The organism is Streptomyces sp. NBC_01546 (assembly GCF_045208355.1).
Taxonomy (GTDB): Bacteria; Actinomycetota; Actinomycetes; order Streptomycetales; family Streptomycetaceae; genus Streptomyces.
On the sequence record NZ_CP109379.1, the window covers coordinates 3,847,247 to 3,958,470 of the forward strand.

Consider the following 111,224-nt stretch of genomic DNA (forward strand, 5'->3'; position numbering starts at 1 on the left):
CGTCCAGGTCGCCGCTGCGCCGAGCGCGTTCAGGCCGCCCACGTACTGGCCGCCGGCGCTCTTGGCACCCGGCACGGTGTTCTGCAGCATCGCGCCGCCCGTCAGGGACATGCCCGCACCGGCGAAGTCCGCCTTCGGGAGCGGGGCCTCGGAGGGCTGCGGGGCGCTCGGGGCCGGGCTCGACGAGTTCTGCGGGGCGGTCGACTGCTGGTTGCCCTTCGCCGCGCCGTTCTTGTCCTTGCCGTCCTTGTTGCCGAAGGCCACGGCCGCGCCGATGCCGATCGCGACCGCGGCGACCACCGCGACGGCCGCGATGAGCAGACCCTTGCGGCTGGAGCCACCGCCGCCGTGACCACCGTGACCACCGTGACCGCCGGAGTGCGCGATCGACTGCGTCTGGTGCTGCGGGGGCTGCTGCTGCGGCGGAACGCCGTAGCCGCCCGCCTGGAGCGCCTCAGGGGCCTGGTACTGCGCCTGGTAGGCCGGCGCGGGCTGCGCGGGCACCTGTCCGCGCTGTGCGCCGCCGTTCCTGCGCTCACCGACCGTCCGCACCTGGTGGTGGGAGGTACGGGGAACCCCGCGCTGCGCGCCGGAAGGACCGCCTGCCGCGGGCCCCGGGTAGCCGTATGCGCCGCCCTGGCCGGGCGGGGTGGCGCCGGCCGCCTGGCCGTCCTCGTAGAGGTAGCCGAACGGATCGTCGTCCTCGGGCTTGTTCGCCCCACCGTGCGGGCCGTTGTTCGCGGGCGTCGTCATCGCAGGTCACTCCTTTCGACCCCCGGGAGCCTACCCCGAACACGTGCACCTACGAGCGGCCGATCGCCTCAGCCAGCCCGGCGGTGTGCCTTGGAGCGGGACCTTTTCTCGATGTACATCCGCTGGTCGGCGGAGCGCAGCACCTCGTCCGCCGACATGCCGCAGCTGGCCCAGCCGATGCCGAAACTGGCCCCGACACGGACCGCACGGCCGTCGACCCGGATCGGCGGGATGATCGCGTTGCGCAGCCGGACGGCGAGATCGGCGGCGTCGGCGGCGCCCAGTCCGTCGGCGAGGACGACGAACTCGTCACCACCCAGCCGAGCGACGGTGTCACCGTCCCTGACGCCGGTCGTCAACCGCCGGGCCACCTCGATCAGGACCGCGTCACCCGTGTGGTGCCCGAACCGGTCGTTGATCGACTTGAAGCCGTCGAGGTCGCAGAAGAGCACCGCGAGCCCCTTCGTCCCGTCGTCGACGTCCGTCGCGGGCGCCACCGTGTGCACGTGGTGGTCGTACGGGCCGTCCGCCTGGGCGGGCAGGGTCCCGGGGTACTCGAAGGGCTCGGGCCCGGGCCCGGAGAACACGTGGGAGGCGTCGGGCTGAAAGCCGTGCTCGGCGGCACCACCCGCCTCGGGCCGCGTCTCGTACGCCGCGTCCAGGGCCTCGACGGCGGTGGCCCGTACGGACTGGGGTCTGCGGCACAGCCGCGCGCCGAGCCGGGCCCGCAGCTCGGCGCTGTTGGGCAGCCCGGTCAGCGAGTCGTGGCTGGCCCGGTGGGCGAGCTGGAGCTCGTGGCGCTTGCGCTCCTCGATGTCCTCGACGTGCGTGAGCAGGAACCGCGGCCCGTCGGCGGCGTCGGCGACCACGGAATTGCGCAGCGAGACCCATACGTACGTGCCGTCGCGCCGGCCCAGGCGCAGCTCGGCGCGCCCGCCCTCGGCAGAGGTCCGCAGCAGGGTCCCGATGTCCTCGGGGTGGACCAGGTCGGAGAAGGAGTAGCGGCGCAGGACGGAGGCCGGGCGGCCCAGCAGCCGGCACAGCGCGTCGTTGGTCCGCAGCAGCCGGCCGTGCTGGTCGCCGCCCATCTCGGCGATGGCCATGCCGCTGGGCGCGTACTCGAAGGCCTGCCGGAAGGACTCCTCGCTGGCGCGCAGTGCCTGCTGCTCGCGCTCGAGGCGGACCAGGGCCCGCTGCATGTTCGCGCGGAGTCTGGCATTGCTGATCGCAATCGCCGCCTGGAAGGCGTACATCTGGAGCGCCTCGCGGCCCCAGGCGCCGGGCCTGCGGCCATTGCGCGGTCTGTCCACCGAAATGACACCCAGAAGTTCCCCGCCGGACGCATACATGGGGGCGTAGAGCCGGTCCTCGGGGTGCCACTCGTCCTCGAACCGCGGTTCGGGGCCGTCCGTGTGCCACTGGGGGACGTCGTCCTCCATGAGGACCCAGCCCTCGGTGTGCGGGATGAAGCGGAGCCCGTCCCAGTTCTCACCCATCGTCAGACGGCGTTCCCAGGAGGCGCGGGAGCCGACGCGGCCGGTGATGAGGGCCTCCGCGGCGGGGTCGCCGGCGAAGGCGGCGACGACGAGATCACCGTCCGGGCGTACGAGATTGACACAGGCGAGTTCGTAGCCGAGGCCCACGACGATGCCGTCCACGACGGTCTGCAGAGTGTCCGCCAGGCTCCGGGCCGTATTGAGCTCGGCCACCACCCGGTGCAGCTGCCGCAGGGTCGCAAGACGGACGTACGGCTCCGACTCGGTCTCCATTGCTCGCTCTCCCCGAGACCTCGACAGCAACTCCAGGTTTGTCATCGGCGTTTCGTTGCGGTGTCCCGTCCACTGAATCACAGTGAGCTGTGCGGCAGGTACACAGGGTCAACAAATCTTGCTCTCTGTGACTTAAGTCACATGAGATGAATAAGAGTGCCCAACGGGCGGGTGAAGACTGGGAGCGCTCCCCCTCATTCCCGGGAGCAAACGATACGCCCGGGTCCTAGGACAAGGGGCGGGGCGCGAGTCGGACCAGGGCCCGATGTGCGTACGGGGAGGCGGGATTAGCGTTCCCGTCGTGCTGAAGACGACCCCCGTAACCACCGTGCCCCATGCCAGCCCCCATGCTGAGGGAGTGAGCAACGAAGAGTTCCGGGCCGCCATGTCCCGGCTGGCGGCGGGCGTGTGCCTGATCACCGCGCGCGAAACCCCTCTGGCGGCGGACGGCCCGCGCGGCGAGGACGTCGGCATGACGGCGACCGCTTTCCTGTCCGTGTCCCTGGATCCGCCCCTGGTGCTGGTGAGCGTGCGCGAGGGCTCGCGGATGGACGACCTGCTGGCGGAGCAGCCGCTGTGGGCGGTCTCGCTCCTCGCCGACCACCAGCTCCAGATCGCCGGCCGGTTCGCCATGAAGGGCCGGATCAGCGACCGGCTGCTCTTCGCCGACCTCCCCTGCACACGCGGCGAGGCCTCCGGCGCCCCGCTGCTGAGCGGCGCCCTGGCCACCCTCGAATGCCGTACGGAGAACCGCGTCGAGGCGGGCGACCACACACTGGTGATCGGCCGCGTCCTGACCGCCGCCCTGCCCTCCCCCGACGGGCAGCCGCTGACGTACTTCCGGGGCCGCTACCGCCACCTGGGCCAGTAATCCCGGCCGGGGAAGTGCTACCAGTCTCGGCCGGTGCGGCCGCGCTTGGTCTCGGCGCGCGCCTTCTTCTCGCGCAGCCGCCGCTCGTTGATCCCCCGCGGGATCTTCGTCGCCCGGCGCGGCTTCGGCGGCGGGGCCGTCGCCTCGGCCAGCAGCGAAGCCAGCCGGACCAGCGCCATCTCCCGGTTGCGGAACTGCGAGCGGTGCTCGGAGGCCCGTACGGTCACCACCCCGTCGACCAGGCGCGAGGCGAGCCGCTCCAGCGCCCGCGCCTTCCACACCTCGGGCAGCGCGTTCGTCGCCGCCACGTCGAAGAGCAGCTCCACGCGGGAGTCCGAGGTGTTCACGTGCTGGCCGCCCGGTCCGGAGGACCGCGAGAAACGCCAGGCGAGCTCGCCCTCGGGGAGCACGACCGAACCGCGGATGACATAAGGACCAGGCATGCCCCCTATGATCCGTGCCCGCCCCCGCCACGTCACCCGCATTTCACCCGGGGCCGATTTCACATGGGAACCTGACCGCCCCCTCGTGGCGTTAGAGGGGTGAGCGGTAATTTGACCGCCTGTACGTGCATGTCGGATGAGGAAAGGGACATTCCCATGGCTGTAAGCCTGTCCAAGGGCGGCAACGTCTCGCTCACGAAGGAGGCCCCCGGCCTCGCTGCCGTCACGGTCGGCCTCGGCTGGGACGTCCGTACGACCACCGGTGTCGACTTCGACCTCGACGCCTCGGCCATCGCGGTCAACCCGACCGGCAAGGTCGTCTCGGACGGCCACTTCGTCTTCTTCAACAACAAGTCCACCCCGGACCAGACCATCGTCCACACCGGTGACAACCGCACCGGCGAGGGCGCGGGCGACGACGAGGCCATCAACGTCAACCTCGCCGGTCTCCCCGCCGACGTGGACAAGATCGTCTTCCCGGTCTCCATCTACGACGCCGAGGCCCGCAGCCAGAACTTCGGCCAGGTCCGCAACGCGTACATCCGCGTCGTGAACCAGGCCGGCGGCGCCGAGATCGCCCGCTACGACCTCTCCGAGGACGCGGCGACCGAGACCGCCATGGTCTTCGGCGAGCTGTACCGCAACGGTGCCGAGTGGAAGTTCCGCGCGGTCGGCCAGGGCTACGCCTCCGGCCTCACCGGCATCGCCCAGGACTTCGGCGTCAACGTCTAAGACCGGCGGATTTACGGCGAAGCCCCCTCCCGGCCGTCCGGGGAGGGGACTTCGCTACCGTTCAGCAGGTGATCCTTCAACCGCTCGTCCCCGTGGACGGCGACCTGCCCGGTCCGGTCCTCACCGAGATCGCCGCCCTGTACGCGACGAACCACGCGTTCTTCGAACTCAGCGGCGACTTCCCCGACCCGGGCCGCATCACGGTCGAACAGGTCGCGGCCGCCCTCGCCGACGAACTCGCCCATGACGGCGCCGAGGTCCTCCTCGCCCGCTCCGCAGGCCGGCTCGTCGGCATGGCCACCACCCTGGCCCACCACCCCGACCCGGCCTCCGAGGACCCGGACCCGTGGATCGGGCTGCTGCTCATCGACGCCACCGCGCACCGCGAGGGATACGGCCGCGCCGTGGCCACCCTGGTCGAGGACCACTTCCGGGCCGCGGGACGGACGGGCGTACGCCTGGCCGTACTGGCGAACAACCCCAAGGCCCTCGCGTTCTGGCAGTCCCAGGGCTACGGGTTCCTGCGCCGGGCCAGGGACCGCGAGCTGGGCCGCGAGTGCACCGTGCTGCGCAAACCCCTCACTGCCGAACTGCCTTAGCGGGGGCTGTCCTTCCCGTACAGCCACACGTCCCAGACCTTCTTCAGGTCGTGGCCCGTCTGCCGCTCCGCGTACGCGGTGAAGTCGGCCGTACTCGCGTTCCCGTGCCGGTGCTCGGCGGCCCAGCCGCGCACCAGGGCGAAGAACTTCTCGTCGCCGACCTCCTGACGGATCCGGTGCAGCACCATCGCACCGCGGAAGTACACCGGGTTCCCGGAAATGTGCTCGGGACCGGGCGGGGCGGCCGGCGGGAAGGCGTCCCAGTCGGAGTCAGCCCCCTCATCGACCTCGGTGTCACCGGCCAGGAACGCCTCGAAGCGCTTCTGCGCGGTGACCCCGCCGTGGTCCTCGGCCCACAGCCACTCCGCGTACGTCGCGAAGCCCTCGTTGAGCCACATGTCCTTCCAGGACTTCGGCGACACCGAGTTGCCGAACCACTGGTGGGCGAGCTCGTGCAGCACGAGATCCTCGCTGCCCGGCGCGCCGGAGAAGACCGGCCTGGTCTGCGTCTCCAGCGCGTACGCGAGGGTCCCGGCGGGCAGCACGATCGCCCCCGCGGTGCTGAAGGGGTACGGGCCGAAGCGGCCGGCACCCCACTCCACCATCTCCGGCAGCCGCGCGAGGTCCCCCGCGCTCGCCGCCGCCTCCCCGGGCGCCACCGCGTCGTACAGGGCCACCCCAGACGGGGTCCGCCCGGTCGCCACCCGGTACTTGCCGACGACCGCGGTCGCCAGATAGCTCGCCATCGGCTCCGGACTGTGCCACGCGAACGCGGTGCGCCCGTCGGCCTGCGTGGTCCGGGCGCGCAACTCGCCGTTCGACACGGCCTCGTAGCCCTTCGGCACGGTGATCGTGATGTCGTAGGTGGCCTTGTCGCTGGGGTGGTGGTTGCCCGGGAACCAGGTCATCGACCCCACCGGCTCGCCGACGCCCACCGCACCGTCCTCGGTGGTGATCCAGCCCTCCTTGGCGCCGTCCGCGTCCGTGAGGGCCTTCGGCCGGCCGGAGTAGTCGACCTCCGTGACGAAGACCTCGCCCTTCTCCAGATCCTCGGCCGGACGCACGGTCAGCTCGTTGCCGGTCCGGTTGTACCGGGCCCCGGCGCCCTGCACCGTCACACCCTCGACCTTCAGGCCGCTGAGGTCGAGGTTGAAGGAGCTCAGCCCCTGCTCGGCGCGGGCGGTGATCACCGCCGTGCCGTGCAGCAGGCCGTCGCCGGGGTCGTAATCCAGGTCCAGCTCGTAGTGCTCGACCTGATAACCGCCGTTGCCCGCCTTGGGGAAGTACGGATCGCGCAGCCCCGACGCACCCGGCCGCCCGTGCACGGTGCCGCCCGTACACGCCGTGGTGAGGGCGAGCAGGGCGGCAACGGCAGGGGCGGCGAGGCGGGAGAGCGCACGGTGTTCCACGCGCTCGATCCTAGGTCGTGCCGGCCGGCGGACTACTTGGCGAGCGCGTCGACTCCGGCCTTGGCGAACTTCTCGTCCAGGTCACCGCTCGGGGCGCCGGCCACACCGATACCGGCGACCGGGGCGCCGTTCGCCTGGACCGGGGTGCCGCCGCCGAGGAACAGGGTGCCGGGGATGTCCTTCAGGTTCGGGGTCTGGGCGAGGCGGCCCACGAGCACCGAGGTCGGGGCGTTCCAGGACACGGCGGTGAAGGCCTTGCGCTGCGCCGACTCGTAGGACTGCGGGCCCGCGCCGTCGCCGCGCAGGGTGACGATGGTGTTGCCGTTGCGGTCCACGACCGCGACCGTCACCTTCTGGTTCTCCTTCTGCGCGGCCTCGAGCGCGGCCGTGGCGGCGCGGGTGGCGGCGTCGATGGTGAGGTGGGTCGAGGTGGTGAAGTTCTTGTCGTCCGTCTCCTGCTTCTTCGCAGAGACGGCGGCCGTGCCGGTGTTCGTGGTGGCGCTGGCGCTGACGGCGCCGAAGGCCCCGGCGCCGAGCGCGACGGCGAGGGCGGTACCGGTGAGAACGCGGGTGCGGGTCTTCATCTCTGCTCCTGACAACGGTGAGGCGGTGACATCACCAAGCCTGGGCCGAAACCCCCCGCCGCCCCGTCCCCGTACCGGCTCCGACCACCTACCGGACCGGCTGACCCGGGGGTCATCCGATCGGTCGATGCGCCCGCGGCCGTCGTTCGTATTGGCTGGTCAGCCCAGGGCGCGGCCCCGGCAGCGGCGCCGACCGCGGTGCCTCGGCCGACAATGGACGCACGCCCCCCACCCCAGGAGCACCCCGTGAGCCAGCCCCCGCGGAAACCGGACACCCGCACGCTGGCCACCGTCATGCACACGGCGTTCTTCCTCCTCCTCGGCGCCTCGGTGGCCCGCTTCCTGCTGCGCCATCCCGGCGAGCCCCGCACCCCGTGGGTCATCGCCCTCAGCATCGCCCTGGCACTGCTCTACGTACTCGGCCCCGCCCTCGGCGCCGCCCCCACCGCGCGCCGCCGCCTCTGGCTCGGCCTGGTCGTCACGACCTGGGTGGTCCTCGTCGTCCTCGCGCCGAGCTTCGCCTGGTGCGCCGTTCCGCTCTTCTTCACCGCCCTGCGCACCCTCCCCCCGCGCGCCGCGATCGTCCTCGTCGCCCTCCTCACGGGCCTCGTGGTCGTCGCCCAGCTGAAACTGTCCAAGGAGTTCGACCCCAACCTGCTGCTCGCGCCGCCGGCCGTCGCCGCCCTCGCCACCGCCGTCTTCGTCCACATGGAGCGCCAGGCCCAGGCCCAGCGCGCACTGATCGACGACCTGATCCGCACCCGCCGGGAGCTGGCCGCCACCGAACGCCGCGAAGGCACCCTCGCCGAACGCCAGCGGCTGTCCATGGAGATCCACGACACCCTCGCCCAGAACCTCTCCAGCCAGCAGATGCTCCTCCAGGCCGCCGACCGCACCTGGGACACCGACCCCGGCACCGCCCGCGCGCACGTCCGTACCGCCACCGGCATCGCGGCGCGCGGCCTCGCCGAGGCCCGCCGCCTGGTCCACGACCTGGCCCCGGCCGAGCTCGCCGACGGCGCCGGCCTCGCCGACGCCCTGCGCGCCCTGGACGCCGGCCCGGACGTCGACGTGCGCTTCCACCTCGAAGGCGCCCCCGCCCCGCTCCCCGACCGCGTCCAGTCCGCCCTGCTGCGCATAGCCCAGGGCGCACTGGCCAACGTCCGCGAACACTCCGGCGCCCGGACGGCCGCACTCACCCTCAGCTTCCTGGGCGACCAGGTGGTCCTCGACATCGCCGACGACGGCCACGGCTTCACCGAGCCCCGCGACGACGCCGCCGAACGCACCGAACGCGGGCACGGCCTCCCGGCGATGCGGGCCCGCGTCCGCCAGCTCGGCGGCACCCTGACCATCGAATCCACCCCCGGCGAGGGCACCGTCCTCTCCGCGGCCATCCCCCTGGAGCCCACCGGATGACGACGATCCTGCTCTGCGACGACCACGTGGTGGTCCGTGCCGGGCTCCTGGCCCTGCTCGGCAGCGAACCCGACATCGAGGTGCTCGGTGAAGCGGGCAGCGGCGAGGAGGCCGTCGCCCTGGCCGCCAAACTCCGCCCCGACGTCGTCCTCATGGACCTCCAGCTGGGCGAGGGCATCGACGGCGTCGAGGCCACCCGCCGCATCACCGCCCTCCCCGGCCCGCCGCACGTCCTCGTCCTCACCACGTACGACACCGACGCGGACATCACCCGGGCCATCGGCGCGGGCGCGACCGGCTACCTCCTCAAGGCGGAACGCCCCGAGGAGCTCTTCGCCGCCATCCACTCGGCCGCCCAGGGTCGCACCACCCTCTCCCCGCCCGTGGCCAGCCGCGTCATGGCCCACATGCGGGGCACCCGCCCCACCCTGACCGACCGCGAGCTGGACATCCTGGGCCAGCTGGCCCGCGGCCTCGGCAACCGCGACATCGCCCGCGCCCTCTTCATCAGCGAGGCCACCGTCAAGACCCACCTGGGCCGCATCTACGACAAGCTCGGCGTCGACACCCGCGCCGGCGCCGTCTCGGTCGCCAAGGAGCAGCGCCTGCTGCCGTGACGCCTCGATGCGGGGCGGCGCCGAAGCCGTGACACCATCGGGTACGTGCTCGACATCGGCTACTCCCTCTCCCGGCGCTTCCCCGACCCCCCGCAGACCGACTACCGCTCGGCGGACGTCCACACCCTGCGGCACGACCTGTTCTGCGGGGACGTCTACCTCGCGGACACCGACAAGGACCGGGAAGTGTCCACAGCCTGGGGATGGGTGCCGGTACTGGACTTCGCCTGGGCCCTGTGCGACATCGTCGAACAGCTCGACCGGGACCCGCGCGGCAACCGCTCCGCCAACCGCCAGTACGCCGAGCTCGACTTCACCGAATCCACGGACCGGATGCTCTTCGAGCGCCGCTTCGGCTGGGTCGACATCGAGGCCGACTGGATGCCGGGCGACGAGGACCCGCTGACCTTCAGCCACCGCCTGCTGCGCCGCGAGGCCCGCGACTTCCTGCACGACCTCATCGCGGACCTCGTCGACATGCACGAGGGCCTCGGCGACAACCCGGCCATCTGGACCCTCCAGGCCCGCTTCCCCCGGGTCCCCGCCTAGGGGCCTTCTCCTTCCGCGGGTGGCCTCAGGCCACCACCCGTACCCCCAGCTGCGCCGCCAGCGCCGGCGCCAGGTCGAACAGCTGCACCGGGCTGATCACCGCCCCGGCCAGCGCGTCCAGCCCGCGTGCGATCTCCAGTACGCCCGCGGCGCGCAGATCCACATCCGTCATCCGCGCCCCGCCGAAGTCCACTCCCCGCAGCGCGCAGTCCCGGAACTCCACCCGCTCCAGCACGGCGTCCCCGAAGTCCGGCTCCACCAGCACGCACCCCTCGAAGACCACGTCCTTGAGCCGCGCCTGCCGCAGGTTCAGGTAGTCGATCTTGCCGCCGCGTACGAGGACCCGCTCCAGCACCGCCCCGTGCAGCTGCACCCCGCCCAGCCGGGCGTCCACCAGCTCCACGTCCCGCAGCGAAGCCCCCGCCAGGTCCGTCCCCACGCCCCGGACCCCCTCCAGCACCGAGTCCAGGAACCGCGCCTTGCGCAGCCCCGCCTCGTCCAGCACGCACCGCCGCACCGCGCAGTCCATGAACTGCGCCCCGACCCCCTCCTGCCCCGTCAGGTCCAGGTCCGCGAACTCCAGCCCGTCGTAGTCCCCGTCCGGTTCCAGCTCACCCGCTTCCCACACCGACAGCTCCGGCAGCCGTACCTCCGGCCGCCGCGCCGCCTTCACCGTCTCCTGCTGCCCTTTGCGCGCCATCACCCCATCGTGGCCCAGCCCACTGACAACGCCGCGCATCGCCGAAGCCGCCACCGGCCGCCCTAACGCCCCAGCTCCGCCAATGCCCCGTCCGTCAAGCGGTAGACCGACCACTCGTCCTGCGGGCGCGCGCCCAGGGATTCGTAGAACTCGATCGACGGCGTGTTCCAGTCCAGGACCGACCACTCCAGCCGCCCGTAGCCGCGCTCCACACAGATCCGCGCCAGCTCCCGCAGCAGGGCCTTGCCGTAGCCGCCGCCACGGGCACCCGGGCGGACGTACAAGTCCTCCAGATAGATGCCGTGCACCCCACGCCACGTCGAGAAGTTGAGGAACCACACCGAGAAGCCGACGACCTCGCCCTGCGCCGATTCCGCGATGTGCGCGAACGCCGCCGGCCGCTCCCCGAACAGCGCCTCCCGCAGCTGCTCCTCGGTCGCGCGCGCCTCGTGCGGCACCTTCTCGTACTCCGCGAGCTCGCGGATCATCGCCTGGATGACGGGAACATCGGTGACTTCAGCATTCCGGATCATGCCCCGCACCCTAAACGGGCGTCCTGCGCGAGCCCAGCAGTTCCTCCGCCACCGCCACCTGCTCCGCCCCCAGCCGCTCCTCCCCCTCCTCCACGTCCCACAGACAGTTCTGCACCACCCGCCCCAGCGTCCACGCCCGCGCCCGGTCCCGGTCCAGTCCCGTCACCTCCGTCAGCAGGTCGAAGCGCCACCGCACCTCCTGCACACGGAAGTTGTTCACGATCGCCGGCAGCAGCTCGAACCCCGGATCGCCCGACAGCGGCTTCGGGTCGATCGCCAGCCACGGCTCCCGGCGCCCCGCCAGCACGTTGTCGTAGTGCAGGTCCCAGTGCAGCAACCGGTCGCCCGGCTCCCCCGCGACCTCCGCCAACGCCGCCGCGCACTGCCCGAGCAGCCGCCGCTCCCGCCCGTCCGCCAGCCGACCCAGCGCCTGCGGCAGGTCGTCCAGCATCCCGGCGGCCATCTCCCCGAGCCCGCGCAGCCCCGCCGGCGCCGGGACCGCCGTCAGCCGCGCCAGCAGCTCCGCGACCACCTGGACCGCCCGGCGCGAATCCCGCTCCGCGAGCGCCGACAAGTGCCGCCCCTCGTCCAGCCGTTCCAGCAGCAGCGTGCCCGTCTCCGCGTCGTGCTCCAGCAGCCGCACGGCGCCCTCCCCGCCCCACGCGCGCAGCGCGACCGGCTCCCCGGCGCTCTCCTCGTCCACCCGCTGGAGCTTCAGCGCCGCCGCACTCCCGTCGGCCCGCACCACCGGCAGCACCAGCGCCGTCACCCCGTGCATCACCGGCCCCGTACGCCGCAGCTCCCACCGCTCCAGGAACCGGGCCGCCCGCGCCGGCAGCCCGGCGATGAACTCCCGGCCCGCCTCGCCGTTCCACCTGATCTGCGCCCGGACCAGACCGTCCGGAATCTCCGAGATGTCCATCACGGCCCGACCCTACGACGCCGCCGCCGTCCCCACATCGGCCATCCGGCCTGGAATCACCCCCCGAAGCACGACAACCAGTCCATGGACGCGCCGCCGGAACCAGGTGTACCAACTCCCCCATGACGATCAACGGCGGCATCTCCTTCTGGTACGCGACCGACCGCACCGCCCCCACCACCCCACCGCGCCCACCCCTCACCGCCGACGCCACGGCCGATGTCGTCATCGTGGGCGGCGGCTACACGGGCCTGTGGACCGCCTACTACCTGAAGGCGTCCGCCCCCGACCTGCGCGTGACCGTCCTGGAGCAGAAGTTCTGCGGGTACGGAGCCTCCGGCCGCAACGGCGGCTGGCTCTACAACGGCATCGCCGGCCGCGACCGCTACGCCGCGCTCCACGGCCACCAGGCCGCCCAGCGCCTCCAGCAGGCCATGAACGACACGGTCACCGAGGTCATCGACGTGGCGGCCAAGGAAGGGATCGACGCCGACATCCACCGCGGCGGCGTCCTCGAAGTCGCCCGCACCCCCGCCCAGCTCACCCGCCTCAAGGCCTTCCACGCCGCCGAACTCGCCTTCGGCGAAACCGACCGCGAGCTGCACGACGCCACCGCCACCCGCGCCCGCATCGACATCGCCGACGCCGTCGGCTCGAGCTGGACCCCGCACGGCGCCCGCATCCACCCCCTGAAGCTGGCCAGGGGCCTGGCCGCGGCCTGCGAACGGCTGGGCGTGGTGATCCACGAGTCCACCCCCGTCACGGAGATCGCCCCGCGCAAGGCCGTCACCCCCTACGGCACCATCCGCGCCCCGTACGTACTGCGCTGCACGGAGGGCTTCACCGCCGCCCTCAAGGGCCAGAAGCGCTCGTGGCTCCCGATGAACTCCTCGATGATCGTGACGGCCCCGATCCCGGAGTCCACGTGGCAGCAGCTGTCCTGGTCGGACTCGACGCTCCTGGGGGACATGGCCCACGCCTACATGTACGCCCAGCGCACCGCCGACGGCCGCATCGCGATCGGCGGCCGCGGGGTGCCGTACCGCTTCGGCTCGCGCACGGACAACGACGGGCGCACCCAGCCGGCCACCATCGACTCCCTGCGCGAGCTGCTCTTCTCCTTCTTCCCGGTCCTCACCGGTACGGAGATCACCCACGCCTGGTCGGGTGTCCTCGGCGTCCCGCGCGACTGGTGCGCCACCGTCACCCTGGACGCCGGCACCGGCCTCGGCTGGGCGGGCGGCTACGTCGGCTCCGGCGTCGCCACCGCCAACCTCGCCGGCCGCACCCTGCGCGACCTGGTCCTCGGCGAGACCACGGAACTGACCGCCCTGCCCTGGGTCAACCACCGCGTGCGCCGCTGGGAGCCGGAACCCTTCCGCTGGCTCGGCGTCCAGGCCCTCTACGCCGCCTACCGTCGGGCGGACCGCCAGGAAACGGCCAGCCACACCCCGACGACGACCCCGCTGGCCCGGCTGGCCGACCGCATCTCGGGCCGCCACTGATCAGTACGCCGGAAGGCCCCGGGTGATCACCCGGGGCCTTCCGCGCGCCGCGTTCACGCGATGCGATCGAGGACGGACTCCGTCGCGCACAGGGCCAGGTCCTTGCACAACGCCTCGAACCACAGGTCCCGGCCGCCGGATCCGGTCAGGAAGTGCGCGGCCCTCCTCAAGCGCCTCAACGCCCAGAGCCGCTTCCAGGCCGGCATGGAAGCCGTCCGCCTGGGCTGGCTCTGACGAACGCAAAAGGCCAGGTCACACTTGGTGTGACCTGGCCTTCTCGAGCCGCCTATCGGAATCGAACCGATGACCTGAGCATTACAAGGGCCCCGCTCTACCAACTGAGCTAAGGCGGCACAAAACCCACCCGCAATCCCACCGCGCGTGGAGCCGCCATCACTCTACACAGCGGCCGATTCCCCAAGCCATCACATTGGAGCCGCCCGTAACCACCCACGCACACGTTCGCTGTACGGACTGGTGTGCCGTTCTGAAGATCAGATCGCGGGAGGGGCGATGGGGGACCGTGTCACGGGGGAGGAAGCCCGGCGGGTCAAGCGCGAACACCTCGGAGTGGGCGACCGGACCAAACACCAGGGCCGTACGGCCACGCCACTGAAGAGCCTGGTCAGAGCGCCGGGCACGCAGCAGCGCGTCTACCGTTTCCGCTTCTATCCGACCGCCGACCAGGCCGCCCAGCTCACCCAGACCTTCGGCGCCTGCCGCTGGGTCTACAACGAAGGCCTCGCCCTCCGGGTGAAGGCCTGGGAGGAACACCGGGTATCGCTGGGCTTCGCCGAGACCTGCCGGGCCCTGACCGGATGGAAGCGGATACCGGAGACGGCCTGGCTGGGGGAAGCCTCTTCCACGGTCCTCCAGCAGTCGTTACGGCACCTCGACTCCGCGTTCTCCAAATTCTTCAAGGGATCGGCGAAGTACCCGCAGCGGAAGTCGAAGCACCGCTCCCGCGACTCGGCGACGTACGTCCGCACCGGCTTCCGGTGGGTCGAGAACGCCGAACGTCCGGGTACGGCCTCGGTCACCCTCGCCAAGCAGAGCACGCCGCTGGATGTGTGCTGGTCGCGTGCGCTTCCACCGGGGCAGTTGCCGGTGAAGCTGACGGTGACCCGGGACCGCGCCGGCCGGTTCTTCCTCTCCGTACTGGTGGAGGAAGTGATCGCGCCGCTCCCCGAGGCGTTCCTCTCCGGCAGCCGCGAGCCGAAGGCAGTGGGCCTGGACCTCGGACTCGCGACGCTGGTGACGCTCGACGACGGGGAGAAGCTGCCGCATCCGCGGCTGCTGAAGAAATACGAGAAACAGCTCGCCTCCTTGCAGCGCGATCTGCACAGGAAACGGAAGGGCTCGAAGAACCGGGGGAAGGTGCGGGAGCGTATCGCCCGCCTGTACGCCTCGATCGGTGATGTCCGTCGTGATCTGCTGGACCGGTTCACGACCCGCCTCGTGCGCGAGAACCAAGTGCTCGTGGTGGAAGACCTGCCGATCGCCAACCTCCTGCGTGCGGCGACGGGGAAGGGCCGCCGGCGCAAGGCGGCGCTGAACCGGTCCATCCTGGACGCGGCGTGGGGTGAGCTGCTGCGCCAGCTCCGCTACAAGTGCGCGTGGTACGGGCGGACTCTGGTGATCGTGGACCGGTTCTTCCCGTCGACCCGGCGCTGCTCGGCCTGCCATACGAAGGGCCCGCGGCTCGACGTCTCGATCCGCGAGTGGACCTGCGCGGAGTGCGGGACGGTGCACGACCGCGACGAGAACGCGGCGGTGAACCTCCGGGACGAGGGGATGCGGCTGTACTGGACCGTGGCCGCCGGGCTGCCGCCGGGTCGGGTGCCGCCGAGTGTGATCAGGGCTTCGGAGCTGGTGGATCTCGTACCGGCCGCGTAGCCAACCGCAGTACGGACCGACGGGCCGTCGGCCGCAATGCCTGTGGAGCCCGCGTAAGACCGGCCAGGTGCGACCCCCAGGGTCATGCCGGGCCGGCAACGGGCGTCGAAGCAGGAACCACTGCTCGTGAGGGTGGTGAGGCGCAACAGAGCCAAGGTCAAAAGCCTGTCGCTCTGCCGGCCGCAGGTCAAAAGCGCGGTGCTCTGCCGACGGACGTCAGGCGGCAGGGTCCGACGGATCGCACAGAGTTCGAAGTCACGTCGATGCGGGTGCTGACAGGAGGCGGGCCGGCGGGTAGCGTCGGGCGGAGTTCGATTTCTGGACTAGACCTTCCACTCGGATCGTCCGGCACGTTCCTGCCGGTAGAAGGGATTCATCACCATGGCTTCTGTCACTTTCGACAAGGCGACCCGTCTGTACCCCGGCGGGGACAAGCCCGCCGTCGACCAGCTGGAGCTGGAGATCGAGGACGGCGAGTTCCTCGTCCTCGTCGGTCCGTCCGGCTGCGGCAAGTCCACCTCGCTGCGCATGCTCGCCGGTCTGGAGGACGTCAACGGCGGTTCCATCCGCATCGGTGACCGCGACGTCACGCACCTGCCGCCCAAGGACCGGGACATCGCGATGGTGTTCCAGAACTACGCGCTGTACCCGCACATGTCCGTCGCCGACAACATGGGCTTCGCGCTCAAGATCGCCGGTGAGGACAAGGCCACCATCCGCAAGAAGGTGGAGGACGCGGCGAAGATGCTGGACCTGACCCAGTACCTCGACCGCAAGCCGAAGGCGCTCTCCGGTGGTCAGCGCCAGCGGGTGGCGATGGGCCGTGCCATCGTGCGCAAGCCGCAGGTGTTCCTCATGGACGAGCCGCTGTCGAACCTCGACGCCAAGCTCCGCGTGTCCACCCGTACGCAGATCGCGGCGCTCCAGCGCGATCTGGGCATCACCACCGTCTACGTCACGCACGACCAGGTCGAGGCCATGACCATGGGCGACCGGGTGGCGGTCCTGAAGGACGGGCTGCTTCAGCAGGTCGACACCCCGCGCAACATGTACGACCGTCCGGCGAACCTGTTCGTGGCGGGCTTCATCGGTTCGCCGGCCATGAACCTGGTCGAGGTCCCGATCACCGACGGCGGTGTGAAGTTCGGCGACAGTGTGGTCCCGGTGTCGCGTGAGGCGCTGTCGGCCGCCGCCGACGCGGGCGACCGTACCGTCACGGTGGGCGTGCGTCCGGAGCACTTCGACATCGCGGAGAGCGGCGGTCTGACGATCGTCGTGAACGTGGTCGAGGAGCTGGGTGCCGACGGTTACGTGTACGGGTCGGCCACGTCGGCCGAGGGTTCGCAGGACCTCGTGGTCCGTGTGAACGGCCGCCAGGTGCCGGAGAAGGGTTCGAGCCTGCACGTGGTGCCGCGGGGCGGCGAGATCCACGTGTTCTCGACTTCTTCGGGTGAGCGTCTCTCCGACTAGTCGGCTGCGGCAGGGTGTTGGAGGGGCGTCCCCGTCGGGGGCGCCCCTTCTCCGTGTCGGGCTGCCGCGCAGGAACCCTGGCAGACCGGGCCATTCAGGCCCAACCCGTCAACCCATAATTCGAAAAGCCACGTCGAACCATCCCCCGACAGGGTGACTAAATGTCGCCAAATCTTCACCGAGCGCTACTCTCGCCCTCGTGACCCACACTGCCCGCCGTATCGGCCGTTCCCTCGCCCTGGTCCTGCCCGTCGTCCTGGTCCTGTCCGGGACCCTCGCGGTCACCATGGTCCCCTGGGCGGACACTTCTTCGTCCCAGGTCCTGACCGCCTCCGCCGAGGACGTCTCCGTCCCCGCCAAGCCGCGGCCCGCGGCGCACGACGTGCTGCGCGACACGCTCGTCGGCGAGATCCAGCAGGGCAAGGAGCCGGGTGATGTCCTCACGCACCTCCAGCAGGAGGTGGACAAGCGGCCGTCGTTGGCCGCGCACTGCGTGGGGATCGCCCGGGCGCTGGGCCGGGCGGCGGTGGACGCCTACGGTCCGACGAAGGCCCAGTCCTTCGCCCGGCCGGTGTGCGACACCTCGTACGCGTCCGGTGTCGCCTCCATGGGCTGAGGCGCGTCGCGTCCCTACCCTGGCCTGCATGACCGACACTTCCCGATCCGCCCCTTCCTCTCCGCCTCCCGCAGCCGCGTTCTCTTCCGCCCCCACCCAGGCCGTTGTCCTGGCGGGCGGTCAGGGTTCGCGGCTGCGGCCGTATACGGATGACCGTCCGAAGCCGATGGTGGAGATTCCGGGGACGGGGGTGCCGATCATCGGGCATCAGCTGGCGTGGCTGGCGTCGGAGGGGGTCACGGACGTCGTGGTGTCGTGCGGGCATCTGGCCGGGGTGCTTCAGGAGTGGCTGGCGGAGGCGGAGTTGCCGCTGCGGGTGACGACGGTGGTGGAGGAGGAGCCGCTGGGGCGGGGTGGCGGTCTGAAGTACGCGGCGCGTCATCTCCCGGACCCGACGGGGTCCTGGTACGCGACGAACGGCGACATCTGGACGCGGTTCTCGCTGCGGGAGATGGCTGCGTTCCATACGGAGCGCGGTGCGGTGGCGACGCTGGCGCTGGCCCGTCCGCGGATTCCGTGGGGGGTGGTGGAGACGAACGAGTTCGGGCAGGTGCTGGACTTCATCGAGGCTCCGCCGTCGCCGTATCCGGTCAATGCGGGCGTGTATGTCTTCGGGCCCGAATTCGTGGCGCTGCTGCCGGATTTGGGGGATCACGAGCGGACGACGTTCCCGCGGTTGGCGCGGGAGCGGCGGCTGGCGGGCTTTCCGCTGCCGCAGGGGGCCTACTGGCGGGCGATCGACACGGCGAAGGACCTGACCGAGGCGGCACGGGAGTTGGCGGCGCAGACGGGCTCCTGAGCCTTTTCGGACGGATTTACGATGCTTCGTGTGCTCGGGGCGCGCGGAGGGGCCCGGCACGCTCGCGCGCGCCGGGCCCCTGGTGTTCTGGATGCCGGTCGGCCGGGTTCAGCCGAGGAGGCCTCCGACCAGGCCGGGCTGCTTGGCCGGGGTGGTGGTGCCGGAGGTGCTGCTGCCGGAGGAGGTCGGCGGCTTCTGGGGGGCGGACTGCCGCGGGGTGCTGCGGGGGGTCTGCCTGCTGGTGGTGCCCTTGGTGGCGGTGGGCGATTCGGAGCGGGTGCCGGCGGTTTCGCGGGCGGGGCCGCCGGATGCGCCCTTGCCGGACTTGGCGGCGGGCTCGGAGGCGCTGGCGGAGGGCTGTGCGGGCTTGGACGGCTGCTGGGTGGGCTGCTGCTGCCTGGCCGGTTCCTTGGGGAGGGGGCGGCCGGGGAGGTAGTTGCTGGGGGCTTGTCCGGGGCCGGGGACGGTGACGACGGTGGTGGAGCGGACGGCGCCGCCGAGGAGGGAGCCGATGAGCAGGGTGAGTCCGCAGATGACGCTGGCCATGACGGCTCCGCGGCGCAGTACGCGCCGGCGCAGTCGCCAGATCTCGGAGCGGGGTCCGAGGGTGCGCCAGGCTTCGCCGGCGAGGCGTCCGTCGAGGGAGTAGACGGGGGCGCCGGCGATGATCAGCGGGCTCCAGGCGGCGAGGTAGATGATGTCGGGCGCGTCGTAGGCGGGGACGGTCTTCCAGCTGACGGTCATCAGGAGCGCGGCGGAGAGCAGTGCTCCGAAGCAGGCGGCGAACCGCTGCCAGAGGCCGAAGACGGTCAGGACTCCGACGATGACCTGGAGGAAGGCCACGCTGAGGCCGGCGCCGACGGGGTGGGCGAGGGCGAAGTCGCGCAGTGGTTCGGCGAGTGCCCAGGGGTGGAGGGTGTGCAGCCAGGTGACCATGGAGCCGCGTTCGCCGCCGTCGAAGTAGACGGGGTCGCACAGTTTGCCCATGCCGGCGTAGATGGAGATGAAGCCGAGGAAGACGCGCAGCGGGAGGAGTACGACGCCGAGGTTCATCCGGCGGCCGGGGTAGTAGGAGGCCTGTCCGCGGGTGTCGGTGCCGGCGCGCCGGGTGTCGGCGCCGGGGTCGGGTGACCCGCTGCCGTAGGCCGGCTCGTACGGGAGGTCCCGTACGGCGGCCAGGGGGCGGGTCTCGTCGGGGTCCCCGTAGGTGCGCTGGCCGATGACGGTGGGGGTGGTGAGGGTGTTGTCGGCGAGGTCGTGGGCCAGGTCGATGCGCGGGATGACCTGGGTGGCGCCGCCGTCGTACTCGTCGATGCCGCGGCCGGCCTCGCGTACGGCTTGGAGGAGTCCGCCCATGGCCGCTCCGTCGCCGGGGGCGGCCTTGCCGCTCCAGACGACGGGGGCTCTGCGGCGGGTGACTCCGGCCGCGGCGGCCACGGCGCCGCCGAGGACGGGGGCGCGGCCGGGGGCGTTCGCGGGCTTGGAACGCGCGCTCGGGCTCGGTGCGAGCCGCACGCGGAAGCTGGCGTGGTTGACGATGACCTGTGCGGGGTCGCACGGCACCTTGACCATGCTCAGCGCGGGCTGGTCGTCGAACCCTGACGTTCTGGTGTCCACACTCATCTAACCGAGTGATCAGTGTTTAGGACACTGCCTTGACATCAGGGATCTGTCCGAGACCCGTCAAGATCAAGCCACCCCGCCCGAAACGGGCGGGGTGACAGCCTCACGTGTCACTTTCCGTGAGCCAAGTGGATCAAGCGGATCAAGCGGATGAGGCGGATGGATCAGGCGCGGCCGCGGTCCGCGCGGCGGCGGGCGGCCTCGTAGAGCACGACGCCGGCGGCGACACCGGCGTTGAGGGACTCGGCGCCGCCGGGCATCGGGATGCGGACGAGGTAGTCGCAGTTCTCGCCGACGAGCCGGCCGAGGCCCTTGCCCTCGGAGCCGACGACGATGACGACGGGGCCGCCGAGCGCGTCCAGGTCGTTGACGCTGTGCTCGCCCTCGGCTGCGAGGCCGACGATGGTGATGCCGGCCTTCTTGTAGTCCTGGAGGGCGCGGGTGAGGTTGGTGACGCGGGAGACCGGGGTGCGGGCGGCGGTGCCGGCCGAGGTCTTCCAGGCGCCGGCGGTCATGCCGGCGGCGCGGCGCTCGGGGATGACCACGCCGTGGCCGCCGAAGGCGGAGACGGAGCGGACGATCGCGCCGAGGTTGCGCGGGTCGGTGACGCCGTCGAGGGCGACGATGAGGGGGTCGTCCCCGTCGTCGTAGGCGGCGGCGGTGAGGTCCTCGGGGTGCGCGTACTCGTACGGCGGGACCTGGAGGACGAGGCCCTGGTGGTTGAGCCCGTTGGTCATGCGGTCGAGCTCGGGGCGCGGGGCTTCCATCAGGTTGATGTTGCCGCGGTCGGCAGCGAGCTTGAGGGCGTCGCGGACGCGCTCGTCGTTGTCGATGAACTGCTGGACGTAGAGGGTGGTGGCGGGAACTCCGTCGCGCAGCGCCTCGAAGACCGGGTTGCGGCCGACGACCATCTCGCTGGTGCCCTTGGCGCCGCCGCGGCGGGGGGCGGGGCGGCGCTTGGCGGCCTGCCGGGCCATGGCGTTGCTGATGCGGTTCGCCTTGTGCTTCTTGCGGTCCTCGGCCTTGGGCGTGGGGCCCTTGCCTTCCAGGCCCTTGCGCCGCTGGCCACCGCTGCCGACCGTCGCGCCCTTCTTGTTGGACGTACGGCGGTTCCTGCGCTGGCTGTTCCCGGCCATGACTTCTACCTGTTTTCGTTGATGCTGCGGTATGTACGTATGAAGAGTGTGCCGCCCGGAACGCCGGGCAGCACACCAAGCTCAGCTGCCTGGGCTCAGCGGGGGCCGAGCGTCCAGCGCGGACCCGTCGGACTGTCCTCGATGACCAGTCCGGACTGCTGGAGCTGGTCGCGGATGGCGTCGGCCGTGGCCCAGTCCTTGCGGGCCCGGGCGGACTCGCGCTGTTCAAGGACGAGGCGTACGAGCGTGTCGACGGCGCCGTGCAGGTCCTCGCCGCGGTCCGCCTCGCCGGCCCAGTGCGGGTCGAGCGGGTCCAGGCCGAGGACGCCCAGCATGGCCCGCACCTCCGACAGGCGCGCGATGGCCGCGTCCTTGTCGTCGGCGGCGAGTGCGCTGTTGCCCTGGCGGACGGTGGTGTGGACGATGGCGAGCGCCTGCGGGACCCCGAGGTCGTCGTCCATGGCCTCGGCGAAGGCGGGCGGGACCTCGGCGGCGGGCTCGACGGGCTTGCCGGCCTTCTCGATGACGCGCTGGTAGAAGCCCTCGATCCGCGCGAAGGCGGACTCGGCCTCGCGCAGGGCCTCCTCGCTGTACTCGATCATCGACCGGTAGTGCGGGGTGCCGAGGTAGTAGCGCAGGACGATCGGGCGCCACTGCTTGACCATCTCGGAGACGAGGACCGAGTTCCCGAGGGACTTGGACATCTTCTCGCCGGACATGGTGACCCAGGCGTTGTGGACCCAGTAGCTCGCGAACTCGTCCCCGAAGGCCTTGGCCTGGGCGATCTCGTTCTCGTGGTGCGGGAAGATCAGGTCCAGGCCGCCGCCGTGGATGTCGAAGGCCTCGCCGAGGTACTTGTGCGCCATGGCGGAGCATTCCAGGTGCCAGCCGGGGCGGCCGCGGCCCCACGGGGTCTCCCAAGAGGGCTCGCCGGGCTTGACGGACTTCCACATGGCGAAGTCGCGGGCGTCGCGCTTGCCGGTCTCGCCGGTGCTCTCCGGCTGGCGGATGTTGTCGAGTTCCTGGCGGGACAGCGCGAGGTAGCCGGGGTAGGACTTCACGTCGAAGTAGACGTTGCCCTCGGACTCGTAGGCGTGGCCGCGCTCGATGAGGCCGCGCATCATCTCGACCATCTCGGTGACGTGGCCGGTGGCGCGGGGCTCGTAGGTGGGCGGGAGGCAGCCGAGGGCGGCGTAGCCGTCGTTGAAGGCACGCTCGTTCTCGTAGCCGATGGACCACCAGGGGCGGCGCTGTTCGGCGGACTTCGCGATGATCTTGTCGTCGATGTCCGTGACGTTGCGGATGAAGGTGACCTCGTAGCCCCGGTACTCGAACCAGCGGCGCATCATGTCGAAGTTGAGGCCCGACCGGATGTGCCCGATGTGCGGGGCCGCCTGCACCGTGGCGCCACAGAGGTAGATCGAGACACAGCCCGCGGTGAGCGGGGTGAAGTCACGGATCTGCCGGGCGCTGGTGTCGTACAGGCGAATAGTCACGGCATCCAGGGTAGTGCGCCTGTAGCAGTGCCCCGCGACCCTTTGGGGACCCGGGGGCCTCTTTGTTGTGGAAGAAGTGTCTTCGTACGTCGCACTACGCGGGATTCGTCCGGTACACGAGGGCTGTCGCGATGGCGGCGAGCCCTTCGGCGCGGCCGGTGAGGCCCAGTCCGTCGGTGGTGGTGCCGGATACGGAGACGGGGGCGCCCGCGGCGGCGGCGAGCGCCTTCTGCGCCTCTTCGCGCCGCTTGCCGATCTTCGGGCGTACGCCGATCACCTGGATGGCGATGTTGCCGATCTCGAAGCCCTCGGCGCGGACGATGCGGGCGGCCTCCGCCAGGAGGGTGACGCCCGCGGCTCCGGACCACTCGGGGCGGGAGGTGCCGAAGTGCGCGCCGAGGTCGCCGGCGCCGGCGGCGGAGAACAGCGCGTCGCAGGCGGCGTGCGCGGCGACGTCGCCGTCGGAGTGTCCGGCGAGGCCGTCCTCGCCCTCCCACAGCAGTCCGGCGCACCACAGCTCGCGGCCGGTCTCGAAGGCGTGCACGTCGGTGCCGATGCCGACGAGCGGGATCAGCGGGGCGTCGGGGCTAGTAGGCATCGGTGGCCCTCCTGCGGGCGAGTACGGCCTCGGCGAGGACCAGGTCGAGCGGGCGGGTGACCTTGAAGGCCTCTTCGTGGCCGGGGACGACGACGACGGTGACGCCGAGGCGCTCCACCATGCCGGCGTCGTCGGTGGCGCCCTCGCCGGCCACGGCGATCTCCTCGTGCGCGCGTACGAGGGTGGCGCGGTCGAAGCCCTGCGGGGTCTGTACGGCGCGCAGCCGGGCCCGCTCGGGGGTCGAGACGACGGGCTCGGGCTCGCCGGGCTTGCCGGGCTCGACCTCCTTGACGGTGTCGGCCAGGGGCAGGGCGGGCACCACGGCGGGGGCTCCGGCGCGTACGGCTTCGACGACGGAGTCCACGGTGTCGACGGGGACCAGCGGGCGGGCCGCGTCGTGGATGAGTACGGAGGTGACGTCCTGCGGGAGCGCGTCGAGGCCGGCGCGTACGGACTGCTGGCGGGTCTCGCCGCCGGGCACGACCACGATGTCGGTGCGGTCGGGCAGCGCGTGCTCGTTCAGGAGGAGGCGTACCGCGTCGGCGCCGTCGGGCGGGGCGACGACGACCACGAGGGAGACCGCGCGGGAGCGGGCCATGGCGCGGACGGCGTGGATGAGCATCGGCGTTCCGCCGATGGCCCGCAGGGCCTTGGGGGCGCCGGGGCCGAGGCGTACCCCGCGGCCGGCGGCCGGGATCACCGCGGCGGTGCGGTGGGGGCGCGTTTCGTCAGACATCAGTAGCTCCGAGCCAGGTTTGTGACTTCGGCCGACATGGGTATGGCCTGGAGGGTGCCGGGTGCGACGCCCTCGCCCCTTCCGTGGACGACCGGTCGAGCAGGCTGCCCGGACCCGGCACACCAGTGAGGTGGATCAAAAGGTATGGGTACAGACATGCCGCAGCGCCCGGCAACAGGCCCCTCGTGGAGGAGGGGCCTCGTCATCGGGCACCGCGGCACAACTGTGTACACATTGTTCTGATGAACACTGTTTGCTGAACGGGGCCTCGCGTCAGGACGCGAGAACCTCGTCGAGGAGGGCCTCGGCCTTGTCCTCGTTCGTGTTCTCGGCGAGCGCGAGTTCGCTCACCAGAATCTGGCGCGCCTTCGCGAGCATGCGCTTCTCACCCGCGGAAAGCCCGCGCTCACGCTCACGACGCCACAGGTCACGCACGACTTCGGCGACCTTGATGACATCGCCAGAAGCGAGCTTCTCCAGATTTGCCTTGTAGCGCCGGGACCAGTTCGTCGGCTCTTCTGCATACGGTGCGCGCAGCACCTCGAAGACCCGGTCCAGCCCGTCCTGGCCGACTACGTCGCGAACGCCGACGAACTCCGCATTGTCCGCAGGCACACGAACCGTCAGGTCGCCCTGGGCGACCTTGAGCACCAAGTAGGTCTTGTCCACGCCTTTGATCTGACGAGTCTCAATGGCCTCGATCAGCGCGGCCCCGTGATGGGGATAGACCACGGTGTCGCCAACCTTGAACGTCATGTGACAGGTACCCCTTCCGTGGCTATCCAGGGTAACACGAGAACTGACTGTTATGAATGGCGTTTTCGCAGGTCAGGGCACATCTCGGGGCTTGACAACAGCGACAGGAACGTGCTGCGAAGGGCTTCCGGAAGGGGGTATTCGCAGGTCGGGGGCGCTGTGCGGACCGGGCGAAAGGGCCACGCTACACCCGCTCGACACCCCCGTCAGTGTGACGTACGTCCCGATTTGCCGGTTTCGGAGTCGCAAAACCGAACTACTCCGTTCGACTGGCGGCCGCCAGTGCGGGGCGGTTCAGGCCCAATCCCGAATTGATCACGCGGCGGCGTTCACGGGAATCCGGGAATTGATCACCGGGCGTCCGTGGCTCGATATGCGGGTGTCATGTGATCGGCGTGTGAACGCCAGGGTGAACGACACCGTGATCGGCATGTGAACGGCACGGTGAACGGCACGCGGAATGCAAGATCGCGGAAGTGGGCGCAGACCCCCGGCAGGGTGGCCGCCGCGCTGCGGAGGGTCGGGTGCGGGGGCAGGGCGGCGGCTCGGTAACCTAAGCGCGCTGACACACCCTTAGAGCGGCTTTACCTCGGCCGTCCCAAGGGAGCCCACCCTCCCGTTCCGTACGTCAAGGAGATGCCGCCGCCGTGAGCCGCAGCCTTCGACGCGGCGCCCTCGCCGCCACCGCCGTCGTGTTCTCGATCGCCTCGCTGGCCGCATGCGGTGCGGGCAAAGACGCGCAGACCCTCCAGATCAAGCCGGACAACGCCGCCGCCTCCAAGGGCGAGATCGAGGTCCAGAACGCACTGGTGATCACCCAGGGCCAGAAGGGCGAGAAGGGCGCAGCAGTCGTCTCGGCGACGCTCTTCAACAACGGCACCAAGGCAGAGACCCTTGACGGCATCACCCTCCCGGGTGGCCAGGGCAAGGTCGCGCTGAAGCCCGCCGAAGGCTCCGGCAAGGTCACCGTGCCGGCCCTCGGCTACGTGGTGATCGGCGGCAAGGGCAACGCCTCCGCCGTGATCGAGAACGGTGCCGCGACCGTCAGGGACGGCGAGGTACAGAAGGTCCTCTTCCAGCTGAGCAGCACGGGCGGCATCGAGCTGGAGGCCTTCGTGGTCCCGAACACCGGCGCGTGGGCGCCGTTCGGCCCGACCGCGCCCCCGGCCGCCACCCCGGCCGCCGGCTCCACCCCGTCCGGCGCCCCCTCCGGCAGCCCGTCCGGCACCCCGTCGGGCGCGGCCACCGGTGCGGCCTCGGGCAGCCCGTCCGGATCCCCCTCGGGCGCCGCCGGCACGCCGTCGGGTTCCGCCTCGCACAGCGCGGGCCACTGACCCGGATGACGGCGTAGCGCCGTACACGTACGCATACGGGAAGGGCCCCCATCCGCATCGGCGGCTGGGGGCCCTTCCCGTACTGCGTGGAGCTGTCCCGCGTGACGCTCGGTTTACGGCTCGAACTTGTAGCCGAGACCGCGCACCGTGACGAGGTAGCGCGGCGCGCCCGGGTCCGGTTCGATCTTCGCGCGCAGGCGCTTGACGTGGACGTCCAGGGTCTTGGTGTCACCGACGTAGTCGGCGCCCCAGACCCGGTCGATCAGCTGCATGCGGGTCAGTACGCGGCCCGCGTTGCGCAGCAGCATCTCGAGCAGGTCGAACTCCTTCAGCGGGAGGTCCACCTTCCCGCCGGCGACGGTGACCACGTGGCGGTCGACGTCCATCCGTACGGGGCCCGCCTCGAGGGCCGCCGGGGTGACCTCTTCCGGTTCGCCGCGGCGGCGCAGGACCGCGCGGATGCGGGCGACCAGCTCCCGCGAGGAGAAGGGCTTGGTGACGTAGTCATCGGCTCCTATCTCCAGCCCGACGACCTTGTCGATCTCGCTGTCCTTGGCCGTCACCATGATCACGGGGACGTTGGAGCGGCCGCGCAGCTGCCGGCAGACCTCCGTGCCGGGCAGGCCGGGGAGCATCAGGTCGAGGAGGACGAGGTCGGCGCCGTTGCGCTCGAACTCGTCCAGTCCGTCGGGCCCCGTCGCGGCGATGGCGACTTCGAAGCCCTCCTTGCGGAGCATGTAGGACAGGGCGTCGCTGAATGATTCCTCATCCTCGACGACGAGCACTCGGGTCACGGAAGGACCTCCGGGGCAGGGATGGCTGTTGCTGGGTCAGTCAGGGGTGGGGCGGGTGCGGGGGTCGTCGCCGGGGCCGGCGCGGCCGCTTCGGGGAGTCGCAGCGTGAACGTGGAGCCCTGGCCCTCCGAGCTCCACACCGACACCTCCCCGCCGTGCGAGGCAGCCACGTGCTTCACGATCGCAAGGCCGAGGCCCGTTCCTCCCGTCGCACGGGAGCGGGCCGGGTCCACGCGGTAGAAGCGCTCGAAGATGCGCTCGCGGTCCTTTTCCGGGATGCCGATGCCCTGGTCGGTCACGGCGATCTCGATCAAGTCTCCCCCAGGTGCCGCCACCCTGCGCCCGGCTATGCCGACGCGGGTGCGGGCGGGGCTGTAGTTGACGGCGTTCTCGACCAGATTTCCGAGGGCTGCCGCGAGCTGTCCGCGGTTGCCCCAGACGCGCAGGTCGGCGGTGCCGCCGGCGGCCATGGTGATCTGTTTGGAGGAGGCCGTGTGGCGGCAGCGGTCGATCGCCTCTGCTACCAGGGTGTCCACGCGGATGGGCTCGGCGTCCTCCAGCGGGTCGTCGTTCTGTACCCGGGAGAGGTCGATGAGTTCCTGTACGAGGTTGATCAGGCGGGTTGCCTCGATCTGCATGCGGCCGGCGAAGCGGCTGACCGCCTCGGGGTCGTCCGAGGCGTCCATGACGGCCTCGGAGAGCAGGGAGATCGCTCCGACCGGGGTCTTCAGCTCGTGGGACACGTTGGCCACGAAGTCGCGGCGTACGGCTTCGATGCGGCGGGCCTCGGTGAGGTCCTCGACCAGGAGGAGCACCAGGCGGGAGCCGAGCGGGGCGACGCGCGCCGAGACGGCGAGGGCCTCCCCGCGGCCGGTGCCGCGCCGGGGCAGGTCCAGCTCGACCTGCCGTATCTCCCCGTCGCGGCGGGTGTCGCGGGCCATGTGGAGCATGGGTTCGACGGCGAGCTTGCCGCCTCGGACCAGTCCGAGGGCGTACGCCGCCGAGCTGGCCTTGACCACCGCGTCGCCCTCGTCGAGTACGACGGCCGAGGACCGCAGTACGGAGAGCACGGTGTCCACACCGGGTGGGAGCACCGCGTTGATGTCGGGGCGCATGGAGCTCCGGGTGGGGCGGGCCTGGTCGCGCTCGCTCCAGCGGAACGCCAGCATCGCGATCACACCGGTGCAAAGACCGGCGATCGCTGCAGCTGCGGCGACCGCCGCGTTCACGTCCATGCATCCAGGTTAAGCAGGCGTGACGACACTTCCACAGCCGTTCGGGTGCCACCTCGAACACTCGTCGCCCAGAGTTCACCCTGGGTACGGGGTTGATTCATTTGTGATGCCGGAGTCGGACGCGTTTGCGCCTCACCGTGTCAACGTGGGGCCAGCGGCCGCCCTGGCCGGGCCCCCCGGGCAGTAGTGCAGTAGGTCAAGAGAGGGACACCAGACATGCGTGACGCGTACCACGAGGAACTGGACTCGATCGGAGAGGGCCTGGTCGAGATGGCCCGGCTGGTCGGTTCCGCGATCGGGCGGGCCACGACGTCCATGCTCGACGCCGACCTGAAGCTCGCCGAGAGTGTCATCGCCGCTGACCAGAAGGTCGACGACCTCCAGCACGACCTGGAGGCCCGCGCGATCGCGCTGCTGGCCCGGCAGCAGCCGGTCGCCACCGACCTGCGCATCGTGGTGACCTCGCTGCGGATGAGCGCGGACCTGGAGCGCAGCGGCGACCTGGCCCAGCACGTGGCGAAGCTCGCGCGGCTGCGCTTCCCGGACACGGCCGTGCCGCGGGACCTGCACGCCACCATCCTGGAGATGGGGCAGCTGGCGCAGCGCCTGATGGCGAAGGCCGCCGAGGTCATCATCACCAAGGACGTCGACCTGGCGCTCCAGCTGGAACAGGACGACGACGAGATGGACCAGCTGCACCGCACGCTGTTCCAGCACCTGATGGACGACCGCTGGAAGCACGGCATCGAGACGGCCGTGGACGTGACGCTGCTGGGCCGGTACTACGAGCGCTTCGCGGACCACGCGGTGTCGGTGGCCAAGCGCGTGGTCTACCTGGTGACGGGCGAGCACGCGGACGAGCTCCAGCCGCCGACCCAGGTCGAGGGCGTCTGAGCACGGGCGCGAGCCCCAATGCGCCGTTGACGCGCCGGTGTGGCTGGGCATGAATGAGGCGAGGGCGGTCCGTCGTGCGAAGTCCCGTACGCCGCCCGCGAGGAGGAACCATGCCCGATTCCCCCGTCCCCATCACGCCGGAGCAGGAGCAGCCGCCGAGGCCGGAACCGCTGCGCCTCCCGCTGCTCGCAGCCTGCGGCTGCGGCTCGGGCTGCGGCTGCGGCTGCCAGTCCGGCGCCCCCTGCCAGTGCGGCGGCTGACCCCGCCGACCCGGCGCACCGTACGCGAAGGGCCCCGGCCGACGTCCTCGGCCGGGGCCCTTCACGTGAGCTGCCCTTACGATGCCTGCGGGGGGCGGCCCGTAGCGCAGAGGTCGTCGCGCGCGGTCTCCAAAACCGCGAGGACGCCGGTTCGACTCCGGCCGGTCCGCCCCTGCCTTGGCTGGGACTACTTCTTCTTGCCCTGGTTCTTGACGGCCTCGATGGCGGCCGCGGCCGCGTCCGGGTCGAGGTAGGTGCCGCCCGGCTTGAGGGGCTTGAACTCGGCGTCGAGCTCGTAGGCGAGCGGGATGCCGGTCGGGATGTTCAGGCCCGCGATGTCGGCGTCGGAGATGCCGTCCAGGTGCTTGACCAGGGCGCGCAGGGAGTTGCCGTGCGCGGCGACCAGGACGGTGTGGCCGTCGAGCAGGTCCGGCACGATCGCGTCGTACCAGTACGGCAGCATGCGGACGACGACGTCCTTGAGGCACTCCGTGCGCGGGCGCAGCTCCGGCGGGATCGACGCGTAGCGCGGGTCCTCGGACTGGGAGAACTCCGTACCGTCCTCGAGGGCCGGCGGCGGGGTGTCGTACGAGCGGCGCCACAGCATGAACTGCTCCTCGCCGAACTCGGCGAGGGTCTGGGCCTTGTCCTTGCCCTGGAGGGCGCCGTAGTGGCGCTCGTTCAGGCGCCAGGAGCGGTGGACCGGGATCCAGTGACGGTCGGCGGCCTCGAGCGCCATCTGCGCGGTGCGGATCGCGCGCTTCTGGAGCGAGGTGTGCACGACGTCGGGGAGCAGGCCGGCGTCCTTGAGCAGCTCACCGCCGCGGACCGCCTCCTTCTCGCCCTTCTCGTTGAGATTGACGTCCACCCAGCCGGTGAACAGGTTCTTCGCGTTCCACTCGCTCTCGCCGTGGCGGAGGAGGATCAGCTTGTACGGTGCGTCGGCCATGCGTACGAGCCTAATGGACGGGCCGGGGCGCTCGCGCGCGGTGTCCATGCCCGCCGATTGACGCCGGGCGTCAATTGACTGGCGTTGACGGAACCACCACTCGTAATGTGCGGGGAGCTGAAGAGACACTTACATCACCGGGGGGATTCCTTATGTCCGCTGCCAGTTTGAGACGGGCCGCCCGGGAGAGCGTGTCGGGTCTGCCGCGTGCGTTCTGGTGGCTGTGGGCGAGCACCCTGGTGAACCGGCTCGGGGCCTTCGTCGCCACGTTCATGACCTTGTACCTGACCCTGGACCGGGGCTATTCGGCCTCCTTCGCGGGACTTGTGGTCGCCCTGCACGGGCTCGGCGGTGTGATCTCCTCGCTGGTCGCCGGGGTGATGACCGACCGGCTCGGGCGCCGGCCCACGCTGATGGCCGCCAACGTCTCGACCGCCCTGTCGGTCGCGCTGCTCGGCTTCATGGAGCATCCGGCGGCGATCGCGGCCGTCGCGCTGCTGGTCGGCATGACCTCCAACGCCTCGCGCCCCGCCGTGCAGGCGATGATGGCCGACATCGTCCGCCCCGAGGACCAGGTACGGGCCTTCGCGCTGAACTACTGGGCCATCAACCTCGGCTTCGCGATCTCCGCGACGGTCGCCGGTTTCGTCGCCGAGTACAGCTACCTGGCCGGATTCCTGGGCGAGGCGGCGCTGACGCTGCTGTGCGCGGTCCTCGTCTTCATGAAGCTGCCCGAGTCGCGGCCCGAGAAGGGCGACGCGGCCGCGGCGGCGGCCGAGCCCGGGATCGGACTCGGCACCGTGCTGCGCGACGGGCGGTTCATGGCCGTGGTCGGGCTGTCGTTCCTGATCTCGCTGATCTTCATGCAGGGCTCGTTCGGGCTGCCGCTGGCGATGGGCACCGCGGGGTTCTCCACCGGGGACTACGGACTGGTCGCCGCCGTGAACGGCGTACTGATCGTGGTGCTGCAGATCCCGGTCACCCGGTTCATCGAGCACCGCGACCCGCAGAAACTGCTCGTGATCTCGGCGCTGCTGGCCGGGTACGGGTTCGGTCTGACGGCGTTCGGCGGCTCGATCGGCGTGCTCGCGCTGACCGTCTGCGTGTGGACGCTGGGCGAGATCATCAACTCGCCGACCCAGATGGGCCTGGTCGCGCGGCTCTCCCCGCTGCACGGGCGCGGCCGCTACCAGGGGATGTACACGATGTCCTGGGCGGTGGCCTCGCTGATCGCGCCGCTGCTGGCGGGCGGGGTGATCGACCGGTTCGGCGCGGGCTGGCTGTGGGGGGCGACGGCGGTCCTCGGAACCGTCGCCGGGCTCGGGTACTGGCTGCTGATGCGCAACCTGCCGCCCGTGATGGCGCCGGAGCTGCCGGCGGCCGCGTCGGCCGAACCGTCCGCCCCGGCCGCCCCGGCCTCGTCGGCCGAGGTCAGGCCGACGGCTGCGTCAGGTGCTTGAACGCGTCCAGGTTGTAGGTCGGCTCGCCGCGGGAGACGCGCCACTCGTACTCGCGGCGGATCGCCCCGGCGAAACCGAGCTCCAGCAGGGTGTTGAAGGAGCCGTCCGCCGCCTCCAGCACCGTGCCGAGCAGCCGGTCCAGCTCCTCCGGGGTGACCACGGCGAGCGGTAGGCGGCCCGTCAGGTAGATGTCGCCGAGGCGGTCCACCGCGTAGCTCAGCCCGTACAGCTTGAGGTTGCGCTCCAGCAGCCAGCGGTGGACCCCGGCCTCGTTCTCGTCGGGGTGGCGGATCACGAAGGCGTTGACCGACAACGAGTGCCGGCCGACCCGGAGCGAGCAGGTGGTGCTCAGCTTGCGGGTGCCGGGGAGCTGGACGACGTAGGAGCCCGGCTCGGGGCTCTCCCAGCTCAGCTCGGCGCCGGCGAGCGTGGCCTCGATGATCGCGGCGGTGTCAGCCATGGTGGGAGCGTACGCGACGGCGGTGATCATGCATCGCCGCGGTGTACACGTCCGCCGTGCCGCCGGCGGCGGTGTCCCAGCCGAAGAACTGCGCGTGCCGCGCCGCCTCGGCGCCCATCCGGTCCGCGAGCCCGGGGTCGTCCACGAAACGCCGCAGCTCACGCGCGTAGTCCACCGGGTCGTGGCCGGGTACGAGGATACCGGTGACCCCGTCGTTGACGGCGACGGGCAGTCCGCCGACCTCGGCGGCGAGCACCGGCGTGCCGCTGGCCTGCGCCTCTATGGCGACGAGTCCGAAGGACTCGCTGTACGAGGGCATGACCAGCACGGACGCCGCGCGGAACCAGTCGGCGAGGCTGTCCTGCCCCACCGGCGGGTGGAAGTGCACGAGATCGGCGATGCCGAGCTTCGCGGCGAGCTTCTGCAGGCCTTCCGGCTTGGCGAGGCCGCTGCCGCTGGGGCCGCCGACGACGGGGACGAAGAGGCGGCCGCGCAGCGAGGGGTCCCGGTCGACGAGCTCGGCGACGGCGCGCAGCAGGATGTCGGGGGCCTTCAGCGGCTGGATCCGCCCGGCGAAGAGCGGGATCACGGCGTCCTGCGGCAGGCCGAGGCGGGCGCGGGCGGCGGCCCGGCCGTCGCCGACGGTGAAGCGGTCCAGGTTCACGCCGGGGTGGACGACGGCCACCTTGGCGGGGTCGGCCTCGTAGTGCCGGACGAGCTCGTCGGCCTCCTCGGCGGTGTTCGCGATGAGCCGGTCCGCGGCGGCCACGATCTGGGTCTCGCCTATGACGCGGGCGGCGGGCTCGGGCGTGTCGCCCTCGGCCAGCGCGGCGTTCTTGACCTTGGCCATGGTGTGCATGGCGTGCACGAGCGGGACGCCCCAGCGCTCGGCGGCGAGCCAGCCGACGTGGCCGGAGAGCCAGTAGTGGGAGTGGACGAGGTCGTAGTAGCCGGGGCGGTGCCCGGCCCAGGCCTGCATCACGCCGTGGGTGAAGGCGCACAGCTGGGCCGGGAGCTCCTCCTTGGCGAGGCCTTCGTACGGGCCCGCGTCCACGTGCCGTACGAGGACCCCGGGGGCCAGCTCGACCACGGGCGGCAGTCCGCCGGTGGTGGCCCGGGTGAAGATCTCGACCTCGATGTTGATCGCGGCGAGGCGTTTGGCCAATTCGACGATGTAGACGTTCATGCCGCCGGCGTCGCCGGTGCCGGGCTGGTGCAGCGGGGAGGTGTGCACGCTGAGCATCGCCACGCGGCGGGGCTTGCGGTGGTGGCCGACGGCCGGCAGGCGCAGTCGCGGCGGCTCGTGCCGGGTGGCGCGGGCGGCGGCGAGGCGGCCGCTGATGCTGCCGCCGAGGCGGGACACGTACTGGCTCAAGGGAGCAGTTCCTCTCGCTCGACGACACGCGGATCGGACGACACTCGGACCGGCTGCCGGGCTGGCGGCGGGCGGCTGCCGGGCATGCCGACAGGGGCGCGCCGGGCGCCCTGCAAGGAGTGCAACCCGGATGGCCGTCCCGCGCATTCCGGGGTGGCCGGATTTCCGCGTCTTTTTCTCGGCGGGCACCTGATTTTCCTCCGGTGAGGGCGCTCCGCTTACTCTCGGCTCATGGCCTCCCGCACCACTCCGACTCCCAGCCGCGCCCCCGGGCGCCCCGTGGGCTCGGTGACGCGCGGGACGACGAACCCGAACCGGTTGCGCCGGATGGACCGCTGGATCGCCGCCACGCACGGGGCGGCGCTGCGGCGCGCGCAGGCGCCGGTCGCGGTGGACCTCGGCTACGGGGCCGCGCCCTGGACGGCGGTCGAGCTGCTGGCGCGGCTGCGCGAGGCGGCTCCGCGGGTGCGGGTGGTCGGTATCGAGATCGAGCCGGCGCGGGTGGCCGGGGCGAAGCCGTACGAGCGGGAGGGTCTGAGCTTCCGGCACGGCGGCTTCGAGGTCCCGCTGGAGGACGGGGCCCGCCCGGCGCTGATCCGGGCGGCGAACGTACTGCGCCAGTACGACGAGGAGCAGGTCGCGGCGGTGTGGGAGCGGCTGTGCGCGCGACTGTCCCCGGACGGGCTGCTGGTGGAGGGGACCTGCGACGAGATCGGGCGGCGGCACGTGTGGGTGGCACTGGGGCCGGAGGGGGCGCGCACGGTGACGTTCGCGACCCGGCTGGGCTCCCTGGAGCGCCCCTCGGACCTGGCGGAGCGGCTGCCGAAGGCGCTGATCCACCGCAACGTTCCGGGCGAGCCGGTGCACGCGTTCCTGCGCGACTTCGACCGGGCGTGGGCGGCGGCGGCTCCGTACGCCTCGTACGGGGCGCGGCAGCGCTGGATCCGGACGGCGCGGGCCCTGTCCGGCGACTGGCCGCTGGCGGACGGGCCGGGGCGATGGCGGCAGGGGGAACTGACGGTGCGCTGGGAGGCGTTGCGCCCGGCGGGGTGAATGCGGCGGCCGGGGGAACCGGTGATACGGATCGCCCGTTGAGCCGTCAGGGGTGGGGTCCGTTGGGGCGGACAAGATCGGAAGGACATCCACAAGGGTGTCGGAATTCACCGGCTCGTGGCACCATCCCGAAGGCAGCGACAAGTTACTGACGAATAGTCAGATCCAATGCAGGATGATGCAGGGTCTGACTCTGGGTGCCTGGGGGGACCATGGGGGCCGAACGGCGACGGCGGGGCACAAGCGGGCTCGTGCTGCTGTGCGCGATGGCGATACTGACGGCGCCGGGCCTGGCGACGGGCATGGCGTACGCGGCTCCTGCCGCGCCCGTGGCACCCATGGCTCCGGCGGCCCCCGGGGCTCCCGCCGCTCCGGCTCCGGAGCCGGGCGCCAAGTCCCTGGAGCAGGTCCGCAAGGAGATGGAGGAGCTGTTCCGGCAGGCGGGCACCGCCACGGACGCCTACAACCTCGCCGAGGCCGAGGCCAAGGCCCAGTCGGACAAGATCGTCGAGATCGCCAACCTGATCGTGGCCGGCCAGGAGCGGATCACCACCCTGAAGAGCCGCGCGGGCGCCGCCGCCCGCGCCCAGTACCGCTCGGGAGGTCTGCCGCCGAGCGCGAATCTGGCGCTGAGCGACGACCCGGGCCACTTCCTCGACGGGGCGGGCCGGATGCGCCAGGGCGAGAAGGCCGCCTCGGACATGCTGACCGAACTGGACCGCACCCAGAACGACTTGAAGCGGTACGCCGAGGAGGCGAGCGCCCACTGGGCGACGCTGGAGGCCAACCGGATCAAGCAGGAGAACGCGAAGAAGCAGATCGAGGAGAAGATCAAGGCTGCGGAGGAGCTGGAGAACAAGCTCGAGGCCGAGGAGAAGGCCCGGCTGATCCAGCTGGAGCAGGAAGCCCAGTACAAGGCGCAGACGGCGTGGCTGTCGACGGGCGCGATGAAGGACGTCAACGGCCTGGCGACGGACGCCGGGAAGCGGGCCGTGCAGTACGCCACCGCGCAGATGGGCAAGCCCTACGTCTGGGGAGCCGAGGGTCCGGGCTCGTTCGACTGCTCCGGTCTGACCTCCCAGGCCTGGCTGGCGGCGGGCAGGCCGATCCCGCGCACCTCGCAGGAGCAGCTGCGACTGCTGCCGAAGGTCGCGATCAAGGACATGCGCCCGGGCGATCTGATCATCTACTTCGACGACGCGAGCCACGTCGCGATGTATGTCGGCGACGGCGCGATGGTCCACGCCCCGCGCCCGGGCCGGAACGTGACGATGGCGGGTGCGGGCTCGATGCCGATCAAGGCGGTCGTCCGGCCGGACGCGTAGCCCGCGCCCCGGACGCCGGGCGCGGGAGTCCGGGGGCGGGGGTGGGGGAAGCCCCGCAGGGCGGGGTTCAGGGCGGGCGCCGCAGGCAACCAAACCGGCCCGCCGGACGTCTCGCTAGGCGGGACGGAACACGGCCCCGCCGTGACCTTTGTCATCCACGAGGCCGATTTTCCCCCGCGATAACGGCATATGACGGAGGCCCTGGCCCGGCACGGCATTCCGCCCGCCGGGCCGGGCCGCTAGGGTCGGCGCACGAGCGCACCCTCGGGGGGAGGGAAGGAACCGGAGACGATGCCCGTACCCGTACCGCGGCAGAGGGACACCCCGGCCACGGAAAGCGGTCAGGCCGTTCTGACCGCCGAACCGCCCCTGGCGCAGGCAACCGGCCAGGCGGCCGCCGAAGCGACGGCCCAGGCGACCACGCACACGACCCCACTGACCCTCCTGGTCATCGAGGACGACCCGGCCGGCGGCCTCACCGTCCCCGAGATCCTCGACACCGACGGCCACCGCATCCGGCTCCGCACCGCCCGCAACCTCACCGAGGCCGCACGGCTGCTCACGCCCGACGTCCACTGCATCCTGCTCGACCTGGCCCTGCCGGACCACGGCCCCCGTACGGCGTCCACCGCCACGGCCGCGGACCAGCTGGACAACCTCCGCCAGGTGCTCCGCATCGCCCCCCGCCACGCCGTCCTCGTCCTCACCGCCGAGGCGGACGCCGAGCGCGGCGCCGAGGCCGTCCGGGTCGGCGCCCAGGACTTCCTCTTCCGGGACGAGCTGGACGGCCGGCTGCTGAGCCGCGCCATCCGGTACGCGGTGGAGAGAAAACGGGCCGACATCGCCCAGTACAAGCTTGCAGAATCGAAACTGCGCGCCCAGGAGAACGCCCGGCTGGAGCGCGGGCTGCTCCCCAACCCCCTCCTGGAGGGCTCGGACCTCCGCTTCGCCGCCCGCTACCGCCCCGGCCGCAGCCGGGCCCTGCTCGGCGGCGACTTCTACGACACCGTCCGCACCCCCGACGGCACCGTCCACGCCATGATCGGCGACGTCTGCGGCCACGGCCCGGACGAAGCGGCCCTCGGCGTCGAGCTCCGCATCGCCTGGCGCGCCCTGACCCTGGCCGGCCTGTGCGGCGACGACCTGCTGGCCACGCTCCAGGAAGTCCTGGAGGTGGAACGTCCCTGCGAGGAGATCTTCGCGACGCTGTGCACGGTGGACATCGCACCGGACGGCCGCCGCGCCGGCCTGTGCCTGGCCGGCCACCCGGCACCGCTGATCACAAGGCCGGGGCGCCCCGCGCGGCTGCTCCCGTACGAGAACAGCGGCCCGGCGCTCGGACTGCTGCCCAAGGCCCGATGGCCCCGGCGCCAGGTCGAGCTCGGCGGCGCGTGGAGCCTGATGCTCTACACCGACGGGCTGATCGAGGGCCGGATCGGCGCGGGCAAGGAGCGCCTGGGGCAGGACGGCATGGTCGAGATGATCAACCGCCACCTCGATGACGGGCTGAGCGGCGAGAACCTGCTGGAGGCCTCCGTCACCGAGGCCCGCCGCCTCAACGGCGGCGAGCTCACGGACGACGTGGCCGTGGTCCTGCTCTCCCGCGGCGGGTCCTGACGCCGGGCACTGACGTCGGGCACTGACGTCGGGCACTGACGTCCTGTCCTGACCGCCGGGCGGGTCGGCGGGGAGGGTTACCTTCCGCCGTTGTAGGGCCCGTACGGCCCGTCACTGCTGCTGCCGCCGCTGCGCCGCCCGCCGCCCGAGACCTGCTTGAGCGCGGGGCGCACGTCGACGAAGAACACGATGGTGGCGACCAGGCCGGCGATCTCCAGGAACAGCATCCCCAGGAAGAAGTCCACGAGGACGGTGATGCCGAGGATGACCAGCCAGAACGTCTTGGTCTGCTTTTCGGCCGCCCGGTACGCGTCCTCGCGAGCGAGCAGCGCGAACACGAAGGCCACGACGGCGAGCACCAGCATGGCGAGCCCCAGCATCGGGAGCACGCCTCGATCGAACCCGTCCATCAACATCGCTTCGACCGCCTTCTCACGCTCTTGCTTTCGCACTCCTGACGGGATGCCGCCCGATTCCACGCTACCGGCACGGGCGCCCTCACGAATGACAACGGGCCGGACACACTCAAGGTGCCCGGCCCGCCGCCGCTCATGCGTCTCAGCTCTCGTCGCCCGCCGTGGCGGCGGCCTTCTTGGCCGTGCTCTTGCGCGCCGTGGTCCTCTTCGCGGCGGGCTTCTCCTCGGAGGCGGAGGCCTCCGCGGCGGCCGGCTCGGCCTCGGGCTCCGGCTCGACGGCCACGGCGATCTCGACGATCTCCTCGGAGACCTCGCCCCGCCAGGCCCGGACGGCCTGCTCGCCGTGCTCGGCGACCTTGTCGTACGTCTCCTTGGCGCGGACCGCGTACTCCGCGGCCACGCCGACGCCGCGCAGCGCCAGGTCCTGCGCGGTCTCCCCGAGCTTCTTCGGGTCGATCGCGCCGAACACCTCGGCGACCTTGGCGGTGACCGCCTCCTGCGCCTCCTTGGCCGCTGCGGCGGCCTTCTCCTGCACGACCTTGGGGTCGGTGTTCTTCACGGCCTCGATGCGCGCCGGGGCCTCGGCGCGCAGCTGCTCGATGAGCCCGGGCACCTTCTTGGCCTGCTGCACGGCCAGGTCGGCCGTACCGGCGGCGAAGTAGAGGGGGGTCGGGTCGGTGAGGGTCTTCTTCAGGTCATCGGCGATGGCCATGTGCTGGTCCTCCCGGATCAAGTTCAGTTCGTCTTCGACGGCATCTCGCCGTCGGGCACGTCAGGCACGTCGGGCACGTCGGGCACATCGGGCGCGTCGAGCGCGTTCTCCTTGCGGAACGACTCGTAGATCTGGAGCAGCACCTGCTTCTGCCGCTCGTTGATGGACGGGTCGGCGAGGATGACGGCCCGCGTCTCCACCTCGTCCCGGTCCCGCTCATCCAGGATTCCGGCCTGCACGTACAGCGTCTCCGCGGAGATCCGCAGCGCCTTGGCCAGCTGCTGCAGGATGTCCGCGCTCGGCTTGCGCAGCCCGCGCTCGATCTGGCTCAGGTACGGATTCGACACCCCCGCCGCCTCGGCCAGCTGCCGCAGCGAAAGCTGGGCCTGCCGACGCTGCTCACGGAGGTATTCGCCGAGGTTTCCGACGTTGAGCGATGCCATGCCCCGATCCTGCCCGACTCTGCTAACTATTGCAAGCGCATGCTTGCAACATCTCCCACCCGTGTCTGTCGGAGGGCCGTGCGATGCTGGTGAGCGTGACCTTGGAGGATCTGGTTCGGCTGCGCCGCGCCCGGGACGTGATGGATCGCGACTACGCGCAGCCGCTGGACGTCCCGGCGCTGGCCAAGGTCGCCCTCATGTCCTCCGGCCACTTCTCCCGCAGCTTCCGCGCCGCCTACGGCGAGACGCCGTACAACTACCTGATGACCCGCCGCGTCGAGCGGGCGAAGGCGCTGCTGCGGCGCGGCGACATGAGCGTGACGGACGTCTGCTTCGCCGTCGGATGCACCTCGCTCGGGTCGTTCAGCTCGCGCTTCACCGAGCTGGTCGGCGAGACCCCGAGCGCCTACCGGGCCCGCCCCCACGAAGCGGGCGCCCCGATCCCGGCGTGCGTCGCCAAGGTCCTCACGCGACCGGTCAGGAACAGGTAGGCGGACACATCAGGATCGAGGAAGCGCGATCCGCCGCCGTCTCGTAGCGTCGAGGGCATGGACATCAAGCTCTCGCAGTGCTTCATCGCCGTCGACGACCACGACAAGGCCCTCGCCTTCTACCGCGACGCCCTCGGCCTGGAGGTCCGCAACGACGTCGGATACGAAGGGATGCGCTGGGTGACCGTCGGCTCCCCGTCGCAGCCGGACGTGGAGATCGTCCTCGAACCGCCGCTCGCCGACCCCAACGCCTCACCCGCCGACCGGCAGGCCATGGCGGAACTGCTGGCCAAGGGCCAGCTGCGCGGCGTGATCTTCTCCACCGACGACGTCGACGCCACCTTCGAAAAGGTCCGGGCGGCCGGCGGCGAAGTCCTCCAGGAGCCCCTCGACCAGCCCTACGGGGTCCGCGACTGCGCCTTCCGCGACCCCGCCGGCAACATGCTCCGCTTCAACCAGCCCCGCAAGAAGTAAGGACTTCAGCGCGCGGCGATCACCACCGTCGCGTACAGCTCCTCCGAGGTGGCCACGCGGGTCGCGAGGCCCGCCGAGGTCAGGGCCGAGGCCGTCGACGGGCACTGCCGGGCGCTCGTCTCGATCAGCAGGTGGCCGCCCGGGGCCAGCCACGGGAGGGCGTCCGCCGCGACCCGGCGGTGGATGTCCAGGCCGTCCGAACCGCCGTCCAGGGAGACCAGGGGCTCGTGGTCGCGGGCCTCCGAGGGCATGAGGCCGATCTCCTCCGTCGGCACGTACGGGGCGTTGACCACCAGCACGTCCACCCGCCCCCGCAGCGACGCCGGGAGCGGGGCGTACAGGTCGCCCTCCCACACGCTGCCGCCGTACGGGGCCACGTTGCGCCGCGCGTACGCCAGCGCCGCCGGGTCGATGTCCGCCGCGTGCAGCTCCACCCCGCCCGGCACCCGCGCCGCGACGGCCGCGCCCAGGGCGCCGACCCCGCAGCACAGGTCCAGCACCACCGCGCCGGGCCGGGCCAGCGCCACCGCCTCCGTCACCAGGAACTCGCTGCGCCTGCGCGGCACGAAGGCCCCCGCGCCCACTTCCACGCGCAGTCCGCAGAACTCCGCCCAGCCCACCACGTGTTCCAGCGGCTCGCCGCCGACCCGGCGGGCCAGCAGCTCCGCCAGGTGGCCGTCGTCCCGCGCGGAGGCGAGCAGCAGGTCCGCCTCCTCCTCCGCGAAGACGCAGCCGGCCACACGCAGTTGTTCCACCAGGGTCGTCAAATACCTCAGTCCTCGGTCATCGGTTCTCGGTTCACTCACACGCTACGGTCTGCGCCGGAAGCCGGGGCAGGGACCGGGATCAGAAGACGTCCGGACACCACGGCCGGCGCGCCGTACGGAACACCGCGTCGGCCAGCGCCAGCGCGCCCGGCCGCAGCTCCGCCACCCGCCCGAGCGCGCCCAGCCGCACCGCGGACTCGTCGCCGAGGTACAGCGAGCCCAGCGCGGACACGTCCAGCCGCAGGTCCACCGGGTCCTCGGTGCGCTCGCACGCGCCGGTCCCCGCGTCCAGCCGGTAGCGGCCGTCCGCGAGCCCCGCCGGGTCCGTGACCTCGAGTACGAGCACCCCGGGCACGGCGTACGTCCGCGCGCGCAGCGCCCGTACCACGTCCAGCAGCCGCACCCACAGGAAGTCCGCCGAGGTCAGGGGCCTGGCCGAACGCGGGTCGGGCAGCAGCTGCGTGACGAGGTCGTCGGGGGCCCGGCGGCCGGTGCGGACCTTCAGCACCCAGTCGATGGAGCACAGGAAGTGCCACAGCGCCCGCTCCGCCTCCGGCGTGACCGCGATCAGGTCCTTGACCTGCACGGTGTTCAGCGGAACCTTCGCGTCCGTCCAGTGGTCGTCGGCGGTGTAGACCGCCAGACCGGCCACCTCGCCCGCAGCCGTCCGGTACACGGCGTGGAACTTCTCCTTGTACGGGCGGTACGACATCTCCTCCAGGCCGGTCGTCAGCCGCCACCAGCGCTCGTCCCGGTTCACCGCCCCGTGCGTGACCGCGCGCAGCCGCTCGTGCAGTTCCGGCCCCACCTCACGGACCTCGGCCACGTCCACCAGGTCGATCCTCCCGCCGTCCGCGGGCACCGGCCGGCGCCGGTCGAGTCCGGTGCGCGGTACGTCGATCTCCCATTCCGCGATCGAGGCGGCGGGCCCGTACCCGTACCGCCCGTAGATCGGGTACTCGGCGGCGATCAGCGTGGACAGCACGTCCCCGCGGGCCCGGGCGGCGGCGAGTTCGGCGGCCATCATCCGGGTCAGCAGGCCCTGGCGGCGGTGCGTGGGCAACACGGCGACGTTCGAGACCGCGCTGGCCGGGACGGCCGCCCCGCCCGGGACGGTCAGCCGCTGGGCGAAGGAGCGGAAGGCCGCCACGCAGCGGCCGGTGTCGCTGTCGAAGGCGCCCTGGAGCCGGGCGAGGTCGCTGTACTTGGCCCGCAGGGCGACATCGGACTCGGTCACCCGGACCGGCGTCAGGAACCCCGTGTTCAGGGCCCGCAGCCAGTCGGCGAGTTCGGATTCGGCGATCGGCCGGACGTCAGCAGTCATAACGGGTCACGCTAATCGCCCGACCGGCCCGAGTCGCCCGGTTTTCCGGCGCCCCTCCAGGCGGGTGTGCCTCAGGCCAGCAGGTCGTCCACCTGTGCCTCGCCCTCCCGGTACCGGCGGGTGATCTCGGCACTGCAGTCGTCCACGGTGCGCTGGAGCTGCTGGCGGCGCCTCGAGACCTGCTGCTCGTAGCGCACCAGCTTGCCCATCCCGTCGTAGAGCTCGCCGTCCGTGCGCGCGGCCAGGTCCGAAAGCTCCACGTCGGCCAGCATCTCCGCCGCCAGCAGCCGGAACTCCTCGCTGTGCGGGGTGCCGAGCGTGACGTGCCGGGCGGAGGCGCTGCGGCTGGACGGCGCGTCGGCGAGGATCTCGGAGAGCCGGTCCACCACCGGCGTCTCGGGGTCGGTACGCCGGGCCAGCTCGGCCCGCAGGATGTCGATGCGGCCCTGGAGCAGTCTGCGTACGTAGCTCAGGTCGGCCTCGTCGCGCTGCGCGTCGCGGCGCAGCGCGCGCAGTTCCGGCAGCCCGAGGGCGCTGGTCGGCGCGCCGGCCGGGGCCTGGCTGTCGGAGGTGCGCTGCGCGGGCGGTCGTACCGCGGCAGCTGCGATGGAAGCGGGTGATGCAGGTACGGAGGTACCAGAAGTATTCATACGAACGAGTCCGTCCCCTCGACCGGTGCGGCGCACCCGCACCGCCTGCGTGCATGGTGCCACTCTCCGTGGCCCCCATGCAGTCCCACTCCACCCGATCGGCCCCGGACGGGTGCAAGCCTGGTACACAGGTGGTATGCGAGCAGTGGTGCAGAGGGTGGACGGCGCGAGCGTCGTCGTGGGCGGCGAGACCGTGGGCGAGATCGTCGGCGAGGGGCTGTGCGTACTGGTGGGGGTGACCCACGACGACACACCGGAGAAGGCGGCGCTGCTGGCCCGCAAGCTGTGGTCGGTGCGGGTCCTGGAGGCGGAGAAGTCATGCAGCGACGTGAACGCGCCACTGCTGGTGATCTCCCAGTTCACGCTCTACGGAGACGCCCGCAAGGGCCGTCGGCCCACCTGGAACGCGGCCGCGCCCGGACCGGTGGCCGAGCCGCTGGTCGACGAGGTCGTGGCGCAGCTGCGGTCGCTGGGCGCGACGGTGGAGACGGGCCGGTTCGGCGCGGACATGCGGGTCTCGCTGACCAACCACGGCCCGTTCACCATCGTCATCGACATCTAGGACCCGGCCTGGCGGTCACGGAGCTACGACGACCTCCTGCGCGGCGGCCGTGTTCCCGGCCAGCAGCGGTGCGTCCACCGGGACGTTCCGCTTGACCAGCGCGAGCGCGATCGGGCCCAGCTCGTGGTGGCGCACGGCGGTGGTCACGAAGCCCAGCTGGCGGCCCTCCTCCCCGTCCGCGGCGAGCCGTACGGGAGCGCCGTGCGCCGGGAGCAGCACCTCGGAGCCGTCCAGGTGCAGGAAGACCAGGCGGCGCGGGGGCTTCCCCAGGTTGTGGACGCGGGCCACCGTCTCCTGCCCGCGGTAGCAGCCCTTCTGGAGGTGGACGGCGGTGCCGATCCAGCCGAGCTCGTGCGGGATGGTGCGGTGGTCGGTCTCCAGGCCGAGCCGCGGCCGGTGCGCCTCGACGCGCAGGGCCTCGTAGGCGAGGAGCCCGGCGGCGGGGCCGTGGGCGGCGGCGAAGGCCTCCAGCTCGGGGCGCGGCACGAAGACGTCGCGGCCGTGCGCGGTCTCCCGTACGACGTGCTCCTTGGCGACCTCGGCGATGGAGCCGGCCGGCAGGTGCACGACCGCGAACTCCTCGGTGCGGTCTGCGACTTCGACGCGGTAGAAGAACTTCATGGACTCCAGGTAGGCGATCAGCTCCCCCTGGGTGCCGGGCTCCACGTGCGCCCAGGTGGTCTCGCCGTCGTCGACGAGGTAGAGCGCGTGCTCGATGTGGCCGTTGGCGGAGAGGATCAGCGCCTCGGTGGCCTGCCCGGGCGGCAGCTCGGTGAGGTGCTGGGTGAGGAGCAGGTGCAGCCAGCTCAGCCGCTCCGGTCCGGTGACGGTGACGACTCCGCGGTGCGAGAGGTCGACGAAGCCGCGGCCGTCGCTGAGGGCGCGCTGTTCGCCGTACAGCTCTCCGTAGTGGGCGGCGACGCCCTCGTCGCGGCCTTCGGCCTGCACGGCGCCGGGGAGATGGAGCAAGGGGCTGCTGGTCATGGGACCAAGCGTACGACTCGGCTACGCGTGCCCGGCACGGTGTTTGGCGGCGCACTTCTTGCACAGCCCGAAGATCGCGAAGTGCTTCATGTCGGTCTCGAAGCCGAAGGTCTCGCGGAGCTTGGCGGTGAACTCGGAGGCGATGTCCACGTCGGCCTCGATGACGTCGCTGCAGTCGCGGCACACCAGGTGGATGTGGTGGTGCCGGTCGGCGAGGTGGTACGTGGGCGCGCCGTGTCCCAGGTGGGCGTGCGAGACGAGCTTCAGCTCCTCCAGCAGCTCCAGCGTGCGGTAGACGGTGGAGATGTTGACGCCGGAGGCGGTCTTGCGCACCTCGGCGAGGATCTCGTCCGGGCTGGCGTGCTCCAGGGCGTCGACCGCTTCCAGCACGAGCTGGCGCTGCGGTGTCAGGCGGTATCCGCGCTGCCGCAGGTCGGTCTTCCAGTCGGTGCTCTCGGTGCTCACCACCCGGCCAGTGTAAGCGCGCGAAGGGGACCGCAGGCAGCCCTGCGGTCCCCGATCTCGCCGGCTGGGCTCAGCGGAAGAAGGCGATGCCGTCGTCCGGCATGTCCGGGAGGTTGCGCGCCATCTCGGCGACCTCCTCGGGGGTGACGACCTTCTTCAGCTGGGCCGACATGTACGGGCGCAGCTCCACGTCCGGCGTGGCCTTCTCGCCGACCCACATCAGGTCGCTCTTCACGTAGCCGTAGAGCCGCTTGCCGCCGCTGTACGGGCCGGAGGCCGCGGTGCGCGCGACCGCGTCGGTGGCCAGGTCGATCTGGGGCTTCTGATCGGCGAGCTCGCCGTACCAGACCTCGACGACACCCTGGTCGCGGACCATGACGATCTCGACCTTGCGGTCCTTGTCGATGCGCCAGTAACCCGATTCGGACTCCAGCGGCCGCACCTTCTTGCCCTCGGCGTCGAGGACCCAGGTGTGGGAGGTGTACTCCAGGAAGTCCCGGCCGTCGTGGCTGAAGACGACCTCCTGGCCGAAGTTGCACTTTTCCTCACCCGGGAAGTCGAAGACTCCGGCGCCCTCCCAGTTGCCGAGGAGGAAGGCGAGGGGGACGAGTCCCGGGTTCAGGTCGGACGGGATCTGGATCATGAATGGCTGCTCAGGCGATCTGTGGGAGGGGTTCCGGGGCGGTCTGCTGAGCGGATGCTCAGCGCTGACCCTGGTACAGCTTCTTGACGGCCAGGCCGGTGAAGGCCATGACGCCGACGCAGACCAGGACCAGCAGGGAGGTGAAGACTGCCTCAAGCACGGGGTGCTCCTCGGAGGATTCGTTTGGGGGTCCCCCCGGACGGAGTCCGAGGAGGGTACGGCCGGTCCCCAAGCCTACTGGCCCGGGGACCGGCGCACTCTGCGAGGTCGGCCGGACGGACCTCAGCTCAGCAGCTGGCCCTGGAGGATCACCGTCTGGTGGAAGGGAATGATCGGCAGCCCACCCTTGCGGGACTGGACGACCACTCCCTGGACGTCACCCATCTGCAGGCAGCCGAAGCGGACCTGCTCGTCCCCGAAGGGCTTGGCCTCCTCATAGAGGCTGAATTCGCTGGAGCTGAGGGTTCCCGACCCGGCGAAGCCGCTGCTGCCGACGGTGCCCAACTGCTCCGTCTTGGTCTTGCTCCACGACAAGTCGACCGAGAGCGAGTCGGCGCCGGTCAGCCGGGTGTTGGTGCCGCAGCCGCGGAAGGTGTCCACGAAGCTGGAGGAGTGGAAGCGCAGCAGGTAGACGCGGGTCCGCGTGCCGTCGGGCATGGTCCAGGACCGGCCGGTGATCTGACGCAGCCCCTCGTACTCGAAGCCCTCCTTGAGCTTCGCCCGGTCGTCGGGGGCGTACTCCTCCAGGAAGGCGTCCGGCTCGACCTTCCCGTCCTTGTCCGCCTTGACGACATCATCGGGCCGGGACCCCTCGGGGGCGGGGAGCAGCAGGCCGCTCAGGGCGGCGTAGTGCGTGCCGTCCGGGTTGTCCGTGGCGCCGGGCAGCGGGGCTCCGGCCGGCAGCTCGGGCTTGGCCAGCGACGGGTAGGTCCAGCGGCCGTCGGGCAGCGTGGACAGCCCGGGGATCTTGGTCCGCTCCGGCTGGACGAGCCCATACGCGGTGCCCGCGCCGACGACGGCGAAGACGAGGACGGCGGCGGTCCACCGCAGGGCGGCGAACAGCTTGCGACGGTCCTTCGGCGCGACGGGGGCCGGGTCCGGTTCGGGGGCCGTGTCATGCGGGACTGCTGTGTCATGCGGGACTGCCGGGTCCTGCGGGGAGGCGTCCTGCGGAGAGGCGTCCTGCGGGGCTGCTTCTGCGGTCGCGTCCAGCGCAGTGGCGGACTCGACGCCGGTGGTGTTCTGCTCGGTCACACGGACTCCCCGGGGGACTTCAGGTGGTTCAGCTGCCTCGTGAACAGACCGACGGCCGTCTTCACGTCGAACCGGGGCCGGGGACCGTAAGAACGGAAGGTCACCAGCACATCGCCCTCGACGGCCACGCAGTCGAGGGATTCGATCGTCTCGGGCTTCGGCGAGTCGGGCCGTTCCTCGACGATGTCCAGCAGGACGCACTTGGCTTGCGGGAACCCTTCAACGGCGGGCGCCTCGTGCTTCTTCTCGCCCAGCGCCACGAGGACGTCGAGGAGCTTCTTGTTGAGGTCCGCGAACTTGACGAGTGCCTGCGGGTCCGCCTGCGTGAGCTCGATCTCGATGACCGGGCCGGCGTACGAGAGGGTGTAGCTGCGGCCGGCCACGCCCTTGAGCTTCAGCTCGGCCACGGCCTTGTCCCGCTCGGCGCGCTCGGCGGCGGACAGCCCCGTACGGGAGTCCTTCACGGCCTGGACCGCCCGCTCGCCCGACACGTAGAAGTCGTTGCCCTCGTCGTCCAGGTCGGGACCCAGCTCATAGCTTGCGGGGACCGGCAGCAGCTTGCCCGTGAGCTCGTTGGGCGGCACGGTCGGCACCGGGGTCGCCGAGGCGGTCGGCCGGGGGCCGTCCGGTACCCAGTAGCGCGTCGGGGAGGTCCGGTCGGCCTGGTCGATCCTGCCGGCGGCCCAGAAGCCGCCGCCCGCGAGGACGGCCAGGCCGAGCCCGCCCGCGACCAGGGCCAGCGTCCTGCGGTTCACCCTGCGCGGCGGGCGCGCGGAGACCGGTGCGTCCTGCTCCGCCGCCGGACCGGTCACGGCGTCGTTCTGCTGCTCGGTCACAGCCGCTCCATCTGTCGCTTGGCCAGATCGGTGATCTCGCCCTGGGAGACGTCACCGCGGTTGTTCGTGATCTCGACGTCCATGACGATGTCCCCGCGCCGGAGGATGGCCCGGGCCTGGCGCAGCGGGTGGTACCCCGCCTTCGTCTTCGGCTTGTAGAGCCAGGCGCGGCCGTAGCCGTCGGGTACGCCGGGCAGCGCGAAGCCGTCGTTGCCCGCGCGCTTCTCCTCGTCCTGGTACGAGGACTGGCCGTCCTGGTATTTCTGGGCCGAGTGCTGGTCCTGGAACTGGAGCAGCCGGATCTCGATGAAGTCGTGCTCGCCCTGCCGCCAGCCCGCCGTGGCGATCCGCCGCACGTCCTGGGCGATGGAGTCGAAGCCGCGGTCGGGGGACTCGTAGTAGTCCGCCGCGAACGTGTCCAGCGACTCGTAACCGGAGTAGCCGTCCTTCGCGCCGCTCGGGGCCTCCAGCAGCTTCTTGGCGAGGTCCTCCTCCGCCTTGTCCCACCGGTTGGCGTTGACGGAGCGACGGGTGGTCGCTTCGTTCGCCGCGACGGGTGGCTGGACGGCCACGTTCTGCTGCGCCAGTGGCTGCAGCGGGGTCGGGGCCCGGTGGTACTGGACCGTGTAGCCGGTGATCGTCCCGGCGAGCACGCCGAGGACGGCCGCGCCGGCGATCAGGAGCGTCGTACGGCCCCGGCGGCGGCGCGGGGCCAAGGCCGGCGCAGGATCGGCAACGGGGTCAGGAGCCGCGAGCTCCCCCTCTTTCCGCTGCTCGGGGATGGTGTGTTCATGTTCCAAGGAAGTCCCCCCACAGGCCTGGAGGCGCGGATTTCGGATACCCGCGCGTACCCATGACCCGCCCTGGCGAGGACTAGTTGTACGAACCCTTATTACATTTTTATCTCACGGCGTTTCATTCCTCGTGACGCCGCTTTCCGTCCAGTTCGTCCCACCACTCGTCGGATTTCGGATCTCCCGAGGGGTCGTCCCACCAGCGGTCGTCCGGCCCGCGGCGGTTCGCGATCACCGCGGCGACCGGCGGGATGACCATGGCGACCACGCACATGGCCACGGCGGCCTCCACCGACCACAGGCGCACGAAGGACCAGGCGGAGACGAACAGAACCAGGCATCCGCCCATGAGCAGGAAATAGGCGCGTCGGCGCCGGGCGTACATGCTTCAAGGGTAAGAGCGGACGGCACGAAGGGCCGCACCCCGTTCCAGTGGCGTCCAACCCCCGGGGGTGCGGCCCTTCGGCCGATCAATCAGGCGATCACAAGTGCGGTGCTCAGACCGCGATCGCCACGTCCGTCACGCCGCCGGCCTCGGCGACGACGACCTTGCGGTCCGCCGTGCCACCCGGGACGAGCGCGCGCAGCGTCCAGGAGCCGGTCGCCGCGTAGAAGCGGAACTGGCCGGTCGCCGAGGTCGGGACCTCGGCGGTGAACTCACCGGTCGAGTCCAGCAGGCGGACGTAGCCGGACACCGGCTCACCCGCCTTGGTGATCTGACCCTGGATCGCGGTCTCACCGGGCTTGAGCGTCGCGAGGTCGGGCCCGCCGATCTGTGCTCCACACATGTTCTCTGTCCTGTCCTAGAGAGAGGTTCTGACTACTACGGGGCCTCAGGGCCCTGCATGCCCGGCAGGGTTACTTGTTGGCGCCGAGCTCGATCGGCACGCCGACCAGCGAGCCGTACTCGGTCCAAGAGCCGTCGTAGTTCTTGACGTTCTCCTGGCCCAGGAGCTCGTGCAGCACGAACCACGTGAGCGCGGAGCGCTCACCGATGCGGCAGTAGGCGATGGTGTCCTTCGCCAGGTCGACCTGCTCGGCCTCGTAGAGGGCGATCAGGTCCGCGTCCGACTTGAAGGTGCCGTCGTCGTTGGCGTTCTTCGACCACGGGATGTTGCGGGCGCTCGGCACGTGGCCGGGACGCTGCGACTGCTCCTGCGGGAGGTGCGCCGGGGCGAGCAGCTTGCCCGAGAACTCGTCGGGCGAACGCACGTCGACCAGGTTCAGGGAGCCGATCGCGGCCACGACGTCGTCGCGGAAGGCACGGATCGAGGTGTCCTGGGCCTTGGCCTTGTACTGGGTGGCCGGGCGGTTCGGGACGTCCTTGCCGTCGACCAGGTCGCGGGAGTCGAGCTCCCACTTCTTGCGGCCGCCGTCGAGGAGCTTGACGTCCTGGTGGCCGTAGAGCTTGAAGTACCAGTAGGCGTAGGACGCGAACCAGTTGTTGTTGCCGCCGTAGAGGACGACGGTGTCGTCGTTGGAGATGCCCTTGGCGGAGAGGAGCTTCTCGAAGCCCTCCTGGTCCACGAAGTCGCGGCGGACCGGGTCCTGGAGGTCGCTCTTCCAGTCGATCCGGACGGCGTTGGTGATGTGGTTCTTGTCGTAGGCGGACGTGTCCTCGTCCACCTCGACGATGACGACATTGGCGTCGTTCAGGTGGGCCTCGACCCAGTCGGCGTCTACGAGGACGTCGCTGCGGCTCATGGTGTTCTCCTCCGGGGCAGTGTGCGGCGGGGCTGTGCTGGCAGGGCTGGCGGTGCTGCGCACCGGCCGGCTGCGGGTGCTGCCGGTTGGTGCGGGCGATGCGTACGTCCGGGTGCGCTCGCAGGTCCGGTCCGGCGCAAGAGGCGTCAGGGGATCAGGAGGCAGGTGCGGTCACGCGGGAGGGGCCGTCGTCCGGCGCTTGTGGAGCGGATGCGCTCACACGTCACATGGATCGACAGAGCATGGCGGCGACGCGACACAGGTCTACTGCCCGCCGCTTCGTGAGGTCCGCCTGCTGATGCTTCATAGCCATGGATCGTAGGGACGAATCGGCCGCCCTGTCACCGGTGTGTCATATTCCGAGACAGGATCGTCCGAATAGTGGGATGAGAGGTCTGCGAACGGCCGCCGCGCCGCCCCGCGGAGCCCTCGTACGGCCCGTCCTTCTGCGGATCGGACCACACCGTCTCACGATCCGGCCAGTACCACGTCCGTGCCGCCCAGCGTGAGGTGCACACCGGCCTCGTCCGAGGTCAGGGCGGACAGGTGCAGCCCGGCGGGCAGTCCGCCGTCGAGGCTGCGGTCGAAGTCGGTCTTCTTGCGGACCACCTTCTCGATCCCGGGGATCCCCTCGCCCGGCACCTCGTCGGCGCGCACCCGGACGATCTTGCCGCCCTTGCCGTCGTTGGCGTCCTCGAGGGTGATGGTCGACACCACGCTCTTCGTCAGCACCCTGCCGAAGACGTCCACCGACGCGGTCACCTTCACCTTGCCGGGCGCCCCGCCGTAGGACAGGGTCGCGCCGGTCTGCGAGGCCGCGGTCAGGTCCGCGTACGTGATGAGGCCGGTGCCCTCGGCCCGCTTGGCGGTGCCGCCGCTGTAGTCACCGTTCAGCTTCACGCTGCGGAAGGTGGCGTCGAGCTCGGAGAGCCGCGTCTTGCGGCCCTCCGCGGCCACGTCCACTCCCCGGAGCTTCAGGTCGACGCGGTCCAGGTCGTGGCTGAGCGCCTGGGTGAGGAACGGGAACCCGCCGATCTCCACCTCCGAGGTGCCGGCCAGCCCCTGCCGGGCCTGTATCCGGTCGGCCAGCCGGTTCTCGGCATAGCTCACCGCCCACCGGTCGGCTCCCACGAACAGGGCTCCCAGAACCACTCCGATGATCACGATGGCGCGCAGGAAACGCACGTGCCCTCCCCCTACTAGTCGGTACGTGCGTTCTAGTTGACCACGCCCCTCGTCGGGCAGGGATCAGCCCACCACCCTGCCGATCAGGTACACGGCGGGGGCGGCGGCCGCCAGCGGCAGCGCGACACCGGCCGTCATGTGGACGAACTTCGACGGGTAGTCGTACGCGGCCACGCGCAGCCCGATCAGCGCGCACACCCCGGCGACGAGGCCGAGCAGCGCCCCGCCGCCCACCCCGACTCCGGCCATCGGGCCGACGGCGATGCCCGCACCGGCGGCCGCGGCCAGCGAGACGGCGACGGAGGGCGCGGGCGGCAGCGGCAGCGCGCGGGCGAAGACGGCGACCGCGACGGCGGCCGCGCCGACGGTGACGGCGGCGGTGTCCGCGGCCAGGTAACCGGCGCAGACGATGGCGAGGGCGGCGGAGGCCACCGAGGCCATCAGGCCGTACATCCGCTCGTCGGGGTCGGCGTGACTGCGCAGCTGGAGGACGAGGGTGAGCAGCACCCAGGCTCCGAGGGTGCCGATGATCGCGCCGGGACCGTACGCCTCGTCCACCGCGAGCACCGCCACGTCGGCGACCAGGGCTCCGGCGAAGGCCAGGACGATGCCCTGCCGGGCGGGCCACATGCCGTTGAGGCGGAACCAGCCGGCCGCGGTGAGCCCCTGGAGGGCGATCAGCGGCACCAGGAGGGCGTACTGGCCGACGGCGGCGGCCACGGCGAGCAGCACCCCGAGAACGGCGGTCAGTATGGCCGGCTGCGGCCCGGGGTCGATGATCGGCGACCGGCCCTCGGCGCGGGCCTGCGCCGGGTCGACGGCGCGCACGGTGTTGCCGCCGAGGGTGGGCGGGGAGTACTCCGGCTCCTCGCCGGCGGCCTCCGGCGGCGCGGGCAGTACGGGAGGCTCGGCCAGTACGGGAGGCTCGGGCTCCGGCGCCACGGGCGCGAGGTACGCGGTCTGCTCGACCGGCGGCTCCGCCTGGGGCGGCAAGTACGCGGTCGTCTCGGCCCAGTCCGCGGCAGGGGCGGGGGCAGGGACCGGGGCCTCGTCGCGGAACCAGCCCTCCGGGGCGGCCGGCTGCTGCGCGGAACCGGGGTCGTGCCCGGGGCCCGGGTAGGGCGGGAGATAGGCGGTCTGCTCGGCCGCCGGAGCCGCCGGAGCCGCCGGGGCCGCCTGGGACCAGTCCTGGGCCGGGGCCGGGACCTCGTCACGGAACCAGCCGTCCGGGGCCGCCGGAGCGGGCGCGGCGGGCGGCAGATAGGCGGTCTGCTCGGCGGCCGGGACCTCGTCGCGGAACCAGCCCTCGGGCGCGACCGGCTGCCCCGGCACCCCGCCCAGCGGCGGCTGCACCGGCTGGTAGCCGGTGTCCCAGGTGTCGGTCTGCCAGGTCTGCGTCCCGTACGGGTCCTGGTGCTGCTGCGGCTGCTGCTCGTACTGCGGCTGCTCGTACTGCGGCTGCTGCTGTTCGTACTGCTGCTGCCGCTGTCGCTGCTGCTGCTCGTACTGCTGCTGTTCCTCAGGCGTGCTCATCGGCTCCCGCTCACCCGCCCGCGAACGGCGGGAGCACCTCGACGGTGCCCCCCTCGGTCAGCAGGACGGAATCGTGCGGGCGCTTGCCCACAGGCTCATCGTTCACCAGGAAGGAGCAGCGCAGCAGGACCCGGGTCAGTTCCCCGGGGTGGCGTTCCCGCACGGCGTCGAGCGCCTCGGCCAGGGTGCGCGCCGAGTACGGCTCCTCCGCCGTCTTGGCCGCGGCCTTGGCCGCCGCCCAGTAGCGGATGGTTCCGGTTGCCACTGCAGCTCCTATCGTCGGCTCTCTACCGTCGGCCTCCATGATGACCCCTCCGCACCCCCGCACCGGCGTGCCTCCGCGCGCCCCGTGTGCGCCCGGGCGGCCCGGCAGTACCGCTCGGCGAGCCACCGAACCGGTGAAACCGGGGCATACCCTGGTCAGTGGCGTGGCAGGAACCACAGAAGCGGACCCGGCGGAGACCTCGGCCGACGAACGGCCGGTGGGCTATTCTGCTGGCGAGAGGATCCGGGCAACGTTGCCCCCGGGTCCTTTTGTGCTTTCAGCACGTTGAACGAACCGAGAACAGTGGTATCCATCCGGGCCTCAGGGCGCGGGGCCCGCGTGGAGACCGCCAGCGTCACCGTACGAAGCAGTACCGCGCACGTCCTCGACGGGACCGAGGAGGAACCGACGTGATGGACCAGCGATCCGTGCAGAACCGCCTGACCGGGGCAGGTGAGCGGGTATGAGCTCTCTCCTGCTGCTGACCAACGCCCTGCAGCCGTCGACCGAGGTGCTGCCCGCCCTCGGCCTGCTGCTGCACAACGTCCGGGTGGCGCCCGCCGAGGGCCCGGCCCTCGTGGACACCCCGGGCGCCGACGTCATCCTCGTGGACGGCCGCCGCGACCTGCCGCAGGTGCGGTCGCTGTGTCAGCTGCTCCGCTCCACCGGGCCGGGCTGCCCGCTGATCCTGGTCGTGACCGAGGGCGGGCTCGCGGCCGTCACCGCAGACTGGGGCATCGACGACGTACTCCTGGACACCGCCGGTCCCGCCGAGGTCGAGGCGCGGCTGCGGCTGGCCACCGGCCGCCAGCAGCTGGGCTCGGACGACTCCCCCATGGAGATCCGCAACGGCGACCTGTCGGTGGACGAGGCGACGTACTCGGCGAAGCTGAAGGGCCGGGTCCTGGACCTGACCTTCAAGGAGTTCGAGCTGCTCAAGTACCTCGCGCAGCACCCGGGCCGGGTCTTCACGAGGGCGCAGCTCCTCCAGGAGGTCTGGGGCTACGACTACTTCGGAGGCACCCGGACGGTCGACGTCCACGTGCGGCGGCTGCGTGCGAAGCTCGGCCCCGAGCACGAGTCGCTGATCGGTACGGTCCGCAACGTCGGCTACCGCTTCGTCACTCCGGAGAAGGTCGAGCGGGCGGCTGCCGAGGCCGCGGCCCAGGCGGCGGCGCAGGCAGCCGCGCAGGCCGGCGCGGCCGTCACCCGGTCGGCCGAAGATCCTGTGAGCATCCACTCTTCAGGACGCCCTGCCCAGAGGTAGGTCACCCCGCGTAGACTGCCGCGCGTGGCCAAGGTGACGCGGGATGACGTGGCGCGACTTGCGGGTACCTCTACCGCCGTCGTGAGCTACGTCATCAACAACGGACCCCGGCCGGTTGCCCCGGCCACGCGCGAGCGTGTACTCGCCGCGATCAAGGAGCTGGGCTACCGCCCGGACCGGGTCGCCCAGGCGATGGCCTCCCGGCGCACCGACCTCATAGGCATGATCGTCCCCGATGCCCGGCAGCCGTTCTTCGCGGAGATGGCGCACGCGGTCGAGCAGGCCGCCGCCGAGCGCGGGAAGATGGTGCTCGTCGGGAACTCCGACTACCGCGACGAGCGCGAGGTCCACTACCTGCGGGCCTTCCTCGGGATGCGGGTCTCGGGCCTGATCCTGGTCAGCCAGGGCATGAGCGAACGCGCGGCGTCCGAGATCGAGGCCTGGGACGCGCGGGTCGTGCTGCTGCACGAGCGTCCGGAGGCGATCGACGACGTCGCCGTCGTCACGGACGACATCGGCGGCGCGCAGCTCGCCACCCGCCACCTGCTGGAGCACGGGCACGAGTACGTGGCCTGCCTGGGCGGCGTGGAGACCACGCCGGAGGTCGGCGACCCGGTGGCCGACCACGTCGAGGGCTGGCGCCGGGCGATGCTGGAATCCGGCCGCTCGGTGGAGGGACGGCTCTTCCAGGCCCCGTACAACCGCTACGACGCGTACCGCGTGGCCCTGGAGGTCCTGTCGGGCCCGGACCGCCCGCCGGCCATCTTCTGTGCCACGGACGACCAGGCGATCGGGCTGCTGCGGGCGGCGCGGGAGCTGCGGATCGACGTGCCCGGGGAGCTGGCCGTCGCGGGCTTCGACGATGTGAAGGAGGCGGCCCTCACGGACCCGCCGCTGACCACGATCGCCTCGGACCGCCCGGCGATGGCCCGCGCGGCGGTGGACCTCGTCCTGGACGACGCCCTCCGCGTGGCCGGCTCCCGCCGCGAACGCCTGAAGCAGTTCCCGTCGGCCCTGGTGATCCGCCGCTCCTGCGGCTGCCACTAGCCTCCGGCGGTTCGCCGCCGGGGTAACGGGCCCCGGCCTTATATCGGGCATACGCGGTTCTGTCGGGCTTCTCAGGCCAGGCTCAGGAAGCTCTCATGATCCGTGGACAGAGTCATAGCCATGACCGAGAGCTTCCGCCGCGAAGGCGAGTACCCGCAGGAGCACCGCCCGACCCAGGCCGGGGCGATCCATCCGCCGCCCCCCGCGTACCCGCCCGCCGCGCCGGGCTGGCACGAGGCGCACCAGCCCCCGGTCATCCTGGGCGAGACCGTCCCGGACGCCCCGGCCCCGGCGGCCCCGGCCGCCCCCACCCGTCACCGCGCCAAGAAGCCGGTCGCGCTGATCGCCGCCGTCGCCCTCGCGGCAGCGGTGATCGGCGGCGGCACCGCAGCCGCCGTCCAGCAGCTGATGGGCACCCCCGCCTCCACCGGCACCGGCGGCGTCAACGGCACCAACGTCTCCCAGTCCAACACCGGCACGGTCTCCGGCGTCGCCGAGCAGGCCGGCCCCTCCGTGGTCCGCATCGACACCCGCACCGGCTCCGGCCAGGGCACCGGCTCCGGCATCGTCGTCACCGCCGACGGCGAGATCGTCACCAACAACCACGTCGTCAGCGGAGCCTCCGAGATCCAGGTGACGATGAGCGACGGGAAGAAGTACGCCGCCAAGATCGTCGGCACCGATCCCGGCAAGGACCTGGCGCTCATCAAGCTCCAGGGGGCCGGAGGCCTCAAGCCCGCCAAGCTCGGCGACTCCGGCAGCCTGAAGGTCGGCGACCAGGTCGTCGCCATCGGCTCCCCCGACCGCCTCACCGGCACCGTGACCAGCGGCATCGTCTCGGCCCTCGACCGCGAGGTGAACGTCGCGAAGCCGGAGCAGCAGTCCCCGCAGCAGCAGGGCGACGGCGGCTGGCCCTTCTCGTACGGCGGCAAGGAGTTCAACGGGAACACCGGCTCGGACACGGCCACGTACAAGGCCATCCAGACGGACGCCTCCCTCAACCCCGGCAACTCGGGCGGCGCCCTGTTCAACATGAACGGCGAGATCGTGGGCATGCCCTCGGCGATCTACTCCCCCAACAGCGGCGGCGCCGCCGGCAGCGTCGGTCTCGGGTTCGCCATCCCGGTCAACACCATCAAGGCCGACCTGGACTCCCTCCGCAAGGGCGGCCCCGGCGGCGCGGGCTCCGGCAGCGGCAGCGGCTCAGGCACCGGCACGACCGGCTTCGGCACCTCGTACTGAGACCCTGGATCCTGGTAACCGCGACCGACCACCACCCCTGGGGGACCTCAATGGCTGCAATCCCTGCCACGGGCGACCAGCAGCGCATCCTCGTCGTCGACGACGAGCCGGCCGTCCGTGAGGCCCTGCGCCGCAGCCTCGCCTTCGAGGGGTACGCCGTACAGACCGCGGTCGACGGGCTCGACGCCCTCGACAGGGCGGCCTCGTACGCCCCCGACCTGATCGTCCTGGACATCCAGATGCCCCGGATGGACGGACTGACCGCGGCCCGCCGGCTGCGCGCCGCGGGGACTGTCACCCCGGTCCTGATGCTCACCGCCCGCGACACCGTCGGCGACCGCGTCACCGGCCTCGACGCGGGCGCCGACGACTACCTCGTCAAGCCCTTCGAGCTCGACGAGCTCTTCGCCCGCGTCCGCGCCCTGCTGCGCCGCAGCTCCTACGCCGCCCCGCAGCCGGGCGGCGAGAGCCTCGAGGACGCGCTGACCTTCGGCGACCTGCGCATGGACCTGGCCACCCGCGAGGTCACCCGGTCCGGGCGCCCGGTGGAGCTGACCCGTACGGAGTTCACGCTGCTGGAGATGTTCCTCGCGCACCCGCGCCAGGTCCTGACCCGCGAGCAGATCCTCAAGACCGTCTGGGGCTTCGACTTCGAACCCAGCTCCAACTCCCTGGACGTGTACGTGATGTACCTGCGCCGCAAGACCGAGGCGGGCGGCGAGCCCCGCCTGGTCCACACCGTGCGCGGGGTGGGCTACGTACTGCGCGCCGGCGAGAGCGGTCCCGAGTGATCCGGATGTCCCCGGCCGCCAGATTCCGCGCCCTGCCGCTGCGCTCCCGCCTCGCGCTGCTGGTCACGGTGGCGGTGGCGCTGGCCGTGGCCGCCTGCGCGGCGGTGTCCTGGGTGATGGTGCGTGCCCAGCTCCTCGACCAGCTGGACCGCTCGCTCCTGGCGACCAATCCGAACGCCCAGGTGTCGCGCGCCCTGGAGGACCGGCGCTGCGCCCGCCCTCCCGAGGCGCAGCAGGACATCGCCGGGAACCTCAACGCGACGGTCCAGATCGTCACCGCCGACGGCGCGCACTGCTGGGTGAGCGGCCCTGAGACGCTGCCCGTGACCGCCGTGGACAAGGAGATCGCGGCGGGCAAGCACCGGGCCGCCCTGCAGGACGTGACGACCACCGACGGCACCGACATGCGCGTCTACACCTTCCCCGCACAGGCCCAGCCCGGCGGCCCGGTCTTCGCGATCTCCGTCGCCAAACCGCTCGCCGACATCGACAAGCCCCTGTCCACACTGGCCTGGGTGCTGCTCCTGGTCTCCGGCATCGGGGTGGTCGGCGCGGGCGCCGCCGGGCTGTGGGTGGCGCGGACCGGACTGCAGCCCGTCGACGAACTGACCGGCGCGGTCGAGCACATCGCGCGGACCGAGGACCTCACCGTACGGATCCCCGACGAGGGTGACGACGAGATCGCCCGCCTGTCGCGGTCCTTCAACTCCATGACGGCCGCCCTCGCCTCCTCCCAGGAGCGGCAGGCCCAGCTGATCGCCGACGCCGGGCACGAGCTGCGCACCCCGCTGACCTCGCTGCGGACGAACATCGAGCTGCTGGCCCGCAGCGAGGAGACCGGCCGTGCCATCCCGCCCGAGGACCGCAGGGAGCTGCTGGCCTCGGTCAAGGCACAGATGACCGAGCTCGCCGCGCTGATCGGGGACCTCCAGGAGCTGTCCCGCCCCGACGCCGTCTCCCCCGGCCCGCTCGGGGTGGTGGCCCTGCACGAGATCACCGGGGCCGCGCTGTCCCGGGCCCGGCTGCGCGGTCCGGAGCTGGACTTCAGCTCCGCCCTGGATCCCTGGTACGTACGGGGCGAGGCGGCCGCGCTGGAGCGGGCGGTGGTCAACGTCCTGGACAACGCGGTGAAGTTCAGCCCGCCGGGCGGCGCGGTCGAGGTGACGCTGCGGGCGGGCGAGCTGCGCGTACGGGACCACGGTCCGGGCATCCCGGACGAGGACCTCCCGCACGTCTTCGAGCGCTTCTGGCGCTCCCCCTCCGCCCGCGCCCTGCCCGGCAGCGGCCTGGGCCTGTCGATCGTGGCCCGTACGGTGGCACGCGCGGGCGGGAGCGCCGAACTGCGGGCGGCGGCCGACGGCGGACCGGGCACGGAGGCGGTGCTCCGCATCCCGGGAGCCCCGTCCCCGCCGCCGCCCGGGCCCTCAGTTGTGCCGGATCAGTGAGGCGACCAGGCCGGAGCGGGTGTTCGGGAAGTCCATCGGGACGATCCCCAGCCCGGTCCGGCCGGCCATCTCCGCGCCGTCGACGAAGGCGTGCACCTGCGGGTTGAGGCGGTCGGAGTTCCAGCGCGGCGGCATGTACGCCGAGGTGCTGCTGTAGTTCACGAAGAGCTTGCCGGGCTGCTGGACGGCCTTGCGGAAGTGGTTCTCGATCTTGCCGCGTTTGGCGAAGGGCTCGGCGTTCCAGTCGTCCTGGATGTCGAAGACGTTGCCGTCGCCGTAGCGCAGGCCGGGCAGTCCGCCGTTGTCGGCGAGCAGGACCACCTTGCCGCGGGCCTGGCCGAGCGCGGGCAGGGTGTCGGCGATCCGGAACAGCGGGCGCCAGCCGCGGTTGTCCAGGTAGTCGTCGAAGACGGCGCGGAAGGTGGCGTCGCTGTCCGTGGAGTACTCCTGCTTGAGCCGCATCAGGACGGTCTCGGACGGGCGCGCGGCGAGGAAGTTCCAGCAGGCGGCGAGCACGTCGCCGAACATCAGGTTCTGGTAGAAGGACCCGTGGTGGATGGCGAACGAGCCGCCCGTCACCCGGCAGCGGACGTCGAGGAACCGGATGCCGGAGTCGAGCTGTTCGGCGATCGAGGTGTTCTGGCACGCGACGTAGAGCCCGCCCTGGCGGGCTCCGGAGTCGTGCGTGCCGGGGATGGTCATCCGCTGGAGGGGCGTCGGGTCGCCGAGGCCCGCCATCCAGTCCTGGGTGCCCAGTGCCGTGGCCGCGGCGGATGGTGTGCCGAGCCCGACGGCAACGCCCGTAGCCAGTGCTCCGGCCAGAAACGCCCGCCGGTCCAGTCCCACGCCCATGCCCATGCCCGCCCCTTTGCCGACCCAGTGGTGGGTCCGGATTATGGCGTGCGGAACCAGCCTTTACTACCTGCCGGTAGGAGCAAACTTAAGAACAACTCCCTTATACCTCAGGCGAGTTGGGGCAAGACGGCCCTAACCGTCCAGCAGCTCCGCCATCGCGCGCAGCCCCCGGGCGATCGACTGCCCGTCGGGCGTGTGCTCCGGGTCGGTCAGGCACTGGACCATCACCCCGGTGAGCAGCGCGATATGCACCGACCCGAGGGCCCGTACGTCCTCCTCGGTGACCGCGTCCTCGGACACCCCGCGCAGCTGCGCGGCCACCATGCGCCGGGACCTTCGCTGGCCCTCGGCCAGGACCGCGAGCAGCTCGGGCGAGGACTGCGCGTGCACGAAGGCCTCGACGTTGGCGATCCACAGCCAGCTCATGTCGCCGAAGTCCCGGATCTTGCGGTCCCAGGTGTCGGCGTACCGCTCCACGGCGGTGTCGCCCTGCCCGGTGAGCCGTCCGGACCCCGCGGCCCACTCGTCCATCGCGGCGAAGAGCGCCTGGTTGAGCAGCACCTCACGCGATCCGAAGTGGTAGCCGATCGCGGCCATGCTGACCTTCGACGCCGTGGCGATGTCGCGCACGGTCGTGCGGAGGTACCCCTTCTCCTCCAGGCAGCGCCGGGCTCCGGCCAGCAGGTCCTCGCGATTTCCCATGCCGGGATCGTATCCGCGCCCCCTCTTGGGCAAGCGCCCTAGACATACGTATTGCGCGCTTGCCCAAATCCTGGCAGGCTTCGGTCATCGGAAGAAGATCCACGGGCCCACAGGAGGCACCTGCCATGCGCCACGAGCTGAAGATCGACGACCGCACCCTGTCCTACCTGGACTTCGGAGGCACCGGCCGCCCGCTGCTCGCCCTGCACGGCGGCCTCTCCGAAGCGGCCTCCTACGCCGGCCTGGCCACCGCCCTCGGCGACGAGTGGCGGATCATCGCCCCCGACCAGCGCGGCCACGGCGACTCCGACCGCACCCCCGAGTACACCCGCGAGGGATATGTGGGCGACGCCGTCGCGCTGCTGGAACACCTGGGCCTGGGCACCCCCGTGCCCGTCCTCGGCTTCTCCCTCGGCGGCACCAACGCCTACCACCTGGCCGCCGCCCGCCCCGACCTGGTCTCCGCGCTGATCAACGTCGACTGCCCCGTGGAGGTGGTGCCCAAGGACGGTCCGGACTTCTGGGCCTTCCTCCACCACCTCCCGTACACCGCGCCGACCCGCGAGGAACTCATCACCGCGCTCGGCCCGATGGGCCCGACCTACGCCCCCGCGCTGCGCCCCGAGGGCAGCGGCTGGCGGCTGCCGTTCCACCCGCAGGACACCCTGGCCACCCTGGCGCTCGCCCACGGCGACCGCTGGGACGTCTGGCTTGCCAGCGACTGCCCGGCGCTGCTGATCCACGGCCTGCGCAGCCAGGCGCTCCCCAAGGAGCAGGCCGACGCGATGGTCTCCCGGCGGCCCGGGACCTCGTACGCCGCCCTCGACACCGAGCACTTCGTGCCCTTCCAGGACCCGGAGGGCTTCGCGAAGGCCGTCCACGCCTTCCTCGCGACCCTCTAGCGACGCCGGAGAACGCCGAAGGGGCGGCGGGCCGACCGGCCCGCCGCCCCGCACAGGGGTACTGCGTGACGTACTACTTGATGACCGTGATCCGGTCCGCCGCCGGCGGGACGATCGGGTTCGCGGCCGTCGACTTGCCCAGGTAGGCGTTGAAGCAGTCCAGGTCGGGCGCGCCGACCAGCTTGTTCTTGTGCTCCTTCAGGACGGTGAAGCCGTCACCGCCGCCCGCGAGGAACTCGTTCATCGCGACCCGGTAGGTCTTGGCGGGGTCGATCGCCGCGCCGTTGAGCCTGACCGAGTCCACGACGATGCGGTCCGCACCGGCCTTGGTCATGTCGAGGGTGTACGTGAAGCCCTTCGACACCTGGAGGATCTTCGGGTTCGGGCCGTTGACCGTGCCGCTGACCTGCTGCTGGAGCGCGGTGATCAGCTGCGCGCCGGTCAGGTCCACGATGTTCATCATGTTGTTGAACGGCTGGACCGTGTAGGACTCGCCGTACGTCACCACACCGTCGCCCTCGGCCCCCGAGGCCTTGTAGGCGAGGTCTGCACGGATGCCGCCCGGGTTCATGATGGCCAGCTGCGCGCCGCCCTTGTCGGCCGGGGCGAGCGCCTCGAGCTGCGCGTCGGCGATCAGGTCACCGAGCGGCTTCTCCGGCGCCTCGGAGCCGCGGCCGGAGATGTCGGCCGAGATGAAGCCCTGCGGGCGGTTCGCGATCGGGGCCGCCAGCTCGCTCCAGCGCTTGATCAGCTCGGTCATGTCCGCGGCCTTGGGCTGGTCGCGGGTGACGACCTTGTTGACCGGCTTGGGCGAGCTGACCGGCGTACGGACGATGTCCTTGGTCTGCCGGTCGTAGGTCAGCGTGGTGTCCGTGAACAGCCGGCCGTAGGAGGCGGCGGAGGTCACCATGCGCGGGTTGCCCGCCGGGTCGGGGATGTTGCAGGCGTACGCCTGGTGCGTGTGGCCGGTGACCAGCGCGTCGACCTTGGCGTCCACGTTCTTGGCTATGTCGACGATGGCACCGGAGATGCCGGCGCCCGCGCCCGGGACGTTGCAGTCGTAGTTGTACGCGCCGTTCGCGGGCAGACCGCCCTCGTGGATCAGCGCGACGATCGACTTCACGCCCTGCTTGTTCAGCTCGGCGGCGTACTTGTTGATCGTCTCGATCTCGTCGCCGAACTTCAGCCCCTTGACGCCCTCGGCGGTGACGACGTCCGGAGTGCCCTCCAGGGTGACGCCGATGAAGCCGATCTTCACGTCCCCCTTCTTCCAGATGAAGGTGGGGTTCATCATCGGACGCTTGGTCTTCTCGTCCGTGACGTTGGCGGCGAGGAACTTGAACTCGGAGCCCGTGAACTCCTTGCCGGGCTCGAAGCAGCCCTCGACCGGGTGGCAGCCGCCGTACGCCATGCGGCGCAGCTCGGCCTTGCCCTCGTCGAACTCGTGGTTGCCGACGCTGGTGACGTCCAGGCCGAGCTTGTTCAGCGCCTCGACGCTCGGCTCGTCGTGGAAGAGCCCGGACAGCATCGGGCTGCCGCCGATCATGTCACCGGCCGTGGCCGTGACGGAGTACTCGTGGCCCTTGCGGGCTTCGCGCAGGCTGGTCGCGAGGTACTCGACCCCGCCTGCGGGTATGGCCTTGGTGGTGCCGTCGGCCTGACGTTCGGTCACGTTGCCGGACGAGCCCTGCGGGGGCTCGAGCGTGCCGTGGAAATCGTTGAACGACAGCATCTGCACATCGACGGTCCGGCTCTTGCCGGCACCGCCACCACTCGCGGCGCCGGCCGGCAGAGCGGCGGCGACCATCGCCCCGGCCCCGGCCGTGACGGCGAGAGCGGTGAAGGTCAACCGGCGGGTGCGGCGGTGCCGTTGTGGCGTCGCTGACATTTAGTCCCCTTTGTGGACAGCGAGACAAACTTGGGAGGTCCGCCGCAGCCTATTGTCAACGCGCGTAGCACGACAGGGGGTAAGGGGTAGCCGACTGCTGAATTGTTAGAAGGTCGCGGCCGGACATCGGATACCTCTTTTGGGTGAACATGGGCCATATTGAGAGGTTCCCGGCCTTGCCGAACTGGTTGCCTGTGGGGGCGGGATGGCCGCTGCGGCGAGTGGAGAGGGGGCGGGCTGTGGCGCAGGGCACACGGAAGAAGGTGCTCGAACTCCGCCTGCTAGCAGATCCATTCGTGGTCGCTGCCCCAACTGGTGCCCGCATCCGAGACCGTCTGCGTCTGAGTTCGGCGGATGAGAAGATCCTGATGCTCCTCGGTGACCACCTCGGTCATCACGCTCGTGCTGATCTGGCCGAACGCGTCCGTATCGGCAAGGTGCCGGTCAAGGACAATCGTCGGGCGGAGCGTAAGCGCGCGCTGACGAAAGTGTCGTCGTCACGGTGGGCGGGGGCCATCACCCGGGCCAGTGAGGACCAGTACCGGCTGTCATTGCGCTGTCTTTTCGATGAGCGGGCGTTGCTGCGCAGGGCAATCACGGAGATCGGCAAACGTCTGGCTGTACCCTGCGGCCGACGTGTGGGTGGGGTTCGGGGCTACCAGAGCCGGGCTGAGCGGGCACAGAAGCAGTGCCGGCTGCAGTCGCTCACCGCCCGCCTGACCGAGGTGGATCGGCGTATCGAGGGCGGGCATCCGGCGATCGTGCTCGGCGGGCGAAGGCTCGCGAGGGCACGGCACAACCTCGCCGACACCAGTCTCACGGAGAGCGAGTGGCGGGAGCGGTGGGACTCTGCCCGTTTGTTCCTGACCGCCGACGGCGAGTCCGGCGTGCCCTACGGGAACTACACGATCAGCGTTGACCCGGCCGACGGCAGCGTCACGATCGTCCTGCCCGAACCAATGCGGCACCTCGCCAACGCGCCCCGTGGCCGGTACCAGCTCGACTGCACCGTCACCTTCCACCACCGCTTGGATGAGTGGCTGGACCGGATCACCGCCGGCCAAGCCGTCCGCTACGACATCGTTCACGACCCGTCCCGCGGCCGCTGGTACCTCGACGCCTCCTGGGCCACCCCGAAAAGAGTGCAGCCCACTGCGGACGAGCTCGCCGCCACCGGCGCCCGCCTGCTGGCGGTCGACCTCAACGCCGATCATCTCGCCGCCTGCGTCGTAGACACCCACGGCAACCCGGTCGGTGAACCCGTCACGGTGCCCACCGACCTGCCCGGCCCCACATCCCATCGCGACGGCCGCCTACGGGCCGCGATCACCGAACTCATCAACCTCGCCAGGGCGAACGGCTGCGCCGGCCTGGCGATCGAGAATCTCGGCTTCGCTGACGCCCGTGCCACAGGCCGCGAAACCATGGGACACGGCAGACACGGCAAGAACTTCCGCCGCGCCGTCGCCGGACTTCCCACCGCGCGCTTCCGGGAACGGCTGCGCGGCATGGCCCACCACCACGGGCTCGTTGTGATCGCCGTCGACCCCGCATACACCTCCCGTTGGGGAGCCCAGCACTGGAAGCAGCCGCTCCAGCAACAATCGAAGACCACCGTCGTCACCGGCCACCACGCGGCCGCTGCGGCAATCGGCAGGCGCGCCCTCGGACACGGGCTACGGCGTCGGCCAGGTGTGACCGCACACGACCAGAGGATCGTGGCGCGGAGAGCTACCGGCCAGACCGTCCCCCGCCCGAGGGCACGCGGGACCGCGAGCCCGCCAAGGACCGCAGGCACGCCCCACCAGGGCACCAAGACCTGCCGGGACCGAAGCGACCAGCACGCGCTGTTCCCAGTCTCCCAAGACCGTTCGGGGAGACAACCGGCCAGTCCGGTAGGAGGCGATGCGGCCAACACGGGCCAACTCGGCTAGGAACGGTATCGAGGTGGTTACACGGAGACGTACGCGGACAAGGCGGACCGATGCCCGGGGCCGCACCAGCACCTCCGCCCGCCGCGGTCGTAGTCTCAGGGCATGACTGACGCAGCAGCGGCCCTGGAGCCGGGACGGCAGATTGAGACCCTCGACGAGCTGACGGAGGAACAGGCCGCAGCCGTACTCGCCCTGATCGAGGACGCGGCACGCACCGACGGCACCACCGCCGTGTCCGAACAGGGACGCCTCCAGCTGCGCGGCGGGCCGCGCGAGGGCATCCGGCACTTCCTGCTCACCGAGGGCGGCCGGCTCGCCGGATACGGGCAACTGGAGGACACCGACCCGGTGGAGGCCCCGGCCGCCGAGCTCGTCGTCCACCCGGCGCTGCGCGGACGCGGCCACGGGCGGGCACTCGGCACGGCCCTGCTGGCCGCCTCCGGCAAGCGGATCCGGGTGTGGGCCCACGGCGGCAAGTCGGCCGCCCGGCACCTGGCCCAGGTGCTCGGCCTGACGCTGTTCCGCGAGCTGCGCCAGCTGCGCCGGCCGCTCGGCCCGGACGCGGACCCGCTGCCGGAACCGGTACTGCCGGCGGGTGTGACCGTACGGACCTTCCTGCCCGGCACCGACGACGAGGCCTGGCTCGCGGCGAACGCGGCCGCCTTCGCCCACCACCCCGAGCAGGGCGCGCTGACCCAGCGGGACCTGAACGACCGGATCGCGCAGCCCTGGTTCGACCCGCAGGGCTTCTTCCTCGCCGAGCGCGCCGGAGAGCTGGTCGGATTCCACTGGACGAAGATCCACCGGGCCGAGCAGCTGGGCGAGGTCTACGTGCTCGGCGTCCGCCCGGGGGCCCAGGGCGGCGGCCTCGGCAAGGCCCTGACGGCGATCGGCCTGCGCCACCTCGCGGCGGCGGGCCTGCCCACGGCGATGCTGTACGTGGACGCCGACAATCCGGCGGCCCTGGCCGTCTACGAGCGCATGGGCTTCACGACCCACGAGGTGGACCTGATGTACCGGACGGAGAGCTGAGCCGGTCCAGACCCCCTGGGGCCCCTCCCGGCGGTGGCCGGGGGAGTTTGCGGCGTGGGGGTCCCCCCGGACGGAGTCTGGGGGGAGGGTCCGGGGCGGACACGCACCGCACCCCGGCGCACACATAGCGGACTCGTGCGCCAGCCGGACCCGGGAAGCCACACGCCATTAACCAGGCATTAAGACGCGCTTGCGACTCTCCCCGCATGTACCCCCGACTCCGACTGACGGCCGACACTTCCGACGCGCCTGTCCTGCCGCGCGCGCGGAAGAATGGAGTCATGAGCCACAAGCCCAGCGCAGGTCCCACCGAGGTCCCCGCCCAGCACCCGTCTCAGACGTCCGCCGCCCCCGCGGGAGGGCCGGGCAATACGGCCGTCACCGGCGCCCACGCGCGGATAGGTTCCATCAGCGCGCACCGCCCGCACGTCGACCTCGAGCCCGATCTCGACGCCGACCTGGACGCCTACGACGACAAGGACGGCGGCGAGCTGCCGCCCGGCCGGTTCCTCGACCGGGAGCGCAGCTGGCTCGCCTTCAACGAGCGGGTGCTGGAGCTCGCCGAGGATCCGACGACGCCCCTCCTGGAGCGCGCCAACTTCCTGGCGATCTTCGCGAGCAACCTCGACGAGTTCTTCATGGTCCGCGTGGCGGGCCTCAAGCGGCGTATCGCGACCGGCGTCGCCACCCGTTCGGCCTCAGGCCTGCAGCCCCGCGAGGTGCTGGACCTCATCTGGACCCGCTCGCGCGAGCTCATGGCCCGGCACGCCGCCTGCTTCCAGCAGGACATCTCCCCGGCGCTGGCCGAGGAGGGCGTCCACCTCATCCGCTGGCCGGACCTCACCGAGAAGGAGCAGGCCCGCCTCTTCACCCTGTTCCGCAACCAGATCTTCCCGGTGCTGACCCCGCTGGCCGTCGACCCCGCGCACCCGTTCCCGTACATCTCGGGCCTCTCGCTGAACCTGGCCGTGGTCGTGCGCAACCCCGTCAGCGGTCACCGCCACTTCGCCCGGGTCAAGGTCCCGCCGCTCCTCTCCCGCTTCCTGGAGGCCTCCCCGCAGCGCTACGTCCCGCTGGAGGACGTCATCGCCGCGCACCTGGAGGAGCTGTTCCCCGGCATGGAGGTGCTCGCGCACCACATGTTCCGCGTGACCCGCAACGAGGACCTCGAGGTGGAGGAGGACGACGCCGAGAACCTCCTCCAGGCCCTGGAGAAGGAGCTCATGCGGCGCCGCTTCGGCCCGCCCGTGCGCCTGGAGGTCGAGGAGTCCATCGACCCGGGCGTCCTGGACCTCCTGGTGCAGGAGCTGAAGGTCAACCCCTCCGAGGTGTACCCGCTGCCCGGTCCGCTGGACCTGACGGCCCTCTTCGGGATCGCCTCCCTGGACCGGCCCGAGCTGAAGTACCCCAAGTTCATCGCCGGCACCCACCGGGACCTGGCCGAGGTCGAGTCCGCGTCCGCGCCGGACATCTTCGCCGCGCTGCGCGAGCGGGACGTGCTGCTGCACCACCCGTACGACTCCTTCTCCACCTCGGTGCAGGCCTTCCTGGAGCAGGCCGCCGCCGACCCGGACGTCCTCGCGATCAAGCAGACGCTGTACCGCACCTCCGGCGACTCCCCGATCGTGGACGCCCTGATCGACGCCGCCGACTCGGGCAAGCAGGTCCTCGTACTCGTCGAGATCAAGGCCCGCTTCGACGAGCAGGCCAACATCAAGTGGGCGCGCAAGCTGGAGGAGTCCGGCTGCCACGTCGTCTACGGGCTCGTCGGCCTCAAGACCCACTGCAAGCTCTCGCTCGTCGTCCGCCAGGAGGGCGACCAGCTGCGCCGCTACTCGCACGTGGGCACCGGCAACTACCACCCCAAGACCGCCCGGCTCTACGAGGACCTCGGCCTGCTCACCGCCGACCCGCAGGTCGGCGCGGACCTCTCCGACCTCTTCAACCGGCTGTCCGGCTACTCGCGCCGCGAGACCTACCGCCGGCTGATGGTGGCACCCCGCTCGCTGCGCGACGGGCTGATAGCCCGGATCGACAAGGAGGCCGCCCACCACCGGGCCGGCCGCCCCGCGTACGTGCGCCTGAAGATGAACTCGATCGTCGACGAGGCCCTCATCGACTCGCTCTACCGGGCCTCCCAGGCCGGTGTGCCCGTCGACATCTGGGTGCGCGGCATCTGCGCGGTGCGCCCCGGAGTACCCGGACTCTCGGAGAACATCCGGATCCGCTCGATCCTCGGCCGCTTCCTGGAACACTCCCGGGTCTTCGCCTTCGGCAACGGCGGCGAACCCGAGGTGTGGATCGGCAGCGCCGACATGATGCACCGCAACCTCGACCGCCGTATCGAGGCACTGGTCAGGGTCGCCGACCCGGCCCACCGCGCGGCCCTGGACCGGATGCTGGAAACCGGGATGTCCGACGTCACCTCCTCCTGGCACCTGGGCCCGGACGGCGAATGGACGCGACACAGCACGGACGCGGAAGGCCAGCCGCTGCGGCACGTACAGGAGATGCTCATAGACGCCCGGAGGCGCCGGCGTGGCTCAGCCAAACCATGACCCGATGGCAGTTACGGCATGCGCGGGTGACGTGCTCGGCACGTACCTGCGCACCCAGGCCACGGCCTTCTTGCGCGGGCTCCGCCTGCACGAGGAGACCGGGGCCGACGCCTCGGAAGGAAGCGATGCGGCGCGCAGCCTGCGGGGGGCCGCGCGCCGGATCAGCGGTTCCCTGGCCACCTTCCGGGTGGTGACCGAGTCCTCCTGGGCGGACGGGCTCCGCACCGAGCTGGTGTGGCTGTCCTCGACCCTGGCCGACGAGCACGCGTACGCCGCCCGGCTGGCCCGGCTGATGGACGCGCTCCACCGGCTGTCGGGCACGTCCGAGGTCCCGGCGCCGCGCGGTACGGCCGGCGCGCTCACGGTGGGCTCGGCGCGCGCGGGCGCGCTGCTGGAACGCCAGCTCACCCTGGCCCGTACGCGCGCCCACTCGGCGACCCTCCAAGCCCTGGGCTCCGCCCGTTTCCACGCGGTGGCGGACGCGGTGGCGGTGCTGGCCTCGGAGGTCCCGCTGGATCCGGTCGCGGCTCGGGGCCGCATCGAGGACGTCCTGGTGCCGCTGGCCGCGGTGGCCGAAACCCGCCTGTCGGCGGCGGTCTCGGCGCTGCCGCCGGCCGAGGACACGCACCGGTACGACGCGGACTGTGACGGGCCCTGGCACGAGGTACGCCGCCTCCTGCGGGTCCACCGGTACGCGCGGGAGGCGCTGGGCGAGGACGTGACGCGCCCCGCGGCCGCGGGCGAGGCCCTGGACCGCCACCGCGACGCGGCCGAGGCGGCGAACGCCTCCGCGGCGGCGGCCCGCACCCCGCGCATCGCCCCGGCGACGGCGTACGCGCTGGGCATCCTGCACGCGGACCAGCGCCACGCGGTCGAGTCCGCCCGTTTCGACTTCCGGCAGATCTGGCTCCCCGCCTCCGCGGACTCCCGCGGTCACGCCGAGATAACAGCCGGATAACGGAAGATTACGCCTGTGGGCGGACCTGCCGGATCGCACCGGGTCGTCCGCCACGGTTCACCGTCCGTTCACTCGGCCCGGTCGGCCGCTTCACTTGATCTGACTAATTTCAGCGGTGCAAGGTGGGAGCCGCCCGGAAAACGAGCAGCTCAGCCTCGCAACCGACGTAGTCCTCTTCGCACGCCGCCCCGATACAGAAAGCGGCCGGCGGCTTCTGGAAGGAACACCCGAAAGTGAAGCTTCAGCGCAAGAACATGCTTCGTGCCTCCGCCCTCGGGGCGCTTGTCGTGTCCGGCGCCCTGGTCCTCACGGCGTGCGGCTCGGACGACAACACCAAGGACACCGGCGCGAGCGGCAAGCCGTCGGCGGCCGCCGCGGGCGACATCAAGTGCGACGACGCCAAGGGCAAGCTCCTGGCCTCGGGCTCTTCCGCGCAGAAGAACGCGGTCGAGCTGTGGGTGAAGAACTACATGGCCGCCTGCTCCGGCGTCGAGGTGAACTACAAGTCCTCCTCCTCCGGTGAGGGCATCGTCGCCTTCAACCAGGGCACCGTCGGTTTCGCCGGCTCCGACTCGGCGCTGAAGCCGGAGCAGGTCGAGGAGTCGAAGAAGGTCTGCACCGGTGGCCAGGGCATCAACCTGCCGATGGTCGGTGGCCCCGTCGCCCTCGGCTTCAACGTCGCCGGCGTGGAGAAGCTGAACCTCGACGCCGCCACGGTCGCCAACATCTTCAACGACAAGATCAAGAAGTGGGACGACGAGGCGATCAAGAAGCTGAACCCCGGCGTCACGCTTCCCTCCACCGCGATCCAGGCCTTCCACCGCTCCGACGACTCGGGCACCACCGAGAACGTCACCAAGTACCTCAAGGCCACCGCGCCCGACGCCTGGCCGTACGAGGCCGCGAAGAAGTGGGCCGCTCCGGGTGGCCAGGCCGCCTCCGGCTCCGCCGGTGTGGCCGCCCAGGTCAAGCAGGTCGACGGTTCGATCGGCTACTTCGAGCTCTCCTTCGCCAGCTCGCAGAGCATCAAGACGGTCGACCTGAACACGGGCGCCTCCGCCCCGGTCAAGGCCACCGGTGAGAACGCCTCCAAGGCCATCGCCGCCGCCAAGGTCGCCGGCACCGGTTCCGACCTGGCCCTGAAGCTCGACTACACCACCAAGGCCGAGGGCGCTTACCCGCTGGTCCTGGTGACGTACGAGGTCGTCTGCGACAAGGGCAACAAGGCCGAGACGCTCCCGACCGTGAAGTCCTTCCTGAACTACGCCGCCTCCGACGCGGGCCAGAAGGTCCTCCTCGAGAACGGCTACGCGCCGATCCCGGCCGAGATCAACGCCAAGGTCCGCGAGGCCGTCGCCAAGCTGGGCTAGTCCTGACCCTCGGTGCCGGGCGGATCCCGTCCGACCGCCCGGCACCCGAGGACCCTCCCCCTCCACCCAGGGGGATCCGGTGCACCGCCGCCAGGGGGCCTGCCCCCCACACAGACCGGAAAGACCATGGCTTCCACCACACCCACCCCGATAGACACGGCTCCGCCCGTCTCCAGGAGCAAGGGATCCACCGGCCGCGCCGGTGACAAGATCTTCGCCGGGCTCTCCAAGGGCTCCGGCATTCTGCTGCTGGTGATCATGGCGTCGATCGCCGCCTTCCTCACCTACCGCGCCACGATCGCCCTGTCGAAGAACGAGGGGAACTTCCTCACCACCTTCGACTGGAACGCGTCGGCCAACCCGCCCGTCTTCGGCATCGCCGTCCTGCTCTTCGGCACCGTCGTCAGCTCGATCATCGCGATGGCCATCGCGGTTCCGATCGCTGTCGGCATCGCCCTGTTCATCTCGCACTACGCGCCGCGCAAGCTGGCCGCCCCCCTCGCCTACGTGGTCGACCTGCTGGCCGCCGTGCCGTCGATCATCTACGGCATCTGGGGCGCCCTCTTCCTCGTCCCGCAGCTGGCAGGCCTGAACCTCTGGCTCGACGAGTACATGGGCTGGACCTACGTCTTCGAGAAGACCCAGGTCGGCGTGGCCCGCTCGCTCTTCACCGTCGGCATCCTGCTCGCGATCATGATCCTGCCGATCGTGACCAGCGTCAGCCGCGAGGTCTTCCTCCAGGTTCCGCGCATGAACGAGGAGGCAGCCCTGGCCCTCGGCGCGACCCGCTGGGAGGTCATCCGGATGTCGGTGCTGCCCTTCGGCCGCTCCGGCGTCATCTCCGCCTCGATGCTCGGCCTCGGCCGCGCACTCGGCGAGACCATGGCCGTCGCGACCGTCCTCTCCCCGAGCTTCCTGATCTCCGGCCACATCCTGAACCCGGGTGGCGGCACCTTCGCGCAGAACATCGCCGCGAAGTTCGACGAGGCCAACGAGTTCGGCCGGGACGCGCTGATCGCCTCCGGTCTGGTCCTCTTCCTGCTCACCCTGCTGGTCAACGGTGCAGCCCGCCTGATCATCGCTCGCCGCAAGGACTTCTCGGGGGCGAACGCCTGATGAGCCACGCAATCCAGGACCAGCGGCCCGCCCGGGCCCCCAAGTCCCCCGCGCCCGCCAAGCTCACCCGAGGCGGCCTGCCCCGCTGGGCCCCGGCCGGCATCGCGGTCCTCTCGATCGCCCTCGGCAGCGGCATCGGCATCGTCTTCGACCTCCACAGCAAGGTCCAGTGGGGTCTGATCGCGGCCATCCTGTTCGTCATCATCACGTACACCGCCAGCTCGGTCGTCGAGAACCGCCGCCAGGCCAAGGACCGCGTCGCGACCTCCGTCGTGTGGGTCTGCTTCGTCCTCGCGGTCGTCCCGCTGCTCTCGCTGATGTGGACCACGATCAGCCGCGGCCTCAAGCTCCTCAGCGGCAGCTTCCTGAGCCACTCGATGAACGGCGTGACCAGCTTCGACGAGGGCGGCGGCGTCTACCACGCCCTGCTCGGCACCATCGAGCAGGTCGCCCTGGCCACCCTGATCGCGGCGCCCATCGGCCTGCTGACCGCCGTCTACCTGGTCGAGTACGGCCGGGGCTCGCTCGCCAAGGCCGTGACCTTCTTCGTCGACGTCATGACCGGCATCCCCTCCATCGTCGCGGGTCTGTTCATCCTGACGACCTGGAACCTGATGCTCGGCTTCGGCCCCTCCGGCTTCGCCGGCGCCATGGCCCTGTCGATCCTGATGATGCCCGTAGTGGTCCGCTCCACCGAGGAGATGCTCAAGCTCGTCCCGAACGAGCTGCGCGAGGCCGCCCTCGCCCTCGGTGTGCCGAAGTGGCGCATGATCCTCAAGGTCGTGCTCCCCACCGCCATCGGCGGCATCTCCACCGGTGTCATGCTGGCAGTGGCCCGCATCGCCGGTGAGACCGCGCCGATCATGCTGCTGGTCTTCGGTTCCCAGCTGATCAACGGAAACCCCTTCGAAGGTGCTCAGTCCTCGCTCCCGCTGTACATCTGGGAGCAGTACAAGGTCGGCAGTGAAGCCTCCTACGACCGGGCATGGGCCGCAGCGCTCGTCCTGATCGCCTTCGTCATGATCCTCAATCTGGTGGCCCGCGGCATCGCCCGCTGGAAGGCCCCGAAGACCGGTCGCTGACGCGACCACATGAAAGCGAAGTGACCCCTCATGGCGAAGCGAATCGACGTCAGCGGACTGTCCGCCTTCTACGGCACCCACAAGGCCATCGATGACATCTCGATGACCGTGGAGCCCCGCTCCGTGACCGCCTTCATCGGCCCGTCCGGCTGCGGCAAGTCCACCTTCCTGCGCACCCTGAACCGCATGCACGAGGTCACCCCCGGTGGCCGCGTCGAGGGCAAGGTGCTCCTGGACGACGAGAACCTGTACGGCCCCGGCGTGGACCCGGTCGCGGTCCGCCGCACGGTCGGCATGGTCTTCCAGCGCCCGAACCCCTTCCCCACCATGTCGATCTTCGACAACGTGGCGGCGGGCCTGCGCCTGAACGGCTCCTTCAAGAAGTCCGAGCTCCAGGACATCGTCGAGCGGTCCCTCCAGGGCGCCAACCTCTGGAACGAGGTCAAGGACCGCCTGAACAAGCCCGGCTCCGGCCTCTCCGGCGGCCAGCAGCAGCGTCTGTGCATAGCCCGCGCCATCGCGGTCGAGCCGCAGGTCCTGCTGATGGACGAGCCCTGCTCGGCCCTCGACCCGATCTCCACCCTCGCCATCGAGGACCTGATCGGCGAGCTCAAGGAGCGCTTCACGATCGTCATCGTGACGCACAACATGCAGCAGGCGGCCCGTGTCTCCGACCGCACCGCCTTCTTCAACCTCTCCGCGGTCGGCCAGCCCGGCAAGCTCGTCGAGATAGACGACACGGACCGGATCTTCTCCAACCCGTCCGTCCAGGCGACCGAGGACTACATCTCGGGCCGCTTCGGCTAAAGAGATGTCGTGAACGTCCTGCGGTGCTGCATGGCGGTGCCACCGCAAGGCGAAAGAAAGAAAAAGGGCCGGCTCCCCCTGGGTGGGGGGAGCCGGCCCGCTTTCGTACGGGGCGGGTTCGCGGGCTAGACGAACGCCAGGTTCACGACCCAGAAGCACAGCGCGGCGACCAGGGCCGCGGCCGGCATCGTGATGAACCAGCCCAGGACGATGTTCTTGGCGACGCCCCAGCGGACCGCGTTCACGCGCTTGGTCGCGCCCACACCCATGATCGCCGAGGTGATCACGTGGGTGGTGGAGATCGGCGCGTGGAAGAGGTACGCCGAGCCGAACATGATCGAGGCGCCCGTGGTCTCGGCCGCGAAGCCCTGCGGCGGGTCCAGCTCGATGATCTTGCGGCCGAGGGTGCGCATGATGCGCCAGCCGCCGGCGTACGTACCCAGCGACAGCATCACGGCACACACGATCTTGACCCAGATCGGGATCTCGTCTTCGGCGGTCTGCACGTCGGCGATGACCAGCGCCATCACGACGATGCCCATCGTCTTCTGCGCGTCCTGGAGGCCGTGGCCCAGCGCCATCGCCGCCGCGGACACGGTCTGCGCGATACGGAAACCGTGCTTCGCCTTGTGCGGGTTGGACCGGCGGAACATCCACATGATGCCCACCATCACCAGGAAACCGATGATCAGACCGACGACGGGCGAGACGAACATCGGGATGACGACCTTGTCGATCACACCCGACCAGATCACCCCGGTGCCGCCCGCCAGCGCCGCGCCCACCATGCCGCCGAACAGCGCGTGCGAGGAGGAAGAGGGCAGGCCGAAGTACCAGGTGATCAGGTTCCAGACGATCGCGCCGACGAGCGCCGAGAAGAGGATCCACATGCCCCGGTTGCCGTGGGGCGTCTCGATCAGGCCCTCGCTGACCGTCTTGGCGACCCCGCTGCCCAGGAAGGCACCGGCGAGGTTCATCACGGCGGCCATCGCCAGCGCCGCGCGCGGGGTCAGCGCCCGCGTCGAGACGGACGTCGCGATCGCGTTCGCCGAGTCGTGAAAACCATTCGTATATGTAAAGCCGAGCGCGACACCGATGGTCACGACCAGAGCGAAGGTGTCCACGAGGTTCAGGACTCCTTGACCGCGATGGTCTCCACCGTGTTCGCAACGTGCTCGAACGCGTCGGCCGCCTCTTCGAGCACGTCGACGATCTGCTTGAGCTTCAGCACCTCGATGGCGTCGTACTTGCCGTTGAAGAGCTGGGCGAGCAGCTTGCGGTGGATCTGGTCGGCCTGGTTCTCAAGGCGGTTGACCTCGATCCAGTACTCGGTGAGGTTGTCCATCGTCCGCAGGTGCGGCATGGCCTCGGCGGTCAGCTCGGCCGCGCGCGCCAGCACCTCGATCTGCTGCTCGACACCCTTGGGGAGCTCCTCCACGTTGTAGAGGACGACCAGGTCGACCGCCTCCTCCATGAAGTCCATGATGTCGTCGAGCGACGAGGCCAGATTGTAGATGTCCTCGCGGTCGAACGGCGTGATGAAGGAGGAGTTCAGCTGGTGGAAGATCGCGTGGGTCGCGTCGTCCCCCGCGTGTTCCGCCGCCCGCATCCGCTCCGCGATCTCGGCCCGGGCGGAGGAGTCCGCTCCGAGCAGTTCCATCAGGAGCTTGGAGCCCGTGACGATGTTGTCCGCGGATGCGGCGAACATGTCGTAGAAGCTCGTCTCCCTGGGGGTCAGACGAAATCGCACGTGAGGTCCTCGGGGTGCATTGGATTCGGTCAGGCTGATGCTAGGCGCATCCCCCGGCCACGGCTAACCGGCAGTTCCCCAGTGTCCTCCATCAGGCAGAGTGGGGAACACGGGCCCCTGCTCCCCCGGCCGCGGCCCGGTATCCTATACCCATGAGGGGTATGCATCCCCTCGTTCCGGACCAGGGAGGACGCATGACGACCATCGAGGCGGAGGGCTCCGGAGCCGTCCACGGCTATCACCACCAGAAGGACGAGCACCTCAAGCGGCTGCGCCGGATCGAGGGTCAGATCCGCGGCCTCCAGCGGCTCGTCGACGAGGACGTCTACTGCATCGACATACTCACCCAGGTCTCGGCGAGCACGAAGGCGCTCCAGTCCTTCGCGCTCCAGCTGCTCGAGGAGCACCTGCGCCATTGCGTCGCCGACGCCGCCGTCAAGGGCGGCACCGAAATCGACGCGAAGGTCGAGGAGGCCACGAAGGCCATCGCCCGCCTCCTGCGCACCTGATTCCCGGCAGCGGCGCGTCAGCCGGACCAGATCCCCATCAGCACCTCGTCGATCCGGTCCTGGCTCAGCCGCTCCTCGGCGGCGGCCGAAGCCGCGATGATCAGCTCACCGCACAGCTCGATCTCGGCGAGCGCCACATGATCCTGCACCGTCGTACCGCCTGCGGGAGTCACGCGTGTCACCTCAATCTGCCGTCTTCGGTCGTCGGCGCTCGACTTCTCAGCGTAGGGAGGGGACGGCACGCGGCGCATGACACGGATGGACCATTTCCGGATACCCGGCCATGACCCGATCGCGCAGCCGCCGCCCCGCCCGCACCGCTAGTCGGCGATCTTCCCGGCGTAAATGTCCCCGCTTGGGGGCAATACGACGGTCACCGGTGTCCCGAATCCGTACAGCAGCGTGGTCGACGAGACATCGATCACGCCATTGTTGACGTACGTGAACCGGTGGCGGACCTTCCGCAGCCGCCCCTCCTCGTCCAGGTAGACGTCGAACGGCACGGTGTCCTTGCTGAACCCTTTCGCCGCCGCCTCCAGCGCCCCTCTGACCTCAGCCGACGCACTCCCCGCGGCCCGCCCGATGTCGGTGGTCCCCCGGTAGTGCCGCACCTTGGTGCCGGCCACCTCGGTCTCCCCGACGTACGTCACCTCCTGGACGCCCCGCAGCAGCTCGGCCGCGACCAGCGGATCGGTGGCCCCGCCCGTGACCAGGTTCCCGTCGGCGAGGGTCGTCGTGTCGACCCGGACCCACTTGTCGTCCGGGACGCCCGCGCCCCGGTTCTTCATGTAGAGGGCGCCCGGCACCAGCAGCTCGGTGATGGGCCGGTGCTCGGCCTTGCCCTTCACGTCGGCCGGGAGCATGACCAGCAGCTGGCCCATCCGGTTCTTGAAGTCGACCCCGCCCTCGCCGTGGATCGTGACCCTGGTCCCGCCGGTGGCCATCTCCATGGCCGTACGGGCCCGGGCACTGCCCGCCGCCATCAGCGCGTCGGCGGCCCCGCGGACCACCGCCGCCGCGTCCGGGGGAGGCCGGTCGTCGCTGCCGGCGCCCGCGCACCCGCCCATCGCCGTGACCGCCAGGGTGACGCCGACGGCGAGCAGCGCCTCACCCGCACGCTCGCGCCGCCGCCTGTGCTGGTGCACCACCATCGCCTGCCAACCCCCAACGCATGACCGCTGTTTGCCCGAGGCCCCCACCCGCTCCGGTTAACGAGGTCAGGGGTTTCCCGTCACGGCCGGAACCGCTCCGCGACCCTTGGCCGACCCAGGTACGGTGGGAGCGTGGAACCGCACACGAAAGCGACCCTGGCCCTTCCGCTTGCCTCCGCCGTGCCGCAGCAGCGGCCGCACCAGCCGCATCAGCCGGCGCCACCCTCCGGGCACACCACCTCCACCGCCGACCGCGGATCGTTCTGCCTGGCCGTCTGCACCTGCGGCTGGAGCGGCCCGGCCCGCCGCTCCCGCGACCTGGCGCGCAAGGACGCCGCCCGGCACACGGCGGGGTAACCGGGACAGCCGGGACGAGCGGCGTAGCCCGTTCGGACGGCCCGGCTGGCCGGGGCACGCCGGAGCGGATGCCCTGGACTCATGCCAGGACCCGCAGCCCGCCTCGCGGCCCTTCTCTGGGCCCTGCTCATCTCGCTGACGCCGGCCGCCGCGGCCTGGGCCCGGCCGGTCGGCTCAGCGGACGGTCCGGCCGACGTGGCCCTGGCCATCGGGCTCACCAGCGCCGCGGCCGTGGCCACCGGCCTGTGGCTGCGCTCCCGCTACCGCCGCGACGGCGACACCGACGGCAGCGACCGGTGACGCCCCGGCCCCGCCCGACGGCGGTGCGCCTGTGCTTCGGCGCGGCGGGGCTGTGCCTGGTGGTGGCCCTGCTGCTCGCCGTATGGGACTCCTACGGGGCGTAGGCCCGGAAACGGCCTACGCGGCCTACGCGGCGAGGTCGCTCTCGTGCGTACGCTGCCCGGCCGGCGGGGTCTGCGCCTGCGTCAGGTCTACCGGCCGGGGCAGCGCCCGGTCCTTGGCCCGTACGAGGCGCCCCAGTCGCGGGGAGCCGGCCACCGCACGCACCACCGGGGTCAGCAGTGCCATCGCGAGCGGCGCGAGCACCAGGACGACGGCGGCGGCCAGCGCGAACCCGCCGATGACGTCGGTGGGGTAGTGGACTCCCGCGTACACACGGCAGACGCCCTCGAGGACGGCCAGCGCGATCCCGATGAGCCCGAGCTTCCGGTTCGCGACGAACAGGCCCACGCCCAGGGCCATCGCGAGGGTGGCGTGGCCGCTGACGAAGGAGAAGTCGGCGCCTCCCAGTTCGGGTCCGAAGCCCGACCCGGGACCGGTGTCGAGCACCTGGAGCCCCTCGTGCTGCCGGAACGGCCGCGGCCGTCCCACGAATTCACGCAGCGGCGCGTTCACGAGCAGCGCCAGCCCGGCGGCCAGCGGGGCCCACACCAGCGCGGCGAAGGACTCGACGGCCGTGCTCTCGTCCTGGTGGCGGGCACCGCGCCAGCACCACAGGACCAGCAGCACCAGAGCCAGCGGAATCCCGTATTCACCGACCAGGCCGACGGCCCGGTCCAGCCAGTCCGGCGCCCGCCGGGCCAGCCCGTTGATCCCGTACAGCAGGCTGACATCCACATTCGGCCCACCGGTCGTGAGTCCAGCCATGGTGATGCGGCCCCTTGCCCTTGCCGTGGTTCCCCTGCGGGCGCACGCCGGTGTGCGCCCCTTCGCCCCCCACTTGACCAACCCCCGTGCTCATGGAACGCCCGTTCTGGCAAGTACGTTCCACTCTCCACCGAATGATCACTTCAACGTTATCGAAGAGAGACTCATCGTCGCAGCTCAGGGCCTTGGCTTAACGGAGCGTGGCTAGGGCGACTTGCTCGCCGCGGCGCGCTCCGGAAGGGCCTCCGCACCGTCCTTCGTCACACGCGTCGCGCCGAAGTAGTCGGGCGTGTCGATCTTGTCGAAGCGGATCACGGCGCCGGTGTACGGAGCGTTGATCATGTAGCCGCCGCCCACGTAGAGCCCGACGTGCCGGATCTCCCGAGAGTTCGTCAGATCATCGGAGAAGAACACCAGGTCACCGGGCAGCAGTTGGTCGCGCGAAGGATGCGGACCGGCGTTGTACTGGTCGTTCGCCACGCGCGGCAGCTCGATCCCCACCGTCTCGTACGCGGCCTTGGTCAGCCCCGAACAGTCGAACCGCCCGTCCTGGTCGGGCGTTCCGTTGCCACCCCACAGGTACGGCGTACCGAGCTGCTTCTGCGCGAAGTAGATGGCCCCGGCGGCCTGTTGCGAGGGCGCGACCCGCCCGACGGGCCGGGCGAAGCTCTTCGCGAGGGTCGTGATCGTCTTCACATAGCCCTGGGTCTCCTTGTACGGCGGCACGCCCCCGTACTTGATGACCGCGTAGGCCCCCGCGTTGTAGGCGGCCAGCATGTTCGACGTCGCGTCACCCGGCACGCTCGCCACGTCCTTGGCCAGCTCGCAGTCGTACGAGGCCGCCGAGGGGATCGCGTCGCTCGGGTCCCAGATGTCCCGGTCCCCGTCACCGTCACCGTCGATGCCGTGGCCCGCCCACGTACCCGGGATGAACTGCGCGATGCCGCGCGCGTCCGCCGGGCTGACGGCGCTCGGGTTCCAGCCGCTCTCCGAGTACAGCTGGGCGGCGAGCAGCGCCGGGGTTATGGCCGGGCAGAGGTTGCCCCACTTCTCCACCAGCCCCTGGTACTTGGCGGGCACCGCCCCCTTCGCCAGGCCCACCGCACGGCCGCCCGCCCCGGCGGCCCCGACCAGGCCGGCGGCTGCCGAGTACGTCCCCACGACGAGCAGCGCCACGAAGGTCAGACACAACCCGACCCCGATCCCACCGGCCATCCAGAATCTGCGCACCCGTCAACCCTCCCCCATTCCCGTCACTTCAACGTGTGATTCGGCCGTGTCGCATGTCCTACTACCCCACTCGGAAACCCGAACAGGCGATGCGGGCGCACTTCATCGCCTCATCCTCGGCGTGACAGAAGACCACCGTCCAGTCCGCACGGGCGGCGGACGGGGGCACGGGCTACCGCGGAGCGACGAACAGGCTCTGCGCGCTGCGCCCGATGGGGCCCTTCTCGTCGTGCAGCCGGGCGTCGACGAGACCGATGCCGGCCGCGTCCACGCTCGTACGGGATTCCACACAGGCCCATTCACCGACCGGATGGCGGTGCAGATGGACCGTGAGGTCGCCGTTGACGAAGACGAACCGGCCGAAGTCCAGCACCGAGCTGATGCCGTTGCCGGAGTCGGCGGCGGTCAGCACCCGGTCCAGCGGACGGATCTCCTCTCCGGCGACGAGCGGAACCCTCATCCGCATCCAGCAGGTGCCCGGGCCCAGCTCCACGAAGGCGCCCTCGGTGAAGCGGGCTTCCATGGCCGTGTGGTAGCCGGTCTCCCACGGCACCGGGAAGAACGGCACCGCCACGGCCTCCCCGGGCGGCGGCAGCTGCGGGCCCGGCGCCACGGCCGGCACCGCCTCCTCGGCCACCCGGATCCGCAGGGCGCGCGCCAGCATCACCGGCGCCGCCGCGCCCTGCGGGGTGAGCGAGGCCTCGACCACCTCGGTGCCGCGGCCCGCCCGGAGCACGCTGGTGGTGATCTCCAGCGCGCCGATCGGCACCGGGCGCAGGATCTCGTACGTGATCCGCGCGATCCGCATGTCGGCGCGGGCGTCCGGACGCTCCTCGACGGCCCGCCCGAGCAGGGCGGCCGGGGGACCGGCGTGCTGCGAGCCCGGGTCCCACGGCCCGCGCGTGTACTCCGTGGCCACGAACCGGCCTGCGTCGATCCGCTCGAAGAACCCCTCGGCAGCACCCATGACGCCCACGCTACCGACAGGTAACCGACGTCACCAGCCCCTGTCTCAACCGCCGGCGGAGGTCAGCGGGCGAACCCCAGCCCCACGCCCAGCCCCACCAGCACCGACCCGATGGCCCGGTTCAGCGCCTTCTGCGCCTTCAGCATCCGGTCCCGCAGACGGGAGTTGGAGAAGAACAGCGCCACCGCCCCGAACCAGCCCAGGTGCGCCGCCGACATGAACAGCCCGTAGCCCGCCTGCTGCCACACCGGGGTGTCCGGGTTGACCACCTGGGTGAAGGTCGACACCACGAACAGCGTCGTCTTCGGGTTGAGCACATTGGTCAGGAACCCCGACCGCATCGCCCCGAGCCGGGTCAGCTGCGCCTTGGACTCCAGGTCCACCGCCACCTCGGCCCGCGCCCGGAAGGTGCGTATCCCGATCCACACCAGATACGCCGCGCCCGCCAGCTTGATCACGGTGAACAGGGTGGTGGAGGAGGCGATCAGCAGACCGACCCCGAGCATCGTGTAGGAGACGTGGACCAGGACACCGGCCGCGACCCCGGCCGCGGCGAACAGCCCGGTGGGCCGCCCGTAGAGGTAGCTGTTGCGTACGACCATGGCGAAATCGGCGCCGGGACTGATCACGGCGAGAAGAGTAATAACAGCGACTGCGATCACTTCTGTCATACCGCGATGCTCACCGCCCGCCCGCCCCCGGATCAACCCCGTTCGCCATCGGGATACTTGAGGAATGACCTTGCCGCACCTGATCTCCCTGCTCCCCTACCGCCCCGCGGAGGACGCACCGCTGCTGCGCACCTGGGTGACGACCCGCACCGAGCTGATCACCTGGGCCGGCCCCGCCTTCTCCTGGCCCCTGGACGACGCCCAGCTCGCCGCCTACGCCGCCGACCCCGGCCGGCACATATGGACCGCCGTGTCCCCCGGCAACCACCGCGTCGGGCACGTCTCCGTCTCCGGCACCCGCCTCGGCCGGGTACTGATCGCCCCCGAGGCCCGCGACCAGGGCCTCGGCAGAGCCCTCGTCTCCCAGGCCGTCGAGCTGTGCTTCGGCGAACTGGCACTGCCGGAGATCACCCTCGGCGTCTGGGCCCACAACACGGCCGCCCTGCGCATCTACGAGAAGCTCGGCTTCCGCACCGAGGAGATCCTCGAGGGCGTCGAGGAGGTCGACGGCGTCCCGTGGACCGCCGTCCAGATGCGGCTCACCGCCCCCGACCGGTAACAATGGACGACGTGCCCACGCGTCTCCCCCTCCTCCAGGCCGACTGCGCGAACTGCTTCGCGCTGTGCTGCGTCGCCCTCCCCTTCGCCAAGTCCAACGACTTCGCCGTGAACAAGCCCGCCGGAACCCCCTGCAAGAACCTCCGGGAGGACTTCCGCTGCGGAATCCACACCCGGCTGCGCGACACGGGCTTCCAGGGCTGCACGGTCTTCGACTGCTTCGGGGCGGGCCAGCAGGTGTCCCAGGTCACCTTCGGCGGCCGCGACTGGCGCGCCCACCCCGAGACCCGGGCGGAGATGTTCGACGTCTTCCCGGTGATGCGCCAGCTGCACGAGCTGCTCTTCTACGTCGCCGAGGCGCTGACCCTCCCGGACGCCGCCCCGCTCCACGCGCGGCTGCGCGAGGCGCTCGCGGAGACCGAGCAGTGGACGCGCGCGGACGCGCCCTCCCTCGCGGACCTGGACGTCGGCGCCCTCCGCCAGCAGATCAACACCCTGCTCCTGAAGACGAGCGAGCTCGTACGGGCCAAGGTGCCGGGCCGCAAGAAGAACCACCGCGGCGCCGACCTGATGGGCGCCCGCCTCTCCGGCGCGGACCTGCGCGGCGCGAACCTCCGCGGCGCCTACCTGATCGCCGCCGACCTCAGCCGCGCCGACCTCCGCACCGCCGACCTGATCGGCGCGGACTTCCGCGACGCCAACCTCCGCGGCGCGGACCTCCGCAACGCCCTCTTCCTCACCCAGCCCCAGCTGAACGCGGCCCAAGGCAACCCGAAGACCCAAATCCCCCCGTCCCTCACCCACCCCGCCCACTGGAGCTGACCACCGCTCCAGCCGCCGGGTCACACCCGGGCCAAGAACCCCCGCAAGGCGTCGTAAAACCCCTCCCCGCCCCCGAGCCGCACGCAATTGCCCGGCGCGTGCGACAGGTCGTCGTCGACCGCCCCGATGCCCTCCACCGCCCCGATGTCCTCCACCGCCACCGCCCGCACCAGATCCGGCCGCCGCGCCGCGAGCCGATACGCGTCGACCCCGCCCAGCGAGTGACCCACCACCACCGCGGGCCCCAGCCCCACGTACTCGAGAACGGCCGCGGCATCCGCCACGTACCCCTCCCCCGTGTCCGCGGCGGCCAGGTCCGACCCCCCGTGACCCCGCTCGTCGAGAGCGATCACCCGCCACCGGGGACCCACCTCCCGCGCCAGGTCCCCGAAGCTCCTGCCGTCCCGGAAGTGCCCGTGCAGCGCGAGCAGCGGCGCCCCCGGACCACCGAAGTCCGTATAGGCCGGCCGCCGCCCGTCCGGCATCCGCACCACACCCGGCAACGGCCCCAGCTTGTCGATGACCCGCCGGCGCAGCAGCTGGTACTCCTCCCAGCGCCTCGGCAGCCGCCCGCCCGGCCGCTTCCCCATCAGCCTCCCCGGCGTCACCGTCTGCCCGCGCCGGAACTGCTCCCGCGTCAGGTCGACCCGTATCCCCCCGGGCAACACGTTCCAGCAGTGGAAGCCCTGCTGCTCCCCGTCCAGCCAGACCTCGCCGACCATCAGCTCGCCGCCGACCATGTCCTGCACCACCAGGGCCGTGATGTCGCAGTGCCCCCAGGCCGGGTTGTCGGCCGTCCAGGGCGCCCGCTCGACATCGTCCGGCGAACAGGTCTCGGCCGACCATCCCGCCCGGATGGCAGCCTCCACGTCGGCAAGGGTCCACGGAGTCGTCGTCATGTCCCCAGGCTGCCGCACCCCACTGACAACGACACGCGAACCCACTGCGCCGAACGGCGGCCCCTCGCGTCACCCCCCGCACGCCGAGACGACAATCATTGCCCGGCGTCACACCCCGTGATACACAGAGTGACCATACGTTCTTTCGCATACACACCGCACCTGCGCAGGTCAGAGCACAGGGGCGGGACGCGGGCCGGGAGATCGGGTAAAGAGAGCCGTCAAGTCGACGACGGCGGCGGTTTCATCAGCGAAGATAGTACGTAACCCCTGCCGTCGGGCATGGGCTTCCGGAACTACCCATACAGGGGCGGTGAGTTACATGATCCTGGCAGCCGAAAAGGGCGACATCACCACCATCATCGGCGGAATCGCCCCGAACTGGGGGCCGTTCGGCAGTCTCGGCAACGAAGCGAAGGTCATGATCGAGGTGGTCATGGCCGTGGCGATCCTCCTCTGCCTCGGCATCGCCATCTGGGGCGCGGCCAAACAGCGCATCGGCGCGACCGCCCTGCGCGACACGTTCAGCGCGGAACAGGGCAAGGGCCTGATCGTGGCCGGCCTCACGGGCGTCTTCATCATCGGCTCCCTGGGCACCCTCTTCACCATCGTCTACGGAATGGCCGTCTAGCCGGGCCACCGCGGCCGTACCTGATGAGGACTCACCACACCGCGCCTACGCGGGAACCAGTACTACCGTCGTACGACGCGGAGGGGGCCGAAACGGAATGAGCAGCGAGGACCAGTACGGCGGCACGGGTCAGACCCGTACCCGCCTCCCGGACTCCAACGCCGACCCGTACGGCCCCACCCGCCGCACCCCGCGCACCTCCCGCAGCCTGATCACGGTGGTCGGCGTGGTGGTCCTCCTGATCGCGGCCATCGCGTTCGCGAACCAGGGCCCGGACACCCCGCAGGACAAGCCCCAGGGCAACTCCCCGGCCGCCTCCTCCACATCCCCCACGGGCACGACCCCGGTAACGGGCAAAAACGGCACCATCCCCAAGGGCTTCGCCCACGACGAACAGGGCGCGCAGTCGGCGGCAGCCAACTACGCCGTGGTCCTCGGCTCCGACGGGATGTTCAAGAAGAACAGCCGGAACGCCATCGTGGACGGGATCTATACGCCCGAGGCCGGACAGCAGCTGAAGGGCCCACTGGACCAGGCGTACTCGGCTGCCTTCCTGAGCCAGATGGGGCTCGACGCCAACGGCAACGCTCCGCAGGGCAGTGTCTTCGTCTCCCGGACCATTCCCGTCGGTACCAAGGTCGAGAGCTACAGCCCGGCCACCGCCAAGGTGTCCGTCTGGTACATGGGCCTCATCGGTATGTCCGGGCCCCAGTCCACCGACCCCGTGCGGACCGTGTGGAAGACCTGGACGTTCTCGCTGTCTTGGGCCGGAGACGACTGGAAGGCCGTCGCCGACGACCAGACGGACGGCCCTGCTCCCGTGCCCGGCGATGTACGGGCCTCGACGTCCGACGACATCAGCAAGGCCATCAAGGACTTCGGAGGGTTCACCTATGCCCGGTAGCCTCCGGCTCAAGGCAGGCGTCGTAGCCACCGTGCACCTGTCCGTCGTCGCACTGGCTTCCCGTGCCTACGCCGCGCCCACGCCTACTCCCACACCGTCGGCGGCGCCTTCGCCGCAGGCGAGCAACGACCCTTGCGACCTCCTCATCGGCCCCGCCAAGCAGTACTGCGAGCGCGGCGACAACGGAGCCAAGGGCGGAGCCCCGGGCCTGGCCCCCAACGACCCGGCCGACGCCCTCAACCCCCTCGCCTCCCTCGCCAAGGGCTGCGCCGACGCCGCAGCCTGGATCGTCGGCAAACTCAGCGAAGCGGTCAAGGGCACGGCCAACGTCGACTTCACCAACGCCACCTTCCTCAAGCAGTACGCCGTCGTCTTCGCCGCCTCCACCATCCTGACCCTCGTCCTCTGGCTCTTCGCCGTCGCCAAGCGAGCCGTCCGCGGCGTCCCCCTCACCACCGCCCTCTCCGAGGCGATCGGCTTCCTCTGGCTCACCGTCCTCGCCTCCGCCTTCACCCCCCTGATCCTCTACACCGTCGTCTCCGCCACCGACGGCGTCACCGAGGTCATCGCCTCCGCCGGCGGCGGCCAGACCGACGTCTTCTTCGGTTCCTTCTCCGAAGCCCTCAAGAAGGGCGACGACATCGGCGGCGGCCCGATCATGCTGATCGTCGTCTCCCTCGTCACCGTCCTCGCCGCCGGCATCCTCTTCCTGGAACTCTTCATCCGGGCCGCCCTCCTCTACGTCGGCGCCCTCCTCGGCGTCGTCGTCTACGCGGGCCTCGTCGACCGGAACCTCTGGGGCCACGTCCGCCGCTGGGCGGGCATCATGATCGCCGTCATCCTCGTGAAGCCGGTCATCGTCATCGTCCTCGGCCTCGCCGGAGCCCTGGCCGGCGAGAAGGGCCCCGACGCCTTCTCCGCCGTCGTCACCGGCCTCGCCATCATCCTCCTGGCGATCTTCGCCTCCGCGATGATCTACCGCTTCGTCCCCGGCTTTGGCGACGAGATCGCCTCCGCCCGCTCCAACCGCAGCAAGGCCACCGACGGCGCCCAGGCAGCCGCCGTCATCAGCTCCCCGGCCTCCCTCGTCTCACAGGGCATCAAGGCCCACAGCAGCCGCGGCGCCCACCGCGGCGGCGACGGCGGCGGCAGTACGCCCCGCCCCGCCAATCCCATCTCCGGAGGCGTGGCCGCCCACAGCAGCCGCCCCACCTCCGGCGGCGGGGCCGGCGGCGGATCTGTCCCCTCCGCCGCACCCCCGCCCCGCACGAGTTCGAGCACGAGGAACACAGGAGGTGACGGGCGTTGACGACCCAGTCCCACCAGATGCACCCGGTCGCGCCCCGCCGCACGTATCTCATCGGCCGGGCCCGGCCGAACGCGATCGTCGGCAAGAACCGCGAGACCGGCGAGATCGCCCTGATCATCACCGGGGCGTTCTTCGGCATGATGAGCGGACTGCTCGTCCCCGACCTCACCCTGCGCATCGTCAGCCTCGCCGGCTTCCCCATGCTCGCGCTCGCCGCCGTGTACGTCCCGTACAAGGGCCGCACCTTCTACCGCTGGTTCGAGATCAGTCGCAGCTACAAGCGCACCCTGCGACGCGGTACGACCTACCGCTCGGGCGCCATGGAAGCCGGCGTCCGCGGCGCCGACGGCCGCGAGGTCGAGGTCGGCCCGCCCCCCGGCATCGGCCGCATCAACTGGCTCGCCGCCCCCTTCGGCCCCGACGAGATCGCCGTACTCCTCCACGCGGACCGCAGAACGGTCACCGCCGCCATCGAGATCGAGGGCCCCGGCGTCGGCCTGCGCGACAGCGAGGACCAAGAGGCCCTCGTCGACCGCTTCGGCACCCTCCTCAAGCACGTGGCCAACGGCGACGGTTTCGTCACCCGCCTCCAGATGCTCGCCCGCACCCTGCCCGCCGACCCCGACGCGCACGCCAAGGACGTGGCCCAGCGCGGCGACACCCGGGCCCCCGGCTGGCTGCGCGAGTCCTACGACCAGCTCCAGTCGATGGTGTCGACCTCCTCCGAGCAGCACCGCGCGTACCTCGTCGCCTGCATGCACTACACCCGCGAACTCGCCGCCGAGGCCCACACCATCGCCCGCGCCGGCACCCCCCACAAGGGCCGCAAGCTCGACCGCGACGCCGGCCTCGCCATCGTCATGGCCCGCGAGCTCACCGACATCTGCGCCCGCCTCGCCGAAGCCGACATCCGCGTCCGCCAGCCGCTGGGCCAGGGCCGCCTCTCCTCGCTCGTGCACTCCATGTACGACCCGGACCACCCCATCGACCACATCCAGGCCATGACCAAGCGCAACGCCTGGCCCGCCGAACTCGACGCGGTGGAGCCCACCTTCCTCCAGGCCAAGACCCGCGAGTCCTCCACCCGCGCCCCCTGGTGCCACGCCACCGCGTGGGTGAAGGAATGGCCCATGACCCCCGTCGGCGTCAACTTCCTCGCCCCCCTCCTCGTCCACACCCCGGACGTCATCCGCACCGTCGCCGTCACCATGGACCTCGAGCCCACCGAGGTGGCCATCGAGCGGATGCTCACCGAGAAGACCAACGACGAGGCCGACGCCTCCCGCGCCGCCAAGATGAACCGCACCGTCGACCCGCGCGACATCGCCGCCCACGGCCGGCTCGACCAGAGGGGTGAAGATCTCGCCAGCGGTGCGGCGGGAGTCAACCTGGTCGGGTACATCACGGTGTCCTCACGTTCGCCGGAGGCGCTCGCCCGCGACAAGCGGACGATCCGCGCCTCCGCCGGCAAGTCCTACCTGAAGCTGGAGTGGTGCGACCGCGAGCACCACCGCGCCTTCGTCAACACCCTGCCGTTCGCCACCGGCATCCGACGCTAGCTGGAGGGAAGTGCCGCCCATGCGAGATCCCATGTCCGCGCTGACGGACGCCTTCACCAGCTTCCTCTTCGGCAAAGTCGAAACCACGCGCCTGCCCGTACGCACCTCCACCGGGCAGGCGCAGGCCGTCTACCTGCCCACCGCCGCCCCCGGACTCGGCGACTCCGGCGTCATCATCGGCCGCGAGGTCTACAGCGGCAAGGGCTACATCTACGACCCCTTCCAGCTCTACGGACAGCAGCTCCCGGCACCCCACTGGCTGGTCCTCGGCGAATCCGGCAACGGCAAGTCCGCCCTGGAGAAGACGTACGTATTGCGCCAGCTCCGCTTCAAGGACCGCCAGGTCGTCGTCCTCGACGCCCAGGGCGAAGACGGCGTCGGCGAATGGAACCTCATCGCCCAGCAGCTGGGGATAACCCCCATCCGCCTGGACCCCATCGCCGCCAACGACGACGGGATCCGCCTCAACCCCCTGGACCCGGCGATCACGACGACCGGACAGCTCGCGCTGCTCCGGACCATCATCGAAGTCGCCATGGGCCACGGCCTCGACGAGCGCGCCGGCTTCGCCCTCAAGGTCGCGCACGCCTACGTCGTCGATGCCATCCAGGACCGCCAGCCCGTCCTGACCGACATCGTGGAACAACTGCGCCACCCCGAGGCCGAATCCGCCCTCGCCATGAACGTCGACATAGACGATGTCCGCGCCTGGGGCCTCGACGTGGCCCTGGTCCTCGACCGCCTCGTCGACGGCGACCTCCGCGGCATGTTCGACGGCCCCACCACCGTCGGCATCGACCTCGACGCCCCGCTGATCGTCTTCGACCTCTCCCACATCGACCGCAACTCCATCGCGATGCCGATCCTCATGGCGATCGTCGGCGTCTGGCTGGAACACACCTGGATCCGGCCCGACCGCAAGAAGCGCATCTTCCTGGTCGAAGAGGCATGGCACATCATCAACAGTCCCTTCGTCGCCCAGCTGTTCCAGCGCCTCCTGAAGTTCGGCCGCCGCCTCGGCCTGTCCTTCGTCGCCGTCGTCCACCACCTGTCCGACGTCGTCGACGGCGCGGCCGCGCGCGAAGCCGCGGCCATCCTCAAGATGGCCTCCACCCGCACCATCTACGCCCAGAAGGCGGACGAAGCACGCGCCACCGGCCTCGTACTGGGCCTCCCCCGCTGGGCGGTCGAGATCATCCCGACGCTCACCCCCGGCATCGCGGTCTGGGACGTCAACGGCAACGTCCAGGTGGTCAAACACCTGATCACCGAGGCCGAGCGCCCCCTCGTCTACACCGACCGCGCCATGACCGAATCCTCGGTGCCCTCCCAGCTCCCGGACGAACTCCTCGCCGCCGAACTGGAGGCGGAGGAACGCGCCCTGTCCATCGAACGCCGCCGCAACAGCAGCGGCCCCGGTTCCGCGACCACGGTGGCCTGACCATGCCCGACGCCCGACGTACGGAGCCCCCCGCTCGCGCCGGGGGCATCCCGGACGGCCTGCTGATCGGCCTGCTGGCCTTCCTCCTCGGCCTCGCCGTCCTGGTCTGGTCGGCCACCGGCCTCGCCGCCCTCTTCGCCAAGGGCGCCTGGCCGCAGACCGTCACCTTCACCCGCACCCCGGAGGCCGTCCGCGCCCTGATAGCGCAACCGCACGACGTCCCGGGCGCCTGGCCCGACACCGACCCCGCGGCCCTCTCCGGCTGGGGCCTGTTCTGGGGCCTTTTCCTCAGCCAGCTCCTGGTGCTGTTCGTCCTCACCGTCTTCGCCATCGGCGTGATCGCCCGCACCAAATCGCGGCGCGCCCTGGCCAGACAGACCCCGGCACAGGACCCCGCACTGTACGAGGCCGAGCCCGCGCCGGCACGAACACCCGAACCCGCCGCTGCCCACCGGCCCACCCAGCACCGGACGGCTCTGCAACGGGACCAGCCAAATCCAGCCCCGCCTGGGGGTCCCCCCGGACGGAGTCTGGGGGAGTTTGAGGCGCGGGGTCTGGGGCAAAGCCCCAGCAACGGAGTCCGGCCAGGCTCCCCCACCTCGGCCCCGCAGCCCCGTCTCGCGTACGGCGGCCCGAACGACCGCTTCCGCGCGGCCGTACAGCGCGTCGGCGAGACGGAAGGCGCGATGCTGCTCGTGACCTCCTCCCCCACCCTCTGGGCCGAGACCAAGGACGCCCGCGCCAAACTCGGCCCGGTCCTCCTCTACGACCCCTCGCACCTGTGCGACACCCCCGCCCGCATGCACTGGAACCCGGCCGAGGGCTGCGCCGACCGCGACACCGCCGCCGCTCGCGCGATCGCCCTACTGGCCCCCGTACGCCCCCAGGCCCGCCTGGACGCCGCGGTCGCCGACACCGCGGAAACGCTCCTGCGCAGCTGGCTCCAGGCGGCCGCCCTCGAGGACCGCCCCTTCAAGCAGCTCCACCGCTGGACCCAGGGCAACAGCGCCCAGGACCCGGTCCGCATCCTGCGCACCCACCCCCAGGCGGCCCCCGGCGCCGCCGGCGAGCTGGAGAGCGCCCTCACCGCCCACCCCGAACGCCGGGAGCTGGCCCAGAACCTGACGGCCCGGGCCCTCTCCTGCCTGACCTCGATCCACATCCGCGAGGCCTGCAATCCGAACCGAACGGATTCGCTCACACTGGCTTCGTTCCTGAACGAAGGGGGCAGCCTCTACGTGGTGGGTGAACCCCTGGAAGATCCCCGCACCCACCCGGGTGCGATGCCCTTGCTGACGGCACTCGCCTCTGACGTGGTCGAGCACGGCCGCCGCATGGCCGCACGGTCATCCCACGGTCGGCTCGACCCACCACTTTCCCTCATCCTGGACGACGTGGCTGCGGTGGCCCCGATCCCCCAGCTCCCGGAGCTCCTGACCGACGAGACGCTCCCCCTCCTCGCCCTGTGCCGCAGCCGCGAACAGGCCCGCTCCCGCTGGCCCGACGCCGACCTGGCCTAGCCCTGTCCGGGCCTAGGCGGTCGCCGGCCTCAGGAACGCGTACTCCAGCTCCTTGGCGGACGGTTCGGCCGACACGAGCACGACCGTGCCCGTCGCCTCGAACCCGAACCGCCGATAGAACGCCTCGGCCCGCGCGTTGTCCTCGTGCACGAAGAGCCGTACGCGCTCCAGCCCCGGCTCCTCCAACGACCAGGCCCACTCCAACGCGGCCTCGAAGAGCCCTTCGGTCAGCCCGCTCCCCCGCTGCCCGGGCCGTACGAACACACCGACCAGATGCCCCTGAGCCTGCTCGATGACCCGGTCGAAAATATCGGTGGTTCCGCTCTCCTCGACCAGCACCGTCACCGACCCGGCCCACTCACCCCCGGGCCCCTCGGCGACGAACTGCCGCGCCGCCCGCCCGTGCGAAGCCCCCTCGGCACGCGCCTGCCAGAATTCGTCGGGCCTGCTCTCGGCCTGCTCCACGGTCTCCAGGAACGCCACGGGCGCCGCCGGGTCATTCAGCGCGGCAATCCGCAGCTCCTTGACCTTCTCCCACTCGTCACCACGCACCGGACGTATCACGTACTGATTCATGGTCAGAGATCCTAACCCCCGACGGAACCCGCGATGGATTCTGGTGGTGAACGCAGAAAAGCCCCGCACCGAACCCGTAAGGGTTTGGTGCGGGGCTTCCCGCAATGATTGTTCGGCGGCGTCCTACTCTCCCACAGGGTCCCCCCTGCAGTACCATCGGCGCTGAAAGGCTTAGCTTCCGGGTTCGGAATGTAACCGGGCGTTTCCCTAACGCTATGACCACCGAAACACTATGAAATTTGAACGCTGGCTATGGACACAGCTGTTCGTTATTTCAGAACTAACACAGTGGACGCGAGCAACTGAGGACAAGCCCTCGGCCTATTAGTACCAGTCAGCTTCACCCGTTACCGGGCTTCCACATCTGGCCTATCAACCCAGTCGTCTACTGGGAGCCTTACCCTCTCAAGGAGGTGGGAATACTCATCTTGAAGCAGGCTTCCCGCTTAGATGCTTTCAGCGGTTATCCCTCCCGAACGTAGCCAACCAGCCATGCCCTTGGCAGGACAACTGGCACACCAGAGGTTCGTCCGTCCCGGTCCTCTCGTACTAGGGACAGCCCTTCTCAATATTCCTACGCGCACAGCGGATAGGGACCGAACTGTCTCACGACGTTCTAAACCCAGCTCGCGTACCGCTTTAATGGGCGAACAGCCCAACCCTTGGGACCGACTCCAGCCCCAGGATGCGACGAGCCGACATCGAGGTGCCAAACCATCCCGTCGATATGGACTCTTGGGGAAGATCAGCCTGTTATCCCCGGGGTACCTTTTATCCGTTGAGCGACGGCGCTTCCACAAGCCACCGCCGGATCACTAGTCCCGACTTTCGTCCCTGCTCGACCCGTCGGTCTCACAGTCAAGCTCCCTTGTGCACTTACACTCAACACCTGATTGCCAACCAGGCTGAGGGAACCTTTGGGCGCCTCCGTTACCCTTTGGGAGGCAACCGCCCCAGTTAAACTACCCATCAGACACTGTCCCTGATCCGGATCACGGACCGAGGTTAGACATCCAGCACGACCAGAGTGGTATTTCAACGGCGACTCCACCCCAACTGGCGTTGGGGTTTCAAAGTCTCCCACCTATCCTACACAAGCCGAACCGAACACCAATATCAAACTATAGTAAAGGTCCCGGGGTCTTTCCGTCCTGCTGCGCGAAACGAGCATCTTTACTCGTAGTGCAATTTCACCGGGCCTATGGTTGAGACAGTCGAGAAGTCGTTACGCCATTCGTGCAGGTCGGAACTTACCCGACAAGGAATTTCGCTACCTTAGGATGGTTATAGTTACCACCGCCGTTTACTGGCGCTTAAGTTCTCAGCTTCGCACGCCCGAAAGCGCACTAACCGGTCCCCTTAACGTTCCAGCACCGGGCAGGCGTCAGTCCGTATACATCGCCTTACGGCTTCGCACGGACCTGTGTTTTTAGTAAACAGTCGCTTCTCGCTGGTCTCTGCGGCCACCCCCAGCTCACGGAGTAAATCCGATCACCAGTGATGGCCCCCCTTCTCCCGAAGTTACGGGGGCATTTTGCCGAGTTCCTTAACCATAGTTCACCCGAACGCCTCGGTATTCTCTACCTGACCACCTGAGTCGGTTTAGGGTACGGGCCGCCATGAAACTCGCTAGAGGCTTTTCTCGACAGCATAGGATCATCCACTTCACCACAATCGGCTCGGCATCAGGTCTCAGCCTTAATGAGGGACGGATTTGCCTACCCCTCGGCCTACACCCTTACCCCGGGACTACCACCGCCCGGGCTGGACTACCTTCCTGCGTCACCCCATCGCTTACCTACTACAAGTCTGGTTCGTCGGCTCCACCACTTTCCTTTCCCCGAAGGGTCCGGAACGGCTTCACGGACTTAGCATCGCCTGATTCGATATTGGGCGTTTCAAAGCGGGTACCGGAATATCAACCGGTTGTCCATCGACTACGCCTGTCGGCCTCGCCTTAGGTCCCGACTTACCCTGGGCAGATCAGCTTGACCCAGGAACCCTTAGTCAATCGGCGCACACGTTTCTCACGTGTGTATCGCTACTCATGCCTGCATTCTCACTCGTGAACCGTCCACAACTAGCTTCCGCTGCTGCTTCACCCGGCACACGACGCTCCCCTACCCATCACAGCGGGCGTTGGCCCTATTGCTGCAATGACACGACTTCGGCGGTACGCTTGAGCCCCGCTACATTGTCGGCGCGGAATCACTTGACCAGTGAGCTATTACGCACTCTTTCAAGGGTGGCTGCTTCTAAGCCAACCTCCTGGTTGTCTCTGCGACTCCACATCCTTTCCCACTTAGCGTACGCTTAGGGGCCTTAGTCGATGCTCTGGGCTGTTTCCCTCTCGACCATGGAGCTTATCCCCCACAGTCTCACTGCCGTGCTCTCACTTACCGGCATTCGGAGTTTGGCTAAGGTCAGTAACCCGGTAGGGCCCATCGCCTATCCAGTGCTCTACCTCCGGCAAGAAACACACGACGCTGCACCTAAATGCATTTCGGGGAGAACCAGCTATCACGGAGTTTGATTGGCCTTTCACCCCTAACCACAGGTCATCCCCCAGGTTTTCAACCCTGGTGGGTTCGGTCCTCCACGAAGTCTTACCTCCGCTTCAACCTGCCCATGGCTAGATCACTCCGCTTCGGGTCTAGAGCGTGCAACTCAATCGCCCTATTCGGACTCGCTTTCGCTACGGCTTCCCCACACGGGTTAACCTCGCTACACACCGCTAACTCGCAGGCTCATTCTTCAAAAGGCACGCAGTCACGACCCATTGGGTAAACCCAATGAGCGACGCTCCCACGGCTTGTAGGCACACGGTTTCAGGTACTATTTCACTCCGCTCCCGCGGTACTTTTCACCATTCCCTCACGGTACTATCCGCTATCGGTCACCAGGGAATATTTAGGCTTAGCGGGTGGTCCCGCCAGATTCACACGGGATTTCTCGGGCCCCGTGCTACTTGGGAGATTCTTAAGCAAGCCGCTGATGTTTCGTCTACGGGGGTCTTACCCTCTACGCCGGACCTTTCGCATGTCCTTCGACTACATCAACGGTTTCTGACTCGCCGACCGGCCGGCAGACCGATCAAAAGAATTCCCACAACCCCGCATGCGCAACCCCTGCCGGGTATCACACGCATACGGTTTGGCCTCATCCGGTTTCGCTCGCCACTACTCCCGGAATCACGGTTGTTTTCTCTTCCTGCGGGTACTGAGATGTTTCACTTCCCCGCGTTCCCTCCACATGCCCTATGTGTTCAGGCATGGGTGACAGCCCATGACGACTGCCGGGTTTCCCCATTCGGACACCCCCGGATCAAAGCTCAGTTGGCAGCTCCCCGGGGCCTATCGCGGCCTCTCACGTCCTTCATCGGTTCCTGGTGCCAAGGCATCCACCGTGCGCCCTTAAAAACTTGGCCACAGATGCTCGCGTCCACTGTGTAGTTCTCAAACAACGACCAGCCACCCATCACCCCACCAGACAAGCTAGTGAGTTCACTGGGGCCGGCACTGAAGACATGACCTCACGGCCGTACCTTCAGGACCCAACAACGTGCCAGACACGATCCCGTCCACTGTCACTGTTTTCCACGCCGAAGCAGTACTCACAGGAAGTTTCAGAAACCGTGCCAAATAATCAACGTTCCACCCATGAGCTGACCGTGCAGAACATTTGTCTGCAATCGGTACTGTGCTCCTTAGAAAGGAGGTGATCCAGCCGCACCTTCCGGTACGGCTACCTTGTTACGACTTCGTCCCAATCGCCAGTCCCACCTTCGACAGCTCCCTCCCTTACGGGTTGGGCCACCGGCTTCGGGTGTTACCGACTTTCGTGACGTGACGGGCGGTGTGTACAAGGCCCGGGAACGTATTCACCGCAGCAATGCTGATCTGCGATTACTAGCGACTCCGACTTCATGGGGTCGAGTTGCAGACCCCAATCCGAACTGAGACCGGCTTTTTGAGATTCGCTCCACCTCACGGTATCGCAGCTCATTGTACCGGCCATTGTAGCACGTGTGCAGCCCAAGACATAAGGGGCATGATGACTTGACGTCGTCCCCACCTTCCTCCGAGTTGACCCCGGCGGTCTCCTGTGAGTCCCCATCACCCCGAAGGGCATGCTGGCAACACAGGACAAGGGTTGCGCTCGTTGCGGGACTTAACCCAACATCTCACGACACGAGCTGACGACAGCCATGCACCACCTGTATACCGACCACAAGGGGGGCACTATCTCTAATGCTTTCCGGTATATGTCAAGCCTTGGTAAGGTTCTTCGCGTTGCGTCGAATTAAGCCACATGCTCCGCCGCTTGTGCGGGCCCCCGTCAATTCCTTTGAGTTTTAGCCTTGCGGCCGTACTCCCCAGGCGGGGAACTTAATGCGTTAGCTGCGGCACCGACGACGTGGAATGTCGCCAACACCTAGTTCCCAACGTTTACGGCGTGGACTACCAGGGTATCTAATCCTGTTCGCTCCCCACGCTTTCGCTCCTCAGCGTCAGTAATGGCCCAGAGATCCGCCTTCGCCACCGGTGTTCCTCCTGATATCTGCGCATTTCACCGCTACACCAGGAATTCCGATCTCCCCTACCACACTCTAGCTAGCCCGTATCGAATGCAGACCCGAGGTTAAGCCTCGGGCTTTCACATCCGACGTGACAAGCCGCCTACGAGCTCTTTACGCCCAATAATTCCGGACAACGCTTGCGCCCTACGTATTACCGCGGCTGCTGGCACGTAGTTAGCCGGCGCTTCTTCTGCAGGTACCGTCACTTTCGCTTCTTCCCTGCTGAAAGAGGTTTACAACCCGAAGGCCGTCATCCCTCACGCGGCGTCGCTGCATCAGGCTTTCGCCCATTGTGCAATATTCCCCACTGCTGCCTCCCGTAGGAGTCTGGGCCGTGTCTCAGTCCCAGTGTGGCCGGTCGCCCTCTCAGGCCGGCTACCCGTCGTCGCCTTGGTGGGCCATTACCCCACCAACAAGCTGATAGGCCGCGGGCTCATCCTTCACCGCCGGAGCTTTCAACCCCTGCCCATGCAGGCAGGAGTGGTATCCGGTATTAGACCCCGTTTCCAGGGCTTGTCCCAGAGTGAAGGGCAGATTGCCCACGTGTTACTCACCCGTTCGCCACTAATCCACCCCGAAGGGCTTCATCGTTCGACTTGCATGTGTTAAGCACGCCGCCAGCGTTCGTCCTGAGCCAGGATCAAACTCTCCATGAATGTTTACCCGTAATCGGGTGCACACATCACGTAGAGCGGGCCAGTCATGGTCGGAATAAGACCGACTGACCACTGCGTCCTCGCTGTGTAATTGCCTGCAAGCACCCCGAAACGGAGCCTCACAGGTCTTTTTCAAAGGAACCTCATCCACCGAAGTGGACGGGGTATCAACTTTTGGCGTTGATTTTTGGCACGCTGTTGAGTTCTCAAGGAACGGACGCTTCCTTTGTACTCACCCTCTCGGGCTTTCCTCCGGGCTTTCGTTCTGTGTTCTTGCGTTTCCGACTCTATCAGACTCTTTCGGGCCCGATTTCCTCGGCGCTTTCCAGGTTCTGCGCTTTCGCGCTTTCCCTTTCCGGCGGTTCCGACTCTATCAGAAGATTTCCACCGGATTTACCGGCTTCGATTCCCGAATGAAGAGTCGAGTCCCCGCGCCGAATTGCATTCCTTGCGGGGTGGTGCTGCCGAGCGTGTCCAGCTCCAGGCAACTGCTCAACCCTACAACCGTGCCCAGGAGGTGTCAAAACCGGGCCGGGCCACTGGTCGGCGAGGTCGAGTGGTCCATCGTGTGTGTCGCCTCGACGAGCATGCGGGGGCCCACCAGCACGCCGCCGGCACCCGAAAAGGAGCCCCTGGACTGGTGAGGCACTCCCGGCAGACGGTGGCCGAAGAGATGTCGAAGAGCGGGGCCACGATGCGGGCGACGCCGTGACCGGCGGTTCGGTGTATCCGCTCTTCTTCCCCGAGTCGTGCGGCACCGGCGCGAGCCCGGCGAAGGCGGTCGGCCGGTCCGCGGTCCTGAAGAAGGTGAGGTCGCTGCCGACCTCTGCGAGGAAGTCGGCTTCGACTGCCGTCGTCGCGAGCTCCTCTGAGCTGCGGACGCCTCGGGCACGGAGCCAGCGGGTCAGCCGGGCGGTGCCCATGCGACGGATCGCGGCCGGGCTCTGGTAGCCGTCGAGGAGGACAAGTGGGCCGGTGCCGGTGAGAACGAGAGCGCGTTCCAGGGCGGGGAACATCGCACCCGGCATCCGGCTCCGTACTCTCGCCGAGGTCATCGACCATCTCGGAGCCATCGGCAGACCTGGATCACCGACGGCACCGAGATCCGGGTCCGCAGGCCCCGCCCCGGCCGCAAGGACCGGGGGAGGTTCATCTCCGGCAAGGACAAGCAGAACGCAGAACGCCGTCAGAGCCGTGGTCGTCATGCACAGCGCCGCAGGCTCCGTTCTGCGGTCCAGCCCAGCCTGCGAGCGGGGCCGGCACGGCATCGCGCATCTCTAGAACTGGCAAGCCTCGGTCAGAGGTTGACCCGCTTCAGGTACACGCGGCTGCGGTGCGGGATGGTCTGGTACCAGACCATCAGGTGCTCGTCCTCGTACGTACGCAGCCTCATGGGATTGGGGTCCTCGTAGAGGCTGCCGTCCTTGGGGTCGATCGACATCGCCGCCAGGTCGACCAGGCCGTCCATGACGGCACCGACGAGGTTCTGCTGTTCCGCCGGCATGTCGCCGAGTACCCACAGTCGGCTGGGGTCGCACTCCCATGCCCAGCCAGTGTCGTTCTCCACGCCTTCGCCCCGCGGAGTCACTGGCCGATCTCGCGCTGGGCGTCGGCCAGGATGCGGCTGCTGGTCTCCATCGCGGCCCGGAACTCCTCTTCCGTGGCCGCCGGATCTCCCGCGACACGTTCCGCCTCGTGCAGCGCGGCCACGCGGGCCGGCCAGCGGTGGATCGCCACGTGGGTGGCCCACTTGATCAGGAAGAACCGCAGCGGGTTGATGGCGCCGGTCTCGGCGGCGCGGTCGAACGCCTCGTTGCATTCCTTGTCGAGGACGGCCAGGTTGGCCATGTCGATCCGACGCACGGCGTCCCGCAGGGCTTCCCGGGTCATGGCCGGCTGAGGAATGAGCGGCCCGCCGTCTTCCAACTGCTGTGCTGTCATCACGTCCTCCAGGGGAACGCGGCCAGGATACCCAGCCGAACCCGTCGTTCTGGTGGTGAACGCAGAAAAGCCCCGCACCGAACCCGTAAGGGTTTGGTGCGGGGCTTCCCGCAATGATTGTTCGGCGGCGTCCTACTCTCCCACAGGGTCCCCCCTGCAGTACCATCGGCGCTGAAAGGCTTAGCTTCCGGGTTCGGAATGTAACCGGGCGTTTCCCTAACGCTATGACCACCGAAACACTATGAAATTTGAACGCTGGCTATGGACACAGCTGTTCGTTATTTCAGAACTAACACAGTGGACGCGAGCAACTGAGGACAAGCCCTCGGCCTATTAGTACCAGTCAGCTTCACCCGTTACCGGGCTTCCACATCTGGCCTATCAACCCAGTCGTCTACTGGGAGCCTTACCCTCTCAAGGAGGTGGGAATACTCATCTTGAAGCAGGCTTCCCGCTTAGATGCTTTCAGCGGTTATCCCTCCCGAACGTAGCCAACCAGCCATGCCCTTGGCAGGACAACTGGCACACCAGAGGTTCGTCCGTCCCGGTCCTCTCGTACTAGGGACAGCCCTTCTCAATATTCCTACGCGCACAGCGGATAGGGACCGAACTGTCTCACGACGTTCTAAACCCAGCTCGCGTACCGCTTTAATGGGCGAACAGCCCAACCCTTGGGACCGACTCCAGCCCCAGGATGCGACGAGCCGACATCGAGGTGCCAAACCATCCCGTCGATATGGACTCTTGGGGAAGATCAGCCTGTTATCCCCGGGGTACCTTTTATCCGTTGAGCGACGGCGCTTCCACAAGCCACCGCCGGATCACTAGTCCCGACTTTCGTCCCTGCTCGACCCGTCGGTCTCACAGTCAAGCTCCCTTGTGCACTTACACTCAACACCTGATTGCCAACCAGGCTGAGGGAACCTTTGGGCGCCTCCGTTACCCTTTGGGAGGCAACCGCCCCAGTTAAACTACCCATCAGACACTGTCCCTGATCCGGATCACGGACCGAGGTTAGACATCCAGCACGACCAGAGTGGTATTTCAACGGCGACTCCACCCCAACTGGCGTTGGGGTTTCAAAGTCTCCCACCTATCCTACACAAGCCGAACCGAACACCAATATCAAACTATAGTAAAGGTCCCGGGGTCTTTCCGTCCTGCTGCGCGAAACGAGCATCTTTACTCGTAGTGCAATTTCACCGGGCCTATGGTTGAGACAGTCGAGAAGTCGTTACGCCATTCGTGCAGGTCGGAACTTACCCGACAAGGAATTTCGCTACCTTAGGATGGTTATAGTTACCACCGCCGTTTACTGGCGCTTAAGTTCTCAGCTTCGCACGCCCGAAAGCGCACTAACCGGTCCCCTTAACGTTCCAGCACCGGGCAGGCGTCAGTCCGTATACATCGCCTTACGGCTTCGCACGGACCTGTGTTTTTAGTAAACAGTCGCTTCTCGCTGGTCTCTGCGGCCACCCCCAGCTCACGGAGTAAATCCGATCACCAGTGATGGCCCCCCTTCTCCCGAAGTTACGGGGGCATTTTGCCGAGTTCCTTAACCATAGTTCACCCGAACGCCTCGGTATTCTCTACCTGACCACCTGAGTCGGTTTAGGGTACGGGCCGCCATGAAACTCGCTAGAGGCTTTTCTCGACAGCATAGGATCATCCACTTCACCACAATCGGCTCGGCATCAGGTCTCAGCCTTAATGAGGGACGGATTTGCCTACCCCTCGGCCTACACCCTTACCCCGGGACTACCACCGCCCGGGCTGGACTACCTTCCTGCGTCACCCCATCGCTTACCTACTACAAGTCTGGTTCGTCGGCTCCACCACTTTCCTTTCCCCGAAGGGTCCGGAACGGCTTCACGGACTTAGCATCGCCTGATTCGATATTGGGCGTTTCAAAGCGGGTACCGGAATATCAACCGGTTGTCCATCGACTACGCCTGTCGGCCTCGCCTTAGGTCCCGACTTACCCTGGGCAGATCAGCTTGACCCAGGAACCCTTAGTCAATCGGCGCACACGTTTCTCACGTGTGTATCGCTACTCATGCCTGCATTCTCACTCGTGAACCGTCCACAACTAGCTTCCGCTGCTGCTTCACCCGGCACACGACGCTCCCCTACCCATCACAGCGGGCGTTGGCCCTATTGCTGCAATGACACGACTTCGGCGGTACGCTTGAGCCCCGCTACATTGTCGGCGCGGAATCACTTGACCAGTGAGCTATTACGCACTCTTTCAAGGGTGGCTGCTTCTAAGCCAACCTCCTGGTTGTCTCTGCGACTCCACATCCTTTCCCACTTAGCGTACGCTTAGGGGCCTTAGTCGATGCTCTGGGCTGTTTCCCTCTCGACCATGGAGCTTATCCCCCACAGTCTCACTGCCGTGCTCTCACTTACCGGCATTCGGAGTTTGGCTAAGGTCAGTAACCCGGTAGGGCCCATCGCCTATCCAGTGCTCTACCTCCGGCAAGAAACACACGACGCTGCACCTAAATGCATTTCGGGGAGAACCAGCTATCACGGAGTTTGATTGGCCTTTCACCCCTAACCACAGGTCATCCCCCAGGTTTTCAACCCTGGTGGGTTCGGTCCTCCACGAAGTCTTACCTCCGCTTCAACCTGCCCATGGCTAGATCACTCCGCTTCGGGTCTAGAGCGTGCAACTCAATCGCCCTATTCGGACTCGCTTTCGCTACGGCTTCCCCACACGGGTTAACCTCGCTACACACCGCTAACTCGCAGGCTCATTCTTCAAAAGGCACGCAGTCACGACCCATTGGGTAAACCCAATGAGCGACGCTCCCACGGCTTGTAGGCACACGGTTTCAGGTACTATTTCACTCCGCTCCCGCGGTACTTTTCACCATTCCCTCACGGTACTATCCGCTATCGGTCACCAGGGAATATTTAGGCTTAGCGGGTGGTCCCGCCAGATTCACACGGGATTTCTCGGGCCCCGTGCTACTTGGGAGATTCTTAAGCAAGCCGCTGATGTTTCGTCTACGGGGGTCTTACCCTCTACGCCGGACCTTTCGCATGTCCTTCGACTACATCAACGGTTTCTGACTCGCCGACCGGCCGGCAGACCGATCAAAAGAATTCCCACAACCCCGCATGCGCAACCCCTGCCGGGTATCACACGCATACGGTTTGGCCTCATCCGGTTTCGCTCGCCACTACTCCCGGAATCACGGTTGTTTTCTCTTCCTGCGGGTACTGAGATGTTTCACTTCCCCGCGTTCCCTCCACATGCCCTATGTGTTCAGGCATGGGTGACAGCCCATGACGACTGCCGGGTTTCCCCATTCGGACACCCCCGGATCAAAGCTCAGTTGGCAGCTCCCCGGGGCCTATCGCGGCCTCTCACGTCCTTCATCGGTTCCTGGTGCCAAGGCATCCACCGTGCGCCCTTAAAAACTTGGCCACAGATGCTCGCGTCCACTGTGTAGTTCTCAAACAACGACCAGCCACCCATCACCCCACCAGACAAGCTAGTGAGTTCACTGGGGCCGGCACTGAAGACATGACCTCACGGCCGTACCTTCAGGACCCAACAACGTGCCAGACACGATCCCGTCCACTGTCACTGTTTTCCACGCCGAAGCAGTACTCACAGGAAGTTTCAGAAACCGTGCCAAATAATCAACGTTCCACCCATGAGCTGACCGTGCAGAACATTTGTCTGCAATCGGTACTGTGCTCCTTAGAAAGGAGGTGATCCAGCCGCACCTTCCGGTACGGCTACCTTGTTACGACTTCGTCCCAATCGCCAGTCCCACCTTCGACAGCTCCCTCCCTTACGGGTTGGGCCACCGGCTTCGGGTGTTACCGACTTTCGTGACGTGACGGGCGGTGTGTACAAGGCCCGGGAACGTATTCACCGCAGCAATGCTGATCTGCGATTACTAGCGACTCCGACTTCATGGGGTCGAGTTGCAGACCCCAATCCGAACTGAGACCGGCTTTTTGAGATTCGCTCCACCTCACGGTATCGCAGCTCATTGTACCGGCCATTGTAGCACGTGTGCAGCCCAAGACATAAGGGGCATGATGACTTGACGTCGTCCCCACCTTCCTCCGAGTTGACCCCGGCGGTCTCCTGTGAGTCCCCATCACCCCGAAGGGCATGCTGGCAACACAGGACAAGGGTTGCGCTCGTTGCGGGACTTAACCCAACATCTCACGACACGAGCTGACGACAGCCATGCACCACCTGTATACCGACCACAAGGGGGGCACTATCTCTAATGCTTTCCGGTATATGTCAAGCCTTGGTAAGGTTCTTCGCGTTGCGTCGAATTAAGCCACATGCTCCGCCGCTTGTGCGGGCCCCCGTCAATTCCTTTGAGTTTTAGCCTTGCGGCCGTACTCCCCAGGCGGGGAACTTAATGCGTTAGCTGCGGCACCGACGACGTGGAATGTCGCCAACACCTAGTTCCCAACGTTTACGGCGTGGACTACCAGGGTATCTAATCCTGTTCGCTCCCCACGCTTTCGCTCCTCAGCGTCAGTAATGGCCCAGAGATCCGCCTTCGCCACCGGTGTTCCTCCTGATATCTGCGCATTTCACCGCTACACCAGGAATTCCGATCTCCCCTACCACACTCTAGCTAGCCCGTATCGAATGCAGACCCGAGGTTAAGCCTCGGGCTTTCACATCCGACGTGACAAGCCGCCTACGAGCTCTTTACGCCCAATAATTCCGGACAACGCTTGCGCCCTACGTATTACCGCGGCTGCTGGCACGTAGTTAGCCGGCGCTTCTTCTGCAGGTACCGTCACTTTCGCTTCTTCCCTGCTGAAAGAGGTTTACAACCCGAAGGCCGTCATCCCTCACGCGGCGTCGCTGCATCAGGCTTTCGCCCATTGTGCAATATTCCCCACTGCTGCCTCCCGTAGGAGTCTGGGCCGTGTCTCAGTCCCAGTGTGGCCGGTCGCCCTCTCAGGCCGGCTACCCGTCGTCGCCTTGGTGGGCCATTACCCCACCAACAAGCTGATAGGCCGCGGGCTCATCCTTCACCGCCGGAGCTTTCAACCCCTGCCCATGCAGGCAGGAGTGGTATCCGGTATTAGACCCCGTTTCCAGGGCTTGTCCCAGAGTGAAGGGCAGATTGCCCACGTGTTACTCACCCGTTCGCCACTAATCCACCCCGAAGGGCTTCATCGTTCGACTTGCATGTGTTAAGCACGCCGCCAGCGTTCGTCCTGAGCCAGGATCAAACTCTCCATGAATGTTTACCCGTAATCGGGTGCACACATCACGTAGAGCGGGCCAGTCATGGTCGGAATAAGACCGACTGACCACTGCGTCCTCGCTGTGTAATTGCCTGCAAGCACCCCGAAACGGAGCCTCACAGGTCTTTTTCAAAGGAACCTCATCCACCGAAGTGGACGGGGTATCAACTTTTGGCGTTGATTTTTGGCACGCTGTTGAGTTCTCAAGGAACGGACGCTTCCTTTGTACTCACCCTCTCGGGCTTTCCTCCGGGCTTTCGTTCTGTGTTCTTGCGTTTCCGACTCTATCAGACTCTTTCGGGCCTGACCCCCAGTCAGCGGGGTTTGTCTTCCGGGCTGTTGGGCCCTTCCGACTCCCGAACTCTAGTGGATTTCCCCGGCGATTCATAATCGGCCTTCGGAAATGAATTCGGGCATGCCGAATTCGTTCCCGGTGGGGGATCTTGCTGAGTTGGGTGCCGCAACGAGGCGGCTGGAGGTGTTGTCGCCGAAACCTTCCGGCTCTGGGACAACTCGAAGAACCTTACGGACCCGCGAAGGCTGTGTCAACCCTGGTGGTCAGCTGGGTGACTGGAGGTCTTCCACGCGGTCCAGCAGCCGGGTGAGCATGTCGCCGAGCACCCCGCGCTCCGCGGTGGAGAGGTCCTGGAGGAGGTCCTCCTCGAAGACCGTGGCCGCGCGCATCGCGTCCAGCCACTTGCTGCGGCCCTCGTCGGTGAGCTCCACGATCACGCGGACCCGGTTGGACTCGTCGCGCTCGCGCGTGACCAGTCCTTCCGCCGTCATGCGGTCGATCCGGTGGGTCATCGCCGCCGGCGTGAGGCCCAGCTGCTTCGCGAGTTCGCTCGGGCCCATCCGGTACGGGGCTCCCGAGATGACGAGGGCCTTGAGGACCTCCCACTCGGCGTTGCTGATGCCCAGGGCCGCGGTCTGGCGTCCGTACGCGACGTTCATGCGGCGGTTCAGGCGGCTGAGGGCCGAGACCACCTTCTCGACCTGGGGGTCGAGGTCCTGGAACTCGCGCTGGTAGACGGCGATCTGCTCATCGAGGCTCGGTTCGTGGACGGGCGCAGTGCCGTCGGGGGTGTCACCCATGGATCGAAGTATGGCACGAGCCCGTTGGCATCTAACTCCTTCGATGTGTAGAGTTAAGGATCGAAGTTTAGGTATGAAGTTCTGAAGTCTTCAGTCTTCGGCTCTCAAAGGCAGGTGAGAAGTGACCAGGGTGATGGGCGCTGCGATGCGGCGGATCCAGGCCGGGAACGCGCTGACCGCGTTCGGCATCGGCTTCACGGTTCCGTTCCTCTACATCTATGTGGCGCAGGTGCGAGGTCTGGGTTCCATGGCCGCCACGAGCGCGTTCGTGGCGTTCGCCCTGGGCGCCCTCGTCGCGCTGCCCCTCACCGGCCGGGTCATCGACCGACGCGGTCCCGTACCCGTGGTGATGGGCGCCGCGGTCACCGCCTCGGTGGGCGCGATGTCGCTGGGGCTCTCCACCGGCCTGGTGCCGATCCTGCTGTCCGCCCTGGCGCTCGGCGCCGGGCAGGCCGTGATGCAGCCGGCTCTCGCCACGATGATCGTGTGGTGCTCCACGCCGTCCACCCGGACGCGTGCCTTCGCCCTCCAGTTCTTCATGCAGAACCTGGGTCTGGGCATCGGCGGTCTCATCGGCGGGCAGATCGTCGACGAGACCCGGCCCGGCAGCTTCACCCTGCTGTTCGGCATCGAGGCCGTGATGTTCCTCGTGCTGGCCGGCGTCATCCTCACCGTGAAGATGCCGCACGCGCCGGTCATCAAGGACGCCACGCCGAAGGACCCGGCGCAGGCGGGCGGCAGTGCCTGGAAGCGGTTGCTCCAGCACCAGGCCATGGTCAAGCTGCTCGTGCTCGGCTTCGTGATCTTCTTCGCCTGCTACGGGCAGTTCGAGTCGGGTCTGGCCGCCTTCGGGACCGAGGCCGCCGGGATCTCCCCCTCCACCCTCGGCTTCGCGCTGGCCGCCAACACCGGTGCGATCGTCGTCGCTCAGTTCGTGGTGCTCGGGCTCGTCGAGAAGCGGCGTCGGTCCCGGGTGATCGCGCTGGTCGGGCTGATCTGGACCGTGGCGTGGGTCATCGCCGGGTTCTCGGGGCTGGGGCACGGCAGCGCCATGATGGCCGCCGCCGCGTTCATCACCACGTACGCGCTCTTCGGCATCGGCGAGGCCATGCTGTCGCCGACGCTGGCGCCGCTGGTGGCGGATCTGGCTCCGGAGGGCTCCGTGGGCCAGTACAACTCCGCCTTCGCGCTGGTCAAACAGATGGCGCTGGCGCTGGGGCCGCTCGGTGTGCCGCTCGGTGCGGGGGTTCCGATGCTCTACATCGGGACCTTCATCGCCGTTTCGCTCGGGATCGCCTGGCTGGCGCTGCGGCTCGGCAAGCAGCTGACGCCGGCGCAGGACAACCCGTCGCTGTCCAGGGTCGTGGCGCAAGGTGGTCCGGCGGCTCCGGCCGGTCCGGAGGGCCCGGCCGTCGTGGCCAAGGCCGCTGACCCCGTGCACGCGTAAGCGCCCGTACCCGTAGAAGAAGGCGGAAGGCCCCGGTCCGGTGGACCGGGGCCTTCGGCTTGTCCGGCTGTTTGTCCCGCTACTTGTCTGCCTGCTTGTCCGGCAGCGCGAACTCGCACCAGACGGCCTTGCCGCCGCCCGGGGTGCGGCGGGTGCCCCAGGACGAGGCGATGGTGGCGACGATCGAGATGCCGCGGCCGGTCTCGTCGGCCGGTTCGGCGCGGCGGCGGCGCGGGAGGTGGTCGTCCCCGTCGGTGACCTCGATGATCAGGCGGCGGTCGGTGCGGCGCAGCCGGAGGCGCATGGGCGGGGTGCCGTGCTGGAGGGAGTTCGCGACGAGCTCGCTCGCGGCCAGGACTCCGAGGTCGCACAGCTCCACGGGGAAGCGCCAGGAAGTGAGGACTCCCTGGGCGAAAGCGCGGGCGCGGGGGGCGGCCTCGATGCCGCCGAGGAGTTCCAGGGCGGCGTTGTGGAAGAGCTCGGCGTCCGCGCCGGTGCGGGCGGGCTGCTGGAGGACCATCACGGCGACGTCGTCGTCGTGGTCGGCGTCGACTCCGAGGGCGCGCATCAGGCGGTCGCAGATGACGGCCGGGGTGCCCTGCGCGCCGGAGAGGGCGCGTTCGAGGGCGGCGACGCCTTCGTCGATGTCCTCGCCGCGGCGTTCGACCAGGCCGTCGGTGTAGAGGACGGCGGTGGAGCCGGGGCCCAGGGCGATGGTGCCGGAGGTGTGGAGCCAGCCGCCGGTGCCGAGCGGCGGGCCGGTGGGGTCGGCGGCTCTGCGTACGGTGCCGTCCTCGTCGCGGACCAGGATCGGGAGGTGGCCGGCGGAGGCGTAGGCGAGCAGGCCCTCATTGGGGTCGTGGACGGCGTAGACGCAGGTGGCGATCTGGCTGGCGTCGATTTCGGCGGCGAGGCCGTCGAGGAGCTGGAGCACCTCGTGCGGGGGCAGGTCGAGGCGGGCGTACGCGCGGACGGCGGTGCGCAGCTGGCCCATGACGGCGGCGGCGCGGACCCCGCGGCCCATGACGTCGCCGATGACGAGGGCGGTGCGGCCGGCGCCGAGGGTGATGACGTCGTACCAGTCGCCGCCGACGGCTGCCTCGGTGCCGCCGGGCTGGTAGGTGGCGGCGACGCGCAGGTCGTCGGGCTGTTCGAGCTCCTGCGGGAGGAGGGAGCGCTGGAGGGTGACGGCGGCTTCGCGCTGGCGGCGCTCGCTGGCGCGGAGGCGTTCGACGGCCTCGGCGTGGTCGGTGACGTCGGCGAGGTGGATCAGGACCCCGGTGTGGTGGGGATCCTGATCGCCGCGGGTGCTGGTCTTGGGGAACTCCACCGGGGTGCAGGTGACGGTGTACGAGTGGGTGCCGCCCGGTGTGGTGCGGTTCTTGGCGGTACGGGGCTTGCCGCTGCGCTGGACCTGGTCGAGGAGCGGGAGGAGGCCGAGCTCGCCGAGTTCGGGGAGGGCCTCGTGCGCGGGGGCGCCCGGGGTGCGGGTGCCGAAGCCGGCCGTGTAGGCGTCATTGACGTAGGCGACGCGGTGCTCGGAGCCGTGGACGAGGGCGACCAGGGCGGGGAGCCGGCCGAGGACCTCGCGTACGGAGAGCTCGTCGGGGGAGGGCGGCGGGGCCGTCGCGGGGTGGACACCGGTCCGCGGGGCGGGGGCGATGGCCGGGGTGGTGCCGGAGCCGCTGCCGGTGCCGGAGACCGTGGGGTCGGCCGGGCAGCCGTCGGCGGCGGGCGTGGACCGCTCGGTTCCGGGGTCGGCGCGGCCGCCGCGGGCTGCCGGGACCGAGCCTTCACCCCGCTTGGCCTGGGCGGCGGCGTGTTCGGACCGGGCGGCTGCGCGGCGCTGCGTTCCGGGAAACCGGGCGCTCCAGCGCGTGAAGTTCACTGCGTTCAAGCCTCGTGGTGTCGCAAGTGGTCGCTGTGTCGCTCGTGGTGAGTCGCTGACTGGACGTTGTCACTCTGTGCAGGTGTGAGCCCACCTATGGTCACACGTCCAGTGTGGCCGACCGCACTGACAACGTCAGCCCTGGCTGTCCTGCGGGGGGTTGGGAGCCGGGTTCGGCGGGGGTTCCTTGGGTCCGCCTCCTGCGGCGAGTTCGAATTCTGCCCTGGGGTGTTCGAGTGAGCCTAGGGAGACGATCTCCCGCTTGAAAAGACCGGAGAGGGTCCATTCCGCGAGGACGCGCATCTTGCGGTTGAAGGTGGGGACGCGGCTGAGGTGGTAGGCGCGGTGCATGAACCAGGCGGGGTAGCCCTTGATCTTGCGGCCGTAGATGTGCGCGACGCCCTTGTGGAGACCGAGGGAGGCGACGGAACCGGCGTACTTGTGCGCGTACTCCGTGAGGACCTCGTCGCGCAGGGCGGCGATGAGGTTGTCGGCGAGGACCTTGGCCTGGCGCAGCGCGTGCTGGGCGTTGGGGGCGCATTCGCGGCCGGGCTCGGGGGCCGTGATGTCGGGGACGGCCGCGGCGTCGCCGGCGGCCCAGGCGTGCTCCACCCCCTCGACGGTGAGGAAGGCGGTGCAGGCCAGGCGGCCGCGCTCGTTCTTGGGGAGATCGGAGGCGTTGAGGATCGGGTGGGGTTTGACGCCGGCGGTCCACACGATGGTGCGGGTGGGGAAGCGGGCGCCGTCGCTGAGGACGGCGACGCGGTTCTCGCAGGAGTCGAGCCGGGTCTCCAGGCGGAGGTCGATGTTGCGGCGGCGCAGTTCGCGGATCGTGTAGACGCCCATCTCGGGGCCGACTTCGGGGAGGATCCGGTCGCTGGCCTCGACCAGCACCCATTTCATGTCCTCGGGCTTGATGTTGTGGTAGTACCGCGCGGCGTAGCGGGCCATGTCCTCGAGTTCGCCGAGCGCCTCGACGCCCGCGTAGCCGCCGCCGACGAAGACGAAGGTGAGGGCGGCGTCGCGGAGGGCGGGGTCGCGGGTGGAGGAGGCGATGTCCATCTGTTCGATGACGTGGTTGCGCAGGCCGATGGCCTCTTCGACGGTCTTGAACCCGATGCCGTAGTCGGCGAGTCCCGGGATGGGCAGGGTGCGCGAGATGGAGCCGGGGGCGAGGACGAGTTCGTCGTACTCGATCTCGGTGGCGCCGGTGCCCTCCTCGTCGGTGGCGAGGGTGGTGACGGTGGCGGTGCGCTTGGAGTGGTCGATGCGCCGGGCCTCGCCGATGACGATGCGGCATTTGTCGAGGACGCGGCGGAGCGGGACCACGACGTGGCGGGGCGAGATCGAACCAGCCGCCGCTTCGGGCAGGAAGGGCTGGTAGGTCATGTAGGGCTCGGGGGTGACCACCGTGACCTCGGCTTCGTCGGATCTCAGCTTTCGCTGGAGCCGAAGGGCCGTGTACATGCCGACGTAGCCGCCGCCGACGACCAGGATGCGGGTGCGGGGCGGGGTACCGGGGGCCGCGCCCCGGGAGTTAGCAGCCTTCACCATCCCATGACGCAACGTGGCCGGGAGTTTGTCCACAGGCCCGGCAAATTGTGTGACCGGAGGTGGTGCTGGGGCGGGGTGGAAGCGGACCGTGGATGGGGGTGTAGATCCGCAGGTCAGGGCATGCGGACTGGATGGTTCCGGGAGCACGGAACGGAAAAGTGGGGGTGAATGCTCCGATCGGGCGGTGCTCCGTCCGGGGCTGCCTCTTCTGAATTGACTCTGGCTCAACTATGTTCGTATCTCGTCGAGGAGTAGGACCGGGCCCACTTGACCGTGGCCCCCTCGGCGTGAAGGCGGGGAGTGTCTCCGGGGGGAGACAAATGATTACCGGGGGAAACATATGAACATTTCCGATTTCCATGGCTCTGCGACCGCGCTCTCGGTCGAGAGCAACGGTCGCGGTATCGCGGGCGGCAGCACCACGCACGGTGTGGGCCGGTCCACGCCGCTGCGCGTCGATGCCCAGCGCAATCTGGAGCACGTGCTGCGCGCGGCACGCGAGGTCTTCGGCGAGCTGGGCTACGGGGCTCCGATGGAGGACGTGGCGCGGCGCGCGCGGGTCGGCGTAGGCACGGTGTACCGGCGGTTCCCGAGCAAGGACGTGCTGGTCCGGCGGATAGCCGAGGAAGAGACCGCACGGCTGACCGAGCAGGCCAAGGCCGCGCTGGGCCAGGAGGAGGAGCCGTGGCAGGCGCTGTCGCGCTTCCTTCGCACCTCCGTGGCCTCGGGCGCGGGACGGCTGCTGCCGCCGCAGGTGCTCCGGGTGGGCTCGGCGAGCGAGGACGGCGCCGAGGAGACCGAGGCGGCGCGGGTTCCGCACCAGCGTCAGGCCGTCACGTCCGGCGGGGCTCCCGAGCTGCGCGTCGTGGGCGCCCGGCCCGCGAGCGAGGACGAGCCTTCGGAGGACTCGGGCGCGGGTGCGCTGCTCGAGGTCGTCGGCCGGCTGGTCGACCGTGCCCGGGAGGCCGGTGCGCTGCGCACCGACGTCACGGTGGCCGATGTGCTGCTGGT

Annotated in this window: 106 protein-coding genes, 2 tRNA genes and 6 rRNA genes (2 of these 114 running past the window's edge); 49 read left to right on the forward strand and 65 right to left on the reverse strand. The window is 69.6% G+C overall.

Going from position 1 to position 111,224, the window contains the following annotated elements; translation table 11 throughout:
- On the reverse strand, positions 1 to 753 hold the 5' portion of the coding sequence (locus OHA89_RS17470) for a CBM35 domain-containing protein (RefSeq protein WP_266608557.1). 279 nt of this gene lie to the left of the window's left edge; 753 of the gene's 1,032 nt are visible here — the first part of the coding sequence; it begins with the start codon at positions 751 to 753; the stop codon falls past the left edge of the window.
- A 68-nt stretch (positions 754 to 821) separates the two neighbouring features.
- Entirely contained in the window at positions 822 to 2,522 is a 1,701-nt protein-coding gene (cdgB, locus tag OHA89_RS17475; protein WP_215139605.1) for a diguanylate cyclase CdgB, read from the reverse strand.
- A gap of 385 nt (positions 2,523 to 2,907) precedes the next feature.
- Between cdgB and OHA89_RS17480 the strand changes: the two genes are divergently transcribed.
- Complete coding sequence (locus tag OHA89_RS17480; RefSeq protein ID WP_406368523.1) at positions 2,908 to 3,393, forward strand: flavin reductase family protein; 486 nt, start codon at positions 2,908 to 2,910, stop codon at positions 3,391 to 3,393.
- Between the two features lie 17 nt (positions 3,394 to 3,410).
- Here the strand turns inward: OHA89_RS17480 and arfB are convergent, their stop codons facing one another.
- The gene (arfB, locus tag OHA89_RS17485; RefSeq protein ID WP_215139607.1) at positions 3,411 to 3,836 is read right to left on the reverse strand and encodes an alternative ribosome rescue aminoacyl-tRNA hydrolase ArfB; all 426 of its coding nucleotides are present in this window, start codon (positions 3,834 to 3,836) and stop codon (positions 3,411 to 3,413) included.
- 156 nt (positions 3,837 to 3,992) lie between these two features.
- Between arfB and OHA89_RS17490 the strand changes: the two genes are divergently transcribed.
- Both OHA89_RS17490 and OHA89_RS17495 read left to right on the forward strand, forming a co-directional pair.
- Entirely contained in the window at positions 3,993 to 4,568 is a 576-nt protein-coding gene (locus OHA89_RS17490; protein ID WP_030718836.1) for a TerD family protein, read from the forward strand.
- 68 nt (positions 4,569 to 4,636) lie between these two features.
- Positions 4,637 to 5,167, forward strand: a complete 531-nt coding sequence (locus OHA89_RS17495; protein WP_266608561.1) for a GNAT family N-acetyltransferase — start codon at positions 4,637 to 4,639, stop codon at positions 5,165 to 5,167.
- Here the strand turns inward: OHA89_RS17495 and OHA89_RS17500 are convergent.
- Positions 5,164 to 6,576, reverse strand: a complete 1,413-nt coding sequence (locus tag OHA89_RS17500) for a M1 family metallopeptidase (RefSeq protein ID WP_406366580.1) — start codon at positions 6,574 to 6,576, stop codon at positions 5,164 to 5,166. The two genes, OHA89_RS17495 and OHA89_RS17500, sit on opposite strands and share 4 nt — an antisense overlap.
- 32 nt (positions 6,577 to 6,608) lie before the next feature.
- The gene (locus OHA89_RS17505) at positions 6,609 to 7,160 is read right to left on the reverse strand and encodes a heme-binding protein (protein WP_266608565.1); all 552 of its coding nucleotides are present in this window, start codon (positions 7,158 to 7,160) and stop codon (positions 6,609 to 6,611) included.
- A 213-nt stretch (positions 7,161 to 7,373) separates the two neighbouring features.
- On the opposite strand from OHA89_RS17505, the gene OHA89_RS17510 reads away from it, so the two are divergent.
- From OHA89_RS17510 to OHA89_RS17520, 3 genes are read left to right on the forward strand one after another with little or no spacing between them, the layout of a single operon-like run.
- Entirely contained in the window at positions 7,374 to 8,579 is a 1,206-nt protein-coding gene (locus OHA89_RS17510) for a sensor histidine kinase (RefSeq protein ID WP_406366582.1), read from the forward strand.
- Positions 8,576 to 9,196, forward strand: coding sequence for a response regulator transcription factor (locus OHA89_RS17515; RefSeq protein ID WP_215139612.1), 621 nt, complete (start codon positions 8,576 to 8,578; stop codon positions 9,194 to 9,196). Before OHA89_RS17510 ends, OHA89_RS17515 begins: the two co-directional genes overlap by 4 nt.
- A 45-nt stretch (positions 9,197 to 9,241) precedes the next feature.
- Entirely contained in the window at positions 9,242 to 9,745 is a 504-nt protein-coding gene (locus OHA89_RS17520; RefSeq protein WP_257555096.1) for a hypothetical protein, read from the forward strand.
- Positions 9,746 to 9,770: 25 nt separating this feature from the next.
- Here OHA89_RS17520 and OHA89_RS17525 read toward each other — a convergent pair whose 3' ends face one another.
- From OHA89_RS17525 to OHA89_RS17535, 3 genes are all read right to left on the reverse strand, one after another.
- Positions 9,771 to 10,445 carry a pentapeptide repeat-containing protein gene (locus OHA89_RS17525; RefSeq protein WP_266608568.1) on the reverse strand — a complete coding sequence of 225 codons (675 nt, stop codon included), beginning with the start codon at positions 10,443 to 10,445 and terminating at the stop codon, positions 9,771 to 9,773.
- Between the two features lie 62 nt (positions 10,446 to 10,507).
- Entirely contained in the window at positions 10,508 to 10,978 is a 471-nt protein-coding gene (locus OHA89_RS17530; RefSeq protein ID WP_266608570.1) for a GNAT family N-acetyltransferase, read from the reverse strand.
- 10 nt (positions 10,979 to 10,988) lie between these two features.
- A complete protein-coding gene (locus OHA89_RS17535) occupies positions 10,989 to 11,900 on the reverse strand; it encodes an aminoglycoside phosphotransferase family protein (protein ID WP_266612303.1) in 912 nt (303 codons plus the stop codon).
- A gap of 122 nt (positions 11,901 to 12,022) precedes the next feature.
- Between OHA89_RS17535 and OHA89_RS17540 the strand changes: the two genes are divergently transcribed.
- On the forward strand, positions 12,023 to 13,405 hold the full coding sequence (locus OHA89_RS17540; protein WP_406366583.1) for an NAD(P)/FAD-dependent oxidoreductase: 1,383 nt from the start codon (positions 12,023 to 12,025) through the stop codon (positions 13,403 to 13,405).
- 53 nt (positions 13,406 to 13,458) lie between these two features.
- Here the strand turns inward: OHA89_RS17540 and OHA89_RS17545 are convergent, their stop codons facing one another.
- Positions 13,459 to 13,611: a hypothetical protein gene (locus OHA89_RS17545; RefSeq protein WP_266608574.1), complete on the reverse strand. Its 153-nt coding sequence runs from the start codon at positions 13,609 to 13,611 to the stop codon at positions 13,459 to 13,461.
- Positions 13,612 to 13,685: 74 nt separating this feature from the next.
- Positions 13,686 to 13,758: transfer RNA gene (locus OHA89_RS17550), tRNA-Thr, on the reverse strand.
- A 160-nt stretch (positions 13,759 to 13,918) separates the two neighbouring features.
- Here OHA89_RS17550 and OHA89_RS17555 point away from each other — a divergent pair.
- The 4 genes from OHA89_RS17555 (at position 13,919) to OHA89_RS17570 (ending at position 18,186) form a co-directional block, all read left to right on the forward strand.
- Entirely contained in the window at positions 13,919 to 15,301 is a 1,383-nt protein-coding gene (locus OHA89_RS17555; protein WP_406366584.1) for an RNA-guided endonuclease InsQ/TnpB family protein, read from the forward strand.
- 381 nt (positions 15,302 to 15,682) lie between these two features.
- Positions 15,683 to 16,771, forward strand: coding sequence for an ABC transporter ATP-binding protein (locus OHA89_RS17560; protein ID WP_266608578.1), 1,089 nt, complete (start codon positions 15,683 to 15,685; stop codon positions 16,769 to 16,771).
- 199 nt (positions 16,772 to 16,970) lie between these two features.
- Positions 16,971 to 17,387 (forward strand): hypothetical protein, encoded by a 417-nt coding sequence (locus tag OHA89_RS17565; RefSeq protein WP_215139621.1) that lies wholly within the window; start codon positions 16,971 to 16,973, stop codon positions 17,385 to 17,387.
- Between the two features lie 28 nt (positions 17,388 to 17,415).
- Complete coding sequence (locus OHA89_RS17570; RefSeq protein WP_406366587.1) at positions 17,416 to 18,186, forward strand: NDP-sugar synthase; 771 nt, start codon at positions 17,416 to 17,418, stop codon at positions 18,184 to 18,186.
- Between the two features lie 108 nt (positions 18,187 to 18,294).
- Here OHA89_RS17570 and OHA89_RS17575 read toward each other — a convergent pair whose 3' ends face one another.
- From OHA89_RS17575 to OHA89_RS17600, 6 genes are all read right to left on the reverse strand, one after another.
- Positions 18,295 to 19,809, reverse strand: coding sequence for a DoxX family membrane protein (locus OHA89_RS17575; protein WP_406366589.1), 1,515 nt, complete (start codon positions 19,807 to 19,809; stop codon positions 18,295 to 18,297).
- A 164-nt stretch (positions 19,810 to 19,973) separates the two neighbouring features.
- Positions 19,974 to 20,945 (reverse strand): 23S rRNA (guanosine(2251)-2'-O)-methyltransferase RlmB, encoded by a 972-nt coding sequence (gene rlmB, locus OHA89_RS17580; RefSeq protein ID WP_215139624.1) that lies wholly within the window; start codon positions 20,943 to 20,945, stop codon positions 19,974 to 19,976.
- 95 nt (positions 20,946 to 21,040) lie between these two features.
- Complete coding sequence (cysS, locus tag OHA89_RS17585) at positions 21,041 to 22,441, reverse strand: cysteine--tRNA ligase (RefSeq protein WP_215139625.1); 1,401 nt, start codon at positions 22,439 to 22,441, stop codon at positions 21,041 to 21,043.
- 94 nt (positions 22,442 to 22,535) lie between these two features.
- A complete protein-coding gene (gene ispF / locus OHA89_RS17590; protein ID WP_215139626.1) occupies positions 22,536 to 23,039 on the reverse strand; it encodes a 2-C-methyl-D-erythritol 2,4-cyclodiphosphate synthase in 504 nt (167 codons plus the stop codon).
- Positions 23,029 to 23,775 (reverse strand): 2-C-methyl-D-erythritol 4-phosphate cytidylyltransferase, encoded by a 747-nt coding sequence (gene ispD, locus OHA89_RS17595; protein WP_257555112.1) that lies wholly within the window; start codon positions 23,773 to 23,775, stop codon positions 23,029 to 23,031. The genes ispF and ispD overlap by 11 nt, the downstream gene beginning before the upstream one ends.
- Before the next feature lie 273 nt (positions 23,776 to 24,048).
- The gene (locus OHA89_RS17600) at positions 24,049 to 24,531 is read right to left on the reverse strand and encodes a CarD family transcriptional regulator (RefSeq protein ID WP_003953493.1); all 483 of its coding nucleotides are present in this window, start codon (positions 24,529 to 24,531) and stop codon (positions 24,049 to 24,051) included.
- A 647-nt stretch (positions 24,532 to 25,178) separates the two neighbouring features.
- On the opposite strand from OHA89_RS17600, the gene OHA89_RS17605 reads away from it, so the two are divergent.
- On the forward strand, positions 25,179 to 25,865 hold the full coding sequence (locus OHA89_RS17605) for a DUF461 domain-containing protein (protein WP_266608584.1): 687 nt from the start codon (positions 25,179 to 25,181) through the stop codon (positions 25,863 to 25,865).
- A 113-nt stretch (positions 25,866 to 25,978) separates the two neighbouring features.
- Here the strand turns inward: OHA89_RS17605 and OHA89_RS17610 are convergent, their stop codons facing one another.
- Positions 25,979 to 26,659 (reverse strand): response regulator transcription factor, encoded by a 681-nt coding sequence (locus OHA89_RS17610; protein WP_030387286.1) that lies wholly within the window; start codon positions 26,657 to 26,659, stop codon positions 25,979 to 25,981.
- On the reverse strand, positions 26,656 to 27,894 hold the full coding sequence (locus OHA89_RS17615; RefSeq protein WP_257555121.1) for a cell wall metabolism sensor histidine kinase WalK: 1,239 nt from the start codon (positions 27,892 to 27,894) through the stop codon (positions 26,656 to 26,658). The genes OHA89_RS17610 and OHA89_RS17615 overlap by 4 nt, the downstream gene beginning before the upstream one ends.
- A 216-nt stretch (positions 27,895 to 28,110) precedes the next feature.
- Between OHA89_RS17615 and phoU the strand changes: the two genes are divergently transcribed.
- The 3 genes from phoU to OHA89_RS17630 all read left to right on the forward strand — a co-directional run bounded on the left by phoU (position 28,111) and on the right by OHA89_RS17630 (position 29,219).
- The gene (gene phoU / locus OHA89_RS17620; RefSeq protein ID WP_112449136.1) at positions 28,111 to 28,788 is read left to right on the forward strand and encodes a phosphate signaling complex protein PhoU; all 678 of its coding nucleotides are present in this window, start codon (positions 28,111 to 28,113) and stop codon (positions 28,786 to 28,788) included.
- 110 nt (positions 28,789 to 28,898) lie between these two features.
- Positions 28,899 to 29,048: a hypothetical protein gene (locus OHA89_RS17625; protein WP_167344738.1), complete on the forward strand. Its 150-nt coding sequence runs from the start codon at positions 28,899 to 28,901 to the stop codon at positions 29,046 to 29,048.
- Positions 29,049 to 29,142: 94 nt separating this feature from the next.
- A tRNA-Trp gene (locus OHA89_RS17630) sits at positions 29,143 to 29,219 on the forward strand.
- 16 nt (positions 29,220 to 29,235) lie between these two features.
- Here OHA89_RS17630 and OHA89_RS17635 read toward each other — a convergent pair.
- Positions 29,236 to 29,997, reverse strand: a complete 762-nt coding sequence (locus OHA89_RS17635) for a phosphoglyceromutase (RefSeq protein ID WP_215139630.1) — start codon at positions 29,995 to 29,997, stop codon at positions 29,236 to 29,238.
- Between the two features lie 152 nt (positions 29,998 to 30,149).
- Between OHA89_RS17635 and OHA89_RS17640 the strand changes: the two genes are divergently transcribed.
- Positions 30,150 to 31,457 carry an MDR family MFS transporter gene (locus OHA89_RS17640; protein ID WP_406366594.1) on the forward strand — a complete coding sequence of 436 codons (1,308 nt, stop codon included), beginning with the start codon at positions 30,150 to 30,152 and terminating at the stop codon, positions 31,455 to 31,457.
- On the opposite strand, the gene OHA89_RS17645 is transcribed toward OHA89_RS17640, so the two are convergent.
- Both OHA89_RS17645 and mshA read right to left on the reverse strand, forming a co-directional pair.
- Positions 31,429 to 31,917 carry a YbjN domain-containing protein gene (locus OHA89_RS17645; protein WP_266608593.1) on the reverse strand — a complete coding sequence of 163 codons (489 nt, stop codon included), beginning with the start codon at positions 31,915 to 31,917 and terminating at the stop codon, positions 31,429 to 31,431. The two genes, OHA89_RS17640 and OHA89_RS17645, sit on opposite strands and share 29 nt — an antisense overlap.
- Entirely contained in the window at positions 31,910 to 33,292 is a 1,383-nt protein-coding gene (mshA, locus tag OHA89_RS17650; protein ID WP_374199197.1) for a D-inositol-3-phosphate glycosyltransferase, read from the reverse strand. Before mshA ends, OHA89_RS17645 begins: the two co-directional genes overlap by 8 nt.
- 231 nt (positions 33,293 to 33,523) lie before the next feature.
- Between mshA and OHA89_RS17655 the strand changes: the two genes are divergently transcribed.
- From OHA89_RS17655 to OHA89_RS17665, 3 genes are all read left to right on the forward strand, one after another.
- Positions 33,524 to 34,345: a class I SAM-dependent methyltransferase gene (locus OHA89_RS17655; RefSeq protein ID WP_266608595.1), complete on the forward strand. Its 822-nt coding sequence runs from the start codon at positions 33,524 to 33,526 to the stop codon at positions 34,343 to 34,345.
- A gap of 266 nt (positions 34,346 to 34,611) precedes the next feature.
- Positions 34,612 to 35,670: an NlpC/P60 family protein gene (locus OHA89_RS17660; RefSeq protein WP_266608597.1), complete on the forward strand. Its 1,059-nt coding sequence runs from the start codon at positions 34,612 to 34,614 to the stop codon at positions 35,668 to 35,670.
- 291 nt (positions 35,671 to 35,961) lie between these two features.
- Positions 35,962 to 37,287 (forward strand): PP2C family protein-serine/threonine phosphatase, encoded by a 1,326-nt coding sequence (locus OHA89_RS17665; protein WP_266608599.1) that lies wholly within the window; start codon positions 35,962 to 35,964, stop codon positions 37,285 to 37,287.
- Positions 37,288 to 37,364: 77 nt separating this feature from the next.
- Here the strand turns inward: OHA89_RS17665 and OHA89_RS17670 are convergent, their stop codons facing one another.
- The 3 genes from OHA89_RS17670 to OHA89_RS17680 form a co-directional block, all read right to left on the reverse strand.
- Positions 37,365 to 37,703: a DUF2516 family protein gene (locus OHA89_RS17670; protein ID WP_215139636.1), complete on the reverse strand. Its 339-nt coding sequence runs from the start codon at positions 37,701 to 37,703 to the stop codon at positions 37,365 to 37,367.
- A 142-nt stretch (positions 37,704 to 37,845) separates the two neighbouring features.
- Positions 37,846 to 38,415 carry a hypothetical protein gene (locus tag OHA89_RS17675; protein ID WP_215139637.1) on the reverse strand — a complete coding sequence of 190 codons (570 nt, stop codon included), beginning with the start codon at positions 38,413 to 38,415 and terminating at the stop codon, positions 37,846 to 37,848.
- 23 nt (positions 38,416 to 38,438) lie between these two features.
- Complete coding sequence (locus OHA89_RS17680; RefSeq protein WP_406366596.1) at positions 38,439 to 38,858, reverse strand: helix-turn-helix domain-containing protein; 420 nt, start codon at positions 38,856 to 38,858, stop codon at positions 38,439 to 38,441.
- Between the two features lie 95 nt (positions 38,859 to 38,953).
- Between OHA89_RS17680 and OHA89_RS17685 the strand changes: the two genes are divergently transcribed.
- Together OHA89_RS17685 and OHA89_RS17690 are read left to right on the forward strand one after the other, a co-directional pair.
- A complete protein-coding gene (locus OHA89_RS17685) occupies positions 38,954 to 39,349 on the forward strand; it encodes a helix-turn-helix domain-containing protein (RefSeq protein WP_215139638.1) in 396 nt (131 codons plus the stop codon).
- A 57-nt stretch (positions 39,350 to 39,406) separates the two neighbouring features.
- Positions 39,407 to 39,823 carry a VOC family protein gene (locus tag OHA89_RS17690; RefSeq protein ID WP_215139639.1) on the forward strand — a complete coding sequence of 139 codons (417 nt, stop codon included), beginning with the start codon at positions 39,407 to 39,409 and terminating at the stop codon, positions 39,821 to 39,823.
- A 5-nt stretch (positions 39,824 to 39,828) separates the two neighbouring features.
- On the opposite strand, the gene OHA89_RS17695 is transcribed toward OHA89_RS17690, so the two are convergent.
- From OHA89_RS17695 to OHA89_RS17705, 3 genes are all read right to left on the reverse strand, one after another.
- Positions 39,829 to 40,590, reverse strand: coding sequence for a putative protein N(5)-glutamine methyltransferase (locus tag OHA89_RS17695; protein WP_374199198.1), 762 nt, complete (start codon positions 40,588 to 40,590; stop codon positions 39,829 to 39,831).
- Positions 40,591 to 40,669: 79 nt separating this feature from the next.
- Positions 40,670 to 41,914, reverse strand: coding sequence for a GNAT family N-acetyltransferase (locus OHA89_RS17700; protein ID WP_406366599.1), 1,245 nt, complete (start codon positions 41,912 to 41,914; stop codon positions 40,670 to 40,672).
- A gap of 71 nt (positions 41,915 to 41,985) precedes the next feature.
- Positions 41,986 to 42,564, reverse strand: coding sequence for an AmfC protein (locus tag OHA89_RS17705; protein WP_215139641.1), 579 nt, complete (start codon positions 42,562 to 42,564; stop codon positions 41,986 to 41,988).
- 136 nt (positions 42,565 to 42,700) lie between these two features.
- On the opposite strand from OHA89_RS17705, the gene dtd reads away from it, so the two are divergent.
- On the forward strand, positions 42,701 to 43,126 hold the full coding sequence (gene dtd / locus OHA89_RS17710) for a D-aminoacyl-tRNA deacylase (protein ID WP_215139642.1): 426 nt from the start codon (positions 42,701 to 42,703) through the stop codon (positions 43,124 to 43,126).
- A 15-nt stretch (positions 43,127 to 43,141) separates the two neighbouring features.
- On the opposite strand, the gene OHA89_RS17715 is transcribed toward dtd, so the two are convergent.
- The 13 genes from OHA89_RS17715 to OHA89_RS17775 all read right to left on the reverse strand — a co-directional run bounded on the left by OHA89_RS17715 (position 43,142) and on the right by OHA89_RS17775 (position 52,789).
- Positions 43,142 to 44,110 carry a folate-binding protein YgfZ gene (locus tag OHA89_RS17715; RefSeq protein WP_266608609.1) on the reverse strand — a complete coding sequence of 323 codons (969 nt, stop codon included), beginning with the start codon at positions 44,108 to 44,110 and terminating at the stop codon, positions 43,142 to 43,144.
- Positions 44,111 to 44,131: 21 nt separating this feature from the next.
- Positions 44,132 to 44,578, reverse strand: coding sequence for a Fur family transcriptional regulator (locus tag OHA89_RS17720; RefSeq protein WP_257555141.1), 447 nt, complete (start codon positions 44,576 to 44,578; stop codon positions 44,132 to 44,134).
- A 67-nt stretch (positions 44,579 to 44,645) separates the two neighbouring features.
- Complete coding sequence (locus OHA89_RS17725; protein WP_215139645.1) at positions 44,646 to 45,218, reverse strand: FABP family protein; 573 nt, start codon at positions 45,216 to 45,218, stop codon at positions 44,646 to 44,648.
- Positions 45,219 to 45,500: 282 nt separating this feature from the next.
- Complete coding sequence (locus tag OHA89_RS17730; protein WP_406366602.1) at positions 45,501 to 46,472, reverse strand: hypothetical protein; 972 nt, start codon at positions 46,470 to 46,472, stop codon at positions 45,501 to 45,503.
- Positions 46,469 to 47,308 (reverse strand): hypothetical protein, encoded by an 840-nt coding sequence (locus tag OHA89_RS17735; RefSeq protein WP_266608614.1) that lies wholly within the window; start codon positions 47,306 to 47,308, stop codon positions 46,469 to 46,471. The genes OHA89_RS17730 and OHA89_RS17735 overlap by 4 nt, the downstream gene beginning before the upstream one ends.
- Complete coding sequence (locus OHA89_RS17740; RefSeq protein WP_266608616.1) at positions 47,305 to 48,108, reverse strand: hypothetical protein; 804 nt, start codon at positions 48,106 to 48,108, stop codon at positions 47,305 to 47,307. Before OHA89_RS17740 ends, OHA89_RS17735 begins: the two co-directional genes overlap by 4 nt.
- Before the next feature lie 115 nt (positions 48,109 to 48,223).
- Complete coding sequence (locus OHA89_RS17745) at positions 48,224 to 48,487, reverse strand: DUF3099 domain-containing protein (protein WP_257555147.1); 264 nt, start codon at positions 48,485 to 48,487, stop codon at positions 48,224 to 48,226.
- 112 nt (positions 48,488 to 48,599) lie between these two features.
- Positions 48,600 to 48,890 (reverse strand): DUF1416 domain-containing protein, encoded by a 291-nt coding sequence (locus OHA89_RS17750; RefSeq protein WP_215139648.1) that lies wholly within the window; start codon positions 48,888 to 48,890, stop codon positions 48,600 to 48,602.
- Between the two features lie 70 nt (positions 48,891 to 48,960).
- Positions 48,961 to 49,806, reverse strand: coding sequence for a sulfurtransferase (locus tag OHA89_RS17755; RefSeq protein WP_257555149.1), 846 nt, complete (start codon positions 49,804 to 49,806; stop codon positions 48,961 to 48,963).
- A gap of 223 nt (positions 49,807 to 50,029) precedes the next feature.
- Complete coding sequence (locus OHA89_RS17760; protein ID WP_350875872.1) at positions 50,030 to 50,119, reverse strand: Ms5788A family Cys-rich leader peptide; 90 nt, start codon at positions 50,117 to 50,119, stop codon at positions 50,030 to 50,032.
- A gap of 155 nt (positions 50,120 to 50,274) precedes the next feature.
- The gene (locus tag OHA89_RS17765; protein ID WP_266608619.1) at positions 50,275 to 50,991 is read right to left on the reverse strand and encodes a DUF2993 domain-containing protein; all 717 of its coding nucleotides are present in this window, start codon (positions 50,989 to 50,991) and stop codon (positions 50,275 to 50,277) included.
- A gap of 63 nt (positions 50,992 to 51,054) precedes the next feature.
- Complete coding sequence (locus OHA89_RS17770) at positions 51,055 to 52,524, reverse strand: hypothetical protein (RefSeq protein WP_406366606.1); 1,470 nt, start codon at positions 52,522 to 52,524, stop codon at positions 51,055 to 51,057.
- A 10-nt stretch (positions 52,525 to 52,534) separates the two neighbouring features.
- Complete coding sequence (locus OHA89_RS17775) at positions 52,535 to 52,789, reverse strand: MoaD/ThiS family protein (protein ID WP_069921255.1); 255 nt, start codon at positions 52,787 to 52,789, stop codon at positions 52,535 to 52,537.
- Positions 52,790 to 53,252: 463 nt separating this feature from the next.
- Here OHA89_RS17775 and OHA89_RS17780 point away from each other — a divergent pair, with 463 nt between their 5' ends.
- From OHA89_RS17780 to OHA89_RS17800, 5 genes are all read left to right on the forward strand, one after another.
- Positions 53,253 to 54,056 carry a response regulator transcription factor gene (locus OHA89_RS17780; protein ID WP_266608622.1) on the forward strand — a complete coding sequence of 268 codons (804 nt, stop codon included), beginning with the start codon at positions 53,253 to 53,255 and terminating at the stop codon, positions 54,054 to 54,056.
- 24 nt (positions 54,057 to 54,080) lie between these two features.
- Positions 54,081 to 55,103: a LacI family DNA-binding transcriptional regulator gene (locus tag OHA89_RS17785; protein WP_266608623.1), complete on the forward strand. Its 1,023-nt coding sequence runs from the start codon at positions 54,081 to 54,083 to the stop codon at positions 55,101 to 55,103.
- Between the two features lie 120 nt (positions 55,104 to 55,223).
- Positions 55,224 to 56,345, forward strand: a complete 1,122-nt coding sequence (locus tag OHA89_RS17790) for a S1C family serine protease (protein WP_266608624.1) — start codon at positions 55,224 to 55,226, stop codon at positions 56,343 to 56,345.
- Positions 56,346 to 56,395: 50 nt separating this feature from the next.
- The gene (locus tag OHA89_RS17795) at positions 56,396 to 57,136 is read left to right on the forward strand and encodes a response regulator transcription factor (protein WP_266608625.1); all 741 of its coding nucleotides are present in this window, start codon (positions 56,396 to 56,398) and stop codon (positions 57,134 to 57,136) included.
- 5 nt (positions 57,137 to 57,141) lie between these two features.
- The gene (locus tag OHA89_RS17800; RefSeq protein ID WP_215139656.1) at positions 57,142 to 58,581 is read left to right on the forward strand and encodes a cell wall metabolism sensor histidine kinase WalK; all 1,440 of its coding nucleotides are present in this window, start codon (positions 57,142 to 57,144) and stop codon (positions 58,579 to 58,581) included.
- On the opposite strand, the gene OHA89_RS17805 is transcribed toward OHA89_RS17800, so the two are convergent.
- Both OHA89_RS17805 and OHA89_RS17810 read right to left on the reverse strand, forming a co-directional pair.
- Entirely contained in the window at positions 58,561 to 59,439 is an 879-nt protein-coding gene (locus OHA89_RS17805) for a phosphatidylinositol-specific phospholipase C (RefSeq protein ID WP_266608626.1), read from the reverse strand. The two genes, OHA89_RS17800 and OHA89_RS17805, sit on opposite strands and share 21 nt — an antisense overlap.
- Before the next feature lie 129 nt (positions 59,440 to 59,568).
- Complete coding sequence (locus tag OHA89_RS17810; RefSeq protein ID WP_257555163.1) at positions 59,569 to 60,138, reverse strand: TetR/AcrR family transcriptional regulator; 570 nt, start codon at positions 60,136 to 60,138, stop codon at positions 59,569 to 59,571.
- Positions 60,139 to 60,263: 125 nt separating this feature from the next.
- On the opposite strand from OHA89_RS17810, the gene OHA89_RS17815 reads away from it, so the two are divergent.
- Positions 60,264 to 61,040: an alpha/beta fold hydrolase gene (locus tag OHA89_RS17815; RefSeq protein WP_266608628.1), complete on the forward strand. Its 777-nt coding sequence runs from the start codon at positions 60,264 to 60,266 to the stop codon at positions 61,038 to 61,040.
- A 73-nt stretch (positions 61,041 to 61,113) separates the two neighbouring features.
- On the opposite strand, the gene OHA89_RS17820 is transcribed toward OHA89_RS17815, so the two are convergent.
- The gene (locus tag OHA89_RS17820; protein WP_266608629.1) at positions 61,114 to 62,928 is read right to left on the reverse strand and encodes a bifunctional UDP-sugar hydrolase/5'-nucleotidase; all 1,815 of its coding nucleotides are present in this window, start codon (positions 62,926 to 62,928) and stop codon (positions 61,114 to 61,116) included.
- 239 nt (positions 62,929 to 63,167) lie between these two features.
- On the opposite strand from OHA89_RS17820, the gene OHA89_RS17825 reads away from it, so the two are divergent.
- The 8 genes from OHA89_RS17825 (at position 63,168) to pstB (ending at position 73,785) form a co-directional block, all read left to right on the forward strand.
- Positions 63,168 to 64,862 (forward strand): hypothetical protein, encoded by a 1,695-nt coding sequence (locus tag OHA89_RS17825; RefSeq protein ID WP_406366612.1) that lies wholly within the window; start codon positions 63,168 to 63,170, stop codon positions 64,860 to 64,862.
- 102 nt (positions 64,863 to 64,964) lie between these two features.
- Entirely contained in the window at positions 64,965 to 65,894 is a 930-nt protein-coding gene (gene mshD / locus OHA89_RS17830; RefSeq protein WP_266608631.1) for a mycothiol synthase, read from the forward strand.
- A gap of 281 nt (positions 65,895 to 66,175) precedes the next feature.
- Positions 66,176 to 68,452 (forward strand): RNA degradosome polyphosphate kinase, encoded by a 2,277-nt coding sequence (locus OHA89_RS17835; RefSeq protein WP_257555169.1) that lies wholly within the window; start codon positions 66,176 to 66,178, stop codon positions 68,450 to 68,452.
- A gap of 4 nt (positions 68,453 to 68,456) precedes the next feature.
- Entirely contained in the window at positions 68,457 to 69,410 is a 954-nt protein-coding gene (locus tag OHA89_RS17840; RefSeq protein WP_266608632.1) for a CHAD domain-containing protein, read from the forward strand.
- Positions 69,411 to 69,643: 233 nt separating this feature from the next.
- The gene (gene pstS / locus OHA89_RS17845) at positions 69,644 to 70,780 is read left to right on the forward strand and encodes a phosphate ABC transporter substrate-binding protein PstS (protein WP_257555172.1); all 1,137 of its coding nucleotides are present in this window, start codon (positions 69,644 to 69,646) and stop codon (positions 70,778 to 70,780) included.
- Positions 70,781 to 70,906: 126 nt separating this feature from the next.
- Entirely contained in the window at positions 70,907 to 71,896 is a 990-nt protein-coding gene (pstC, locus tag OHA89_RS17850; RefSeq protein ID WP_215139664.1) for a phosphate ABC transporter permease subunit PstC, read from the forward strand.
- On the forward strand, positions 71,896 to 72,978 hold the full coding sequence (gene pstA, locus OHA89_RS17855) for a phosphate ABC transporter permease PstA (RefSeq protein WP_266608633.1): 1,083 nt from the start codon (positions 71,896 to 71,898) through the stop codon (positions 72,976 to 72,978). Before pstC ends, pstA begins: the two co-directional genes overlap by 1 nt.
- 30 nt (positions 72,979 to 73,008) lie before the next feature.
- A complete protein-coding gene (pstB, locus tag OHA89_RS17860) occupies positions 73,009 to 73,785 on the forward strand; it encodes a phosphate ABC transporter ATP-binding protein PstB (RefSeq protein ID WP_257555176.1) in 777 nt (258 codons plus the stop codon).
- Positions 73,786 to 73,910: 125 nt separating this feature from the next.
- Here pstB and OHA89_RS17865 read toward each other — a convergent pair whose 3' ends face one another.
- Entirely contained in the window at positions 73,911 to 74,909 is a 999-nt protein-coding gene (locus OHA89_RS17865) for an inorganic phosphate transporter (protein ID WP_257555178.1), read from the reverse strand.
- 5 nt (positions 74,910 to 74,914) lie between these two features.
- Positions 74,915 to 75,535: a DUF47 domain-containing protein gene (locus OHA89_RS17870; protein WP_008742369.1), complete on the reverse strand. Its 621-nt coding sequence runs from the start codon at positions 75,533 to 75,535 to the stop codon at positions 74,915 to 74,917.
- 194 nt (positions 75,536 to 75,729) lie between these two features.
- Between OHA89_RS17870 and OHA89_RS17875 the strand changes: the two genes are divergently transcribed.
- Positions 75,730 to 76,044 (forward strand): metal-sensitive transcriptional regulator, encoded by a 315-nt coding sequence (locus OHA89_RS17875; RefSeq protein WP_030009310.1) that lies wholly within the window; start codon positions 75,730 to 75,732, stop codon positions 76,042 to 76,044.
- Positions 76,045 to 76,061: 17 nt separating this feature from the next.
- Here OHA89_RS17875 and OHA89_RS17880 read toward each other — a convergent pair whose 3' ends face one another.
- Positions 76,062 to 76,217 (reverse strand): hypothetical protein, encoded by a 156-nt coding sequence (locus OHA89_RS17880; RefSeq protein WP_199808149.1) that lies wholly within the window; start codon positions 76,215 to 76,217, stop codon positions 76,062 to 76,064.
- 147 nt (positions 76,218 to 76,364) lie between these two features.
- Positions 76,365 to 77,195: a hypothetical protein gene (locus tag OHA89_RS17885; protein WP_266608637.1), complete on the reverse strand. Its 831-nt coding sequence runs from the start codon at positions 77,193 to 77,195 to the stop codon at positions 76,365 to 76,367.
- Between the two features lie 132 nt (positions 77,196 to 77,327).
- On the opposite strand from OHA89_RS17885, the gene OHA89_RS17890 reads away from it, so the two are divergent.
- A complete protein-coding gene (locus OHA89_RS17890; protein ID WP_257555182.1) occupies positions 77,328 to 77,552 on the forward strand; it encodes a hypothetical protein in 225 nt (74 codons plus the stop codon).
- A gap of 81 nt (positions 77,553 to 77,633) precedes the next feature.
- Positions 77,634 to 77,852, forward strand: a complete 219-nt coding sequence (locus tag OHA89_RS17895; RefSeq protein WP_266608641.1) for a hypothetical protein — start codon at positions 77,634 to 77,636, stop codon at positions 77,850 to 77,852.
- 126 nt (positions 77,853 to 77,978) lie between these two features.
- Here OHA89_RS17895 and OHA89_RS17900 read toward each other — a convergent pair whose 3' ends face one another.
- The 4 genes from OHA89_RS17900 to OHA89_RS17915 all read right to left on the reverse strand — a co-directional run bounded on the left by OHA89_RS17900 (position 77,979) and on the right by OHA89_RS17915 (position 81,587).
- Positions 77,979 to 78,719 carry a phosphatase PAP2 family protein gene (locus tag OHA89_RS17900; protein WP_266608643.1) on the reverse strand — a complete coding sequence of 247 codons (741 nt, stop codon included), beginning with the start codon at positions 78,717 to 78,719 and terminating at the stop codon, positions 77,979 to 77,981.
- Positions 78,720 to 78,923: 204 nt separating this feature from the next.
- On the reverse strand, positions 78,924 to 79,934 hold the full coding sequence (locus OHA89_RS17905; RefSeq protein ID WP_257559365.1) for a bifunctional lytic transglycosylase/C40 family peptidase: 1,011 nt from the start codon (positions 79,932 to 79,934) through the stop codon (positions 78,924 to 78,926).
- 187 nt (positions 79,935 to 80,121) lie between these two features.
- Positions 80,122 to 80,916, reverse strand: coding sequence for a thioesterase family protein (locus tag OHA89_RS17910; protein ID WP_266608645.1), 795 nt, complete (start codon positions 80,914 to 80,916; stop codon positions 80,122 to 80,124).
- 62 nt (positions 80,917 to 80,978) lie between these two features.
- A complete protein-coding gene (locus OHA89_RS17915) occupies positions 80,979 to 81,587 on the reverse strand; it encodes a LysE family translocator (RefSeq protein ID WP_215139672.1) in 609 nt (202 codons plus the stop codon).
- 64 nt (positions 81,588 to 81,651) lie between these two features.
- Between OHA89_RS17915 and OHA89_RS17920 the strand changes: the two genes are divergently transcribed.
- Together OHA89_RS17920 and OHA89_RS17925 are read left to right on the forward strand one after the other, a co-directional pair.
- Positions 81,652 to 82,146: a GNAT family N-acetyltransferase gene (locus tag OHA89_RS17920; protein ID WP_266943763.1), complete on the forward strand. Its 495-nt coding sequence runs from the start codon at positions 81,652 to 81,654 to the stop codon at positions 82,144 to 82,146.
- Positions 82,147 to 82,148: 2 nt separating this feature from the next.
- Positions 82,149 to 82,967, forward strand: a complete 819-nt coding sequence (locus OHA89_RS17925) for a pentapeptide repeat-containing protein (RefSeq protein WP_406366617.1) — start codon at positions 82,149 to 82,151, stop codon at positions 82,965 to 82,967.
- A gap of 20 nt (positions 82,968 to 82,987) precedes the next feature.
- Here the strand turns inward: OHA89_RS17925 and OHA89_RS17930 are convergent, their stop codons facing one another.
- Positions 82,988 to 83,866, reverse strand: a complete 879-nt coding sequence (locus OHA89_RS17930; RefSeq protein ID WP_406366618.1) for an alpha/beta fold hydrolase — start codon at positions 83,864 to 83,866, stop codon at positions 82,988 to 82,990.
- A 322-nt stretch (positions 83,867 to 84,188) separates the two neighbouring features.
- On the opposite strand from OHA89_RS17930, the gene OHA89_RS17935 reads away from it, so the two are divergent.
- The 6 genes from OHA89_RS17935 to OHA89_RS17960 all read left to right on the forward strand — a co-directional run bounded on the left by OHA89_RS17935 (position 84,189) and on the right by OHA89_RS17960 (position 91,230).
- Positions 84,189 to 84,497 (forward strand): hypothetical protein, encoded by a 309-nt coding sequence (locus OHA89_RS17935; protein ID WP_008742356.1) that lies wholly within the window; start codon positions 84,189 to 84,191, stop codon positions 84,495 to 84,497.
- 97 nt (positions 84,498 to 84,594) lie between these two features.
- Positions 84,595 to 85,401, forward strand: a complete 807-nt coding sequence (locus OHA89_RS17940) for a hypothetical protein (protein ID WP_266608654.1) — start codon at positions 84,595 to 84,597, stop codon at positions 85,399 to 85,401.
- Positions 85,391 to 86,710 (forward strand): hypothetical protein, encoded by a 1,320-nt coding sequence (locus OHA89_RS17945; protein ID WP_266608656.1) that lies wholly within the window; start codon positions 85,391 to 85,393, stop codon positions 86,708 to 86,710. The genes OHA89_RS17940 and OHA89_RS17945 overlap by 11 nt, the downstream gene beginning before the upstream one ends.
- Positions 86,707 to 88,269 (forward strand): SCO6880 family protein, encoded by a 1,563-nt coding sequence (locus tag OHA89_RS17950; protein ID WP_215139677.1) that lies wholly within the window; start codon positions 86,707 to 86,709, stop codon positions 88,267 to 88,269. The genes OHA89_RS17945 and OHA89_RS17950 overlap by 4 nt, the downstream gene beginning before the upstream one ends.
- Before the next feature lie 19 nt (positions 88,270 to 88,288).
- On the forward strand, positions 88,289 to 89,710 hold the full coding sequence (locus OHA89_RS17955; RefSeq protein WP_215139678.1) for an ATP-binding protein: 1,422 nt from the start codon (positions 88,289 to 88,291) through the stop codon (positions 89,708 to 89,710).
- 2 nt (positions 89,711 to 89,712) lie between these two features.
- Positions 89,713 to 91,230, forward strand: a complete 1,518-nt coding sequence (locus OHA89_RS17960; protein WP_266608660.1) for a type VI secretion protein — start codon at positions 89,713 to 89,715, stop codon at positions 91,228 to 91,230.
- A 12-nt stretch (positions 91,231 to 91,242) separates the two neighbouring features.
- On the opposite strand, the gene OHA89_RS17965 is transcribed toward OHA89_RS17960, so the two are convergent.
- From OHA89_RS17965 to OHA89_RS18015, 11 genes are all read right to left on the reverse strand, one after another.
- Entirely contained in the window at positions 91,243 to 91,806 is a 564-nt protein-coding gene (locus tag OHA89_RS17965) for a GNAT family N-acetyltransferase (protein WP_406366621.1), read from the reverse strand.
- A gap of 110 nt (positions 91,807 to 91,916) precedes the next feature.
- Positions 91,917 to 92,033 (reverse strand): 5S ribosomal RNA (rrf, locus tag OHA89_RS17970).
- 77 nt (positions 92,034 to 92,110) lie between these two features.
- Positions 92,111 to 95,233, reverse strand: a 23S ribosomal RNA gene (locus tag OHA89_RS17975).
- Between the two features lie 283 nt (positions 95,234 to 95,516).
- Positions 95,517 to 97,041, reverse strand: a 16S ribosomal RNA gene (locus OHA89_RS17980).
- The 16S, 23S and 5S rRNA genes sit together here, the layout of an rRNA operon.
- Before the next feature lie 290 nt (positions 97,042 to 97,331).
- The gene (locus tag OHA89_RS17985) at positions 97,332 to 98,309 is read right to left on the reverse strand and encodes a transposase (protein ID WP_406366623.1); all 978 of its coding nucleotides are present in this window, start codon (positions 98,307 to 98,309) and stop codon (positions 97,332 to 97,334) included.
- Between the two features lie 29 nt (positions 98,310 to 98,338).
- On the reverse strand, positions 98,339 to 98,608 hold the full coding sequence (locus OHA89_RS17990) for a hypothetical protein (protein ID WP_257555198.1): 270 nt from the start codon (positions 98,606 to 98,608) through the stop codon (positions 98,339 to 98,341).
- Positions 98,609 to 98,625: 17 nt separating this feature from the next.
- Positions 98,626 to 98,982, reverse strand: a complete 357-nt coding sequence (locus OHA89_RS17995; protein WP_406366624.1) for a hypothetical protein — start codon at positions 98,980 to 98,982, stop codon at positions 98,626 to 98,628.
- Between the two features lie 119 nt (positions 98,983 to 99,101).
- A 5S ribosomal RNA gene (rrf, locus tag OHA89_RS18000) occupies positions 99,102 to 99,218 on the reverse strand.
- A 77-nt stretch (positions 99,219 to 99,295) separates the two neighbouring features.
- Positions 99,296 to 102,418 (reverse strand): 23S ribosomal RNA (locus OHA89_RS18005).
- Between the two features lie 283 nt (positions 102,419 to 102,701).
- Positions 102,702 to 104,226: ribosomal RNA gene (locus OHA89_RS18010) — 16S ribosomal RNA — on the reverse strand.
- Between the two features lie 561 nt (positions 104,227 to 104,787).
- On the reverse strand, positions 104,788 to 105,324 hold the full coding sequence (locus OHA89_RS18015; protein ID WP_030292304.1) for a MarR family winged helix-turn-helix transcriptional regulator: 537 nt from the start codon (positions 105,322 to 105,324) through the stop codon (positions 104,788 to 104,790).
- 133 nt (positions 105,325 to 105,457) lie between these two features.
- On the opposite strand from OHA89_RS18015, the gene OHA89_RS18020 reads away from it, so the two are divergent.
- Positions 105,458 to 106,771, forward strand: a complete 1,314-nt coding sequence (locus OHA89_RS18020; RefSeq protein WP_406366626.1) for an MFS transporter — start codon at positions 105,458 to 105,460, stop codon at positions 106,769 to 106,771.
- A 79-nt stretch (positions 106,772 to 106,850) separates the two neighbouring features.
- Here OHA89_RS18020 and OHA89_RS18025 read toward each other — a convergent pair whose 3' ends face one another.
- A complete protein-coding gene (locus OHA89_RS18025) occupies positions 106,851 to 108,659 on the reverse strand; it encodes a SpoIIE family protein phosphatase (RefSeq protein WP_406368526.1) in 1,809 nt (602 codons plus the stop codon).
- 135 nt (positions 108,660 to 108,794) lie between these two features.
- The gene (locus tag OHA89_RS18030; RefSeq protein WP_215146361.1) at positions 108,795 to 110,213 is read right to left on the reverse strand and encodes an NAD(P)/FAD-dependent oxidoreductase; all 1,419 of its coding nucleotides are present in this window, start codon (positions 110,211 to 110,213) and stop codon (positions 108,795 to 108,797) included.
- A gap of 340 nt (positions 110,214 to 110,553) precedes the next feature.
- On the opposite strand from OHA89_RS18030, the gene OHA89_RS18035 reads away from it, so the two are divergent.
- Positions 110,554 to 111,224, forward strand: the 5' portion of a protein-coding gene (locus OHA89_RS18035) for a TetR/AcrR family transcriptional regulator (RefSeq protein ID WP_266608674.1). The gene runs 106 nt beyond the window's last position; the window shows 671 of its 777 coding nt (coding positions 1-671); the start codon lies at positions 110,554 to 110,556; its stop codon lies beyond the right edge, outside the window.

What these genes read in the sequence shown, in the direction of transcription:
- cdgB (WP_215139605.1), bottom strand. Translation starts at nt 2,522, where the DNA reads ATGGAGACCGAGTCGGAGCCGTACGTCCGTCTTGCGACCCTGCGGCAG.
- OHA89_RS17480 (WP_406368523.1), top strand. Translation starts at nt 2,908, where the DNA reads ATGTCCCGGCTGGCGGCGGGCGTGTGCCTGATCACCGCGCGCGAAACC.
- arfB (WP_215139607.1), bottom strand. Translation starts at nt 3,836, where the DNA reads ATGCCTGGTCCTTATGTCATCCGCGGTTCGGTCGTGCTCCCCGAGGGC.
- OHA89_RS17490 (WP_030718836.1), top strand. Translation starts at nt 3,993, where the DNA reads ATGGCTGTAAGCCTGTCCAAGGGCGGCAACGTCTCGCTCACGAAGGAG.
- OHA89_RS17505 (WP_266608565.1), bottom strand. Translation starts at nt 7,160, where the DNA reads ATGAAGACCCGCACCCGCGTTCTCACCGGTACCGCCCTCGCCGTCGCG.
- OHA89_RS17510 (WP_406366582.1), top strand. Translation starts at nt 7,374, where the DNA reads ATGGACGCACGCCCCCCACCCCAGGAGCACCCCGTGAGCCAGCCCCCG.
- OHA89_RS17515 (WP_215139612.1), top strand. Translation starts at nt 8,576, where the DNA reads ATGACGACGATCCTGCTCTGCGACGACCACGTGGTGGTCCGTGCCGGG.
- OHA89_RS17525 (WP_266608568.1), bottom strand. Translation starts at nt 10,445, where the DNA reads ATGGCGCGCAAAGGGCAGCAGGAGACGGTGAAGGCGGCGCGGCGGCCG.
- OHA89_RS17530 (WP_266608570.1), bottom strand. Translation starts at nt 10,978, where the DNA reads ATGATCCGGAATGCTGAAGTCACCGATGTTCCCGTCATCCAGGCGATG.
- OHA89_RS17535 (WP_266612303.1), bottom strand. Translation starts at nt 11,900, where the DNA reads ATGGACATCTCGGAGATTCCGGACGGTCTGGTCCGGGCGCAGATCAGG.
- OHA89_RS17540 (WP_406366583.1), top strand. Translation starts at nt 12,023, where the DNA reads ATGACGATCAACGGCGGCATCTCCTTCTGGTACGCGACCGACCGCACC.
- OHA89_RS17545 (WP_266608574.1), bottom strand. Translation starts at nt 13,611, where the DNA reads ATGCCGGCCTGGAAGCGGCTCTGGGCGTTGAGGCGCTTGAGGAGGGCC.
- OHA89_RS17555 (WP_406366584.1), top strand. Translation starts at nt 13,919, where the DNA reads ATGGGGGACCGTGTCACGGGGGAGGAAGCCCGGCGGGTCAAGCGCGAA.
- OHA89_RS17560 (WP_266608578.1), top strand. Translation starts at nt 15,683, where the DNA reads ATGGCTTCTGTCACTTTCGACAAGGCGACCCGTCTGTACCCCGGCGGG.
- OHA89_RS17570 (WP_406366587.1), top strand. Translation starts at nt 17,416, where the DNA reads ATGACCGACACTTCCCGATCCGCCCCTTCCTCTCCGCCTCCCGCAGCC.
- OHA89_RS17575 (WP_406366589.1), bottom strand. Translation starts at nt 19,809, where the DNA reads ATGAGTGTGGACACCAGAACGTCAGGGTTCGACGACCAGCCCGCGCTG.
- rlmB (WP_215139624.1), bottom strand. Translation starts at nt 20,945, where the DNA reads ATGGCCGGGAACAGCCAGCGCAGGAACCGCCGTACGTCCAACAAGAAG.
- ispF (WP_215139626.1), bottom strand. Translation starts at nt 23,039, where the DNA reads ATGCCTACTAGCCCCGACGCCCCGCTGATCCCGCTCGTCGGCATCGGC.
- ispD (WP_257555112.1), bottom strand. Translation starts at nt 23,775, where the DNA reads ATGTCTGACGAAACGCGCCCCCACCGCACCGCCGCGGTGATCCCGGCC.
- OHA89_RS17600 (WP_003953493.1), bottom strand. Translation starts at nt 24,531, where the DNA reads ATGACGTTCAAGGTTGGCGACACCGTGGTCTATCCCCATCACGGGGCC.
- OHA89_RS17615 (WP_257555121.1), bottom strand. Translation starts at nt 27,894, where the DNA reads ATGGACGTGAACGCGGCGGTCGCCGCAGCTGCAGCGATCGCCGGTCTT.
- phoU (WP_112449136.1), top strand. Translation starts at nt 28,111, where the DNA reads ATGCGTGACGCGTACCACGAGGAACTGGACTCGATCGGAGAGGGCCTG.
- OHA89_RS17625 (WP_167344738.1), top strand. Translation starts at nt 28,899, where the DNA reads ATGCCCGATTCCCCCGTCCCCATCACGCCGGAGCAGGAGCAGCCGCCG.
- OHA89_RS17635 (WP_215139630.1), bottom strand. Translation starts at nt 29,997, where the DNA reads ATGGCCGACGCACCGTACAAGCTGATCCTCCTCCGCCACGGCGAGAGC.
- OHA89_RS17640 (WP_406366594.1), top strand. Translation starts at nt 30,150, where the DNA reads ATGTCCGCTGCCAGTTTGAGACGGGCCGCCCGGGAGAGCGTGTCGGGT.
- OHA89_RS17645 (WP_266608593.1), bottom strand. Translation starts at nt 31,917, where the DNA reads ATGGCTGACACCGCCGCGATCATCGAGGCCACGCTCGCCGGCGCCGAG.
- OHA89_RS17655 (WP_266608595.1), top strand. Translation starts at nt 33,524, where the DNA reads ATGGCCTCCCGCACCACTCCGACTCCCAGCCGCGCCCCCGGGCGCCCC.
- OHA89_RS17660 (WP_266608597.1), top strand. Translation starts at nt 34,612, where the DNA reads ATGGCGATACTGACGGCGCCGGGCCTGGCGACGGGCATGGCGTACGCG.
- OHA89_RS17665 (WP_266608599.1), top strand. Translation starts at nt 35,962, where the DNA reads ATGCCCGTACCCGTACCGCGGCAGAGGGACACCCCGGCCACGGAAAGC.
- OHA89_RS17670 (WP_215139636.1), bottom strand. Translation starts at nt 37,703, where the DNA reads ATGTTGATGGACGGGTTCGATCGAGGCGTGCTCCCGATGCTGGGGCTC.
- OHA89_RS17675 (WP_215139637.1), bottom strand. Translation starts at nt 38,415, where the DNA reads ATGGCCATCGCCGATGACCTGAAGAAGACCCTCACCGACCCGACCCCC.
- OHA89_RS17680 (WP_406366596.1), bottom strand. Translation starts at nt 38,858, where the DNA reads ATGGCATCGCTCAACGTCGGAAACCTCGGCGAATACCTCCGTGAGCAG.
- OHA89_RS17690 (WP_215139639.1), top strand. Translation starts at nt 39,407, where the DNA reads ATGGACATCAAGCTCTCGCAGTGCTTCATCGCCGTCGACGACCACGAC.
- OHA89_RS17700 (WP_406366599.1), bottom strand. Translation starts at nt 41,914, where the DNA reads ATGACTGCTGACGTCCGGCCGATCGCCGAATCCGAACTCGCCGACTGG.
- OHA89_RS17705 (WP_215139641.1), bottom strand. Translation starts at nt 42,564, where the DNA reads ATGAATACTTCTGGTACCTCCGTACCTGCATCACCCGCTTCCATCGCA.
- dtd (WP_215139642.1), top strand. Translation starts at nt 42,701, where the DNA reads ATGCGAGCAGTGGTGCAGAGGGTGGACGGCGCGAGCGTCGTCGTGGGC.
- OHA89_RS17715 (WP_266608609.1), bottom strand. Translation starts at nt 44,110, where the DNA reads ATGACCAGCAGCCCCTTGCTCCATCTCCCCGGCGCCGTGCAGGCCGAA.
- OHA89_RS17725 (WP_215139645.1), bottom strand. Translation starts at nt 45,218, where the DNA reads ATGATCCAGATCCCGTCCGACCTGAACCCGGGACTCGTCCCCCTCGCC.
- OHA89_RS17745 (WP_257555147.1), bottom strand. Translation starts at nt 48,487, where the DNA reads ATGTACGCCCGGCGCCGACGCGCCTATTTCCTGCTCATGGGCGGATGC.
- OHA89_RS17750 (WP_215139648.1), bottom strand. Translation starts at nt 48,890, where the DNA reads ATGTGTGGAGCACAGATCGGCGGGCCCGACCTCGCGACGCTCAAGCCC.
- OHA89_RS17755 (WP_257555149.1), bottom strand. Translation starts at nt 49,806, where the DNA reads ATGAGCCGCAGCGACGTCCTCGTAGACGCCGACTGGGTCGAGGCCCAC.
- OHA89_RS17760 (WP_350875872.1), bottom strand. Translation starts at nt 50,119, where the DNA reads ATGGCTATGAAGCATCAGCAGGCGGACCTCACGAAGCGGCGGGCAGTA.
- OHA89_RS17770 (WP_406366606.1), bottom strand. Translation starts at nt 52,524, where the DNA reads ATGAGCACGCCTGAGGAACAGCAGCAGTACGAGCAGCAGCAGCGACAG.
- OHA89_RS17780 (WP_266608622.1), top strand. Translation starts at nt 53,253, where the DNA reads ATGAGCTCTCTCCTGCTGCTGACCAACGCCCTGCAGCCGTCGACCGAG.
- OHA89_RS17790 (WP_266608624.1), top strand. Translation starts at nt 55,224, where the DNA reads ATGACCGAGAGCTTCCGCCGCGAAGGCGAGTACCCGCAGGAGCACCGC.
- OHA89_RS17795 (WP_266608625.1), top strand. Translation starts at nt 56,396, where the DNA reads ATGGCTGCAATCCCTGCCACGGGCGACCAGCAGCGCATCCTCGTCGTC.
- OHA89_RS17800 (WP_215139656.1), top strand. Translation starts at nt 57,142, where the DNA reads ATGTCCCCGGCCGCCAGATTCCGCGCCCTGCCGCTGCGCTCCCGCCTC.
- OHA89_RS17805 (WP_266608626.1), bottom strand. Translation starts at nt 59,439, where the DNA reads ATGGGCATGGGCGTGGGACTGGACCGGCGGGCGTTTCTGGCCGGAGCA.
- OHA89_RS17810 (WP_257555163.1), bottom strand. Translation starts at nt 60,138, where the DNA reads ATGGGAAATCGCGAGGACCTGCTGGCCGGAGCCCGGCGCTGCCTGGAG.
- OHA89_RS17815 (WP_266608628.1), top strand. Translation starts at nt 60,264, where the DNA reads ATGCGCCACGAGCTGAAGATCGACGACCGCACCCTGTCCTACCTGGAC.
- OHA89_RS17820 (WP_266608629.1), bottom strand. Translation starts at nt 62,928, where the DNA reads ATGTCAGCGACGCCACAACGGCACCGCCGCACCCGCCGGTTGACCTTC.
- mshD (WP_266608631.1), top strand. Translation starts at nt 64,965, where the DNA reads ATGACTGACGCAGCAGCGGCCCTGGAGCCGGGACGGCAGATTGAGACC.
- OHA89_RS17835 (WP_257555169.1), top strand. Translation starts at nt 66,176, where the DNA reads ATGAGCCACAAGCCCAGCGCAGGTCCCACCGAGGTCCCCGCCCAGCAC.
- OHA89_RS17840 (WP_266608632.1), top strand. Translation starts at nt 68,457, where the DNA reads ATGGCAGTTACGGCATGCGCGGGTGACGTGCTCGGCACGTACCTGCGC.
- pstC (WP_215139664.1), top strand. Translation starts at nt 70,907, where the DNA reads ATGGCTTCCACCACACCCACCCCGATAGACACGGCTCCGCCCGTCTCC.
- pstA (WP_266608633.1), top strand. Translation starts at nt 71,896, where the DNA reads ATGAGCCACGCAATCCAGGACCAGCGGCCCGCCCGGGCCCCCAAGTCC.
- pstB (WP_257555176.1), top strand. Translation starts at nt 73,009, where the DNA reads ATGGCGAAGCGAATCGACGTCAGCGGACTGTCCGCCTTCTACGGCACC.
- OHA89_RS17875 (WP_030009310.1), top strand. Translation starts at nt 75,730, where the DNA reads ATGACGACCATCGAGGCGGAGGGCTCCGGAGCCGTCCACGGCTATCAC.
- OHA89_RS17885 (WP_266608637.1), bottom strand. Translation starts at nt 77,195, where the DNA reads ATGGTGGTGCACCAGCACAGGCGGCGGCGCGAGCGTGCGGGTGAGGCG.
- OHA89_RS17895 (WP_266608641.1), top strand. Translation starts at nt 77,634, where the DNA reads ATGCCAGGACCCGCAGCCCGCCTCGCGGCCCTTCTCTGGGCCCTGCTC.
- OHA89_RS17900 (WP_266608643.1), bottom strand. Translation starts at nt 78,719, where the DNA reads ATGGCTGGACTCACGACCGGTGGGCCGAATGTGGATGTCAGCCTGCTG.
- OHA89_RS17905 (WP_257559365.1), bottom strand. Translation starts at nt 79,934, where the DNA reads ATGGCCGGTGGGATCGGGGTCGGGTTGTGTCTGACCTTCGTGGCGCTG.
- OHA89_RS17910 (WP_266608645.1), bottom strand. Translation starts at nt 80,916, where the DNA reads ATGGGTGCTGCCGAGGGGTTCTTCGAGCGGATCGACGCAGGCCGGTTC.
- OHA89_RS17915 (WP_215139672.1), bottom strand. Translation starts at nt 81,587, where the DNA reads ATGACAGAAGTGATCGCAGTCGCTGTTATTACTCTTCTCGCCGTGATC.
- OHA89_RS17920 (WP_266943763.1), top strand. Translation starts at nt 81,652, where the DNA reads ATGACCTTGCCGCACCTGATCTCCCTGCTCCCCTACCGCCCCGCGGAG.
- OHA89_RS17925 (WP_406366617.1), top strand. Translation starts at nt 82,149, where the DNA reads ATGGACGACGTGCCCACGCGTCTCCCCCTCCTCCAGGCCGACTGCGCG.
- OHA89_RS17930 (WP_406366618.1), bottom strand. Translation starts at nt 83,866, where the DNA reads ATGACGACGACTCCGTGGACCCTTGCCGACGTGGAGGCTGCCATCCGG.
- OHA89_RS17935 (WP_008742356.1), top strand. Translation starts at nt 84,189, where the DNA reads ATGATCCTGGCAGCCGAAAAGGGCGACATCACCACCATCATCGGCGGA.
- OHA89_RS17940 (WP_266608654.1), top strand. Translation starts at nt 84,595, where the DNA reads ATGAGCAGCGAGGACCAGTACGGCGGCACGGGTCAGACCCGTACCCGC.
- OHA89_RS17945 (WP_266608656.1), top strand. Translation starts at nt 85,391, where the DNA reads ATGCCCGGTAGCCTCCGGCTCAAGGCAGGCGTCGTAGCCACCGTGCAC.
- OHA89_RS17955 (WP_215139678.1), top strand. Translation starts at nt 88,289, where the DNA reads ATGCGAGATCCCATGTCCGCGCTGACGGACGCCTTCACCAGCTTCCTC.
- OHA89_RS17960 (WP_266608660.1), top strand. Translation starts at nt 89,713, where the DNA reads ATGCCCGACGCCCGACGTACGGAGCCCCCCGCTCGCGCCGGGGGCATC.
- OHA89_RS17965 (WP_406366621.1), bottom strand. Translation starts at nt 91,806, where the DNA reads ATGAATCAGTACGTGATACGTCCGGTGCGTGGTGACGAGTGGGAGAAG.
- OHA89_RS17985 (WP_406366623.1), bottom strand. Translation starts at nt 98,309, where the DNA reads ATGCCGTGCCGGCCCCGCTCGCAGGCTGGGCTGGACCGCAGAACGGAG.
- OHA89_RS17995 (WP_406366624.1), bottom strand. Translation starts at nt 98,982, where the DNA reads ATGACAGCACAGCAGTTGGAAGACGGCGGGCCGCTCATTCCTCAGCCG.
- OHA89_RS18015 (WP_030292304.1), bottom strand. Translation starts at nt 105,324, where the DNA reads ATGGGTGACACCCCCGACGGCACTGCGCCCGTCCACGAACCGAGCCTC.
- OHA89_RS18020 (WP_406366626.1), top strand. Translation starts at nt 105,458, where the DNA reads ATGGGCGCTGCGATGCGGCGGATCCAGGCCGGGAACGCGCTGACCGCG.
- OHA89_RS18030 (WP_215146361.1), bottom strand. Translation starts at nt 110,213, where the DNA reads ATGGTGAAGGCTGCTAACTCCCGGGGCGCGGCCCCCGGTACCCCGCCC.